The sequence below is a fragment of the Streptomyces sp. ITFR-21 genome (assembly GCF_031844685.1).
GTDB lineage: Bacteria > Actinomycetota > Actinomycetes > Streptomycetales > Streptomycetaceae > Actinacidiphila.
On record NZ_CP134605.1, the window covers coordinates 3,054,625 to 3,169,967 of the forward strand.

Annotated in this window: 93 protein-coding genes and 4 pseudogenes (1 of these 97 running past the window's edge); 28 read left to right on the forward strand and 69 right to left on the reverse strand. The window is 73.0% G+C overall.

Annotated features, from left to right (window positions below):
• Positions 1-255 precede the first annotated feature (255 nt).
• Positions 256-1,632: an IS1380 family transposase gene (locus tag RLT57_RS13260; RefSeq protein WP_311297409.1), complete on the reverse strand. Its 1,377-nt coding sequence runs from the start codon at positions 1,630-1,632 to the stop codon at positions 256-258.
• A gap of 182 nt (positions 1,633-1,814) precedes the next feature.
• Entirely contained in the window at positions 1,815-2,120 is a 306-nt protein-coding gene (locus tag RLT57_RS13265) for an SAVED domain-containing protein (RefSeq protein ID WP_311297590.1), read from the reverse strand.
• Between the two features lie 470 nt (positions 2,121-2,590).
• On the opposite strand from RLT57_RS13265, the gene RLT57_RS13270 reads away from it, so the two are divergent.
• Complete coding sequence (locus RLT57_RS13270; protein ID WP_311297591.1) at positions 2,591-4,612, forward strand: SpoIIE family protein phosphatase; 2,022 nt, start codon at positions 2,591-2,593, stop codon at positions 4,610-4,612.
• A 212-nt stretch (positions 4,613-4,824) separates the two neighbouring features.
• On the opposite strand, the gene RLT57_RS33345 is transcribed toward RLT57_RS13270, so the two are convergent.
• Positions 4,825-5,142 carry a hypothetical protein gene (locus tag RLT57_RS33345; protein WP_399128589.1) on the reverse strand — a complete coding sequence of 106 codons (318 nt, stop codon included), beginning with the start codon at positions 5,140-5,142 and terminating at the stop codon, positions 4,825-4,827.
• Between the two features lie 35 nt (positions 5,143-5,177).
• Here RLT57_RS33345 and RLT57_RS13280 point away from each other — a divergent pair, with 35 nt between their 5' ends.
• Both RLT57_RS13280 and RLT57_RS13285 read left to right on the forward strand, forming a co-directional pair.
• Positions 5,178-5,600, forward strand: coding sequence for a hypothetical protein (locus RLT57_RS13280; RefSeq protein WP_311297592.1), 423 nt, complete (start codon positions 5,178-5,180; stop codon positions 5,598-5,600).
• A gap of 976 nt (positions 5,601-6,576) precedes the next feature.
• Entirely contained in the window at positions 6,577-8,082 is a 1,506-nt protein-coding gene (locus RLT57_RS13285; protein WP_311297594.1) for a glycoside hydrolase family 6 protein, read from the forward strand.
• A 939-nt stretch (positions 8,083-9,021) separates the two neighbouring features.
• Here the strand turns inward: RLT57_RS13285 and RLT57_RS13290 are convergent.
• From RLT57_RS13290 to RLT57_RS13320, 8 genes and pseudogenes are all read right to left on the reverse strand, one after another.
• Positions 9,022-9,972 carry a hypothetical protein gene (locus RLT57_RS13290; protein WP_311297595.1) on the reverse strand — a complete coding sequence of 317 codons (951 nt, stop codon included), beginning with the start codon at positions 9,970-9,972 and terminating at the stop codon, positions 9,022-9,024.
• A 652-nt stretch (positions 9,973-10,624) separates the two neighbouring features.
• Positions 10,625-12,391, reverse strand: a complete 1,767-nt coding sequence (locus RLT57_RS13295) for a serine/threonine-protein kinase (RefSeq protein ID WP_311297596.1) — start codon at positions 12,389-12,391, stop codon at positions 10,625-10,627.
• Between the two features lie 375 nt (positions 12,392-12,766).
• A complete protein-coding gene (locus tag RLT57_RS13300; protein ID WP_311297597.1) occupies positions 12,767-13,042 on the reverse strand; it encodes a hypothetical protein in 276 nt (91 codons plus the stop codon).
• Between the two features lie 196 nt (positions 13,043-13,238).
• Complete coding sequence (locus RLT57_RS33350) at positions 13,239-13,511, reverse strand: discoidin domain-containing protein (protein ID WP_399128592.1); 273 nt, start codon at positions 13,509-13,511, stop codon at positions 13,239-13,241.
• Between the two features lie 196 nt (positions 13,512-13,707).
• Positions 13,708-13,860 (reverse strand): annotated as a pseudogene (locus RLT57_RS33355) (putative Ig domain-containing protein); the annotation flags it as partial.
• Positions 13,806-15,398, reverse strand: a complete 1,593-nt coding sequence (locus tag RLT57_RS13310) for an ABC transporter substrate-binding protein (protein WP_311297598.1) — start codon at positions 15,396-15,398, stop codon at positions 13,806-13,808. The gene RLT57_RS13310 and the pseudogene RLT57_RS33355, both read right to left, overlap by 55 nt.
• Positions 15,395-17,560 carry a hypothetical protein gene (locus tag RLT57_RS13315; protein ID WP_311297599.1) on the reverse strand — a complete coding sequence of 722 codons (2,166 nt, stop codon included), beginning with the start codon at positions 17,558-17,560 and terminating at the stop codon, positions 15,395-15,397. Before RLT57_RS13315 ends, RLT57_RS13310 begins: the two co-directional genes overlap by 4 nt.
• Positions 17,561-18,777: 1,217 nt before the next feature.
• A complete protein-coding gene (locus RLT57_RS13320) occupies positions 18,778-19,368 on the reverse strand; it encodes a snapalysin family zinc-dependent metalloprotease (RefSeq protein ID WP_311297600.1) in 591 nt (196 codons plus the stop codon).
• A gap of 873 nt (positions 19,369-20,241) precedes the next feature.
• Between RLT57_RS13320 and RLT57_RS13325 the strand changes: the two genes are divergently transcribed.
• Positions 20,242-21,447, forward strand: a complete 1,206-nt coding sequence (locus tag RLT57_RS13325; RefSeq protein ID WP_399128595.1) for a metallophosphoesterase — start codon at positions 20,242-20,244, stop codon at positions 21,445-21,447.
• A gap of 164 nt (positions 21,448-21,611) precedes the next feature.
• On the opposite strand, the gene RLT57_RS13330 is transcribed toward RLT57_RS13325, so the two are convergent.
• Positions 21,612-25,124, reverse strand: a complete 3,513-nt coding sequence (locus RLT57_RS13330; protein WP_311297601.1) for a glycoside hydrolase family 3 C-terminal domain-containing protein — start codon at positions 25,122-25,124, stop codon at positions 21,612-21,614.
• 1,615 nt (positions 25,125-26,739) lie between these two features.
• Complete coding sequence (locus RLT57_RS13335) at positions 26,740-26,988, reverse strand: hypothetical protein (RefSeq protein WP_311297602.1); 249 nt, start codon at positions 26,986-26,988, stop codon at positions 26,740-26,742.
• Between the two features lie 173 nt (positions 26,989-27,161).
• On the opposite strand from RLT57_RS13335, the gene RLT57_RS13340 reads away from it, so the two are divergent.
• Positions 27,162-27,494 carry a cupin domain-containing protein gene (locus RLT57_RS13340; protein WP_311297603.1) on the forward strand — a complete coding sequence of 111 codons (333 nt, stop codon included), beginning with the start codon at positions 27,162-27,164 and terminating at the stop codon, positions 27,492-27,494.
• 221 nt (positions 27,495-27,715) lie between these two features.
• On the opposite strand, the gene RLT57_RS13345 is transcribed toward RLT57_RS13340, so the two are convergent.
• From RLT57_RS13345 to RLT57_RS13400, 12 genes are all read right to left on the reverse strand, one after another.
• Positions 27,716-29,119 carry an MFS transporter gene (locus tag RLT57_RS13345; RefSeq protein ID WP_311297604.1) on the reverse strand — a complete coding sequence of 468 codons (1,404 nt, stop codon included), beginning with the start codon at positions 29,117-29,119 and terminating at the stop codon, positions 27,716-27,718.
• On the reverse strand, positions 29,110-30,531 hold the full coding sequence (locus RLT57_RS13350; RefSeq protein WP_311297605.1) for an aspartate aminotransferase family protein: 1,422 nt from the start codon (positions 30,529-30,531) through the stop codon (positions 29,110-29,112). The genes RLT57_RS13345 and RLT57_RS13350 overlap by 10 nt, the downstream gene beginning before the upstream one ends.
• A 159-nt stretch (positions 30,532-30,690) precedes the next feature.
• Complete coding sequence (folE, locus tag RLT57_RS13355) at positions 30,691-31,290, reverse strand: GTP cyclohydrolase I (protein WP_311297606.1); 600 nt, start codon at positions 31,288-31,290, stop codon at positions 30,691-30,693.
• On the reverse strand, positions 31,291-31,920 hold the full coding sequence (locus RLT57_RS13360; RefSeq protein WP_311297607.1) for a 7-carboxy-7-deazaguanine synthase QueE: 630 nt from the start codon (positions 31,918-31,920) through the stop codon (positions 31,291-31,293). It lies immediately after the preceding gene.
• Between the two features lie 235 nt (positions 31,921-32,155).
• The gene (gene queD / locus RLT57_RS13365; RefSeq protein ID WP_311297608.1) at positions 32,156-32,518 is read right to left on the reverse strand and encodes a 6-carboxytetrahydropterin synthase QueD; all 363 of its coding nucleotides are present in this window, start codon (positions 32,516-32,518) and stop codon (positions 32,156-32,158) included.
• 32 nt (positions 32,519-32,550) lie between these two features.
• Positions 32,551-33,306 carry a 7-cyano-7-deazaguanine synthase gene (locus tag RLT57_RS13370; protein WP_311297609.1) on the reverse strand — a complete coding sequence of 252 codons (756 nt, stop codon included), beginning with the start codon at positions 33,304-33,306 and terminating at the stop codon, positions 32,551-32,553.
• Entirely contained in the window at positions 33,303-34,631 is a 1,329-nt protein-coding gene (locus RLT57_RS13375) for an ATP-grasp domain-containing protein (protein WP_311297610.1), read from the reverse strand. Before RLT57_RS13375 ends, RLT57_RS13370 begins: the two co-directional genes overlap by 4 nt.
• Positions 34,628-35,383 (reverse strand): class I SAM-dependent methyltransferase, encoded by a 756-nt coding sequence (locus RLT57_RS13380; RefSeq protein WP_311297611.1) that lies wholly within the window; start codon positions 35,381-35,383, stop codon positions 34,628-34,630. Before RLT57_RS13380 ends, RLT57_RS13375 begins: the two co-directional genes overlap by 4 nt.
• A gap of 135 nt (positions 35,384-35,518) precedes the next feature.
• Positions 35,519-36,511 (reverse strand): 2-oxoglutarate and iron-dependent oxygenase domain-containing protein, encoded by a 993-nt coding sequence (locus RLT57_RS13385; RefSeq protein WP_311297612.1) that lies wholly within the window; start codon positions 36,509-36,511, stop codon positions 35,519-35,521.
• Positions 36,512-37,499: 988 nt separating this feature from the next.
• A complete protein-coding gene (locus RLT57_RS13390) occupies positions 37,500-38,909 on the reverse strand; it encodes an oxygenase MpaB family protein (RefSeq protein ID WP_311300702.1) in 1,410 nt (469 codons plus the stop codon).
• Between the two features lie 98 nt (positions 38,910-39,007).
• The gene (uppS, locus tag RLT57_RS13395; RefSeq protein WP_399129837.1) at positions 39,008-39,697 is read right to left on the reverse strand and encodes a polyprenyl diphosphate synthase; all 690 of its coding nucleotides are present in this window, start codon (positions 39,695-39,697) and stop codon (positions 39,008-39,010) included.
• A 608-nt stretch (positions 39,698-40,305) separates the two neighbouring features.
• On the reverse strand, positions 40,306-40,716 hold the full coding sequence (locus RLT57_RS13400) for a Fur family transcriptional regulator (protein WP_311297614.1): 411 nt from the start codon (positions 40,714-40,716) through the stop codon (positions 40,306-40,308).
• 530 nt (positions 40,717-41,246) lie between these two features.
• On the opposite strand from RLT57_RS13400, the gene katG reads away from it, so the two are divergent.
• Positions 41,247-43,478, forward strand: a complete 2,232-nt coding sequence (gene katG, locus RLT57_RS13405; protein WP_311297615.1) for a catalase/peroxidase HPI — start codon at positions 41,247-41,249, stop codon at positions 43,476-43,478.
• A gap of 112 nt (positions 43,479-43,590) precedes the next feature.
• Here katG and RLT57_RS13410 read toward each other — a convergent pair whose 3' ends face one another.
• Entirely contained in the window at positions 43,591-43,989 is a 399-nt protein-coding gene (locus tag RLT57_RS13410) for a hypothetical protein (RefSeq protein WP_311297616.1), read from the reverse strand.
• Positions 43,989-44,390, reverse strand: a complete 402-nt coding sequence (locus tag RLT57_RS13415; protein WP_311300703.1) for a M48 family metallopeptidase — start codon at positions 44,388-44,390, stop codon at positions 43,989-43,991. Before RLT57_RS13415 ends, RLT57_RS13410 begins: the two co-directional genes overlap by 1 nt.
• A gap of 271 nt (positions 44,391-44,661) precedes the next feature.
• On the opposite strand from RLT57_RS13415, the gene RLT57_RS13420 reads away from it, so the two are divergent.
• Complete coding sequence (locus RLT57_RS13420) at positions 44,662-45,489, forward strand: hypothetical protein (protein WP_311297617.1); 828 nt, start codon at positions 44,662-44,664, stop codon at positions 45,487-45,489.
• A 117-nt stretch (positions 45,490-45,606) separates the two neighbouring features.
• Here the strand turns inward: RLT57_RS13420 and htpG are convergent, their stop codons facing one another.
• Both htpG and RLT57_RS13430 read right to left on the reverse strand, forming a co-directional pair.
• Complete coding sequence (gene htpG, locus RLT57_RS13425) at positions 45,607-47,520, reverse strand: molecular chaperone HtpG (RefSeq protein ID WP_311297618.1); 1,914 nt, start codon at positions 47,518-47,520, stop codon at positions 45,607-45,609.
• A 240-nt stretch (positions 47,521-47,760) separates the two neighbouring features.
• Complete coding sequence (locus RLT57_RS13430; RefSeq protein WP_311297619.1) at positions 47,761-48,252, reverse strand: signal peptidase II; 492 nt, start codon at positions 48,250-48,252, stop codon at positions 47,761-47,763.
• Between the two features lie 710 nt (positions 48,253-48,962).
• Here RLT57_RS13430 and RLT57_RS13435 point away from each other — a divergent pair.
• Both RLT57_RS13435 and RLT57_RS13440 read left to right on the forward strand, forming a co-directional pair.
• Complete coding sequence (locus tag RLT57_RS13435) at positions 48,963-49,292, forward strand: hypothetical protein (RefSeq protein WP_311297620.1); 330 nt, start codon at positions 48,963-48,965, stop codon at positions 49,290-49,292.
• Between the two features lie 9 nt (positions 49,293-49,301).
• Positions 49,302-49,481, forward strand: a complete 180-nt coding sequence (locus RLT57_RS13440; RefSeq protein ID WP_311297621.1) for a hypothetical protein — start codon at positions 49,302-49,304, stop codon at positions 49,479-49,481.
• 210 nt (positions 49,482-49,691) lie between these two features.
• On the opposite strand, the gene RLT57_RS13445 is transcribed toward RLT57_RS13440, so the two are convergent.
• From RLT57_RS13445 to RLT57_RS13465, 5 genes are all read right to left on the reverse strand, one after another.
• Complete coding sequence (locus RLT57_RS13445; protein WP_311297622.1) at positions 49,692-51,287, reverse strand: purple acid phosphatase family protein; 1,596 nt, start codon at positions 51,285-51,287, stop codon at positions 49,692-49,694.
• Between the two features lie 541 nt (positions 51,288-51,828).
• A complete protein-coding gene (locus RLT57_RS13450) occupies positions 51,829-52,218 on the reverse strand; it encodes a TraR/DksA family transcriptional regulator (protein ID WP_311297623.1) in 390 nt (129 codons plus the stop codon).
• Positions 52,219-52,832: 614 nt separating this feature from the next.
• The gene (locus RLT57_RS13455) at positions 52,833-53,651 is read right to left on the reverse strand and encodes an ANTAR domain-containing protein (RefSeq protein ID WP_399128603.1); all 819 of its coding nucleotides are present in this window, start codon (positions 53,649-53,651) and stop codon (positions 52,833-52,835) included.
• A complete protein-coding gene (locus RLT57_RS13460; protein WP_311297625.1) occupies positions 53,648-54,397 on the reverse strand; it encodes a GAF and ANTAR domain-containing protein in 750 nt (249 codons plus the stop codon). Before RLT57_RS13460 ends, RLT57_RS13455 begins: the two co-directional genes overlap by 4 nt.
• Positions 54,394-54,780: an STAS domain-containing protein gene (locus tag RLT57_RS13465; RefSeq protein WP_311297626.1), complete on the reverse strand. Its 387-nt coding sequence runs from the start codon at positions 54,778-54,780 to the stop codon at positions 54,394-54,396. The genes RLT57_RS13460 and RLT57_RS13465 overlap by 4 nt, the downstream gene beginning before the upstream one ends.
• Before the next feature lie 679 nt (positions 54,781-55,459).
• On the opposite strand from RLT57_RS13465, the gene RLT57_RS13470 reads away from it, so the two are divergent.
• The gene (locus tag RLT57_RS13470) at positions 55,460-55,894 is read left to right on the forward strand and encodes a universal stress protein (RefSeq protein ID WP_311297627.1); all 435 of its coding nucleotides are present in this window, start codon (positions 55,460-55,462) and stop codon (positions 55,892-55,894) included.
• 81 nt (positions 55,895-55,975) lie between these two features.
• On the opposite strand, the gene RLT57_RS13475 is transcribed toward RLT57_RS13470, so the two are convergent.
• The gene (locus RLT57_RS13475; RefSeq protein WP_311297628.1) at positions 55,976-56,803 is read right to left on the reverse strand and encodes an SURF1 family cytochrome oxidase biogenesis protein; all 828 of its coding nucleotides are present in this window, start codon (positions 56,801-56,803) and stop codon (positions 55,976-55,978) included.
• Positions 56,804-57,076: 273 nt separating this feature from the next.
• Here RLT57_RS13475 and RLT57_RS13480 point away from each other — a divergent pair, with 273 nt between their 5' ends.
• The 3 genes from RLT57_RS13480 to fxsT are packed head-to-tail and all read left to right on the forward strand — an operon-like array spanning position 57,077 to position 64,271.
• Positions 57,077-58,618 carry an effector-associated domain 2-containing protein gene (locus RLT57_RS13480; protein ID WP_311297629.1) on the forward strand — a complete coding sequence of 514 codons (1,542 nt, stop codon included), beginning with the start codon at positions 57,077-57,079 and terminating at the stop codon, positions 58,616-58,618.
• Entirely contained in the window at positions 58,615-59,712 is a 1,098-nt protein-coding gene (locus RLT57_RS13485; RefSeq protein ID WP_311297630.1) for an AAA family ATPase, read from the forward strand. Before RLT57_RS13480 ends, RLT57_RS13485 begins: the two co-directional genes overlap by 4 nt.
• Complete coding sequence (gene fxsT, locus RLT57_RS13490; RefSeq protein ID WP_311297631.1) at positions 59,712-64,271, forward strand: FxSxx-COOH system tetratricopeptide repeat protein; 4,560 nt, start codon at positions 59,712-59,714, stop codon at positions 64,269-64,271. Before RLT57_RS13485 ends, fxsT begins: the two co-directional genes overlap by 1 nt.
• Before the next feature lie 114 nt (positions 64,272-64,385).
• On the opposite strand, the gene RLT57_RS13495 is transcribed toward fxsT, so the two are convergent.
• Positions 64,386-65,672 carry a cation:proton antiporter gene (locus RLT57_RS13495; protein ID WP_311297632.1) on the reverse strand — a complete coding sequence of 429 codons (1,287 nt, stop codon included), beginning with the start codon at positions 65,670-65,672 and terminating at the stop codon, positions 64,386-64,388.
• 130 nt (positions 65,673-65,802) lie between these two features.
• On the opposite strand from RLT57_RS13495, the gene RLT57_RS13500 reads away from it, so the two are divergent.
• The 5 genes from RLT57_RS13500 to RLT57_RS13520 all read left to right on the forward strand — a co-directional run bounded on the left by RLT57_RS13500 (position 65,803) and on the right by RLT57_RS13520 (position 71,232).
• Entirely contained in the window at positions 65,803-66,999 is a 1,197-nt protein-coding gene (locus RLT57_RS13500; RefSeq protein ID WP_311297633.1) for a hypothetical protein, read from the forward strand.
• Positions 66,996-68,105: an effector-associated domain 2-containing protein gene (locus RLT57_RS13505; RefSeq protein ID WP_311297634.1), complete on the forward strand. Its 1,110-nt coding sequence runs from the start codon at positions 66,996-66,998 to the stop codon at positions 68,103-68,105. Before RLT57_RS13500 ends, RLT57_RS13505 begins: the two co-directional genes overlap by 4 nt.
• Positions 68,106-68,189: 84 nt before the next feature.
• Positions 68,190-68,375, forward strand: coding sequence for a hypothetical protein (locus tag RLT57_RS13510; RefSeq protein ID WP_311297635.1), 186 nt, complete (start codon positions 68,190-68,192; stop codon positions 68,373-68,375).
• Positions 68,376-68,396: 21 nt separating this feature from the next.
• Positions 68,397-70,229 (forward strand): HEXXH motif domain-containing protein, encoded by a 1,833-nt coding sequence (locus RLT57_RS13515; RefSeq protein ID WP_311297636.1) that lies wholly within the window; start codon positions 68,397-68,399, stop codon positions 70,227-70,229.
• 145 nt (positions 70,230-70,374) lie between these two features.
• The gene (locus tag RLT57_RS13520; protein ID WP_311297638.1) at positions 70,375-71,232 is read left to right on the forward strand and encodes an aldo/keto reductase; all 858 of its coding nucleotides are present in this window, start codon (positions 70,375-70,377) and stop codon (positions 71,230-71,232) included.
• Between the two features lie 87 nt (positions 71,233-71,319).
• On the opposite strand, the gene RLT57_RS13525 is transcribed toward RLT57_RS13520, so the two are convergent.
• Both RLT57_RS13525 and RLT57_RS13530 read right to left on the reverse strand, forming a co-directional pair.
• Entirely contained in the window at positions 71,320-72,507 is a 1,188-nt protein-coding gene (locus RLT57_RS13525) for a polysaccharide lyase family 7 protein (RefSeq protein WP_311297639.1), read from the reverse strand.
• Between the two features lie 256 nt (positions 72,508-72,763).
• Positions 72,764-73,282, reverse strand: a complete 519-nt coding sequence (locus tag RLT57_RS13530) for a helix-turn-helix domain-containing protein (protein WP_311297640.1) — start codon at positions 73,280-73,282, stop codon at positions 72,764-72,766.
• A 165-nt stretch (positions 73,283-73,447) separates the two neighbouring features.
• Between RLT57_RS13530 and RLT57_RS13535 the strand changes: the two genes are divergently transcribed.
• Positions 73,448-73,732, forward strand: coding sequence for a helix-turn-helix domain-containing protein (locus tag RLT57_RS13535; RefSeq protein ID WP_311297641.1), 285 nt, complete (start codon positions 73,448-73,450; stop codon positions 73,730-73,732).
• Between the two features lie 166 nt (positions 73,733-73,898).
• Here RLT57_RS13535 and RLT57_RS13540 read toward each other — a convergent pair whose 3' ends face one another.
• Positions 73,899-74,192: a hypothetical protein gene (locus RLT57_RS13540; RefSeq protein WP_311297642.1), complete on the reverse strand. Its 294-nt coding sequence runs from the start codon at positions 74,190-74,192 to the stop codon at positions 73,899-73,901.
• A 370-nt stretch (positions 74,193-74,562) separates the two neighbouring features.
• Here RLT57_RS13540 and RLT57_RS13545 point away from each other — a divergent pair, with 370 nt between their 5' ends.
• Positions 74,563-75,747, forward strand: coding sequence for a S1 family peptidase (locus RLT57_RS13545; RefSeq protein WP_311297643.1), 1,185 nt, complete (start codon positions 74,563-74,565; stop codon positions 75,745-75,747).
• 101 nt (positions 75,748-75,848) lie between these two features.
• Here RLT57_RS13545 and RLT57_RS13550 read toward each other — a convergent pair whose 3' ends face one another.
• The 8 genes and pseudogenes from RLT57_RS13550 to RLT57_RS13585 form a co-directional block, all read right to left on the reverse strand.
• Positions 75,849-76,034 carry a CsbD family protein gene (locus RLT57_RS13550; protein WP_311297644.1) on the reverse strand — a complete coding sequence of 62 codons (186 nt, stop codon included), beginning with the start codon at positions 76,032-76,034 and terminating at the stop codon, positions 75,849-75,851.
• Between the two features lie 122 nt (positions 76,035-76,156).
• Positions 76,157-76,327: a hydrophobic protein gene (locus tag RLT57_RS13555; protein WP_311297645.1), complete on the reverse strand. Its 171-nt coding sequence runs from the start codon at positions 76,325-76,327 to the stop codon at positions 76,157-76,159.
• Positions 76,328-76,387: 60 nt separating this feature from the next.
• Positions 76,388-77,266 (reverse strand): oxidoreductase, encoded by an 879-nt coding sequence (locus RLT57_RS13560; RefSeq protein ID WP_311297646.1) that lies wholly within the window; start codon positions 77,264-77,266, stop codon positions 76,388-76,390.
• 639 nt (positions 77,267-77,905) lie between these two features.
• Positions 77,906-78,589, reverse strand: coding sequence for an NADPH-dependent F420 reductase (locus RLT57_RS13565; protein WP_311297647.1), 684 nt, complete (start codon positions 78,587-78,589; stop codon positions 77,906-77,908).
• Between the two features lie 193 nt (positions 78,590-78,782).
• The gene (locus tag RLT57_RS13570) at positions 78,783-79,805 is read right to left on the reverse strand and encodes an LLM class flavin-dependent oxidoreductase (protein ID WP_311297648.1); all 1,023 of its coding nucleotides are present in this window, start codon (positions 79,803-79,805) and stop codon (positions 78,783-78,785) included.
• Positions 79,805-80,908 (reverse strand): ATP-grasp domain-containing protein, encoded by a 1,104-nt coding sequence (locus tag RLT57_RS13575; RefSeq protein WP_311297649.1) that lies wholly within the window; start codon positions 80,906-80,908, stop codon positions 79,805-79,807. Before RLT57_RS13575 ends, RLT57_RS13570 begins: the two co-directional genes overlap by 1 nt.
• A 248-nt stretch (positions 80,909-81,156) precedes the next feature.
• A pseudogene (locus tag RLT57_RS13580) lies at positions 81,157-81,981 on the reverse strand (diguanylate cyclase domain-containing protein); the annotation flags it as partial.
• A 274-nt stretch (positions 81,982-82,255) separates the two neighbouring features.
• Positions 82,256-82,681, reverse strand: a pseudogene (locus tag RLT57_RS13585) (caspase, EACC1-associated type); the annotation flags it as partial.
• 215 nt (positions 82,682-82,896) lie between these two features.
• On the opposite strand from RLT57_RS13585, the gene RLT57_RS13590 reads away from it, so the two are divergent.
• Positions 82,897-83,019 (forward strand): hypothetical protein, encoded by a 123-nt coding sequence (locus RLT57_RS13590; RefSeq protein WP_311297650.1) that lies wholly within the window; start codon positions 82,897-82,899, stop codon positions 83,017-83,019.
• Between the two features lie 9 nt (positions 83,020-83,028).
• Here the strand turns inward: RLT57_RS13590 and RLT57_RS33360 are convergent.
• The 6 genes and pseudogenes from RLT57_RS33360 to RLT57_RS13620 form a co-directional block, all read right to left on the reverse strand.
• Positions 83,029-83,349: pseudogene (locus RLT57_RS33360) on the reverse strand (effector-associated constant component EACC1); the annotation flags it as partial.
• A 77-nt stretch (positions 83,350-83,426) separates the two neighbouring features.
• Positions 83,427-85,280, reverse strand: coding sequence for a SpoIIE family protein phosphatase (locus tag RLT57_RS33365; RefSeq protein WP_399128612.1), 1,854 nt, complete (start codon positions 85,278-85,280; stop codon positions 83,427-83,429).
• Positions 85,281-86,002: 722 nt separating this feature from the next.
• Positions 86,003-86,572: a DUF5994 family protein gene (locus tag RLT57_RS13605; RefSeq protein WP_311297651.1), complete on the reverse strand. Its 570-nt coding sequence runs from the start codon at positions 86,570-86,572 to the stop codon at positions 86,003-86,005.
• Positions 86,573-86,746: 174 nt separating this feature from the next.
• Complete coding sequence (locus tag RLT57_RS13610) at positions 86,747-88,219, reverse strand: DEAD/DEAH box helicase (RefSeq protein ID WP_311297652.1); 1,473 nt, start codon at positions 88,217-88,219, stop codon at positions 86,747-86,749.
• Between the two features lie 210 nt (positions 88,220-88,429).
• Positions 88,430-88,633, reverse strand: coding sequence for a cold-shock protein (locus RLT57_RS13615; protein ID WP_311297653.1), 204 nt, complete (start codon positions 88,631-88,633; stop codon positions 88,430-88,432).
• A 456-nt stretch (positions 88,634-89,089) separates the two neighbouring features.
• On the reverse strand, positions 89,090-89,437 hold the full coding sequence (locus tag RLT57_RS13620; RefSeq protein WP_311297654.1) for a MerR family transcriptional regulator: 348 nt from the start codon (positions 89,435-89,437) through the stop codon (positions 89,090-89,092).
• A 358-nt stretch (positions 89,438-89,795) separates the two neighbouring features.
• On the opposite strand from RLT57_RS13620, the gene RLT57_RS13625 reads away from it, so the two are divergent.
• Positions 89,796-90,695 (forward strand): D-alanyl-D-alanine carboxypeptidase family protein, encoded by a 900-nt coding sequence (locus tag RLT57_RS13625; protein WP_311297655.1) that lies wholly within the window; start codon positions 89,796-89,798, stop codon positions 90,693-90,695.
• A 229-nt stretch (positions 90,696-90,924) separates the two neighbouring features.
• Here the strand turns inward: RLT57_RS13625 and RLT57_RS13630 are convergent, their stop codons facing one another.
• Complete coding sequence (locus RLT57_RS13630) at positions 90,925-91,917, reverse strand: alpha/beta fold hydrolase (protein ID WP_311297656.1); 993 nt, start codon at positions 91,915-91,917, stop codon at positions 90,925-90,927.
• A 419-nt stretch (positions 91,918-92,336) separates the two neighbouring features.
• Here RLT57_RS13630 and RLT57_RS13635 point away from each other — a divergent pair, with 419 nt between their 5' ends.
• A complete protein-coding gene (locus tag RLT57_RS13635) occupies positions 92,337-93,557 on the forward strand; it encodes an acetyl-CoA C-acyltransferase (RefSeq protein ID WP_311297657.1) in 1,221 nt (406 codons plus the stop codon).
• A gap of 248 nt (positions 93,558-93,805) precedes the next feature.
• Entirely contained in the window at positions 93,806-94,480 is a 675-nt protein-coding gene (locus RLT57_RS13640; RefSeq protein WP_311297658.1) for a hypothetical protein, read from the forward strand.
• Positions 94,481-94,602: 122 nt separating this feature from the next.
• On the opposite strand, the gene RLT57_RS13645 is transcribed toward RLT57_RS13640, so the two are convergent.
• Positions 94,603-95,259, reverse strand: a complete 657-nt coding sequence (locus tag RLT57_RS13645; protein WP_311297659.1) for a DUF4331 family protein — start codon at positions 95,257-95,259, stop codon at positions 94,603-94,605.
• A 257-nt stretch (positions 95,260-95,516) separates the two neighbouring features.
• On the opposite strand from RLT57_RS13645, the gene RLT57_RS13650 reads away from it, so the two are divergent.
• Positions 95,517-97,364, forward strand: coding sequence for a discoidin domain-containing protein (locus RLT57_RS13650; protein ID WP_311297660.1), 1,848 nt, complete (start codon positions 95,517-95,519; stop codon positions 97,362-97,364).
• A gap of 246 nt (positions 97,365-97,610) precedes the next feature.
• Here the strand turns inward: RLT57_RS13650 and RLT57_RS13655 are convergent, their stop codons facing one another.
• From RLT57_RS13655 to RLT57_RS13710, 12 genes are all read right to left on the reverse strand, one after another.
• Positions 97,611-98,576 carry a D-2-hydroxyacid dehydrogenase family protein gene (locus RLT57_RS13655; protein WP_311297661.1) on the reverse strand — a complete coding sequence of 322 codons (966 nt, stop codon included), beginning with the start codon at positions 98,574-98,576 and terminating at the stop codon, positions 97,611-97,613.
• Complete coding sequence (locus RLT57_RS13660; protein WP_311297662.1) at positions 98,573-99,451, reverse strand: alpha/beta fold hydrolase; 879 nt, start codon at positions 99,449-99,451, stop codon at positions 98,573-98,575. The genes RLT57_RS13655 and RLT57_RS13660 overlap by 4 nt, the downstream gene beginning before the upstream one ends.
• Positions 99,448-99,840, reverse strand: coding sequence for a cupin domain-containing protein (locus RLT57_RS13665; protein ID WP_311297663.1), 393 nt, complete (start codon positions 99,838-99,840; stop codon positions 99,448-99,450). Before RLT57_RS13665 ends, RLT57_RS13660 begins: the two co-directional genes overlap by 4 nt.
• 37 nt (positions 99,841-99,877) lie before the next feature.
• The gene (locus tag RLT57_RS13670) at positions 99,878-100,528 is read right to left on the reverse strand and encodes a carboxymuconolactone decarboxylase family protein (RefSeq protein ID WP_311297664.1); all 651 of its coding nucleotides are present in this window, start codon (positions 100,526-100,528) and stop codon (positions 99,878-99,880) included.
• 5 nt (positions 100,529-100,533) lie between these two features.
• Positions 100,534-101,403, reverse strand: coding sequence for an SDR family NAD(P)-dependent oxidoreductase (locus tag RLT57_RS13675; RefSeq protein WP_311297665.1), 870 nt, complete (start codon positions 101,401-101,403; stop codon positions 100,534-100,536).
• A 120-nt stretch (positions 101,404-101,523) separates the two neighbouring features.
• Positions 101,524-103,254 (reverse strand): thiamine pyrophosphate-binding protein, encoded by a 1,731-nt coding sequence (locus tag RLT57_RS13680; RefSeq protein WP_311297666.1) that lies wholly within the window; start codon positions 103,252-103,254, stop codon positions 101,524-101,526.
• Between the two features lie 51 nt (positions 103,255-103,305).
• A complete protein-coding gene (locus tag RLT57_RS13685) occupies positions 103,306-104,343 on the reverse strand; it encodes an NAD(P)-dependent oxidoreductase (protein WP_311297667.1) in 1,038 nt (345 codons plus the stop codon).
• A gap of 1 nt (position 104,344) precedes the next feature.
• A complete protein-coding gene (locus RLT57_RS13690) occupies positions 104,345-105,583 on the reverse strand; it encodes an ABC transporter substrate-binding protein (RefSeq protein WP_311297668.1) in 1,239 nt (412 codons plus the stop codon).
• A 108-nt stretch (positions 105,584-105,691) separates the two neighbouring features.
• Positions 105,692-106,603, reverse strand: coding sequence for an ABC transporter permease (locus RLT57_RS13695; protein ID WP_311297669.1), 912 nt, complete (start codon positions 106,601-106,603; stop codon positions 105,692-105,694).
• On the reverse strand, positions 106,600-107,454 hold the full coding sequence (locus RLT57_RS13700; protein ID WP_311297670.1) for an ABC transporter ATP-binding protein: 855 nt from the start codon (positions 107,452-107,454) through the stop codon (positions 106,600-106,602). Before RLT57_RS13700 ends, RLT57_RS13695 begins: the two co-directional genes overlap by 4 nt.
• The gene (locus RLT57_RS13705; RefSeq protein ID WP_311297671.1) at positions 107,451-107,990 is read right to left on the reverse strand and encodes a 3-isopropylmalate dehydratase; all 540 of its coding nucleotides are present in this window, start codon (positions 107,988-107,990) and stop codon (positions 107,451-107,453) included. The genes RLT57_RS13700 and RLT57_RS13705 overlap by 4 nt, the downstream gene beginning before the upstream one ends.
• The gene (locus tag RLT57_RS13710; protein WP_311297672.1) at positions 107,987-109,264 is read right to left on the reverse strand and encodes an aconitase/3-isopropylmalate dehydratase large subunit family protein; all 1,278 of its coding nucleotides are present in this window, start codon (positions 109,262-109,264) and stop codon (positions 107,987-107,989) included. The genes RLT57_RS13705 and RLT57_RS13710 overlap by 4 nt, the downstream gene beginning before the upstream one ends.
• 341 nt (positions 109,265-109,605) lie before the next feature.
• Here RLT57_RS13710 and RLT57_RS13715 point away from each other — a divergent pair, with 341 nt between their 5' ends.
• Complete coding sequence (locus RLT57_RS13715) at positions 109,606-110,379, forward strand: SDR family oxidoreductase (protein ID WP_311297673.1); 774 nt, start codon at positions 109,606-109,608, stop codon at positions 110,377-110,379.
• A 133-nt stretch (positions 110,380-110,512) separates the two neighbouring features.
• Entirely contained in the window at positions 110,513-111,181 is a 669-nt protein-coding gene (locus RLT57_RS13720; protein ID WP_311297674.1) for a GntR family transcriptional regulator, read from the forward strand.
• A gap of 24 nt (positions 111,182-111,205) precedes the next feature.
• On the opposite strand, the gene RLT57_RS13725 is transcribed toward RLT57_RS13720, so the two are convergent.
• Positions 111,206-112,051: a fumarylacetoacetate hydrolase family protein gene (locus tag RLT57_RS13725; protein WP_311297675.1), complete on the reverse strand. Its 846-nt coding sequence runs from the start codon at positions 112,049-112,051 to the stop codon at positions 111,206-111,208.
• Between the two features lie 306 nt (positions 112,052-112,357).
• On the opposite strand from RLT57_RS13725, the gene RLT57_RS13730 reads away from it, so the two are divergent.
• Positions 112,358-113,833, forward strand: a complete 1,476-nt coding sequence (locus RLT57_RS13730) for an aldehyde dehydrogenase family protein (RefSeq protein ID WP_311297676.1) — start codon at positions 112,358-112,360, stop codon at positions 113,831-113,833.
• A 218-nt stretch (positions 113,834-114,051) separates the two neighbouring features.
• On the opposite strand, the gene RLT57_RS13735 is transcribed toward RLT57_RS13730, so the two are convergent.
• Positions 114,052-115,343 carry the 3' portion of an FAD-binding and (Fe-S)-binding domain-containing protein gene (locus tag RLT57_RS13735; RefSeq protein ID WP_311297677.1) on the reverse strand. Its footprint extends 1,684 nt past the window's final position, so only the last 1,292 of its 2,976 coding nucleotides appear in the window; the start codon falls outside the window, past its right edge — the gene reads right to left on this strand; it ends in the stop codon at positions 114,052-114,054.

Sequence of the window (115,343 nt, forward strand, 5' to 3'; positions counted from 1 at the left end):
CAGTCTCCTCTTCCGGATCGGATCGCAGACTCACGTGAGTCGGTGGCCCGGAGGCGGCACCCGCCTTGCCAGCGCCTTCGCAAATCCTGGCTAACCTTGATCTTTCGTGACGTTCCATCGGTTCTCTCGGTGGGCCGTTTCGGCTGTTCGGGCTGGTGGCAGCCAGGCTGATGGCCCGGCTGTCGCGTCGGGTGGGCGCCGGGTTCCACGGCTCCGGTCGGGGTGATCCTGGTCGCGGGGACGGGAACGTGCTGCTCAGCCGGGGTTCGGGAGGGCTTCGAGCCGTGCCAGGGCGTCGGTTATCACGTCGGTCCAGGGCCAGTGGCGGGCGAACCGCAGATAGCGTCGGCGGGCGGTCGTGACGAGCTGGGCGGCGGCGGAGAAGAGGCGGAACCGGAGACGGCGGGGTTCCCACCTGCGGGTTTCGCCGGTCAGAGCGAGCATCGGCATCCACGCGAGGAGGTCGAGGGCGAGCTGGACGATCTCCAGCCATATCTGGTTCTGGGCGGTGCCGTGCAGGGGCAGGTTGCGCAGGCCGGTGGCCCGCGCGGCCCGGATGCGGTCCTCGGCCCGTGCCCGCTGGCGGTGTCGCAGCTCCAGTGCCGCGATCGGCATAGCGGTGGTGTTGGTGGCGAAGCAGGTCAGCCGCAGTCCGTCGGCGTCGGTGATTCTCAACTGGGCACCGGGATGGGGCCGTTCCTTACGGATGATCAGCCGCGTTCCCTTCGGCCAGCTCTTGAGGCAGTCGCCGGACAGTTCTGCGACCCAGGCGCCGTCGCGGATCTCGCCGCCGGGCTCGATCGCTGCCGTCCAGGCCGTGGCGGGAACCTTGAGGACGGCCTGGTGGATCTGCTCGGTGATGGTCATGCCGACCGAGTACGACAGCCACCGGCCGCGCTGGGCGAGCCAGGCGACGAACTCGTGGGTACCGCCTGCGGAGTCGGTACGGATCAGCGTCCGGCGTCCACGGCGGTAATTGTTCGGCAGCTGCGCCAAGGCGAGCTGGGCGGTGGTGATGTGGTCGGCGGCGGTGTTGCTGCCCGCGTTGCCCGGCCTGAGCAGGCCGGCCACCGGCTCCCCGGACCCGCCGGCGCCGTGGTCGACGAAGGCCATCAGGGGGTGGTGTCCGAAGGTCTTCTTCCAGGTCGCCGTGGCGTCCTGCTTCTCGGAGTGGGCCAGCACGAGTACCCCGTCCAGGTCCACGATCACCTGCCCCGCGGCATCCGGCGCTGCAGTGCCGGCCAGCTTCCACACGCGCTCGCGCACGCCGGCCCGAGCGGCCCTGATCGCGGACAGGGCCTTCGGCCCGGCTGCGGCGAGGGTGTCGATGAGCCGGGAGACCGTGGGGTCTGACGCCACCGGCCCGAACACGCCGGGCTCGGCCCGCAGCATCCCGACATCCGCGAGGCAGTCCCCGCCCAACGCGACCGCGAGGGCCACGTCCAGGAAAATTTTGCCCGGGTCGTGCACCGCCCGCGGCCGTCGCCACGAGGCAAGCGCCGCCGATATCGCGGTGTCCAGCCCGGTCTTGCGGATCGTCTCGACCAGCAGCACGGCCCCGGCCTGGGACACCATCCCACGGCCACCGCCCTCGATACGGACACGTGGATAGGACCCGATACGCTTCTTCACCTGAGAAGTGCCTCCGGCAGTGGCAGGAACAAGGACCTCGACAATCCTCATTCTTGCTGGTCAGAGGCACTTTTCGCTTACCTGCCCACCCGTCGGACAGCCCACTTCATGAAAGCGCGAGGCTAACCCGAAGAGGACCACCGGTATGCGCAACCCGGAGCTCTTGGGGCCGCTGCCCTCGGTCATGCCTCGATGGTGAACGCCCGCTCGTAGAACGATTCTGTTGCGACGTCCTCGTACACCGTGGTGGGGCGGACCCGGTTCCATCGGTGGCCCAGCATAACGGTCAGTGCCATCGGTCCGGCCAGGAAGAGGTGGACCCTGGGTGCGGTGCGGCTGGCGCGCCGGACTGCGTCGCGGATGCCGACGGCCAGCGCGTTGGCGGTGGCCTGGTCCGGGACGGCGCTGTCCTTCACCCCGGCCGGCGGGCGCAGGACCAGGAGGTCGGCTACGGGGATCCAGGCGCACCGCGGCGTCCGCGAGATCACCGGCCGACTGAAAACCGCGGCTGTGTGCGTACGCGACCGCGTCGTGCACGATCACCTGTGGCTGTTCGACGTCAATCCGCGGGTGCCTGGTTGAGACCGAGCGGTACATCATTACGTACCTGGCCAGGAATCCGGACCCCATCGCCTCGGGGCCGGTGACGTTCCGGACGCCCAGGCAGTACACATCCACCAAAAACCCGACGACAGTGAACGGGCGAGCGCCCCCGCAGCACGCTGTGGAACGCTCACGGTGAGCGGCGGCGGAACAACTTTTTCGGGATGCCGACTGGGCCGGGCTCTCCGTCGGCGCCCAGGCGTGCGGGCGGGGCCATGCGGATGCCGTCCGCGCCCTCCTCCGCGGTGCCGCGCGCCGCTGTCGTCACCGTGCCGCGTGTGGCGGAAGTGCCGGAAGCGCGCGGGCGCGGGATGATGAAATGGTGGATGGAGGCGACAGGACCCCGACAGTACGAGTGTTCGACATCGGAAGTCTGACCGGCTCGCTGGTCGGCGCGGGGCTGGTCACGGGCGACAGTCTGCGCTTGACGGAGAGCAATTCCTTCCTGCGCGATGTGCTCGGTGGATGGGGCATCGGACAGCGGGCTGATGACGTTCTGACCGGGGACCGGTTGCGTCCGCTGCTGGACGCTTTGGTCGAGGTCGCCCGGGGCGGTGCTCCGAGCCGGGTTGTCGTGGCCGTCGACGAGCCCGCCGGGCAGGGGGCAGCCAGGCGGTACGCCGTGGTGAACTGTTCGGCGACCAGGTCGCGCCACGGGCCTGCCGTACTGCTGCTGGCCAGCGAGTTCCGCGGACCGATCGGGGTGACCGACCCGGACGGCGTCTCCGCGACCCGGGACAGGACACTGCGGCGCTACGAGGCCCTGCTGTCCGCCATCCCGCAGGTGGTGTGGTCCATGTCCCTCGACGGCGAGGTGGACATCCTCGTAGGCAACAAGGGCGATCTGGGCGACTTCCAGCGGCGGGAGTCCACCGCCGAGGCGTGGATGGAAGCGGTGCATCCCAAGGACCGTGTCTGGTTCGCGCCGCAGTGGCAGGCCAGCGCCGATGGCCGCGCCATCCTCAACGCGGTGATCCGGGTCCGCCAGGGACCGCAGCCCAACCAGTACTGGCACGTCAACATCGTCGCCGTTCCGGTCATGCACGACGGCCGGGTCACGGAGTGGATCGGAACCGCTACGGACGCCGAGACACGGTGGCGCTCAGGCATGCGTGAACACCTGCTGTCCCGCATGGTGGCGCTTCCCGCCGCCGGGGACCTGCGGACGGCCCTCGCCACGGCAGCATCCTCAGTGGTGCCGGAGCTGGTGGACGTCTTCGTCGTCTTCCAGATCCAGCAGGCCGACCGGATCGGCTTCGATCCGCGGAACAGCGCACCGCTGTCGGTCACACGGGCGGGTATGGCACTGGCGGAGGGCCTGCCGCCGTCCCCGATCCCCGACGAAAATTTCCGCCTGGGTCCGCTGGCGCTCCGGACGATCGAGGACCAGCAGGCGCAGCGCCTGGTCTTCGCTCCCGGCCGCCCGCCGGAGGGCGAACTGTCCGATGGGGCGTACGCCTGGTTCTGCCAGACACAGGCCACCGGGCTGACCATGATGCCCGTAGTGATCGACGGCCGCACCGTCGCCCTTGCGGGAGCCGCCAATTGCAGGGGCAACCCGCCCCCGAGCGACGCGGACACAGCGCTGCTCGGGGAGGTCCTCAACGAACTGCGCGAGCCACTGCGCCGCACGTCCGAACTCGAGACCGCGCGCCGCACCGCTCTGACGCTCCAGCGGTCGTTCCTCACCGACCTCCCTTCCGTCGAGGGGGTGGAGATGGCGGCTGTCTACCAGCCCGCGAACACCGCGGCGGAGGTCGGCGGGGACTGGTACGACGTCACGCAGTTGCCGGCCGGGTCGATCGCCCTGACCATCGGCGACGTCGCCGGCCACGACCTTCGCGCCGCCACCATGATGGGCCGGGTGAACAGCATGCTCCGGGGCATCGCCTACGACGGCGCCATCGGCCCCGCCCAGGCGATGGACCGCCTCGACCGCGCGCTCGACAGCCTCCACACCCACACGCTGATCACAGCGGTCCACGGCGTCGCCACCCGCGAACATGACCACGACCACGACGGGTGGTGCCTCACCTTTTGCAACGCGGGCCACCCCCCGCTCCTGATCGTCCCCGCCCACGCGCCAGCCCGTTACCTCCGCGCCGGGGACGGACCGGACCCGCCCCTGGGCGTCTCCTTCACCGAGCCGCGACGCGAGGAGCACTGCCGGCTCTCGTCCGGCGATGTACTGATCCTTTATACGGACGGCCTGGTCGAAGAACCCACCGCCGACATCACCGACCGCCTCGCCACCCTCCTCGCGCTCGCCGACGCCGCACGCGACGCCGCCACCCCCGACGAGATCCTTACCCGCCTCCTCCAGCACGTCCATACCCCCACAGATGACGTCGCCGTCCTCGCCCTCCGCATCCGGTGAACCCGAGTCCGCACCACGACGACCCACCCCGCCGTGAGGGGTGGCGAGGCAGGCCCTCGCCAGCCCTGGCCCCGGCCCCGGAGTACGGCCGCAGCGACGGTGTCGGCTGACCCGTCTGGGCGCAGTGGCCCGGTCTCGCCGCCGCATGTCGCTGACCGGTCGGTTGGCAACCGTCCGAACGGTCGGCTACACGCTGTCCCGCACTGCGAGCATCATGCCCGCATCACCCCGGTGAGCACCGGAAAGCTTCCGGCTGGCCGATACAGCAGGTTCTGAACACCGCACGTATGGTTCCCTGTACGGCGAGTAAGAAAGGAACGGTGACCATCCCTGAGGATCTCCTCGACGAGATCCGGACTGAAGCGGCTGAGCGCGGCCTGTCGGCGTACGTCGCCGAGGCACTGCGGGCCAAGCGTGACCGGGACCGGGTCCTTGAGCTTGTCGGCTGGCTGGAGGAAGAGCACGGTACGGTCACCGAGGATGAACGCGCGGCGGCCCTCGATGAGCTGAACAGCCTCGACGCCGAGCACGCGCACCGCCGACCCGGCAGCGCCGAGGAGGCCGCGTGCAGAAGCCCGGTAGCGACCACCGGCCTCCACTCCGGGTCTTCGTCCTCGGCTGCGCAGCCCTGTCTCTCGCCGTACGCGGCGACCGGAAGATGATCGCCTGGCTCGACCTCGCCGCCCGGGGCGAAGCCGAGGTGGTGACTTCCCCGATGACGCTGGTCGAGGCATACGACGGCCGAATCACCGGGCAGCGATGGGACTGGCTGCACTCCCGCCTCAAAGTCGCCGACATCGGAGAAGACGAAGCCCGACAGGCTCGCCGGCTACTGGCCGATGCCAAGTTGCACGGTCACAAGTACGCGATCGATGCGGTACTCGCCGCCGGCGGGCGTCGGCAGCAGGGCCAGGTCACCGTTTTCACCTCCGATGCCGACGACCTGGAGAAGCTGGCCCCGGACACGGTCGTCGTCAAGAAGGTATGACGCTGTCGCCCGGTCTCAGTTCTGGTCTCCTTCACCGGCGTTCAGCAACGTCCAACCGACCGTCTGTCAATCGTTGCGCCGCAGGTCAGTACGCGCCGGCCCGGTTGTGATCAACGACATGATCCGTTGGAAAGCGTGTTGGGGGCACCTTCTCAGGAGCCCGAATCTCGTATCCTCCGCACCGGCCCACCGGGGCAGACGTCAGCCTCGGCGCATCCGGGCCGACTTGCCGGGTTCCCAGCCCGTGATCGCGTCGACGACCGCGTCGGGGACGCCGAGGACCAGCAGGACAGTAGCCGCCGTGTGCCCTGAGGGCGCGCGCAACAGAGTGCGTAGTTGTTCGGGGCACCGCCCGGAGCGGCTCCTGAAGGCTCGCCCTTGGCCTGTCGCTGCCCAGGGTTGATTCACCGCACCAGCAGCAGCCCGCAGCTGTACGCTGGTTACACCAGTCGATGTACTCGGCGACCGCGACCTCGACGTCGTTGATGCCGGTCCAGGGTCCCTTGTCGCGGATCAGCTCGGCTTTGAACAGGCTGTTGAACGCCTCGGCGAGGGCGTCGTCGTGCGAGTCGCCCTTGGAGCTGACCGAGGCAGCCGGAGCGCTGGGACCGGTGGGCTCACGACGCGGCGCGCCGGGGGCAGCGAGCACGGTAGCTGGTGTGTCGGCGGCCCACTCGCCATCGCGGCAAGGGACTGCGCACCCGCCAGCACCGCGCAAGCGGCGAAGCCGACCGCGTCCGGGCCCCCGCACACCACCCGGCCCGGACGCTCCTCCACCGCGTCGAGCAGCGCCTTCGCTCGAACCGGCCCACGCAGGCATTCCCGCGGCGGCGGAAACACATCGTGCGCGAGGGATTACGCACTCTCGCCATACTGGCTAGGCTCAGCCGTGGGAGCGCTCCCACTCATCCTCGCCGTATTCGGCCCTGAGCACCTTAAGGGGCCCTCTCCCCCCACGAGAAGCACGGAGGACAATGTGACATCCCCCATCCGCACACCGCGCCCTCCCGGCGCGGCAGGGGCCCGTACCCGCGGGTCACGGCTGCACAAGGCCATCGCACTCGGCCTGGCCTCGGGCCTCGCCGCCGCCGGTATCGCGCTGAGCACCGCGATCACCGCAGGGGCCGCGGCGCAAGGCAGTCTTCCCGCCGACACCCAGCTCTACAAGGATCCCACCTCCCAGGTGGTCCGCTGGGTTGCCGCCAATCCCGGCGACTCCCGCCAGCCGGTCATCGCCCGGCGGATCGCATCCCAGTCGCAGGCGGTCTGGTTCTCCAACTACAGCCCCGCCACCGTCACCAGCGACGTCAGGGCGGTCACCGCGCCCGCGGCCGCCGCCGGACAGCTGCCGGTGCTGGCCGTGTACGAGATCCCCAATCGCGACTGCGGTGGCGCCTCCGCCGGCGGTGCGCCGGACCTCGCGTCCTACGACGCCTGGGTGCGCGACTTCGCCGCCGGGCTGGGCGACGGCCGGTCGATCATCATCCTGGAGCCCGACTCCGTCTCCCTGACCACCTGCTTGTCCGCGCAGCAGCAGGCAGACCGGTTCGCCTCGCTCGCCCGTGCGGGTGCCGCCATCCACGCCGCCGCGCCCAACGCCAAGGTGTACCTGGACGGTGGCCACTCGACCTGGAACAGCGCCGCTGAGCAAGCCAACCGGCTGCGCGGCGCCGGCATCCTGACCAGCGCGGACGGCCTGTTCACCAACGTCTCCAACTTCAACACCACCGCGAACGAGGTCGCCTACGCCAAGAACGTGCTGGCCTCGCTGGGCAACCCGGCCAATCTGCACGCCGTGGTGGACACCAGTCGCAACGGCAACGGTCCGGCCGGGGGAGGGGCATGGTGCGACCCGTCCGGCCGGGCGATCGGCACCTACCCCACGACCAACACCGGGGACCCGGCCATCGACGCCTTCTTGTGGGTGAAGCCTCCCGGTGAGGCGGACGGCTGCGCCGGCGCCGCGGGCACCTTCCTGCCGGACGTGGCCTACGCGCTGGCGTCCGCCGGAGCGTCCGACCCCACGACCCCGCCGCCCACCACCACGCCCCCCACCACCACTCCCCCCACCACCACTCCCCCCACGACTACTCCCCCCACGACTACTCCCCCCACAACCCCGCCGCCCACCACCACTCCCCCCACCACGCCGCCGCCGGCCGGCGCGGCCTGCTCCGTCCACTACGCCATCGCCAGTGCCTGGACGGGCGGCTTCACCACGAACGTCACCGTGCGCAACACCGGCAGCACCGCACTCAGCGGCTGGTCGCTCACGTGGACCTTCCCCGCCGACCAGAAGGTCACCAGCGCGTGGAACGCCGCGATCACCCAGTCCGGCGCGGCCGTGACCGCCACGGATCTGGGCTACAACTCGACCATTTCCGCGGGAGACTCCACCGGTTTCGGATTCCAGGGGACGGGCTCCAGTACCTCCTCGCCCGCCGCGTTCACCCTCAACGGCGCTGCCTGCACCGTGACCTGACCTGCCACCCGTTCGGCGGTGGGCGGCCGGGTTCCGCCCGGGTCGGCCCACCGCCGTGGTGGGCCCGGCAGCGTCGGACGACGGCACCGCACCTGACACCGCCGTCATCGTCCACGACTGCCACGGCGAGACCGACCGGCAGGGGGTCATCGCCAAGGCGGCGTCCGGCCGGTGCCCGCACGTCGCCGCGGCCGGGACCGCCAACGGCAGCCGGTCGGCCTCTGGAACCGCGGCGGCGGAGGCGATCAGCGGTGGGAGCGGCCGTAGGCGGCGGATCGCCTGCCCGGCCCCAAGGGATCAGGGACGGGCGGAGATCCTCCCGGCCCGGAGGCCCCGGGTCGCCTGCTTGCGGCGTAGTGAACCGCTGGTCCACTCGGCCATCGCACCCGCGGTTCACTACGCCGCAAGCAGGACGGCGGTGTCCTTGCCGGTTCCCCGCGGGCGGCCGGCAGCGTCGCCTTCGTCGTGCCCGCCGTATGAGGCGACTGGCCGCGGTTCTGGTCTCACCCGTCCGCGTCCGTCCGCGTCCGGGCGCGTCCACCGCGCGGCCGCGTGTGCTCCTGTGCCAGGTCAGGACCCTGCTGCAGGGCTGGGACGGGAACGTGTCCCGCCTACGCGCGTGCGGGCTACCAGGGCGGTCACCGAGGATGAACGCGCGGCGGCACTCGATGAGCTGAACCGTCCCGGTACCGAACACGCGCACCGTCGGCCGGGCAGCGCCGGAGAGGCCGCGGGAAGAAGCGCGGCAGCGCGCGCGGGCCCCCGGTCCGGGTCTTCGTCCTCGACGGCGAGGCCCCGTCCCTCGCCGTACGGGGCGACCGGAGGATGATCGCCTGGCTCGGCCTCGCCGCCCGTGGCGAGGCCGAGGTGATGGCGTCTCCGCTGACCCTGGTCCGGACGGGGAGGCGGATCGGCGCCCTGTGCGGTGTTCCGCCTGGCTCAGCGGGCGACGGGCGCGGTCTGGAGCGACCAGGAGCCGCCGTCGGGGACCTGGACGAGTATCCAGCCCGCCGCGGGAACGACGAGGTCCTGGGATCCGTCGCCGAGTCCGTGGATCCAGTCCTTGCCGCTGTCCCGGCGTGGAGCGCGGTAGGTCACACGCCAGGTGCCGGTGGTCCTGGCCTGGACGACGATCCGGGCGCGTCCGCCGGTGTGGGCGAGGACCTCGTGCGCGGTGGTGCCGTGCGCCTCACCGGTGAAGGACAGGGCGCGGTCGATCGGCAGGAAGCGTACCGACCAGCGGCACGGGCCTTCGCTGTTCTTCACCTCGACCCTCAGGTGGGTGACCGAGGTGTCGACGAGATGGCGTCCCTGGTAGGCGTGTTGGAAGTTCACCAGGGTCTGGCCGGTGGTCAGCCGTCCCTCGGTGCGCGTGAGCGGTCGGACGAAGAAATTCCCGTGTCCTTCGAAGGCGATGTCGGCGATGACCGGGCTGCCGGGCTCAGGACGGTCGACGAGAACGTCGAACTCGCCCGGTGCGGTGCCCGAGTGCAGGTAACGGTCCTCGCTCACCAGCACCGGCGGCGCGGGCGCCAGCGCGCTCTCCAGGGCTTCGATGGGGACCGGACGGCCGTCGATCCGTGCGGAGAGCCGGATGAGAGCGGCCCGGCCGCGGTCCAGAGCGCGGGCGATCTCCGGTTCGTCGCCGACGGGTGCGGCCTTCGCCTGCTCGTAGCAGTCAAGTGCCGTCCGGTAGTCGGCGATCATGGCGGCGGTGGCGGCGGGCCTCGCGGGATCGAAGGCCAGATTCTCCAGTTCCTCGCCGAAGACCGTGACGGCCTCCGCCACACGCACCGCGCCACGGGCCGGCTCGCCCGGAGTACGCGGTCCCCGGGCGCCGAGCGCCCGCAGCACACCGAAGGTCACCAGGCACCCCGCGACGAATGCCACGACAAGACCGATCATCTGCTGCCCCCCGGCACCGCAAGAAGCGTCGAAAGACGCCGAACGCAAGGCAGGCTACCGGTCGAAACCCTCGCAGGATCCGATATCCAGACGATGCCCTTCCGGATGTCAGCCGCTCCCCACCTCGTTCTCCCGGGTGACGGGTCCGCAAGCCCGATCCACCCAACGGCCCGCCGCCTGGGCGGCGTACCTCCCGTTCAGGTCGCGCGGGGGGGTGACGCCGGGCCGGCCGCGTGTCGAAAGGGTCCGCAGCTCGAACTCGGCGGCACGGTCGCTCCCCAATTCGCCGCGGAGCTCTATGGAATGTCGCGTATGTCGCGATGGACGGCTCGGCGGAGACCGTTGACCGGGTACGTCGTGCACGCAGTCGGGAACTTTCGCGACCTCTGCCTGCGTAGGGAAGCGTGGCGGGCCGCGCCGAGCGACGTCAAGGGATCCGGGGAGGATGCGTGCGGACCGGTTCGGGACCGGGGTGCGGCGGGCCCCGGACGCCCGTCGGTGGTCCGGTGGGCTCGCTGGGCCGCACGGCAGGCCCGTTGACCGGTTCACCGGTCCGGTTCACGCGGAGCGAGCCGCGGGAGTCGGCGCCGGCTTCGGTCTCGGCCCTGCGAGGCCGGGGTTCTCGGTCCGGGCGGTGTCAGCGCCGGGTGAAGGTCGTCGGGGCGCCGAGTCCTTGTGAGCCGGGGCCCAGCCGGAGAGTGCCGTCGGCCATGGTCACCTGGTAGGAGTTGCCGGGTGCGCACGTCAGCGTGCTGGTCGGGTCGGTGGGGTGCGGTGACTTCGCGGCGAACTCCGCCGTGCCGGCGTCCAGTTGCTCCAGCACCAGCGATTCCGTGCAGCCGACGTTCTGACCGGTGTCCTGGTCGTGGACGTCGCTCACCTGCTGTCCGACCAGTTGGCCGATCCGGCCGGCGTGCAGGGTCAAGGTGACCTGGTAACCGTCGGTGTGCACAGCGAGGGAGTAGTTGCCGTCCGGGTTGCCCGGACCGGTACCGACCCAGGTGCCGCCCCAGGACGCCGGCAGCGCCGACGGATCGGTGCTCGGGGTTCCGGCCGGGGTGGTCGGCGTACCGCTGCCGCCGCCCGAACCGGCGTGGTCCGATCCGGATCCCAGCGCGCCGTGCACCAGTAGTCCGGCCAGCGCCACAACGGCGACGGCGCCCGCCACGGCGACCCGCACCCTCCACCGGCCGGACGGCGGCTGCGGCTGCGGCTGCGGGACCGGCGAGGTCGCTTCCCGGGCGGCGCTGTCGTCGTCGGCCGGCCTCGGTGTGGGCGTCGGGGCGGTGCGGTCGCCGCGGGCCGGACGGCCGTCCGCGGTCCGCGTCTGGGAAGAGTGGTACGCGGCGTTCGAGTCGCCGCCGGAGACGGCGCCGGCTCCGGCTCTGGCTCCGGCTCCGGCTCCGGCTCCGGCTCCGGCTCCGAGCGGATCGGACGGCGAAACGCCGGCATCGAGGGCGGTGACGGGGTGGGTCGGCGACTGCGCGGCGGGTGAGGCGCCCAGCACCACCCGCATCTCCGCTTGCCGGGCGGTCAGTTCAGCCGCGAGGCCCGGTGGCTGCCGCAGCGCCCAGCGCCCGGCCGGCCGGTCGGGTTCCGGCAGCAACTCCGCGGCCGCCCGCGCCGTCGGACGGTCCGCCGGTCGTTTGGCCAGGCAGGCCCGTATCAGCGGCAGCAGCGCCTGGGGAACCCCCTGCAGGTCGGGCTCCTCGTGGACCACGCGGTAGAGCAGCGCGGGCACCGAGGGGTTCTCGCCGAGCCGGTCGAAGGGGCCGCGCCCGGTGGCCGCGTACACCAGCACCGCGCCCAGCGCGAAGACGTCGCCCGGCTCCGCCGACACGCCCGCGGTGGCCTGCTCGGGCGCCATGTACCCGGGCGAGCCGATGACTCCGCCCGTTCGGGTGTGCCGGGAGTCCTCCGCCGCACGGGCGATGCCGAAGTCGATCAGCAGCGGACGCGTGCCCGCCAGAAGGACGTTGGACGGCTTGACGTCCCGGTGGGCCAGACCTGCCTGGTGCACGGCGTGCAGCGCCTCGCACAACTCGGCGGCCAGCGCGGTCAGGCTCGCCTCCGGCAGCGGCCCGTCCCCGGCCACCCAGTCGGCCAGCGACGGCGCGGCCACGTACTCGGTGGCGAGCCACTGCGCGCTGGAGCCCGCCGGGGAGAAGTCGATCACCGCGACGGTCCACGGCGACCGCACCCGATCGGCGTGCCGGATCTCGCGGGCGAAGCGCTCCGCGAAGGCGGGATCGAGGCTGAACTCCGTCCGCACGGTCTTCAGCGCGAGCGCCCGCCCGGCCGGTGTCCGTGCCAGGTACACCTGGCCCATGCCGCCGGCGCCCAGCCGCGCGAACAGCGGATAGCCCCCGACCGACAGTGGATCGGCCGCCCCCAGACTCTGCATGTCCGCAGCCTACGGCCCTCCCCCGGTGCCCGCCCGACGGTTGGCACGGTCGCCGGCGCCGGACGCACGCGGGCACAGGTCTTCCGGACCCGGTCGGCGTTCCCGGGGGCGGTCCGGTGGTGAGGAAGGACTCGGGGAGATGGTTGATCAGGGTGGGGCGGGTGGCGAAGGCGAAGTGGTCGGTGCCGGGGAGTTCGACGAGGCGGGCGTTGGGGATGGCCGTGCGGAGTTCCAGGCCGACGCCGGTGGGGACCTCCTGGCCGATCCAGCTGCCGCCGGCGGAACTCGCCCGGGTGCTGACCGCCTACGCCTCCCGGGTGCTGACCCCGCGCGGCTCCACCGGGTGCTGGTCATCAGGAGGGTGGGGGCCCGGATCTACGGGAGGAGGAGCGGTCGTCGCCCAGGGAGATGTCGTCGGAGAAGCCGAGCAGGGTGCGGACGCCTGCGGCTCGTCTCTCCGAAGCGGAGTGCGCGTTCGGCGGCGTGGTGGCGGTCGACGTCGGCGAAGACCAGGGCCGGGTCGAGGACGGCGTCCGTGATGCCGTCGATGCCGGGGTCGGCGGCGGCGTCGGTGAAGTGCGCGATCCCCGCGTCGTCGAAGCCGTACGGCCAGTCGGCGGACCAACGGAACGTGGGGGATCCGTTGAGCACGGCGAGTCTGCCGACCAGGGCGGGGTGCTGGGCCGCGAAGCGGAGGCCGACGTGGCCCGCGGAGGCGAAGCGGACGATCGTGGGCCGGTGCAGGCCGGTGCAGGCCGGGCGGCGGCGGGAGGCGACGGGGCGAGACCCGGCCGGGGGGCGGGGGCGGGCGGACGCGTCCGTCCCCGCGCGTCGGCGCCGGTCCCGGCTACCGGCCGAAGAGCTGGAACTCCCAGAGGGAGTAGCCGTACTGGGTGGAGCGGGTGGTGCCGTACATCCGGATGTAGCGGCCGGAACCGGTGAGGTTCAGGGTCTGGGTGCCGCCGGTTCCGGTGGTGGTGGAGTAAATCGAGGTCCACGCCGAGCCGTCGTTGGAGGTCTGGATCTGGAACGCCTTTCCGTAGGCGGTCTCCCAGTTGAGGACGGCCTTGCAGATCGTGTGCGCCGCGCCGAGCTCCACCTGCAGCCACTGGGGGGTCAAAGAAGGCGGACGACCAGCGGGTGCCGTTGTCGCCGTCGACCGCGCTGGACGCGGGGGACGCGATGTTCTCCGCCGAGGAGGCCGTCGCGGTCCTGTTCAGGGCGAGGTTGGCGGTGCCGCAGGTGCCGCCGCCCGCGGTGACGGTCCAGGTGAAGGTCGTGGTTCCGGTGGTCCCGGCGGTGTCCCTGGCGGTGGCGGTGGCGGTCGAGGTGCCGGCCGTGGTCGGGGTGCCGGAGATCAGGCCGGTGGCAACGTTGACCGACAGCCCGGCGGGCAGGCCGCCGAGCCGTGCGGTCAGCCGCCGCGCGGAGCCGTGCAGTCGGCCGGGGGCGGGCTGCCGGTCGGCCAGGCGATTCCGACCAGCCGGGTTCCCCGTACGGCGGGGTCGAGGCGGATCACGGCGACGGCCTTGTCATAGGCGTTGCCGTAGTTGTCCAGGCAGATCCAGCCGCTGGCCCCCTTCACCGGTGTGGTCCCGTGCAGGTTGTACCGGGCACGGCCCACCTCGTCGAGAGTGGGCATGCTGACACCCGCGTCAGCGGCCGTGCGGATCTCCTCGATGCCGGTCCACACCGAGTCGTACTCCAGGATCGTGCGCTCGTCGTCGAGGTAGATCTCGCCGATTCTGCTGCGGGTGCCGACGGGCTCGGCGGCTTCCTGCACCGCCTGGTCGAACTTGGCGTAGTCGGCCGCCGAGCCGCCGGTCTTCGGCAGGTCCGGCCGGTTCGACCACTCGCCCGGATACCCGAGGGCCGCGTACTGGACGGTGATCCCCGACTTCTTCAGCTTCGCCCAGCCGAGTTCCGGGTCCCCCACCAGCACGGAGGCGTTGGAGCCGCTGATGACGGTGTACGGGTTCGCACAGGCGCGGTCGCCGAGCGCGTTGATGAACTGCCGCAGCTGGACCGGGCGCCCGGCGAAATAGATGACCTTGGCCTTGGACGCGCAGATGTTGGCGAGTTTTCCGGTGAAGACGTTCGAAATGTTTCCGGGGTCGTTGATGTCGTCAGGTGACTGGAACTGCTCGATGTGGGCGTCGGGGATCTGGCGTTCGAAAGCCTCCCGCAGCGTACGGATGTAGTTGTCCCCCGGCCGGGTGTCCTCCACGATCAGGGATTCCTCCGGGCGGGGGGGCTTGAAGAGAATGAGCGCGTTCGCCTGGTCACTGTTGGTCGGAGCGACTCTGACCAGGTTGCTGAACCGGCCCGGCCGCTGACTGGTGTTGGCGAAGTCGTCCGCGGTGAGGGGGCCGCCGACCAGGGGGATACCGTGGGTGTTGGCCAGGGCGGCCATGGCGTCGGCGGTGTCCGTGACGCTCAGGTCGAACCCGGTCACGACCCGGAGACGGTCCCGGCCGGAGCGGGCCATGGCGGCCAGCCTCGTGACGACCGGCCGCCACTGGCTGTAGGCCCGGCCGGGATTGGCCAGTACCAGGCGGATCAGCGGGGACTGCGAGTTGTCCTGGTGGTTGGCCCGCCACTGGGCGAGGTAGGCGCCCTGGACCTCCTCGCGGATCTGACGCTGCTCAGCCGCGCTGCTGGAGATCATGGGGATCATGAGCGCCACCGTCGCGTACACGGTTTTCGGCGACTTCGTCTTCGTCACCCACCGGTTCTCCGCGTGGATGCGGTCGGTCACCTCGCGCAGGTAGGACGGTGCGTAGTCGTACGCGCCGTCGGTGACACCGACGCACTCGTGGTCGGGGCCGTACGTCGCGACTCCCGAAGCGCCCTTGCCGCACCCGGGGTGGTCCGGCGGTATCACGACCGGGTAGACCAGCCAGGCGCTGACGCCGAGAACGGCGCTCAGGGCGATGGCCAGCACCGTCGCGAAGATCCGGCCCGGAGGCCACCGGAACCACTCGCGCAGCTGGTACAGGACTCTCATGCGAAGGCACCCCCGGGTAACGCCAGATCGGGCGCCTGCACCCACCCCTCCAGCTGTTGCGGCCACTGGTTGTACGCGGCGAAGTAGACGTCCTGCGCGGTGTCCACGGAATGCGTGGCCAGCACGCCGATGCCCAGCGTGATCCGGTCGACCGTGGGCTTGTCGGGCACGGCCTCCGGGGCCGAGAGCGCCCACAGGTCGCGTACCAGCACGTCGATCGCCTGGTGGACGGGCAGTCCGTCACTCCCGCAGGCCGGACACCGCGCCGGGCTGCCGGCGGGCACCCGGCGGGGCGGCCGGGGGGCGGCGCAGACGAGGTTCAGTGCCGCCAGCCAAACGCGTGCGGCGCCGGCGTCCGAGCCCTGCCGGAAGAGCTGGTGCAAGGACCGGACGACGACGTCGCAGTCGCCCATCGCCAGCGCGTGGTGCAGATAGCGGACATCGCTCGTGACGGCGCCGGACTCCAGCGGATGGCGGGTGTCGAGCCGGTGCAGCAACTGCCGGTGGACCGCGTCCCAGGCCGACGGGGTGCCCCGCAACTCGTGCAGCAGCAGCGTACGCAGTGTCCGGTCGCCGACGAACGGCCCGTCCGTGCCCGGCCAGGACGGCCCGCGCCAGTGGCCGAGCCTCAGGTACAGAGCGGTCGCGTTGGCGGCCAGCGGGCCGTTCCACTCCGGCGGGAAATTACGGCTCAGGTGGGCGGCGGCCGATGCGTCCAGGGCCGGGGAATAGTACGTCAGACGGCGGCGCGCGGCCTCCTCCGGTACCAGGAACCGCAGCAGCCGGGCGCTCGCCTTCGTACCGGTCCCCGGGCGGCCGTCGGCCGAGAGGTCCAGCAGCTGCGACGGATCGAGCGCTTCACCGCCCTCCAGGCGGGGCAGTGCCGCGTGGACCAGGGCGTGCGCGACGCCCGCGCGCCCGCCGCTCACCCGCTCCACCACCCTTACCAGGCGGGCGGGCGGCCTGCTGGCTCCGAACATGGCCCTGATCGCCGGTTCCCGCAACGGCCACAGGCCCAGGGACAACAGCCACGACTCGGGATCGGCGCCGCCGTCGGGGTCCGGCGACCGCCAGCCCGTGTGCCGCTCGACGGCGTCCGCCGAGGGGTGGGCGGCCTCGTCGCCCGCGGCGGTCAGCACGACGACGAGCTGGCTGGGGCTGTCGCCGGTGTACTCGTGGCGGGCCTGGAGCAGCAGCTCCAGGAAGTCGCCGCCCAGTCCGGCGGGTTCGGCGTTGTCGAGGAGGACCAGCGGGCGCTGTATGCCGTCGTATCTGCGCATCGGTCCGTAGTGGGCGGAGACGTCGTCGAGGAGAGCGGCCACGAGGTGTCTGTGGGCGAGCAGCCTGCCGTTGCCCTCCGTGTCGCGGAAGTCCACGGCGAGGGCGGCGAGTTGGTCCAGCCCGTCGCCTGTCGGCGCCACTTCCCGGTCGGCCCACCATCTGCGGGCCACCTTGTTGACACGTCTGCCGAACAGGCGCTGCGTGAGGGTGGGTACGAGCGTCTTGGCGGCGGCGGCCAGCGACTCCTCTCCGGTCAGGGTGCCCACCCCGTCGATCACGGCTTCCAGTCCCGCCTGGATGAGGCCGGCGGTGTTGCCGCGGTCGGCTGTCAGCTGGCCGTCCAGCCGTTGCAGCGCCGCGGTCCTCTCCTGCGGGGATCCGGCCTGCCATCCGCTGACGGCCACCAGGCCGTGGATGAGGCGGGGGAACTCCAGAGGAACGCCGAAGTACTTCGGTCTGCGCCGCAGATCGTGCTCCAGGGTGTACAGCAGATCGGTCACGGGCGACGTGTTCGCCGCCTGGTCATTCGCGTCCGCGGCATCGGATCCGTCGGATTCCCCTCCGGCACCGGACGCCGAGGACGGCGGACCGCCCAATCCGTCGGCGTCCGGCCCGCGCCGCTGCACGGTCCACGGCCGGGGCCGGCGCAGATCCGGACTGGCCAAATCCAGAAAAGACAGCGGAACGCGCTGCCGATAGGCGTCGGCGAGGTCGGCCAGAACGGCGCTCTTGCCGGTGCCCCGGCTTCCGACCAGGAGGACGACGGGGCCGGCGTCCTGGTACTCCACCGACTGACGGCGGCCGTCGGCGCGGTACTGGATTCCCACCAGGCGGGGCACCAGCCTCCGCAACAGGGCGTCCCTGCCTTGTAATTCCGGCATCGCTCGCCACCCCCCGGTCACGTTCGCTCCGCCGTCGGCATCCAGCGACGGGTTCATGAATGATAGGGCGTCAGGACTGCGCACGGGCGATGGTTCGTACAGTTGCTCCGGCTTTTCCGCTCAGCCGAAAAAGATGCGTTTCCAAGGCTGTTCGGATCACATGCGGACCAAAGAATTCCGCGCCCCGATGACTTCCCGACGATGTGCTGACCGCAAGCTGCCCGCGTATGCCCTTTGTGCCCACGGCCGCCGCGCCCCGACCACCCGCGTCCGCTCCCGGACGGCCCGCGCCGCGCCGCGCCGCGGGGATTGGACTCGCGGGACCGGCCGCGCCGAGGCGCACCGTCAAAGTCGCGGGCGGGGTACGGCACGGAGGTGGCTGCGCCCGGACCGATGCCGGCAGGACGGCGCGGGCCGAGGCAGGGGAGTGGAGCGGGATGCCGTCGTCCGGGGCCGCGGTGGGCCGGCAGGGTTCACCTCTGCTCGTGTCCGTCAGGTGGTGGCGCGGGCATGCCGTGCGGTGGGCCTGGACGCTGACGGGGCGCGCTTGATCCGGCTCGGGGAGAACGCGTTGTCCCGGCTGGAACGGCAGCCGGTAATCGTACGGATCGCGCGCGCGGCGGAGTACCTGGAAACGGTGCGGCGGGAGGTCCGTGTCCGCGGTGGCTTGCCGGCGAGGCGTTTCCTGCCGCGCGGGTCGTGGACGATGTCGAGCAGGCTCTTGTGGTGTCCGGCTGTCCGGTGACGTTCTGGCACGTCATCGAGGAGGGGACCGGGAGGCGTCGTACGGCGAGTTGGGCTCGGTGCTGCGCGACCTGCACGCGTTGCGGGCGCCGACGGGCCTGGAGCGCCCGCGCGTTGACGCCCTGCACCGTTCGGCGGCGCGGTTCGGGCGGGCGCTCGGCATCCCGGACGAGGACGAACGCCGTCGGCCCGCTTCCGGAACGGCCGGCCGGGGCGTCGGGCGCGGCGCCGCCCGCGCCCTTGCGGGGTGGGTGCGGAGGGCGGGACCGGCGCGGCCGGCCGGTGGGGAGGCCGGCCGCGTCTCGTGGTGGCGGCGATACGGGGCGGAGCGGTTCGTCCCCGTCAAGGGGCGGCGGGCGGGGCCGGTGTTCGTGGCAAGCGGCGCTGATCCCCGCCGAGTCCCGCGCTCCCGGCCGATCGGCTCGCCCGGACGACCGGTCCACCGTATCCGTCCTGGCCGGTGCGGCGGCCGGTCAGTGTGCGGCGCTGCGGACCGGTCCGGACCAGACGTCGATCACGACCTGGTGCCGGCTCGGGCGCGCCGCCGCCGTACGGCCCGCGTAGTCGCGGTCGACCTGTGCCGCCTCGGCGGCGCTCGGCTTGGCGTTGCTGCATGCCGTACCGGGGCCGTGGCCGGACATCAGCTCCGAGCAGGGGCCGGTGTAGTGGTCGGGCAGCCCGAGGATGTGGCCGGTCTCGTGGGCCGCGATCCGGGTCACGTCGTACCCCTCGTCGACCGCTTCCTGGCCCAGCCGCACCTGCCCCCTGCCGCCTGGGAAGATCGGCCCCAGCGTCGTCTGGGGCCAGCCGGGGGTCGCCACGTAGACAAAGTCGGCCGAGCCGGCCGAGGTGGCCGGCTGGAGGTGCACGTTGTGCACGGCCGCGTTCCAGTTCTGCACGCCTCGGGTGATCGCGCTCGCCCACTGCCCCGCGCGGCTGGCGTCGTAGGTCAGGGTGACCACCGCCGCGGTCGCCTTCGGCGCCGGCTGCGCGGAGGCGGCACCGGACGCGGTGCCCAGCATGGCCGGGATCAGTGCCGCCACGGCGAATATGCGCTTGATCATGGGACTCTCACACCTCCCTGGCATCAGTTGCCCCGTGCGCCATAAGAGCACCATGCCCGGAGCGGGTTCACAAGTACGCGGCAGGCGGCGGGCGTTGTGGGCGCTCTTCGCGGCGGGGGCCGCGTCCACCGGTGGCCGGGGGCGGGGTGTTGCCGGCGCCCGCCGAGCGCGCCGGGGCCCGGACGACGCGCTTGCGCGGGCGCCGCCATCGTCCCGGCCATCGTCCCGGCCACCGTCCCGGCCGACCGTCCGAAGGTGGCGCCGGGGTACCGCCCGCGTCTCGGGCGGGGGCCGACGGCCTCCCGGCGCACGTGCGCCGACAGCTCGGTCGTGAGCGGTGAGGGGGAGGACGGCGATGGGGAGGGCGGGGTGAGGGTCGCCGCGGCCCGGCCGCGTGCCGGGACAGCGGTGGTGCGAGGGATTCCGCGGGACGCCGGGTGCCGGATGATGGGTAAGGACGGTCGGACAGCGGATGTGAAGGGCGGCGCGGTGGCGGACAGCGAATCCATCCGGTCGGAGGCGGACCTCCGGTCGGCCGGTGGCAGGCCGGAGAGCGTCGTGGCCGTCGAGCGGCCCGAGGCCGGGGCGGAGATCACGGTCGGATCGGCACCCGTGCCGGACGGCGAAACCGGGGCCGAACCGGCACCTGCGGCGGATCCCGCAGCCGGGGACGAGTCCGCGCCCGCGCCTGTGCCCGCGCCCAACCCCGCGCCCAGGAGCGGATCAGCGCCGGCGCCCGACCCGACGACCGAGGCCGGTCCGACGACCGAAGCCAACCCGACGGCCAAGAACGGATCGGCCCCCGCGCCGGACCCCGGGACCGAAGCCGGGAGCGCGCGTCCCCGGCAATCCAGGCGGCGGCTGGGCGGGACCGTGGTCCTCCTCGTCCTCGCGATGCTGTTCGTCCTGCCGTGGTGGACGCTGTTCGCCTCCGGCGTGGACTGGCCGCTGCCGGTCTTCGTGGCCGGTACGGCCGTCTTCGCCGCCTGGCTGGTCTCCTTCCCCTTCCTGATGGCCGCGGGCCACGGGCACCGGCGGGCCGACCGGGCGGCGCGTGCCGCGGACAGCACCCTCGGGGCGGTCTGGGTGCTGTTCACCTGGTCGGTGCTCGGCGGCCTGGCGCACCTGGTGCTGATCGGGCTCGGCGTCGGCGGCGCCGACCGGGCCAGGGTCGTCGCCGTGGCCGTCGCCGCGGTCTCCGCCGTCCTGCTGGCCTGGGGGCACTACGAGGCCATGCGCGTACCCCGGGTGAAGCGGCTGGACGTGCACGTACCCCGGCTCGGCGGCGGTCTGGACGGGACCCGGGTCGTCGTACTGGCCGACACCCACTTCGGGCCGATCGACCGGGCCGACTGGTCGGCACGGGTCGCCGAGGCGGTCAACGCGCTCGACGCGGACGTCGTGGTGCACGCCGGGGACATCGCCGACGGCACCCCCGCCCAGCGCCGGGGGCAGTCCGCGCCGCTCGGGACGATCCGGTCCCGGCTGGCGAAGGTCTACGTCACGGGGAACCACGAGTACTTCGGGGAGGCCCAGGGCTGGCTGGACCGTATGGCGGAACTGGGCTGGGAACCGCTGCACAACCGCCATGTCGTGGTGGAGCGCGGCGGGGACCTCCTCGTGCTCGCCGGGGTCGACGACGTGACCGCGGAGTCCTCCGGTCTGGCCGGGCACCGCGCGAACCTGCTCGGCGCGCTGGCGGGGGCGGACCCGGACCGGCCGGTCCTGCTCGTCGCCCACCAGCCCAAGTACGTACCGCAGGCGGCCGCCGCCGGCGTCGACCTCCAGGTCTCCGGGCACACCCACGGCGGCCAGATCTGGCCGTTCAACTTCCTTGTGCGGATCGACCAGCCGGTGGTGCACGGCCTCAGCCGGCACGGCGAGCGGACCCAGCTGTACACCAGCCGGGGCACCGGCTTCTGGGGCCCGCCCTTCCGGGTCTTCGCACCGAGCGAGATCACCCTGCTCACCCTGCGGCCGGGCGCCGGACCGGCCACCGCGGACCGTACGGGGGACGCGGCCGACTCGACCGCGGTCGGCACGGACTCCCCGGCGGGCACGGACGCCAACGCCGGCTGACCGGGCCGCGGCCCCTCCCGGAACGCCGAGGTCGGGGCCGGGACAGGCCGCCGCGCGGAGCGGGCGGTGGGACCCGGTCCGCGCGGCGGCGTTGGTGGTCCTAGGGGTGGGGGCGGTCACGGCGCCCCGGCGGGCGGGGCACCGTACTCACCGGGTGACCGTGTTCACTGCGTGACGGACCATACGAATGTGGCCGAGCCCGACACCCCCCGGCTGTCCGTGGCCGTGACCGTCACCGTGGAGGTGCCGGGCGTGCCGCCGGAACCGGAGACCGTGCCGTTCGAGGCGATCGTGATGCCGGGCGGCAGGCCGGTCGCGGTGAAGGTGAGGGTCTGCGACGCGTTGGAGTCCACGGCCTGCAGGGCGAACGAGACCGCCTTGCCCTTCGGGCTGCTGTAGCCGAAGGGGTTGACGACGCCGACCGTCTCCGCGCCGGGTACGCCCGAGTTCGCGGTGACGTTCGCGCTGACCGCCGTGTTGGTCAGCGAGACGCCGGCGGCCGAGGCGCCCGCGGCGACCTGCCCGGTCAGCGTCTGGGCCAGGCTGGTCGAGCCGGTCAACGGCAGGTGGTTGGACGCGTCCCCGACCTTGATCGAGTACGCGCCCGCCGGGGCCTCCCACTGGTTGTCAGCCGCCGACCAGGACGCCAGGTCGTGGACGGTCAGCGGGAAGGTGACCGTCGCGCTCTGCCCGGGGCTGAGCGTGACGCGCTGGAAGCCGCTCAACTGCTCCGGCGGGTCCTGGGCGGCGGCCGGGTCGCCGACGTACATCTGGGCCACGTCCGCGCCGGCCACCGACCCGGTGTTGGTGACCGTCGCGGTCACCGTGGCCTTGCCGTCCGCGGTGAAGGCGCCGACGTCGAGGTTGGAGAAGGAGAACGTCGTGTAGGAGAGGCCGAAGCCGAACGGGAAGGCGGGGGTGATGTTCTGGGACTGGTACCAGCGGTAGCCGATGTCGACGCCCTCGCTGTAGACCGGCCCGGTCGGGGTGCCCGGCCACTGCGCGGTGGTCTGGGCGGGGACCTGGCTCAGGCTGCCCGGGAAGGTGACCGGCAGCTTGCCGGACGGGTCGGCGGTGCCGAAGATCAGCGCGGCCGTGGCGGCGCCGGTCTCCCCTCCCCCGTACCAGTTCTCGAAAACGCCCGCGACGTTGTCCAGCCACGGCATGACCACCGGCGAACCGCTGTTGACCACCACGACGGTGTGCGGGTTCGCCGCGGCCACGGCGTTGATCATCGTCTCGTCCGCGCTGGAGAGATCCAGGGTGGCCAGGTCGCTCTCCTCGCCCTCCGGGGCGCTGACGTAGACGATCGCGTCGGTGGCGGCCTGGGCCGCGGCGACCGCCTGCGGGATGTCGGCGGTGCCGTTGTCGTCGCCCGCGGTGTAGGTGACCCTGACGTTCGGCCCGACCGCGTTCTGGACGCCGGTCAGCGGCCAGACCGTGTTCGCACTGTCGACTCCGCCGCTGCCGCCGCCGGCGAGTTCGACGGCGGCGCCGCCGTCGGTGCCGATCACCGCGATGGACCCGGTCATGTCCGGGTTGAGCGGCAGCAGCCCGTTGTTCTTCAGCAGCACCGTGCCCTCCTCGCCGAGCTTCAGCGCGGTCTGCTGGTGCGCCGCGCTGGTGACGGTGGCCGAGAGCGAGCCGGTCGGCGCGTTGTCGAACAGGCCGAAGGCGAACATCTGGGTGAGGATGCGGGCCACGATCGCGTTCAGGGTCCCCTGGTCCAGCGTGCCGGCCGCGAGGGCCGCGGCCACGTCGCTCGCGTCGGAGAACGGCATCGCGATGTCCATGCCGCCCTCGGCGTCCGCGACGGCGTTGCCCGCGGCGCCCCAGTCGGAGACGACGAAGCCGCCGTAGTCCGCCTGCTGGTCGAGCCCGTTCTGCAGCATGTCGGCGCTCGCGCAGGAGGGGGCGCCGTTGACCACGGCGTAGGAGCACATCACCGAACCCGGTGCCGACTGCTCGATGGCGGTCCGGAAGGGCGCCAGGTAGAGCTCTTCGAGCGCCTTCTGGCTGACCGTCTCGTTGTCGCCGCCGTTCGGATACCGCTCCTGGTCGTACGCGGCGGCGTGCTTGACCTCGGCCATCACGCCCTGGCTCTGCAGACCGCCGACCTCGGCGGAGGTGATCTGCCCGGCCAGGTACGGGTCCTCGCCGTAGGTCTCGTAGGTCCGGCCCCAGCGCGGGTCGCGCACCAGGTTGGCCGTCGGGCCGAGCGAGACGTTCGCGCCCTTGCCGGCGAACTCGGCCCCCTTGGCCGCGCCCTCCTGGCCGACCAGTGCCGGGTCCCAGGTCGCGGCGGCGTTCTCGCCGTCGGGGAAGGCCGTCACGCCGCCGTTCCCGTCGCCGACCCCGGACGGGCCGTCCTCCAGGTTCAGCGACGGGACGCACAGGTCCGGGATGCCGGCGACCTGGCCGATGTACGCCGAACTGCCGTCGCCGGAGGCCAGGGTGACCTCCTCCGCCCGGTCCATGGTGTCGAGCACCTGCTGGACCCGCTGGGCGACCGGCGCGGTGGAGCCGACCCACGGGCAGACGCCGTTGCCGCCGTTCCCGTTGCCGCCGCCGACCGGGGCCACGGTGGTCAGCCCGTAGACGTCGAACTCGAAGATCGAGTAGCCGAACGAGGTGCCGCGCGCCGTGCCGGCCATGCGGACGTAGCGGGCGGTCACGGAGGCGGTGAAGGTCTGGTTCCCGCCGGTGCCGGCCGTCGTGGAGTAGACGGTGGTCCAGGTCGCGTTGTCGTCGGACACCTGGACCTGGAACGCCTTGCCGTACGCGGCCTCCCAGCGGATGCCCACGCCGCAGATCTGCTGCCGGGCGCCGAGGTCGACCTCCAGCCACTGCGGGTCGCCCGCCGCGCTGGACCAGCGGGTGCCGGGGTCGCCGTCGGTGGCGCCGGACGCCGGGTAGGCCACGGCGTCCTGGGTCGAGGAGGCCGTGGTCGGCTGGTCCAGTGCGAGGTCCTGCGTACCGCAGTACTCGGTCGGACCGGTGCCGCCGGTGCCGCCCGTGCCGCCACCGCCGTCCGATCCCTGGGCGAAGGCCAGGTAGTGGAAGTTCCAGCCGTTGGTGTCCTGGTCGACGGTGAGCGTCTGCCGGCCGGCCGGCAGGGTGACGGCGGCGGTGACCGTGGTCCAGGTCTCGTAGCCGCCGGTGTTCGGGACGGCGACCGCGCCGGTCAGATCGCTGCCCGCGGCGTTGGCGATGTGCAGCGCGTCGGTGAGCCCGTACGGCGAGGCCACGCGGAAGCTGACCGTGTAGTTCCCGGCGGTGGCGGCGTCGACGGTGTAGGTGAACCACTGCCCCGGAGTGGTCCAGCCCATGTCGTACGCGCCGCCGGCCGCGCCGGTGTCCTGGGTGTCCGCGGTGGTCTCGAGGTCGATGCCGTCGGAACGGTAGCTGTCGGCGCTGCCGTTGGCGGAGACCACGCCGTAGGCGACGCCTTGGCCACCGGTGTCGTAGTTCGCGGCCTGGACCGTGCCGGGAACCGGGGCCGGGGTGCCGCCGAAGGGGGCACCGCCGGCGGCGTAGGCCCGGGTGTGCACACCGGCCAGCGACAGGGCGGACAGGGCCGCGGCCACAAGCAGCGCGCGGACCGTGGGGCGGCGGCGGGAGCGTCGCGGCGTGCCGCGCGGGGGCGCCGGCGGTCGCGGGAGAGGGAGCAGCTTCATTGCATTCCCTTCGGTTGTCTCAGGTGTCGGGACTTCTTCTCGGGCGCCGGACCGCCCGGCCGGTCGGCGAGTGGGCCGACCGGCCGGGCCGGCGCGGATTCCGCGGGCGGACGGCCGCGAACGGCTCGCGCCCGCGCGGCCGGCCCGGCCGTGTGCGGCTGGGCACGGCTCGGCTGGGCTGGGCTGGGCTGCGGGCTGACGCGGACCGGATCGGCTGCCCGCGGGGCGGTGCCGGGCGGTGGGGCGGTGGTACGGGGTCGGCGGGTCGGAACATGGCAGGGGCATGACAGGGGCATGACAGGACATGGTGGACCGGGGTGCCACGCAGCGGGAGTTGAGCTCGCCGTATGACTCCCGCCAACCATGGAGAGTGTCCCCCGGGCGGGCCGAACGGGATGGGAGAGCGCTCTCCAAGGTTGCGTCAAGATTGCGCATGGGCCGCGGAAGCCTGTTGCCGCCGGGGGTGAGGGCCGCGGTGGATAGCGGGATCGGCGGCGCGGTCCCGCACGCGGCGGCGCGGCGGTCTCGGTGGCGCGCCGGTCTCGGTCCTGGCGTCGTCGTCCACCGCCGTCCGCCAGGGTTCAGGCCGGTCGACCGGCTCTGCTCCACCGCGGGCCGTACGCGCTACGGAGGCGGGCGGTCGCTACCGGGGGCCGCCGGAAGGCGTGGTGGGGAGGGCGCCGCCGGTGCCGTTGCGGTGGGCGCCCTCGCAGCGGACCCGTCCGCGGCGTTCCCGCTCGGCGCACAGGCCGGGCGGACGGGCTCGGCACCGGTCCCCTGGTCCGGCACGGCTTCCCTGAACCCGCGCTCGCGCCCGGGTGGGGCGCGGCCGTGCCGAGCCCGGCGTCCACCGCGTTCCGGGTCGACGCCGCCGCCGCGTCCGGTTCAGCGTCCGGTTCGGCCGGCTCCCCGGCTTCCACCGCCTCGGCGTCGTCGACGGAATCCACCGGGTCCTGCGCCGCTGGTGCCTCCGCCGGTTCGACGGCCTCCTCCGGGGCGGACGGCCCGTCGGGTTCGGCTGGATCCTCCGGTTGGGCGATGTCCGCCGGCTCGGCGGGCTCTTCCGGAGCAGGCGGGTCCTCGGGAGGCGGGGTTACGTCCGGAGCCGGGGTTTCGTCCGGAGCCGGGGATTCGTCCGGAGCCGGGGATTCGTCCGGAGCCGGGGTTTCGTCCAGGGCGGGCAGGTTCACCGGGCCAGCGGGTATCTCCGGCCCGGCGGGAATCTCGGGTATGGCCTCGTCCGATGCCGGGCGGCCGTCCGGCGCGGCGGTCTCCCGCTGCCCCGCCGCAAGGTCCGCGACGTCGGCGGGATCCGCGTGATCGGGCAGGTCCGCTAAATCAGGCAGGTCCGCGGGATCCGGCAGGTCCGCAGGGTCCGCGACGCCGTCGGCGTACCGCTCCGCCGGTTCCTCCCGTGTCTCCTCCGGGAGCGGCTGTTCGGCGTCGAGGAGGTCGTCCGCGTCGGAGGGTCCGGGCGCCGGCTGCTCGGTGTTCTCCGAACCGGGGAGTTCCCGCGCCTCCGCGGTGTCGCGGGGCTCGGCGGCCTCGGAATCCGGTGGGGCCGGCGGGTCCGGGGGGTCCGGGGGCGGCGGAGGGGGCGCGTCGGTGAGCTCGCTCATCGGCCGGGACCCGGCGGGGACGGCACGGACAGCGCCGACAGGGCCCAGGTGGTGCCCATGCCCAGGAAGCGGGTGGCGGCGAGGAAGGCGGCGCGCGGGTCGGGGGACGGGCTGAGCCGGGCGACCGCGGAGGCGTACGCGGGCGGCCGGCCGCCGGTGACCACGGAGCGGTCGGGGAGCCACAGGTCGGGGTGGTCCCGGAGCGCCGGCGGGCGGGCCGGAAATCGGGGACGCGGGTTCCGCACCGGCCGGATATCCACGGTGATACGGCCCGCAACGGGGGAACACGGTAAAATCGCGCCGGTCGGCATTGGCGTGTTCGACCCGGACAACAATGCGCCGGACAACCGAACAAGACCGGGCACATGCGACAACGATGAGCAAGATCAGGCACATCAGACGACCCGAAGAGGAAACGATGACCGACTTGCCCAAAGGCTGGGACATCGCCCACGACGGCGAACTCGCCGACACCGCGTGGATACCGTGGGGATCCGACGGTAAAGCCCGAGCAAAAATAGCGGCTCGGGCCGACGGATACCACATCGCCGTGGTCGAAGCCGAACCCGGCTACCGCACCGACCCGCACACCCACCAGCACACCGAGTTCTTCTACCTGATCGAAGGCACCGTCAGCAACCAGGGCCACACCATCAGCGCCGGGGGGCTCTTCGCGGCCGCGGTCGGGTCCGAGCACAACGATTTCATCGCCGAGACCAAAGTGAAGTACCTCTCGATTTTCAAACTCTGAAAATCCCCGCCCGCCGGTTCCCGAACCTTACCCTCATCCGCCTTCGCGACCGCGAGCGCCGAACTCCCCGAAATCCGGGTCCGGCTCCCTCTCACCTCTCCTCCCCCGCCGGCATGGCGACGACGGCGGAGGAGGCACCCCCGGCACCGCGGGACGGACGCCCCCGACTTCCAGGCGTCACGTCCCCGTCATTCCCCCGTCGGAACTGCGGACCGAATCCGCTATGGCGGCGGCTCGGCCGGCAGCGGAATGGGGGCGGGCGGCTCCGGAGACGCGCCGGGCGGGCGGGCGACTGCGGGGACGAGCGCGAACGCACCGCAGGAGACGACCAGCAGGGTGCCCCACAGGGCGAGCGTTCCGGCGTTCGTCAGGCGGGTCAGCACGCCCGGGGCCAGCACGGCGGCCAGGCTCCAGCAGAGCTGGCTGACCGCGAAGTACCGGCCTCGCAGATCCGCGGGCGCGAGCGTGGCGACCAGATCGGTGAGGACGGGGGAGGAGACGATCTCCCCCGCGGTGTAGCCGAACAGGGCCGCCACCAGGAAGAACGCGAGCCACGGGGGGCGGTCCGCCGCGTGCGCCGCCCAGAGCAGGGCGAAGGAGGCCGCGAACAGCACGGCCGCCAGGTGCAGCAGGCGGGTACCGCGGTGCGGGCGCAGCGCCTCGGTGACCGGTGTCTGGAAGGCCACCACCAGCGCGGTGTTGCCCGCGATGAACGCCCCTGCCACCCATGCCGGTTGGTCCAGCGTCCTGGTGACGTAGAGCGCCAGGATCAGCGGGGGTCCCAGCAGGCACAGCACGAAGAGCACAGTCGCGGCGTTGAGCGCCGCGAAGCGGCGGTCGGCCAGGACCTGCCGGTAGCCGGGGCGTCGCGGCGGACGGACCGGCTCGGGAAGGGCGGCGGGCGGCGGCTCCCGCGGAGGCCGGCCGGCGGATACGGCCGCGGGCGGCGGCTGCGGGCGCCAGCGGGCGAGGACGGCGGCGGCCAGCAGGAAGCTGCCCGCGTTCGCCACCACCACCGCCCGGCCGCCGATCGGAGCCGCGCCCACCGCGCCCACGGCACCCACCGCGCTGACCGCGCCCGCCGGGTGCGGCCCGCCCGCCGCACCCGCCGCGATCAGCGACGCCAGCAGCGCCCCCACCCCGGTGCCCACGTTCCGCACCACCCGCAGCAGGCTGAACCAGCGCACCCGGTCCTCCGGTGCGGAGACCGTGGTGACCAGCACCCCGTTCGCCGTCCAGAACAGGTTCTGGCCCGCGGTGACGAGGAACCCGAAGGCGACGATCTGCCCCGCGGACGCCGCCCCCATGTAGCCGACGAAGCCCGCCGCCTGGGCGAGGTTCGCCAGCACCACCGACCGGCGGGCGCCGGCCCGGTCGACCAGCGGGCCGAACAGCGCGGAGCACGGCAGCGCGAGGGCCGCGGCCGCGGACAGCGCGAGCCCGACCGTGGGCGCCGGCAGCCCGGTGGTGCCGAGGAAGTACAGCAGCGCGTACGGCAGGAAGAGCCCGCTGCCCAGACTGTCCACCAGGGCCGCCGCCAGAAGCGGGCCGGCGCCGCGGGCCCGCGGCAGCCCCAGCCGCTCCCGCCGGGTGGGCCGGGTGGTCGCCGGCCCGCTCAGGACCACGCGGGCTTCTTCTCCGCCGCCCCGGTGAGCACGGCCGTCACCGCGCCGCGGAGGATCTCCAGACCCTCGTCGAGTTCTTCCTGGCGGATCGTCAGCGGGGGCAGCAGCTTGACGACGTCGTCGACGGCCCCGGAGGTCTCCACCAGCAGCCCGCGCTCGAAGGCGGCGGCGCAGATCAGCTGCGCCGTGGTGGGGCGGCTCGCGCCGCCGCCGGTCGTACCCGTGCCGGCGCCGCCGCCGGTCGTACCGCTGCCCGCCTCGGCGCCGGCCGTCCCGCCGCCATCCGCCGCACCACCACCCGCCGCACCACCACCCGCCGCACCACGAAAGTGCAGGCCGACGGCCAGACCGCGCCCGCGCACCTCGGCGGCCGCCGCGGGGAACTCCCGCGCGAGGTCGGTGAGCGCCGCGCGCAGCCACGCGCCCTTGGCCCGTACCGCATCCTCCAGTCCGCCGTCCGTCCAGTACGTCCGCAGGGCCTCGGCGCCGGTGACGAACGACGGGCTGACGCCGCGGAAGGTGCCGTTGTGCTCGCCCGGCCGCCACACGTCCAGCTCCGGCCGGAGCAGGGTGAGCGCCATCGGCAGGCCGTATCCGCCGATCGACTTCGAGAGGCAGACGATGTCGGGGGTGATGCCCGCGTCCTCGAAGCTGAAGAAGGCCCCGGTGCGTCCGCAGCCCATCTGCACGTCGTCCACCACCAGCAGGACGCCCGTCCGGCGGCACACGTCGGCCAGCGCGCGCAGCCACGTACTGCTCGCGGTGTGCAGGCCGCCTTCGCCCTGCACGGTCTCGACGATGACGGCGGCCGGCAGGTCGTGGCCGCTGCCCGGATCGGTCAGCAGTCTCTCCAGCAGCGCGGGCGCGTCGACGCCGCCCGGGTAGCCGTCGTACGGCAGCGAGGTGGCGTGGGCGAGCGGCAGGCCGGCGGCGGCCCGCTTGGCGGAACTGCCGCTCACCGCCAGCGTGCCGAGCGTCATGCCGTGGAAGGAGTTGGTGAAGCTGACGACCGGGTGCCGGCCGGTCACCTTGCGGGCCAGTTTGAGCGCCGCCTCCACGGCGTTGGCGCCGCCGGGACCGGAGAGGACGACCTTGTAGTCGAGTCCGCGGGGCTTCAGGAGGATCTCCGACAGCGCGTGGAGGAAGTCGGCCTTGGCCACCGTGGACATGTCGAGTGCGTGGATGACGCCGTCCCGGCTCAGGTAGTCGAGCAGCGCGGCCTTGAGCACCGGGTTGTTGTGGCCGTAGTTGAGCGCTCCGGCGCCGGCGAAGAAGTCCAGGTACGGCGTGCCGTCCCGGGCGTACAGCCGGCTGCCCTCGGCGCGGTCGAAGACCACCGGCCAGCACCGGCAGTAGCTGCGCACCTCTGATTCCAGCGATTGCGGCGAGTGTTCTACGTCGAGCGTGCTCATCGAGATGTCCGTTTCCTGCCGGTGGCGAAGGCGATGGCGATCGTGGCGGTGGCGGTGGGCGGGCCGTCCCGGGCGGACGGGGTGCACGGGGTGCACGGGGTGCACGGGGTGCACGGGTGGGTGGACGGACGGCGGGGTACGGGGCCGGCCCGGCCCCGGTCAGTGGTGGAGGAAGGCGAAAAGTTCGTCGCGGGCGGGGCCGGCCCGGCCGAAGTCGCCGTGGATGGAGGTGGAGGTCATCCGCGCGCTGGTCTTGATGCCGCGCATCGTCATGCACAGGTGTTCACCGTGGCCGACCACGGCGACGTCCTCACTGCCGGTGATCCGGATGATGTCGGCGGCGATGTCGGCGACCAGCCGCTCCTGCAGCTGCAACCGGTGGGCGTGCTGGTGCGCGATGCGGGCGAACTTCGAGAGCCCGAGGAGCCGTTCGGTGGAACGGTAGGCGACGCTGATCGAGCAGTTGAACGGCAGCAGGTGGTGCTCGCAGAGGGACCAGACCTCGATGCCCGAGACGAGCACCAGCTGACCGGTGGCGGTGGTCTCGAACAGGGTCGACGTGGTGCCGGGGTCGTAGCTGGTGAACTCCCGCCACCAGCGGGCGAACCGCTCCGGCGTATCGCGCAGCCCGTCGCGTCCCGGGTCCTCGCCGATCTCCTCCAGCAGTCTGACGGCGAGGTCGATCAACGGATCGGGGTCTCCCACCGGTTCGATGTCCAGCGTGGTGGCGACGGACTGGGTCTTCACCTCGGTGCTCACTCAGACGCCTCTTTCCTGTCCCCAGATCAAGATGTGCAGTCGGGTGGTCAGATTCCAGCCGCGCTCGATCACCGCCGCCACCAGGTTCCGCCCGTGGTCGCTGACGTGTTCCGCGCTCTGGCCTTCCGGCATGATCCACACCGGGCCGATGGCGAAGCGCCGCACAAGGTCGCCCACTTCGTCCAGGTCGGCGGGGTCGCGGCAGACGAACTTGAAGCAGCTGCCGGGGGTGCCGGCCAGGCTGCGCAGCGCGTCGGGCCTGATCCGCCGATCGGCGGCCACGCCCGAATGGGCCAGCTTCGGCGAGACGTTGAACCGGGCGCCCGCCGCCACCAGCGCCGGGTGCGGGACGTGCGTGCCGTTGGTCTCGATCTCGACCTCCATGCCCCGTCCGGTCAGCAGCTCGACCAGCGGCACCAGCCGTACCTGCTGGCCGAGCGGTTCGCCGCCGGAGACCACCACCAGGTCCACGCCCAGCGCGGACACCTGGTCGGCGACCGAGGTGACCGAACGCGAGTGCAGCTCCTCGCGGGGGTCGTACGCGATCCCCGCGTCGCTCGTGCCCTGCCAGTCCCATGTGTAGGGGGTGTCGCACCAACGGCAGGTCAGGTTGCAGCCGCCCAGGCGCACGAACGCGCACCGTCGGCCGAGTGAGCGGCCCTCTCCCTGGACGGCCCTAGGTGGGGCCGAAGACTTCGTTGACGACGAGCTGCGGTTCCACTGGCACCACCTCCTCGATACGGTCTGCGGTCACCGCGCGAGCGGCGCGATGCGATGCGATGCGGCGCGATGCGATGCGATGCGGTCAGGTCCGGGTTTGCCCGCCGTCGGCGGCGGGCAGCGGACCCGCAGGCCAGGGACGGGGTCAGGGACGGAACTCGGCCCAGGTCTTGGGTGTCTCGGAGATCCGGACGGCGGACAGTTCGGGGAACTGCTCCGACCACAGCTCGTACATCCACCGGGCCAGGTTCTCGGCGGTCGGGTTGGCCTTGACGATGTCGTTGAGGTGCTGGTGATCGACGGTGGCGTCGATCCACCTCTTGAACGGGGCCAGCTCGCCGTAGTCCCGGACGAATCCGGTCGCCGTCAACTGATCCGCTTCGGCGGCCAGTTCCACTTCGACCAGGTAGTTGTGCCCGTGCAGGCGCCCGCACTGGTGCCCTTGGGCGAGGCCCTCCAGCCGGTGGCTGGCGGAGAAGGCGAACTGCTTGGTGATCCGCAACGCCATGTGCGCTGTCCTCTCTGTCTCGTGGCTCCGGCTCAGAGCGCCGTTTCGCGGCTCGGTGGCGCGGCGTCCGCTTCGGGGCGCTCCTGCGGCCGACGTCCTTCTCCCCGGCTGGCCGCCGGCTCCCGCCGGTACTCGGTGGGGTCCTTCACCGCGGCGGCGGCGAACGCCGTACGCCGCTCCACGCAGGCCGCGCACCCGCCGCAGTGCAGCTCCCCGCCGCGAAAGCACGTCCAGGTCTCCTGCCACGGGACCCCCAACTCGACTCCGCGCAGGATCACTTCGGGTTTGTGCAGGGTGATGAGCGGCGCGAGCAGCTCCAGTCCCGGCACGGCCTGGCCGAAGGTGGCGATCCGTTCCATGGCGAGGAAGGCGGCCAGGAACGCCGGTGAGGTGTCGGAGGGGCCCACGTCGTCGGCCATCGCCCCGAAGGCCACCGCCCGCGCCCGCTCGACCACGGCGACCGAGTAGGCGACCGCCAGCAGAAGCGCGTTGCGGTTCGGCACGATGTTGGGGTTGGGCCCGCTCGGGGCCTGCTGCGCGTCCGGGACGGGTACCGCGGGATCGGTGAGGGACGAGCCGCGCAGCAGGCGGCCCACCGCGGTCAGATCGACCTCCTCGTAGGGGGCGCCGAGCCGTTCCGCGGTGGCGCGGGCGAAGCCGAGCTCCTTGCGGTGGCGCTGCCCGTAGTCGACGGCGAGAAGGTGCAAGCGGTGGCCTTGGGCGGCCAGTTGATGGGCCATCGTCACGGAGTCGATCCCGCCGGAGACGACCACGACGATCCTGGTCACCGCGGGCTCCCCACCGGGGTGTCCCGGCCGGTACGGGAGGTGGTTCCGGGGACGGCGACGGTGCTGGAGCCGGGGGCGGCCTCGGCGCCGTCCCCGGGTTCGGGGGCCGGTGTCACGGCGAGTTCGTACAGCTGGGCCAACTCGCGCAGCCGGACCGGGATCTCCCGCTCGTCGTCGGCCGCGAAGAGCACCACGCCGGTGTGCGAGGTGGAGTACAGGTCGGCGTCGACGATGTCGCCGACGCGGCGCGTCATGGTGGCCCGGAGCACGCCCGGCAGCGCTTCCAGCGTCTCCGCCGGGGTGATCGCCGTGATCCGCCCCGGCCGCGCCGGAAGCATGGTGTTGGCCACGATGTGCCCGGCGTGCCGCGGGCGCAGGGTCGGCGGCAGCCCCAGCGAGGTCTCCAGGAACGCCTGCCACAGATCGACCCCGTACTGCAGGGCGAGCCCCTCGACCACCCCGCCGCCCGGCGGCCGGCAGGCGATCTCGCCGACCAGCAGCCCGGAGGCGGTACGGAACATCTCCACGTGCGCGACCCCGGAGCGCAGGCCGACCGCGGCCAGCACGTCGTCCAGCAGGGCGAGGGCAGCCGCCCGGTCGGGATGGGCGTCGGGCAGCGGGTAGGAGCCGAGGAGTCCGCCGAGGCTGCGCAGGACCGGTCCGTGGTAGCGGGAGACCGCCGCGAACAGCGCCTCGCCCTCGTACACCACGGCGTCGCAGTGGTACTCGGCCTCCATCTCCACCAGCGACTCGACCAGCAGCGATGTCCGCAGGCCGCGCAGCCCGGCCGAGCGCGGGCCGGCGGCGAACCCCGCGAACGCGCCCGGTGAGCGCAGCTCGACCACGTTGAAGGTCCCGCCGCCGAAGGTGGGTTTGACCACCACCGGCCAGCCCAGCACGGCCGCGGCGGCCGGCACGTCGGCCAGCCGGTGGACCGGGCGGAACGCGGTGACCGGCACTCCGGCGGCCGCCAGCGCCCGCTTCATCACGTACTTGTTGGAGCAGGCGTTGGCGGTCTCGTATCCGATGCCCTGCACCCCGTAGTGCGAGCGCAGCAGCCCCGAGGCGGCGATGCCGGCCTCCGCCGGGGTCAGCACGGCGTCGACGCGGCCGTCGGCGAAGACGGGCAGGGCCGCGTCGCGCACGGCCGTCAGGTCGTCGACACCGCCGACGGTGGTCACCCGCGCGTCCGGCCCGTAGAAGTCGGCGAACTCCGGTTCGGTGATGACCGACACCCGGCCGATCAGCCCGCTCGCCAGCAGGCGGGCCGGCAGCGGCTTGTAGGAGCTGACCACCAGGACGTCGTACGGGCCGCGGCCGGTCACGGCAGCGCCTTCCGGGCGACGAGCACGAACCAGTGCCGGGCCAGGTGGATGCCGCGCTCCGACCTCGCGCGGCCGACGTAGGCGTCGAACGGTTCCTTGTCGGCGACCGGGTCGAAGTCCTCGAAGATCGGCACCTTGCGCAGGAATCCGCGCAGGTCGTCGGCCGAGTGGAAGTACTCGTCGAAGCGGAACGCCCGGTGTTCGACGGAGAAGCCGGCCTCCTCCAGCCGCGCCTGGTCCTCCTGGGCGGCGGGGACCCCGCACCAGCGGCCGTAGTTCTGCCCGCGCCCGAACGCCTCCTTCAGGGCCCGTACGTCCTGTTCGCCGATGCCGAGGTGCACCACCGCGCCCTGGTCGGTGAGCACCCGGTGGAACTCGGCCGGGCACAGCGGTCCGCGCCGGGAGGAGACCACGTCCACCGAGCCGCGGGCGAGGCGGGTGGCCGAGGCGTCGCCCACCTCGAAGGCCACATGGGCGAGCGCGGCCTCGCGCTGGTGGCGGTGGGCGGCCTCCAGCATCTCGGGCGACAGGTCGATGCCGAGGACCTGCCGGAACCGGTCGGCCACCGCCAGCAGGTTGCGCCCGTCGGCGCACCCGACGTCCAGGAGGCGCCCACCGGCGCCGAAGGCGGTCAGCGCCGTGTCGAAGTACTCCTCGGGGTCGCCGTCGGGGTAGTGCGTGGTCCGGGGCGGCCAGTCGGGGTAGCCGCCGAACTGGCCGGCCACCTTCGAATAGAACGCGGGGCTCGTCACGGTGTCGGTCGCCTTTCTCGGGTCGGGTTGTCGGCAGACGGGGGCAGGCAGGATGGCGGGTGAAGCAGCGGGGGGGCGGACGCGGGCCTCCCGGGCCGGCGGTACTCCGCGGCGGGCGGATCCCGGGCGGGCCGCTCAGGCCGGGGTCAGGGGGACGCCGAGCTTGCCCAGGATCGACTCGCCTGCCACCGCGGGCGCCATCCCGCGGCCGCCGCCGACCGGTGCGGGGAGCGGCTCGATCAGGGCCTGCGGGTCGGCCTCGAAGAAGAAGACCAGCGAGACCTGCTCCTCGTCCTCCTCGCCGGCGTCCACCCGGGGGGCCGGCACGCGGTGGCGCAGGGCGCGCCACCGGCCGTCCGTCCACAGCTCCATCAGATCGCCGAGGATGACGATCAGGGTGTCGGAGTCCCGGGCGTAGACCGGGGGGAACCAGCCCTCCGCCTCGTTCCACACCTCCAGGCCGCCTTTGCCCGGCTGGCGGTTGAGCAGGGTGAAGGTGCCCAGATCGGTGTGCGGGGCGTTGCGCATCCGGCCGGTCCCGGTCTGGCCCAGCCGGGCCAATGACGGGTACCAGCTGACGTTCTGTGTCCACGTCGCCTTTCGGGAGAGGGAGTTGAAGAAGTCCCGGGGAAGCTCCAGCACGTCGGCCAGCAGGCTGTTGACCTGCTCGGCCACCCGCACCATGTGCGCGGTGTAGGCGTCGGCCGCCGCCCGGAGCCGCGGCAGTTCTGCGGGCCACCGGTTGGCCGGGTAGAACAGGCCGTCGGCGCGGGCGTCACCGGTGCGGTGCGTGGGGCCCGCGTAGAAGGACTCGTGCAGGTCCGGGGCGCTGTCGTCGTCGTTCGCGGCGGCGTCGGGAATGCCGACGTTCCGGTGCACCTCGCGCCAGCCGTTGTCGTACTGGCCCTGGATCTCGTAGCGGAGTTTGGTCTCGCGGGGCAGGCGGAAGAACGACAGCCCCGCGTCACGCAAGTCCTCGCCGCTCGATCGCGGCACGTCGTGACCGGTCAGCAGGAACATGCCGGTCTCCCGCAGGGCCAGGTCCACGGCCCACGCGATCTCGTCGAGCCGGTCGAGGTCGGCGTGCCGCCATTCCTGCAGGTCGACCGTGGGGATATCGGTACTCATCGCTGGACACTCCTTGAAGCGGCCCCGGGCCGCAGCCGGGCCGGGGTTTTCGGTACGCGGTCGGCACGCGTAAAAGGGGACGCGGAAACGCGGGCAGGGACAGCGGATCGTGCGGATGCCGGCGCCGGCGAACGCCGTATCCGTACGTTCGCCCCGGGAACACTGATCGGCCGGGGCGGGCTTTCCAGCCCGGAAACGAGGCGACCGTACGGGTTGGCGGCATGCCGCCGCCGCCCGGGAATCATCAGGCCCGCACCCAGCCGGATACAGCGTTCACCGACCGGGCGGAAAGGCGTTTCGGTACACTGGAAGTCGACGGGGCGTCAGGCGGGATCTACTGGCGGGACGCCGCCGGAGCGTCCCTCATGGCGTCTGCCGGCCCACGGCCGGCGGGCGGGCGGTCGGGTATGTCCACCCACGTCTCATGGCCCGCCGAAAAAGATTCTGCTCCGGAAGCCCGATCGCCCTCTTTGCCAGTTTCATCCCCGACCGGACTCCCTGTCAACGGCGCCTTTCGGGTGAACCTGAAAGGCGCACCGCCGACAACACGATCCCCCTGATAGCGCCGCTTTCCCACCGGCGCGCAAATCGCTCATCCGATGATCCGACCGTAATTCCGTAATCCTCGGCAACCTTTTCTCCGTCCGACCGGCGGAGAATCCCGGTGGCTCCGGGCCGACGGGCCGCCCGCCCGTCGCGGAACCGGATTTCCTCCACGGCGCGCGTTCCGCCGGGGACCCGCGCCCAGGGCGTCACCGCCGCATTCCAGGGGCTGACCCTCCGGCGTCACGACCGGGACGTCGAGCGCGTCGCCGCGTTCACCGGGCAGCCCCTCCGGTGGTACGGCCCGGACGCCGGCGAGCAGGCCGGCAGATCGACCGGGCCGGTACGAGGGGGTCCAACTACGAGGGGTCCGGCGTCCGACGGCGATCCGCCGCCCCCCGGTGGGGAGGGCGGCGGCGACCACGGCGGCGGCCCCGTCGGGGGTCTACGCGTCGGCGAGGAGGGGGTCGAAGGGGGTGGAGGGGCGGCGGCCGGACATGAAGGAGAGGAAGTCCTGGACGAAGGCGCCGCGCGGGTAGCGGGGGTCGGGGCCGGTCGGGGTGCGGGCGAAGGCGGTGCGGAAGAGGGCGCGATACTCCTCGGCGTCGATAAAGCCGTCGCCGTCGGCGTCGGTGGCGTCGAAGAGGACCTCGGCGACCCGGATCAGGGCGGGGCCGGCGAGGGAGGGGACGGCGGCGGCGTACTCGTCCTTGCTGACGCGGCCGTCGCCGTCGGTGTCGAGGGCGCTCTGGAGTTCGCGCCACCACTGCGCGTAGGCGTCGTAGAGCCTGGTCTCCTGCGGTTCGTCGAGGTCCAGGCGGGACGACAACTCCCGTGCCATGGCGGCGAGATCGGGCCAGTCCAGGTAGCCGTCACCGGTCTGGTCGAGGACCGCGGTGAAGAACTCGTCGGCGCTGCGCCGTGGGGCGTTCCGGTCGGCGGGTGGCCGCGGTGCCGGGAAGGGCGTGACGAGCCGGAACAAGGCGCCGGCGCGCTTCACGCGGGCGCTCAGCGCGCCGAGCGTCGCGGCCCGCGGGTCGTCGCTGTCGGCGGACAGGTAGAGCAGGTTGGTGAGGTCCTCGGTCCTGAGCCAGTCGTCGGGCAGGAAGCGGGCCAGGCCGGCGGCCAGGTAGGCGCTCTGCATCAGCGTCCGGGCGCCGGGGACTTCGGGCAGCCCGGCCCGGCGGCGGAAGGGTTCGGGCAGGGACGCCACGGTGATCGTGCCGATGACCGGGCCGGCGAGCGCGCGGCCGGCCGCCCACACCGTCGGCAGGCCGCCGAGCAGGGGCGGCGCCGGGAGGTGGTCGAAGAGCTTGTAGAGAACGATGCGCAGCGCCTCGGTGTTCTCCAGCTCCTCCTCGACCATGCGGTCGTAGTACCGCCAGAACTCCGGCAGGGTGGGCGGCAGTTGGCCGGTCTGATCCCCCAAGGCGGCCAGGAAGGCCCGGAACTCGGCGTAGAGCCGCTCCATGGTGGCCTGGTCGAGCGGCTGCCCGCTCAGCCGGCACATGGTGACGGCGCTCTCGAACAGCGTCGCCACCACCCACGCGCGGACCTGCGGGTCCATCGCGTCGTACGGCCGGTTGCGCGCGTCGGTGCCGCTTATCCGGGTGTGCAGGCGGTTGAGCCGCGCCGCTTCCCGCTGCCGTACCTGCTCGTCGGCGCCGAACATGCGCTGCAGGCTCACCAGGGTGTTGCGCAGCCGGCGCCACGGGTGGGCGACGAACGTCGAGTTGTCGATCAGGGCCGCACCGATCTGCGGGTGCGCGGCCTCCAGTACGGTGGCCCTGACCATGGCCAGTGCCCAGCGCGGATCGTCGAAGAACCGGTGGAACTGCGAGTCGGGGCCGAACAGGGCGCCGGGCCCGGCTGCGGGGTCGGGCGGTACGGGGTCGCCGTGCCGGCCGGCGGGTTCCGAACGGGTACGGCCGGGGCGGCTGTCGCCGGTGTCCGTCACGGGTGGGGTTCTCCGTTCGCGTACGGTGTCACGCCGCCGAAGCGGCGCTCGCGGTGCCGGTAGGCGCGCAGGCACTCCAGGAAGTGCGGCGCGCGGAAGTCGGGCCAGAGCACCGGCGGGAAGACCCATTCGGCGTAGGCCACGTGCCAGAGCATGAAGTTGGAGATGCGCTGTTCGCCGGAGGTCCGGATGACGAGGTCCACGTCGGGGGTGTCGGGGAAGGGCAGGTGGGCGGCGAAGTTCCGCTCGTCGACGGCGTCGGCCGGCACGCCGCTGCGGATGAGGGACCGCGCCGCCTCGACGATGTCGCGGCGTCCGCCGTGGTCGAACGCCACGGTCAGCGTCATGCCCCGGTTCGCGCCGGTCAGCGTCATCAGGTCGGCGAAGTCCCGGGCCAGCGGCGCGGGGATGCGCGGATCGGCGGCTCCGAGGAACCGGCAGCGGATGCCGCGGGCGTGCAGCAGCGGGGCGTGCTTGCGGACGGCCCGGCGCACCAGCCGCATGAGGAAGTCGATCTCGCCGCTCGGGCGGCGCCAGTTCTCGGTGGAGAACGCGAACAGGCTCAGCCACCGTACGCCCGCGCTCCGCGCGCTCTCGATGACGTCGATCACCGGCGTCTCGGCGGCCAGGTGGCCCGACGTGCGCGGCAGGGACCGCTGCTGGGCCCACCGGCCGTTCCCGTCCATCACGCACGCGACGTGGTGCGGTACGTTACGGGGCCGGTCCGCGCCGGGCGGCCCGTGGGGGGACGGGCGGGCCGCGGCGGCGCCGTCCCGGTCTGCCGCCGTACGGGATTCCCCGGCTGTCACGGCACAAACCCCCTCCGTCTCACGCGGCGCGGCGCCCCGTGACCTCCGGGCCGCGCACCGGGCGTTTTGCGGAGCTCTGCCGCGTCCGCCGGCGAGCGCGATCCGCCCGGCCGACGGCCCGGCCGGTGTCGGGACCGACCCGGAGGACGGCTCCCGCCACGAGCACCGCTCGGACCAACTCCTAGCAGGGTGCCGGGACTTGGCGCCGGCCGCCGGGCAATCGCCGCAGGTTCACCCGGAGCACGTCAGTCCGATTCCGCGGTCCGCGACGGCCGCGCGACCGGAGGGCGGGGCGGGGGCAGCCTCGTCGCGCGGGGCGGCCTGGGGCCTGCCGTGCGGATCGCCGCGGGCGGCGGCGCGGGTCCGGCGCGTTGACGGCCGCACGGCGGAGGAGGGAGGCGGCGTGGTGCGTCGACGATCGGGCGGGAACGCGGCAGACGTGCGGGCCGGGGCCCGCGACGCCGCGCAGATCCGCACGGCAGGCCCTAACCGCAGGACGGGCACAGCCCCCGGTAGGTGACCTCGGCCCCGGAGACCGTGAAGCCGAAGCGCTCCTGCGGCGGGAGGTCCGCCAGCGGGTCGCCGGTCGGGTGGACGTCACGGATGGTGCCGCAGTTGGAGCACACCAGGTGGTGGTGCGGGTGGTGGGCGTTGGGGTCGTAGCGCTTGGCGCGGCCGTCGGTGGAGACCTCCATGACCTCGCCGAGCGAGACGAGCTCGCCCAGGGTGTTGTAGACGGTCGCCCTGGAGATCTCCGGCAGCCGCTCGGCCGCGCGGGCGTGCACCTCGTCGGCCGTGAGATGCACGTGGTCGCCGTCGAGGACCTGCGCGACGACACGCCGCTGGGAGGTCATCCGCCAGCCACGTCCTCGCAGCCGCTCCAGCAGGTCACTCATGTCGGTTCACCTATTCAGGTTCGTGGGATGTCCGAAGTTTACCAGTGAACATGTCCGCAATCCGGCGAGATGTGCGTTTGGTCCCCTTCTTGACTTGGACTCAGTCCATTGTAGGATCGGTTCCGGCAATAGCCAAGGAACAGGAAGACTCCAGTACGGCAGGAGACAGACGTGACCGGACCACCGCCGAGGGACCGAGCGGTGCCGGCCCGCGGGTGACGGCCGCCCGCGCCGTAAGACCGGATGAGCCGGCTTCCCGGCTCCCCCGCACGTCGGTACGGGGTACTCCTCGCGGCCACCGCCGCAGGACCCGTACGCCGCGTCGGACCGGTCGGCAACCCGGCCCGGTCCGAGCGGCGCGCCGGGAGCGACACCCGTCCCGTCAGGTGCCGCCCGCGCGGTGCCGCCGCCCGCCCCGACCGTCCCGACCCGGCCGCGCGGTCACGGCCGCGCTCGGGCCGCGCCGTCACCGCCCGCCACCGCCCGCAGTTCCCCAGCACCCGCTGATCCGCCCGCCCGGAAGGATTCCCATGACTGAGAACCATGACGCAATCGTCGTAGACGCGAAAACGGAGAGCGCAGGCGGCTGCCCGGTCCCGCACGGGCGCGCCCCGCACCCGACCCAGGGCGGCGGAAACCGCGCGTGGTGGCCGGAGCGGCTCAACGTGAAGGTCCTTGCCAAGAACCCCGCCGTGGCCAACCCGCTCGGCGAGGACTTCGACTACGCCGCGGCGTTCTCCGCCCTCGACCTCGGCGCCGTGAAGCAGGACATCGAGCAGGTCCTGACCACCTCGCAGGACTGGTGGCCGGCCGACTACGGCCACTACGGCCCCTTCATCATCCGGATGGCGTGGCACAGCGCGGGCACCTACCGGATCAGCGACGGCCGCGGCGGCGCGGGATCGGGCCAGCAGCGCTTCGCCCCGCTCAACAGCTGGCCCGACAACGCCAACCTCGACAAGGCCCGGCGCCTGCTGTGGCCGGTCAAGAAGAAGTACGGCCAGAGCCTGTCGTGGGCCGACCTCCTGGTGCTGGCCGGCAATGTCGCCCTGGAGTCGATGGGCTTCACCACCTTCGGCTTCGGCGGCGGCCGTGAGGACGTCTGGGAGCCCGAGGAGGACGTCTACTGGGGTCCGGAGACCACCTGGCTCGGCGACGAGCGCTACACCGGCGACCGGCAGCTGGAGAGCCCGCTCGGCGCGGTCCAGATGGGCCTGATCTACGTCAACCCCGAGGGCCCCAACGGCAACCCGGACCCGCTGGCCTCGGCCCGCGACATCCGGGAGACGTTCCGCCGGATGGCGATGAACGACGAGGAGACGGTGGCCCTGATCGCGGGCGGCCACACCTTCGGCAAGACCCACGGCGCCGGCCCGGCGGACAACGTCGGCCCCGACCCCGAGGCCGCCCCGCTGGAGGAGCAGGGCCTGGGCTGGCGGAACTCCTTCGGCACCGGCAAGGGCGGCGACACCATCACCAGCGGTCTGGAGGGTGCGTGGACCAACACCCCGGTGACCTGGGACAACAGTTTCTTCGAGATCCTGTTCGGCTACGAGTGGGAGCTGACCGCGAGCCCGGCCGGCGCCCAGCAGTGGAAGCCGAAGGAGGGCGCCGGGGCGGGCACCGTACCCGACGCGCACGACCCGTCGAAGAGCCACGCCCCGACGATGCTGACGACCGACCTTGCGCTGCGCACGGACCCGGCGTACGAGCAGATCTCGCGCCGCTTCCTCGAACACCCGGAGGAGTTCGCGGACGCCTTCGCGCGGGCGTGGTTCAAGCTGACCCACCGCGACATGGGCCCGGTCGTGCGCTACCTCGGCCCTGAGGTCCCGGCCGAGACGCTGGTGTGGCAGGACCCGCTGCCGCCGGTCACCCACGAGCTCGTCGGCCCGGAGGACGTCGCCGAGCTCAAGAGCCTGGTGCTGGCCTCGGGCCTGTCGGTGTCCCAGCTGGTGTCCACCGCGTGGGCGTCGGCCTCGTCCTTCCGCGGCAGCGACAAGCGCGGCGGCGCCAACGGCGCCCGCATCCGGCTGGAGCCGCAGAGCGGGTGGGAGGTCAACGGCCCCGAGCAGCTGCCGGCCGTGCTGCGCGCCCTGGAAGGTGTCCAGGAGGCGTTCAACGCCGCCCAGACCGGCGGCAAGCGGATCTCGCTCGCCGACCTGATCGTGCTCGCCGGCGCCGCGGCCGTCGAACAGGCCGCCAAGGACGCCGGTTTCGACGTCGAGGTGCCCTTCACGCCGGGCCGCACGGACGCGTCGCAGGAGGAGACCGACGTGGAGTCGTTCGCCGCCCTCGAGCCGACCGCCGACGGGTTCCGCAACTACCTCGGCAAGGACAACCGACTGCCGGCGGAGTACCTGCTGATCGACCGCGCGAACCTGCTGACGCTGAGCGCCCCCGAGCTGACGGTCCTGGTGGGCGGCCTCCGCGTGCTGGGCGCGAACCACCAGCAGTCGCCGCTCGGCGTCCTCACCGCGACCCCCGGGGCGCTGACCAACGACTTCTTCGTCAACCTGCTCGACCTGGGGACGACGTGGAAGGCGACGGCCGCGGACGCGAACGTCTTCGAGGGCCGCGACGCCGCCACCGGCGAGGTCACCTGGACCGGCAGCCGCGTCGACCTCGTCTTCGGCTCGAACTCCGAGCTGCGCGCGCTCGCGGAGGTCTACGCGAGCGACGACGCGAAGGAGAAGTTCGTCCGTGACTTCATCGCCGCGTGGGACAAGGTCATGAACCTCGACCGGTTCGACCTCGTCTGACCCCGTTCCGGGCCGGCCCGTGCGGGCCGGCCCGGACCACCGGGCCCGGCAGGCCCGGCACGTCCGGCAGGCCCGGCAGGCCCGGCGCCTCGCGCCGAGCGCCCCCGGACGCCTACTCCCCGGGCCGGCCGGTCCGCCGGGACAGCGAGAGCCCCGGGCCGCGCAGCTGCTGGTCGCGCACTTCCTTGTCCTGCCGCCGCTGCTCCCGGGCCGACCTCGACGCCTCCCGCTGCTGCCGGGTGCTCTGCCGGAGGGTGAAGCCGGCGTCGTCGTCACGCCGCGGGTAGTCGCCGGCGAGGATCGCGCCGTACTCGCCGCCGCGCACCCACCGGTCCAGCCGCGTGGCGCGGGCGACGAGGATCGGGGGCTCGCCCGAGGGCGTCAGCGAGGGCGTCAGGAACTTGTAGATGCGGTTGCGGGCGCCGGTGGCGTCCAGTTCGTACTCGGCGGCCTGCTCCAGGAACTCGGCGGGGTCCATCTCGTCGACGCGGGAGCCCGCGGCGAGCTTCATCAGGGCCCGTACCGAGGTGTCCGCGTTACCAGCTGGCCGGCCCGGTCGCTGGACAGCTCGGACTTGCGCAACCAGTCCTGCAGTGCCGCCTCGACGGCGCCGAGGGCCAGTCCGGCGACCGGGAAGGCGGACAGGCCGACACTGGCCAGCAGCCGCGCCATGGTCTGGTCGACCGCGTGGCCGGAGAGCGCGTGGCCGGAGAGCGCGTGGCCGAGTTCGTGCCCGATCACGAAGCGCAGCTCGTCCTCGTCGAAGACGTCGAGCAGTTCGGTGGTGAGGACGAGGAAGGGCCGGTCCATACCGACGGTCATCGCGTTGACCGTCCCCATGCTCTGCACGTACAGCTCGGGTTCGGCCGGCAGGTCCAGGATTTGGGGCCGCCCGAAGACCTGCCTTTTCAGCCACCCCTGATGATAGTGTGACTATCCAGTTTTTCTACGGGAGGAACACGTGGTGAGCGGACGTTTCTTACGGCGGTCCCCGGACCTCGGCCCCGCGATATTCGGGCGGTGGGGGCGGCGCGTGGTCGCCCTCGCCGCCTGCGCTCTCGTATGCGCGACCGCGGTCCCCGCACAGTCGGATTCCCACCGGGCGACCCTGGCGAAGAAAAGCGCCTGTATTTCCACGCCGGCCGCGTACAAAAAGGCGTGGGAACAACGCAAGGCGCCCTGTGTGGCACCCACGCTTTTCGGGACCGTGCACTCCCCGGGAAGTACCGCGCCCTATCCGGACGGATTCTGGTACGCGTGGGCGGGGTCCAGCACCAACCTGGAACAGTATCTGGCGTTGAACAGGAAATACGGCGGCAGCCCCGCGAAGGTCGGCATCGGCATCCTGTCCTACGTGGGATTCCCCGGACTCGACACCTGGTCCTACCCGCAGGACCTCGCCGTCTACACCCTGCCGGCCGGCGTCCAGGCCCAGGTGCCGACCTTCGAGACCTGGTTCCGGCTGCTCGACGAGCAGTTCGGCGACACGGGGGCGTACCCGCTCGCGGCCCAGACCGGGCTCGCCGTCGCCTACGCGCAACTCGGCCCGCACAAGGACGTGGTGAACGCGTTCGACGCCGTGACCGGCTGCGACCGGTCGGCGCTGCTCAGCGGCCAGGCGCTGTCGGCGGCCATCGGCTGCAACCGCGACTTCCTCGGGGCGGTGGCGGCCGCCGGCCCGTCCCCGTACGACACCGGCACGTCGACGTCGTGCTTCACGAACTTCGCGGCGCACTACACGGGCCCCAAGGACGCCGCCGCGCTGCGCGGCGTGCTGTACCAGTGCCAGGACGCGGGCTTCCTCAACACCGGTGTGGGGATCGGCTACAACACGTACGCCAATCCGTTCGTCTGCAAGCCCGCCGACCGGCAGACGGTGACCCAGAAGTACACCGGCCGGGAGTTCATCCTGCCGAACACGGCGTTCGACAGCCTGCCGAGCCACACCGACATCGCGCTGAGCCTCGGCGACCCGGCCGAGCGCGGCTTCCTGCAGGCCGGCTACTGCTGAGCCGGCGGTAGGGGTGCGCGTACCGGGCCCGGCGCCGATGGGCCCCACCGGTCGTGGTGGGGCCCGTCGGACGCGGCGGCCCCGGCGCGGCGCGGGCCGGACCCGGCGCGGACGAACTCAGAGGGTGCGCTCCAGGCGGTCGGCCATCAGCCTGACGAAGCGCGACGGATCGCTCAGCTCGCCGCCTTCGGCCAACAGGGCCATGTCGTAGACGAGTTCGGCCGCCTCCTCCAGGGCCGTGCCGGGCGAGCCGTCGCCGTGGGTCCGGTTGAGGCCGGCGACCAGCGGGTGCTTGGGGTTGAGTTCGAGGATCCGCTTGACGTGCGGGACCTCCTGACCCATCGCGCGGTAGAGGTTCTCCAGCGCCGGGGTCACGTCGTCGGAGTCGGAGACGACGCAGGCGGGGGAGACGGTCAGCCGCGAGGAGAGCCGCACCTCCTTGACGTGCTCGCTCAGCCGCTCCGCCATCCAGGCCAACAGGCCGGCGTACTCCTGCTGTTGCTGCTCGCGCTCCTGGCCGGCCGCCGCCTTCTCCGCCTCGGTGCCGAGGTCGACCTGGCCCTTGGCGACCGACCGCAGCGCGCGCCCGTCGAACTCGGGGACGGCCTCGACCCACACCTCGTCGACGGGGTCGGTCAGCAGCAGCACCTCGATGCCCTTGGCCCGGAACGCCTCCATGTGCGGCGAGTTCTCCACCGCCTGCCGGGACTCGCCGGTGAGGTAGAAGATGTGCTCCTGACCGTCCTTCATCCGCTCCACGTACCGCGCCAGCGTGGTCGGTTCCGCCGGGTCGTGGGTCGTGGCGAAGGAGGACACGCCGAGGATCGCGTCGCGGTTCTCGGCGTCGCTCAGCAGCCCCTCCTTCAGCACCCGGCCGAACTCCCGCCAGAACGTGGCGTACCGGTCGGGGGCGGCGGACATCATGTCCTTGACCGTTGACAGCACCTTCTTGGTCAGCCGGCGGTGCATCAGCTGGATCTGGCGGTCCTGCTGGAGGATCTCCCGCGACACGTTGAGCGACAGGTCCTGGGCGTCCACCACGCCCTTGACGAAGCGCAGGTACGGCGGCAGCAGCTCCTCGCAGTCGTCCATGATGAAGACGCGCTTCACATAGAGCTGGACACCGCGCTTGTAGCCCTGCATGAAAAGGTCCTGCGGGGCGTGCGCCGGGACGAACAGCAGCGCCTGGTACTCGAACGTGCCCTCCGCCTGGAGCCGGACGGTCTCCAGCGGGTCGCTCCAGTCGTGGCTGATGTGCTTGTACAGCTCGTGGTACTCGTCGTCGGTGACCTCGTCGCGCGGGCGCGCCCACAGCGCCTTCATGGAGTTGAGCGTCTCGGGCTCCGCCGGCGCCTCCTGCTCCCCGGCGCCGGACGCGGGTCGGGGCGCCATCCGGATGGGCCAGGTGATGAAGTCGGAGTACCGCTTGACGATCTCCCTGATCTTCCACGGCGAGGAGTAGTCGTAGAGCCGGTCCTCGGCGTCCTCCGGCTTGAGCCGCAGCACGATCGTGGTGCCCTGCGGCGCGTCCCCGACGGTCTCCACCGTGTACGTGCCCTCGCCGGTGGAGGTCCAGCGGGTGCCCTCGCGCTCACCGGCCCGCCGGGTCAGCAGCGTGACCTCGTCGGCCACCATGAAGCTGGAGTAGAACCCGACACCGAACCGGCCGATCAGCCCCTCGGCCGCCGCGCCGTCCTCGGCCTCCTTGAGGTCCCGCAGGAACTTCGCCGTCCCCGAGTTCGCGATCGTCCCGATGAGCTGGACCACCTCCTCGCGCGACATGCCGATGCCGTTGTCCCGCACGGTCAGCGTGCGGGCCTGCTGGTCGGTCTCAAGGGCGATGTGGAGGTCGGAGACGTCCGCGCCCAGCGAGTCGTCGCGGAGGGCTTCGAGCCGCAGCTTGTCGAGCGCGTCGGAGGCGTTGGAGACGAGTTCACGCAGGAACACGTCCTTGTTGGAGTAGATCGAGTGGATCATCATCTGCAGAAGCTGGCGCGCTTCCACCTGAAACTCGAACGTCTCGGTCGGCATAGTCCGTTGGTCCTTCTCAGGTCACCGGGTGACGGGCGTGACGGGCACTGACCCCAGCACTGTAGATCAGCCGGTGCGCGCGTACGGCCGCCTTCGCGGTGCCGGCTCCCGGGGCCGCGGGACGCCCCCGGAAAAATCCTTCCTCGTCCGTCACCCCCATGCCATACGCTGCCGGACAGCCGCCCCACCCCGGTGGCGACCGCGTCCGCGCGGTCGCGTCCGCAGGGTGCGCGCGGCGCGCTAGGGGTGGCTGTACGTCGGGGCCTCGGCGCGCATGGGGACGCCGCGGAAGGTCTGGAGCAGGATCAGCAGGGCGCCGGCGGTCACGCACTGGTCGGCGAGGTTGAAGATGCCGGAGTGGCCGATCTGGATGAAGTCCAGGACCGCGCCGCGGCCGAAACCGGGAGTGCGGAAGAGGCGGTCGGTGAGGTTGCCGCCGGCGCCGGCGAAGATCAGGCCGAGGCCTACCGCCCAGCCCGGGGAGCGGACGGACGGCGCGACACGGGCGATGAAGACCAGGACGGCGACCGCCAGCAGCGAGAAGACCAGGGTCGCGTGCGGGGCGAAGGAGCCGGCCGCGCCGGAGTTGCGGAAGGCGGTGAAGGTGACGGCGCCGCCGAGCGTGTGCGAGGGGTCCCGGCCCTCGACGGTGACCGCGGCGATCGCCTTCGTGCCCTGGTCCACCGCGAGCCCGGCCGCCGCCGTCGCCCACAGCAGGTACGTCCGCCGCACCGCCCACCTCCGGATCCTCGCCCCGCCCCGCACCGAGCGTACGCGCCGCCGCCCGGTGGGGAAGGGGGCGTCCCCGTGGACACCCCCGGGCCCCCGGGCGCCCGGCCCCGCTCCTCCCCACCCCGCGCCGGGCCGCCGGCCCCTCACCAGCACCCCGCCGGGATCCGCCGGGATCCGGCCCCAACCCGCCCCACCGGGATCCGCCCGGCCCCCGGCGCATACGCCTCGGCGGCCCTTCCCGGCGAAATGGCCGGGATTTCACGGCCGGCCGCGCCAGGACCGGAAAACCACCGGAAACGGCCCGGTACCCCCCACCCGGAAACCGCCTTATCGCGGTAACAGCGGATGCCCCGGTCGCCCGGCGGGCCCGCAGCGGCATCGGTGCCGCAAGCAACCTGCGATATCCGGGGCGGGCGGTAGGGAAGGAAAATCAGCCGGGCCGGGCCCGTGCGCCGGAAAACCTTCCGTCCCGGCGTTCCGGACCACCCTCCGCGCCCCCGGTCGTAGAAAAACTCAGCCGCCCCATTCCGCATTCCGGCGCGCACCGATTGCCCCGCTCGGTAGGCTCTCCCGCACTCATGGCGTTCGACGCCGCGAGCAGGAAACACGAGTCGTGAAATGCACTCAGGGGGGTCGCATGGTCAGGAACTTCGCTGCGCCGCCATGCCGTCTTACAGGCCGGCGGCACCGCATTCGCCCTCTTACTCGGGATGCTGGCGAACGCCGCGCCGGTATCGGCACTGGGCACCGGCCACACCGGGCCGTCGCATGCGACGTCCCGGCCCGGCGCGCCGCTGCGCCGGGCCTCGATCGGCGGCGCGGGCCTGTTCGAGGACATCGGCGCCCGGGTGCTGCGGGGCGCCGCCCAGGACCTGCGGGCCGCGGACGAGCCGTTCCTGGGCGCGGCCGTCAACCGGCTGTCCGAGCAGTGGGAACGGCGGGGCGCGCTGCTCGACCGTACCGGAGCCGGCGTCGGCCTCTTCGGCGACTGGGCCGACCACGCCGGGCTGTTCGAGCACGAAGCGGACAAGGCGTGCTGAGGGGGTGCCGTGTTCTGGGACGTAGCCCTGGCCGTTGCGCTGGTGTGCGGCCTGGCCTACGCGGTCGTCTCCTTCGGCGGCGCCCGCTGGGGCGTCTCCCCGGACCGGCTCCGGCTGGTCCGGCGCTCCAGCTGGCTGCTGCTGGGCTGGGCGGCGGTCGCGCTGGCGAACGTGCTTGAGCGCCGCTGAGCGCACCCGCGCCGGCACCCGCGCCCGCGCCCGCGCCTGACCGTCCCCGCCGCCGGCCACGGCACGGGCCGACGGCCGGCACGAAGAACCGCTGGGCGGTCCCGGAGCCCCGGGGCCGCCCAGCGGCGTGTTCGCTGCCGTGCGGCGGATGCCGCAGGGGTCCGGCGGGCCCGGCGGGGTGCCGTGCGGCCGCCGGGCGGTACCGGGGTGTCAGTCGGCGCGGCGGGCCACCGTGAAGTGGTCGATGCGCCTGCCGGTCTCCGCGATGGCGGACACCGTCAGCTTCGACTCGTGGCCCGGCCGGGCCGGCTCGACGTCGATCGAGACGAACGAGTAGCCGGTGTAGCGGACCCGCGACCAGTGCACGGTGTCCACGACCTGGCCGCCGCCCTTGGCGGAGTGCCAGGTCGTCACCGTGTCGGCCTCGTGCTCGCTGCCCTCGAACGAGTCGGGGGCCGGGAAGGTGTACAGGCTGCGGCCGGCGCCGCCCGCGGTGATGTAGACCGTGCCGTCGGTGGCGGGCCGGGTGGTGCCGCCGATCTCCACCGCGTGCGACACCGCGCCCTTGCGGATCGCGTCGGTCCGCTCGTAGACGTGGTTGTGGCCGTTGATCACCAGGTCCACCTGGTGCTTCTCGAAGACCGGCACCCACTCCGCCTGCACACCGCCGTCCGAGGCGTGCGAGTTGGTGGTGGAGTACGCGCAGTGGTGGAAGAACACCACCAAAAAGTCGACGCCGCGCTGCTTGCGGTAGCCGGCCAGCGTACGGTCCAGCCACGCGGTCTGCCTGCCGCCGGTGATGCCGTAGTTGGCGGGGACCTCGTACGACACGTCGTTGGCGTCCAGCGCGATCACCGCGGTGTTGCCGTAGACGAAGGAGTACGCGCCCGGCTGGTTCTTCGGGTCGTGGCCGGTCGCGGGCAGCGACCAGCGGGCCTCCTGGCCGCCGTAGCCGTTCGGCGAGTACCAGGCCTCCATGTCGTGGTTGCCGGTCGTGACCATCCACGGCACCCGGGCCGCGACCGACTCGGTCTGCGCCAGGAAGGAGTCCCAGGTGCGCGCGTCGTAGTCGCCCGCGTCGCTCTGCTGGCCGGAGCCGTCCGGGTCGGCGTAGCAGATGTCGCCGGCGTGGAGGTGGAAGGCCGGGTTCCGGGCCAGGATCAGCGAGTCGTTGGCCAGCGCGTGGTAGCTGACGCCCTGGTCGCCGAACGCGGTGAAGGTGAACTTGCCGTTGTGCGCGGGCGCGGTGGTGAAGGAGCCGATGGTGGCGAACGCCGCGGCCTGCGCCGGGTCGAAGCCGTCGTGGCCCACGCCGTAGTAGTACGTGGTGCCGGGCCGCAGCCCGCCGATCCTCGCGTGCAGGTAGTACTGGTCGACCGGCGGCAGCGTGCTGTTCAGCAGCTGCGGGGTGTGCAGGTCGCGGACCTCGGCCTCGATCTTGTGGCTGAGCGACCAGGGCTGCAGGCCGATCCGGACGAACGGCCTGCGGACCGCGAGCGGGACCTGCCAGGAGATCGTGAACTGCGTCTTCGGGTCGGCACCGAACTGCAGGTGGCGGCCGAACGGGGCGACCAGCGCGCCGTCCACGTGGTGGTCGGTGGCCGGCCTGGTCAGCAGCGACGGACCGGGGGTCTGCGCCTGCGCGGCTCCGCTGAGCAGCCCGGAGGCGGCGACGGTGCCGGCGGTGGCGATCCCGCCGAGCACCATCCGGCGGCGCGTCACCTTGGACCGCAGGTACTCGTGCTGCTCCGCCATGCTCATCTTCTCGGCGAGCCTGGTGTCAATGCCCGTGTGTGGAGTGTCCATGGCGCGCAATGTCGCAGCGTCCGACGACCGTCGCCCGACCCCCGGATGAACAGCTGATGGCCGCCGACCCCCTTCTTGGCGCGCGCGGCGCGGCGCCCCGCGCCCCGGCGGCCCAGCCGGCACACGGCCCTGCGGCCGTCGCGGAACCGCCGCCCGCCCGACTCCAACCGCCCGGATTTCCCCCGTCCGGCCGCCGCCCGACCGGCGCGCGTGTCGCCGTACCGGGGACCGGGCCGGCGGGCGGACGGGGGCCCACGGCGCTCGGCGGGGCGGTAGCCTGCGGTACTCGGCAGGCGCGGGACCCCGCGGCGCCCGGTCGGCGCGAGCCGGGCCGGCGGGCCGGCGGCGGCCTGCGGGCGGCGGTGAGCCGGGGAGCCGGCGGCCGGGGCCGCTCCGTCGGCGGGTGAGGGTGACGGGCGGCGGATCGGGGACGGGGGCGCTGGGGTGGGCGCGGCGGGCGGGTACGGCCCGGGTTCGTAGCGGGGCAGCGGGTCAGCGGGTCAGCGCGCCCACGCGTCCAGGGGGTCAGTGCATCCGGAGGTCAGCGGCGTCGGACTGCCGCGCAGTGGACGCAGGTGGTGGTTGCCGGGAGGGCGTCCAGGCGGGCGGGCGGTATCGGCTCGCCGCAGCTCCGGCACCGGCCGTAGTCGCCCTGCTCCAGCCGCTGCGCCGCGCGGTCCAGGGCCGCGAGACGCTCTCGGGCCTGCCCGAGCAGAGCGGCGAGGTGGGCCCGCTCGAACGCGGTGCTCGATCCGTCCGGGTCGTGCTCGTCGTCGACCGCGACCAGGGCGTTCGCCGCGACGATCCCGTCGTACTCGCGGCTCAGCGCCGCGATCCGCGCGGTCGTGTCGACGCGTTCCGCCGCCAGACGCCCTCGCACGGCATCGCCTTCCGGACGGGGAGAACCGGCACTACCGGACGAATCGGTCATGTCGCCGACAACACCGTCCCGCCGGTCCCCATTCCCCGCGGTCCGCGGTCCGCGGTCCGCGGGGCCGGCGCCGGGATCGGGCCGCCGCCAGGGGCGGGGAGGAGTCCTGCGCCCCGGCCGGAGGCGACATCGCCACGCCGGCGGCGTTGCCGGGCCGCCGGGCCCCGGTCGACGGCGGGTGCCGGACCCCGGCGCACCCCGGACCCGAGGGGGGAACCCGTTGGCGCGCGTCCGACCGGGCGGCAAGCCTCCGTGACAGCCGCAGAACCGCCCGCCGGTACGCCCTACCCGGCCGCGGAGGTGAAACGCTTCATCCGGCGCGCACGCCGCGGGGGCAGCGCGTAACGCTGCGGGGCGACCCTGGCGGTGGCTGCCGGCCGGGCGCCCGGCGGGGTGATCGCGGCGGGCCGGCGGGCGGGGAGAGGCGGGCGGCGGGCCGCAGGAGGCGGGGCCGGGGTCGGTGGTTCGGATGTCCGCAGGCGGCGGGGGCGGAGTCGGTGTGTCGCGGCCGCACGGTGGAGGAGGGACGCGGCATGGTGTGTCGTCGGGCGACGGGAACGCGGCGGACGTACGGGCCGGGGCCCGCGGCGCCGCGCTGCTCCCCACGACAGGCCCTAGAGGCGCCGGCCCCGCGAGGGGGCGCTGCCGGGGCGGCCGAGCCGGCCGTCCGTGGTCGACGGGGGCGGCGGGGGCGGCGGGGGCGGCGGGATCAGCAGGGTGTCCAGGCGGCCGTCGATGACGGCGTGCGCGAGGTCCGAGATCCGCAGGTTGTGGAAGCGGGCGTAGGTGCGCAGCGCGGTGAACGCCTGGTCGACGTCGCTGTTCCAGCGCTCGGCGAGGACGCCCTTGGCCTGTTCGATCACGACACGGGTGTTCAGCGCGTTCTGCAGCTGGGTGGTCTCGATGTGGGACCGGTCCAGGGTGCGCTGCTGGAGGATGGCGATGGTCGCGATGTCGGCCATCGCCTGGGCCAGCGCGATGTCCTCCGGGGGAAGCTGGCCGCGGTCGGTGTGGAAGAGGTTCAGCGCGCCGACGACCCGGTCCCTGACCCGCAGCGGAATGGCGTGGGTGACCTGGAACCCCGCCGCGCCGGCCCGGAGCGCGAACGCCTCCCAGGGCTTGGTGACGGCCGGGTCGGTCAGGTCGATGTTCACCCTGGCCACACCGGAGCGGTAGCAGTCGACGCACGGGCCCTGCGCCTGTTGCAGGGCGAAGAGTTCGAGCAGCCGGGTGTGCTCGTCCGACGCGGCGACGGCCTGCAGCTCGCCGTTCTGGTCGGCGAGCAGGATGCCGGCGGCCGGAACGTCCAGCAGTTCCACGCACCGTGAGGACAGCCGCTGCAGGAAGTCGATGACGTCGAAGTCGTCGATCAGGGAGTCGGCCAACTCCACGAAGATCTCCATCAGACGCAAAGGGCGAGCCATGACGATCATCCCTCTCGATTCTCGGACGAGGACGGTGTGTCCGTGTCCGTCGGCAGACGCAATCGTCTGGCCACGACGTCGCCGGCCACCTCGTGCAGCGGGCGGGCGTGGGAGTAGGCGTAGGCGCGCAGCCTCAACAGCGCTTCGGCCAGGGACACTTCGAGCTGGACGCTGACCATGCCGGTGGCCTGGTGCACCTCGGCGCGGTGCAGTTCGGCCGGCACACCCGTACCGGGGCCGCCGCGCAGCCCGGTGCCGGTCGCGCCGTTCGGTTCGGCGCCGGCCCCGCCCAGGTACCAGGCGGTGAGGGCCGAGGCCAGGGCCAGCGCGTCCGCGGTCTGTGTCTCCCGCAGCGGGCCGGGAGTCGCGCTGACAGCGGTCAGCACCCCGAGGTGGATCGCGCCCAGCCGCAGCGGGAAGCAGAACAAGCCGCCTACGGACAGCTCCAGTTCGGCCATCGACGCCCGCAACGCCGGCCAGCGCCCCGGCGGTGCGGTCCGCACGTCCGGAACGGTGATCGGGGCGCCGGTGCGGACCGTGTCGGCCGCCGGCCCCTCGCCCAGGGTGAACTGGAGTTCCTCCACCAGGACGCTGTCCTTGCCGAAGGACCAGATCAGTTCGGCCCCGGGGCCCGCGACGGTCAGCGACAGCGACACCCCGTCCACCTCCAAGGCGTCCGCGCAGGCGGCGGCCAGGTTTTGGTCCTGTCCCAGGTGCAGCCGGGCCAGCACGGCCGCCATCCGGTCAGTGATCAACGCCCGCTCCGCGCCAGCGGGGAGGCGGACGCGGGGGTCGGTTCCGGTCGGTTCCGGCAGGCGTCGCCGATCGTGGCGTACCGCGGGAACTCCCCGCCCAGGTCGGTCACGTCCAGCAGCCGCCCGATGCTGGGCCGGGTGTACACCAGCCGGACCCAGCCCCCAGCGGCCAGGCACCGCGCCCGGACCTCGCACAGCGCCCGCAGCGGTATGCAGTCCATGAACGTCACCGCCCGCAGGTCCACGACCAGCCGCGGCGAGGACGGCCCGGCGCCCACCCGGCGCAGCAGCGGCCCGAACCACCGGGCGCTGTCCAGGTCGAGTTCGCCGGTGAGGCGTACCACCTCGTGCCGCGGGACCTTCTGGTCGTCAACGGTCGTCATCCGTGCCCACCCCCTTCGGGGGTCCACCGCGCGTCCGGAGCCGGACGTGCCGGGGTCAAGGGCACTCGCTTGCGTCCATAGTGCTCCCGTTCACCGCGGGATGGGGGAATCGGCGGCAGCTGATTCCACTCGTCACCCGTCCGACACGCGCCGGTTACTTCGGGCCACCGCCTGCCGTGCGCCCATCGCGCGCGTCCGCCCCGACGGCGGACGCGTCCGCCCGTGCTGATGCCCCGTCGGATCCCGAACGACGGTCTGACCGCGCGGGGTTGCGGCGCCGCGGGGCGGAGGCGGGGCAGCGGCGGGGTGGTTCGGAAACGGATGGCGACCGGCCGGCCACGGCGGTCCCGTTCGGGGAGCGGGGGGGGGGAGGAAGCCGGCGGCGCCGGTGCGGACGCGGTGGGCGGCCCAGACGGCCGCGACCGCGTCGAGGACGCCGTCGGTGGGGACGGGGTCCACCGCGACGAGGTCGTCTGGGAGGCGGATGCCGCGGGCGGCCGGGAGGACGCGGCGGGCACGGCGCGTGCGGCCCGGCGCGGCGCGGACGGTGCACGCCGGCCGCACCGGCCGAGTGGCGATCATCACGCCGGAACCGGGAATGCGGCTTGGCGCCGGGCCGCTGAGGGAGTACGGAGGGCCGCGCATTCGTGAGACCCCTTCGGACAAGGAAGTTGGCGCCATGTACAAGAACATCCTTACCGCCGTGGACGGTTCGGCCCACGGCACCGCCGTACTGGACGCGGTGGCGTCCCTCGCGAAGCTGACGGAGGGGAAGGTGCACGTCATCCACATCCTGCCCTCCGAGGTCATCTCCGGCGGGATCACCTCCACGGTCGTCCCGGTCGAGGAGATCGCGCAGAGCCGGCAGGTCGTGGACGACGCGGTGGCCCGGCTGCGCGACGAGGGGATCACCGCCGACGGCGAGGTGGACGAGGGGCTGCGCGGCGAACTGGCGGCCATCCTCGTGGATCGGGCGGAGGCGCTCGGCAGCGACCTCATCGTCGTCGGCCCCGGCCACTACAGCGGCATCTCCGCGCTGCTGCACCCGAGCGTGAGCCGCGGCGTGGCGAAGTCCTCGCCGGTGTCGGTGCTGCTCGTACGCAGCGAGGCGTGACAGCGGGCGGCGACCGACCCCGGACGCCGGGCCCGGCACCGGGCCCGGCAGGACCGCCACCGGTCGCCGCCGTCCGCGACCTCAGGGTGACGCGGCCGGGGCCGGCTGCGGCGCCGGGGCCGCGGGCCTGCTCCGCCGTTCTTTGAGCTCCTGCCGCAGCAGCACCCACCAGCCGACCGGGACCATCAGCGCGAACAGCCACCACTGGACCGCGTACGGCAGGTGCACGCCCTGGCCGACGACGGCTTCGCTGGTGGACTGGCTGCTGTTGGGCGGCGCGACCAACTCGGCGGAGTCGGCCGGGGTGAGCGGCGGGCTGGCCCGGACCAGCTCCAGATAGCCGCCCAGGACCGGTTCCGGCAGCGCCGCGGCCTGCTCCTTGCTGTTGATCAGCATGTACTGGCGCGGCGGCAGCCCGCGTACCTCGCGGATGCCGCTGACCGCGGAGGTCTCGTCGGGCTGCAACCGCCCGGTGACCGTCACCTTACCCGGCGGCGTCCTCGGCAGGGCCGGGAACGCGGCGCCGTCGGAGTCGTCGGGCGCCACCCAGCCCCGGTTGACCAGCACGGCGTCGCCGTGGTCGGTGATCAGCGGGGTGATCAGGAAGAAGCCGATGGCGCCGTCGGTGTTGGTGCGGCGCCTGACCACGAACTGGTGCGCGGCGTCGAAGCGCCCGGTCGCCGTGACGGGCCGGTACCGGAGAGCGCCGGGCACGTCCGTACCGGGGCGGGTGAGCGTGTCGACCGGGACCGGGGCGGAGTGGACCGCCAGCGAGATCACGTGGTTGCTCTTCTTCGTCTGCTGGTAGCGGTGGAACTGCCACAGGCCCAGCCGGTACATGGCCAATACCATCGCCAGTGCCAGCAGGGTCAGCAGGATCCAGCGGCGGGTGAGCAGAACACGGGGCACTCCGTGACGGTACCTCCGCACCTGTTCCCCCCGTGCCCTGGGGTCCCCCGGGGGCGGTACGAAAGCGGGCGGTACGAGAGCAGGCGGTACGAAAGCGGTGGCCGCCGCGGCTCGGGCCGGACGAAGTGGGCCGGTTCGCGTGCGCTATGAGCCATATCCCGCGCGGGGTGGTGACGGACCGGACACGCGCCATACTCTGGTGGTAACACTGAGCTGCCCGCGCTCTCTATTCGGTAGTCAGCACCGGGGGCGCTGGGGCTGGACGGGGGGGGCTTGTTCAGCGAGGTCGACGACTACGGGCCGAGCGTCATGCAGAGGCTGGTCGAACTGATGAGTGCGGTTCACGAACTCGACGGACCCGAGGAGCGCACCACTTTCATCGGCGTATTGAGGGCGGGGTTACCCGCGCTGGGCGATATCCCGCGGCACAGCCGGGCGAGAGTCGAGACGGTGGCCATCGTCAAGGCGTGCATGGAGGCCCGTGGGGGGCTGCGCGCACTGGCCACCGCTCTGGAGACCTTCGCTCCCGGGTCCGTTGCGGCGCACGAGATCAGGGAGCTCGAGCAGCGGGCGGTGCTGGAGGTCCTGACTGAGGCCGAGCGGCGCGAGGCCCGGGTCCTGCTGTCCCGGGCCGGCCCTCTCGACGCGGCCGCCCTGCTGTACGCGGCGAGCGAGGGCCTGCTGCGGGTCCGTGACACGCGGGCACTGACCCTGGGCGACGCCTTCGGCCACCTCGCCCGGGTCAACGCCCGCGCCGACGGGCTGCTGCCCGTGATGGCGCTGTTCGAGCATACGTGCGCCGCCCTCAGCGGAACCGACACCGACCCGCGGGTGGCCGAAAACCTGCGGCGCTGGAACGACGACCTGGCGGACCGGCTCGCGGTGAAACCCCCGCTCAAGGCCCTGCGCGCCGAGATCGCCCAGACCGCCGTGACACCGCCGGCGCCCGCCTGCCTCGTCATCCAGCTGAGCCCGCACGGCACGGGCGGGAACCGGTACCACCTGTCGTCCTGGCAGCAGGTGTATCCCGGCCCGTGGCGGCCGGAGCGCGGCGAGGAGGATCTGGTCGTCTCCCGCGACGGCATCGACGCCGCCGTCGCACGGCTGGTCGCGCGGGCGGAGGAGCGCTGGGGCGAGCAGGGCGGCAGTCCGATGCTGGAGTTCATCCTCCCGCTGGCGCTGATGAACCACCCGATCGAGTGGGCTCCGGCCGACCCCGGGTCCGCGTCGGCGCCCCTGTGCCTGACCTATCCCGTGGCCCTGCGCAGCCTGGAGCGCATGCGGGCCCGCAAGTACCACCGGCAGTGGCGCAACCGCTGGCTGCGGCTGACCGGTGAGCACGGCATCACCTGCCACTGGGACACCTCGGGCCGGCGCGACCACGACCCCGACCGCTGGCGGAACCAGCTGGCCGGCGACGAGGGCCTGGTCTCGGTCGCGCTCAGCTCGCCCCCGCTGGCGGAGGCCGACGGCGGCATGGCCGCGCTGCGGACGGCGCTGTTCGCCGGGGTGCCGCTGGTCGTCTGGGACCGCCGGTCCCCCGCTCCGGACGAATCCCGCCGGCAGCTGAGGAGGCTGATGAGGGGCACCCCGGAAGACCTGCGCAAAGGGGTGCGGAAAATCCGCTGCGAGGCCGCCACCACCACCGCGGCCAAGCGCGGTTCGCACCCGGGGAAATACCTCGCGGTGCTGCTCGACGACCCCGATCGCATGGTCGACGGGGACGTGTTCGAGGCGGAATACGCGGCGGGAGCGGGATACCGGGCGGAATACGAGAGCGCGCGGGACACGCGGTACGGGAGGGAGGACGGATGAGCGACGACCATCGTCCGGCGCGCAAGGAGGCCGGCGCCGTGACGCGCAACTGGTGGATCTACCGCGGCACCGGACAGCCGCTCACCGACATCCGCCTGGCCGACATCCTGCCGCCGCCGCCCGGCTGGCGGGATTTCGACGGCGGACCGGTGCTGCCGCCGGTGCCCGCGGAAAGCGACGAGAACGACCGTCGGCTGGGTGTGGCGGGCCGGGCGACGCCCCGGCAGAAGGCGCAGGACATCGACCTGATCAACACCGCTCTGCTGCTGCGCCGGCCGCTCCTGGTGACGGGACGCCCCGGCATCGGGAAGTCGACGCTGGCCTACCTGGTCTCCCGCGAGCTGGGCCTGGGCCGGGTGCTCCGCTGGGGGATCACCTCGCGCACGAGCCTGCGCTCCGGGCTGTACGAGTACGACGCCATCGGGCGGGCCCAGGCGTCGGTCGGACGGGGACCGGCTGCCGGGCCGGTCCCGGACCCGCTCGCCGGGTCCGCCAAGGACGACGAGGGCCGGCCGCGGATCGGCGACTTCGTCCGGCTGGGCCCGCTGGGCACCGCGCTGCTGCCGTACGAACTGCCGCGCGTCCTGCTCATCGACGAGCTGGACAAGGGCGACATCGACCTGCCCAACGACCTCCTGCACGTCCTGGAGAACGGCTCCTTCGACATTCCCGAACTGGTGCGCGCCCGCCAGCACGAAGGGCACGCGCAGGTGTTCACCGACGATCCGGTCGGCACGGTCGAGGTGGTCGACGGCCGTGTCACCTGCCGGGCCTTCCCGTTCATCGTGATCACCAGCAACGGAGAGCGGCAGTTCCCGCCCGCCTTCCTGCGCCGCTGTATCAGGCTGGACGTCTCCCCGCCCACCCAGGAGCAGCTCGCCGCCATGATCGCGGCCCACTTCCGCGACCCGGACGGCCAGTACGACGCGATGATCGCGGCCTTCATGAGACGCAGCGCGGAGAACGGCGGGCTGGCCACCGACCAGCTGTTGAACGCCGTCTTCCTGCGGACGAAGGCCAACGTCCAGGAGGACGACGACTCGTGGACCGGGGTGCTGAACACTCTCTGGCGTGATCTCTCGGGTGCTCCCTGATGGCTGACGACCCGACCCCGTATCCGGAGCCCTTCGAGATGGCGGAGGTGCTGTGGCTGCACGCCTATCTCACGGTGGCGGAACGGCTGCCGGCGTCCGGTCGGCGGCGGTCCCCGCAGTCCGCGCCCGGGGACTCCGAAGCCCCGGGGACGGCCGGAGCGGGTCCCGGGTCCCGGTCCGACGCGGAGAGGTCCGACGCGGAGTCCGACGGGGAGAGGTCCGACGCGGAGTCCGACGGGGAGAGGTCCGACGGGGGGTCCGACGGGGAGAGGTCCGACGCCGAGCGGGCGCAGGAGGCGGACCGCTCCGCCGGGACGGACCCGTCGTCCGGTGCGCCGCCGCCGGCGCCCGGTGACCTGCTCCTGGTCCCGGCCGCCCCGGACCTGGCCGCGGGGCAGGTGCCGGTGCCGGGGGCCGAACCGGCCGCCCTCGGCGCCGGCGGGCAGGCCGCACCGGCCGCCCTGGTACGGGACCTGCGGGACGCGCCGGGGATCGCGCGCTCCCTGCGGTCGCTGAGGATGGCGCTGCCCTCGGCGTTCGAGGTGGAGCTCGACGAGGAGGCCACCGCCGAACACGCCGCCGAGGACGGGCTGTGGCTGCCGTACGTCCGGCCGACGGACGAACGCCGCTTCGAACTGGTCCTCGTGGTGGACGACAACGCGACCATGGTGGTCTGGCAGCAGACCGTCGGAGAGGTCGTCGCCGCGGCGGCGCAGTCGGGGGCCTTCCGCGATGTGCGGGTGCGGACCATGGGCGTACGGGGGACGGCCGGGGCCGAGAACCCGGTGCTGCGCGGCCCGGACGCGCCCAACGGTCCGACCGGCGCGCCCGCGGAACTGGTGGACGGGACCGGCCGCCGGATCGTCCTCGTGCTGACCGACGGGCTGGGACCCCTGTGGCGGACCGGGGCCGGCCGCAGAGCGCTGGACCAGTGGTCGGCCGCCGGCCCGGTGGCGGTCGCGCACCTGCTGTCCCAGCGGGACTGGCACCGCACCGCCCTCGCCCCCCGGCAGGCCAGGCTCCGCAGCCCGTACCCGGGGGCCCCCAACACCCGGCTCGCCGTCGACTTCGCGGCGGAGGACTACGACCCCTTCGATCCGCCGCCCGGGAGCTGGACGGCGGCCGTCCCGGTGGTCGAGCTGAACGCGGACTGGCTCGGCCGGTGGGCCCAACTGGTGTCCGGCGAGGAGCAGGGCCCGGTGGACCTCCCGGCGCTGCTGCTGGGAGTGCCCGACCAAGCGGCGGACGACGACCTCGGGGCGCCCGCGGTGTCGGTGCCGCCGCCGGCACGTGAACTCGTCCGGCGCTTCCGCAGCCGCGCCTCGCACACCGCCTTCCGGCTCGCCACCCACCTGGCCGCCGTCGTCTCCGAACCCCAGGTGATCCGGTACGTCCAGCGCACGCTGGTCCCCGAGTCGCGACCCGCGCACCTGGCGGAGCTGTTCCTCAGCGGCCTGCTGCGGCAGACGCCGCCCGACACCCGGCACACCACGGGGGGCATCCCGCTGGACTTCGTCGACGGCGCGCGCGAGGAACTGCTGGCGGCCGCGATGCGCTCGGAGACCGCACGCGTGGTCAGGTCGGTGGCGGAATCCTACGGCGACCGGTTCGAGGGGATGCGACGGCTGAGCGGCGCCCTGCTCGCTCCGGGGGAATCGCCCGTTCCCACCGTGACGCCGGAGAGCATGCCGTTCATGCGGGTCGAACTGGCGGTTCTTCGCGCTCTTTCCGGGCCCTATCTGCAGCGCGCCGAACGCGTCAGCGCCGCTTTGGAAAGCGCTGTGCGGGGGACAGCGCCCTCCGACATGGCCCCCGGGCTCACCAAAAGCCCAGGACAGATGGTCCATGATGTCAATGATCAACACCCGATTTCCGATTTGGACGGCTTGGTAATGACCGACACCTCTGCCAGCACCCAGCACAGCCCAGACACCACCGCCGGCACGACGGTCGGGCAGATTCCGGCGCCCACCGTTGACGGGCAGCCGGAGGCCGGATCACCGCCGTCCAGAAAGAAGACCGGGGACACCGGCACGGGCGGGGCACGGCTTTCCCGGCCGCCGGTCGCCGGCGTACCCGCGGTGTGGGGCAGCGTCCCGCCCAAGAACCCCAACTTCGTCGGGCGGGAGGACCTGCTCGCCCGGGTGCGGGACCAACTGGTGACCGGCTCCACCTCGGCGGTGCTGCCGCACGCGCTGCACGGTATGGGCGGCGTCGGGAAATCGCAGATCGCCATTGAATACGTCTACCAGTACGCTTCCGACTACGACGTCATCTGGTGGATTCCCTCCGAACAGCCGTCGATGATTCTGAGCGCACTCGCCGAACTCGCCCAAAGGCTGGGCCTGGACGTCGGCAACGAAGCGATTACGGCGGTCCCGGCGGTCCGTGAGGCGCTGCGCAGCGGGGTTCCCTACCGCAATTGGCTGCTTGTGTTCGACAACGCCGAGAACGTCGAGACCGTCCGGCAGTACTTCCCCAATGGCGGCACCGGAAAGATTCTCGTCACGTCCCGGAACCAGGAATGGGACCGGGTGGCCAGGACGCTGTCCGTGGACATCTTCACCCGCGAGGAGAGCAAGAGCCTGATCCGCCGCCGGGCCCGCGCGCTCAGCGACTCCGACGCCGACCTGGTCGCCTCGGCCCTCGGCGACCTGCCGCTCGCCGTCGAACAGGCCGCTGCCTGGTTGGCGGTGACCGGGATGCCGGTACAGGACTACGTGGGTCTGCTCAGCGCGAGGGAGAGCGAGCTGCTGCTCGACCTCGTCCCCTCCCCCGACTACCCGATGTCGGTGGCCGCCGCCTGGGACGTCTCCCTGCGGCGGCTGGAGGAAAGCAATCCGGCCGCGCTGCAGTTCCTCCAGGTGTGCGCGTTCTTCGCCCCGGAGCCCATCGCCCGCAGCCTGTTCAACAACGTGCGCAACACCAGCATCGCGCCGGAACTGGACAAGGCGCTCGGCAACCCGGTGGCGCTCGGCCGGGCCATCCGCGAGGTGGGCGTGTACTCCCTGGCCCGCATCGAGCACCGGCACAACACCATCCAACTGCACCGGCTGGTCCAGGCCGTGCTGGTCCAGCGCATGTCGCAGCAGCAACAGGCGGACATGCGGCACGGCGCGCACCTGCTGCTCGCCGACGCCAACCCGAACAGTCCGCGGACACCGGCCCTGTGGCCGCGCTACCAGGCACTGCTTCCGCACGTCCTCAGCTCCAGGGCGGTGGAGTGCGATTCGCCCTGGGTCCGCAATCTCGTCCGTGGCATGGTGAATTTCCTCGACTCCTGGGGAGACACCACGGGGGCGGCGGCGCTGGCGCGGGAGGCCCGGGAGATCTGGACCGCGAAGTTCGGCGCCGAGGACCCGCAGACGCTGCAGATGTCGACCTGGCTCGGTTACATTCTGCGGAGACTGGGCCAGTACGAGGAAGCCATGGTCGTGATGGAGCACACGGCCGATGTCTACGTCCGGACCGCGGGCGAGGACGAGGAGGAGACCCTCGACGCCCGCATCCAGTTCTCCAACGTCCCGCGGTTGAAAGCCGACTTCAAACGCGGGCTGGAGATCAACAAGGATGTGTACGACCGGGCCCTGCGCGCCTTCGGCGAGGACGACCCCATCACGCTGCGCGCGGCGCACAGTCTCGGAGTCGGCCTGCGGCTGGCCGGCCACTTCAGCGAGGCCCTGGAACTCGACCAGAAGACAGTGCGGCTGCGCGCACTCGTACTCGGCGAGAACAGCTCTGAGACGCTGCTGACGATGGGCGGGCTCTCGATCGACATGCGGGAGGCCGGCGACTACCTGGGAGCCGTCGAGTACGAGGAGAAGGCCTACGAAATCTCCTGCCGGGTCTTCTCACCGGAACACCCCACCAGCGCGGGCCACGCCCGCATCCTGTCGGTCTGCCGCCGGCGCGCGGGTGACCACGCGGGGGCTCTCCAACTGGGCGAGATCGCGTACGCGCAGTTCGAAAGCCGCAATGGGGCCGCGCATCCGGACTCCGTTGCCTGCGCCGCCAACCTGATCGTCGACCTCCGGCAGGACGGCCAGCTCGAGCGGTCCCGGGACATCGGGGAGAAGACCATCGAGCGGTACGTCCTGGGCCTGGGAGCCGACTACCCGTACACGCTGTCGGCCCGCACGAACCTGGCCATCACGCTCCGGCAGCTCGGAGACCTCGACGGCGCCGAGGAACAGCTCGCGCAGGCACTGCCCGGCTTCCGCGCGAAGCTGGGCGACGAACACGTTTTCACCCTCACCGCGATCCTCGGCATGGCCAGCCTGGACAGTGCGAAGGGCCGCCACGCGGAGGCCCTGAAGGCGGACGAGCGGACGATGAAGGTCCTGACCCGGCTTTTCGGCGAGGAGCACCCGACCACCCTGGCCTGCGCCAACAACATGGCCCTCGACCTGCGCGCGCTGGGCCGGGCGGACGAGGCCAACGCCCTGCAGACCGAGACCCTGGCCCGCTACCGCCGCAAGCTCGGGGAGGGACACCCGGCAACTATCTCGGCGGCCAGCAGCCAGCGGGCCGAGGTCGACATCGCCCCGGTGCCGTTCTGAGCTCCCGTCGGGTCCGCCGGCCCCGCGGGCGCCCGGTCGGCCCCGTCGCCGATGATGGCGGCGCGGCGCGGCCGGGCGCCGGCGGGCCCGGCCCGTCCGGCGCCCGCCGACGTTCTACTGCCGCGGTGCCGGCTCCGGGTCGCCCATCGCGGCGGAGGCGTCGGACACGGTCCTGGCCCCGCGGATCCGGCGCAGCAGCCCGAGCGACGGACCGGTGGCCGCCGTGGTGAACAGCGCCATGACGACCAGCAGGGTGTAGAGCCGCGAACCGATGACGCCGGCGCGCAACCCGACGTCGAGCACGATGAGTTCGGTCAGCCCCCGGGTGTTGAGCAGCAGCCCGGTCACCACGGCATCGGGCCAGGAGGAGCGGACGGCGCGGGCCGACAGCGTACCGGCGCCCACCTTGCTCACCGTGGCCACCGCGCAGAGCAGCAGCAGGACCAGACCGTCGGAAGGGTGCAGCCCGCGCAGGTCGACCGCCAGCCCGGAGACCGCGAAGAACACCGGAAGCAGCAGGCCGCCGGTCTCCTGGAGCGGTCCCAGCAGCCTGCTGTCGGGCACGCCGTCCGGCTGGCGGGGCATGATGACTCCGGCCAGCAGCGCACCGAAGATGACGTGGAGTCCCAGGGCGTTGGTGGCCCACGCGGAGCCCAGTGCCACCGCGACCGCCACCGGGACGTCGTCGGCCACCAGGGTGCCCGGCCGGCGTTTCCACCACACCAGCAGCGGCCGTACCACGAAGACCATGACCAGCACGTACAGGGCCAGCAGCGCGATCCTGACCGCCCAGGAGGCCACCGAGCCGTGCTCGCCGCCGACCAGTACGAAGGCGAGCACCGGCCAGCTCAGCACGTCGACGAGGCCGGCGGCGGCCATCGCCACCGCGCCGGCGACCGTGCCGGACAGCCCCTGGTCCCTGATGACGGCGGCCAGCACCGGAACCGCGGTGATCGACAGGGCGACGGCCAGGAAGAGGACGAATGTGGCGTCGACCGGATTCCCGCCGTTGACGGCGGCGAACCCGCGGCGGAAGAACAGCGCGGTGGCGATTCCCGTCAGCATGGGAATCGCGAATCCGCCCAGCGCGACGGCCCACACCGCGCGCCGCCCGCGCAGCAGGCCCAGATCCAGTTCATAGCCGACGGCGAAGAGGAAGAGAACCAGGGCCAGTTGGGCAACGGCGGTCAGAACCGGCCGAATCTGCAGCGGAAACAGGTTCTCATACATATGCCCGGGGGCCAGGCCCAGTAAGCTGGGCCCCAACGCGATACCCGCGAATAACTGGCCGATAACCGCCGGTTGCCGCAGCCTGCGGGCAGCCGCGCCCAAGGCGTGGGCGGTGGCGATGACGATCGCGAGCGCGGCGATGACATGGGTGACGGTGGCGTCCGGACTCATCCGCAGGGCCTTTCGAAGAGTTCCGCACCGCGCGGCACATTCCTTACGGAGTGTAGCTCCCGGATATCCGGTGACCTGTCGCGAAGACGGTCCCTCCCGTATTCTGGGAGAGGGGGCGACAGTGACGACGGTGATATTCGTACACGGCACCGGAGTACGCGAGCCGGGTGCGAGCGAAACACTGGGGCGGGTGCGGGACGGCTTACGCCCGCTGCGCCCCGAGGTCGGTGTGGTGGCCTGCTCCTGGGGCGGCAGCGCGGGATCGGCGCTGCACGCGAACGGCCTGTCCGTCCCGGGCTACGGGCAGGCGCGCGGCTTCCCGGCCGCGGCGGACGACGATCCGGACGCGGCCGTCGAGTTGTGGGGGCTGCTCTACCTGGACCCGCTGCTCGAGCTCCGGCTGCCCGCGGTGGAGTCCGCGGCCCGGACCGAACTGCCCCCGGGAGCGGCGCCCCCGGGCGAGGCGCTCACCGCGGCGGCGCTGTCGCTCGGCGGCGACGGGCGGTTGCGCGACCTGCTGGAGGCGGCCGGACTGGCCGGGGACTTCGCCGCCGCCGTGGCCGCCGTGGTCACCGCTCCCGAGTGGCGCGACTTCCTGCGTACGGCGGGCGCGGGCGAGGACATCGCGGTGCCGGCGCGGGCGCTGCTGGCGGAGTCGGTCCGCCGACGCGTCGCGCGGGAGGCGGCCGCGCCGTCCCTGGACGGCGCGGCCCGCGACGCGGCCCTGGCCAGGATCGTGGAACTGCTCACCGGTACGGACCGCGCGCTCGCGCCGGGCACCCACCGCGGCCCGGCGCGGCTGGTCGGGCGCCTGGCCGGCCGGCTCGCGCTCGGCCTGGCCTCGGCCCAGGCGGTGAAGCGGCGTTCGGCGCTCACCGACGCCGCCCATCCGGCCGCCGGCGACGTACTGCTCTATCTGGCCCGCGGCGGCGCGATCCGCCAGGCCGTCGCCCAAGCGGTCCGGACGGCGGAGCCGCCGGTGGTGCTGCTGGCGCACAGCCTCGGCGGCATCGCCTCGCTCGACCTGCTCGTCCTGACCCCGCTCCCGCAGGTCGCGCTGCTGGTCACCGTCGGCTCGCAGGCGCCGTTCCTGTACGAGTTGGGCGCGCTGCCCAGCCTGGAGCACGACCAGCCGCTGCCCCCGCACGTACCGCGCTGGCTGAACGTCTACGACCGGCGGGACCTGCTCGGCTACGTCGGCGGCGGCGTGTTCCCCGGCCGGGTCGAGGACGTCCGGGTGGACAGCCGACAGCCCTTCCCGCTCGCGCACAGCGCCTACTGGGGCAACCCGGAGCTGTACCGTCTCCTCGCCGCGGAGCTGCCATGACCGCCCCCGCCCGGCCGGACCGGACCTACGCCGTCGTCGTGGGCGTGGAGCAGTACGCCGCAGGACACACCTGGGACCTGTCGGGGCCCGCCGCCGACGCGCGCCGCTTCACCTCCTGGCTGCGCGGGCACGGCGTGCCGGCGGCCAACATCTTCCTGCTGCTCAGCGCGTTGCCGGACGCGCGCGGACCGCAGGTGGACGTCGCTTCCGGGGCCGCGGGACGGGAGTCGGTGCAGGAGGTGCTGACGCGCCGGCTGCCGGCGCTGGAAGGCGATCTGCTGTGGGTGTTCTGGGGCGGCCACGGGGTCACCGATCCCGACCGCGGCCGGCGGCTCTTCTACGCCGACGCGGTGCAGGGCGACCAGCGCAACCTGGACCTGGACGCCTCGCTCAACGCCTTCACCACCGACCGGCTGCCCGGCTTCCCACGCCAGATCTGGCTGATCGACTCCTGCCAGACCTTCGCCGACGACCTCGGGATCATCCCCTCACTGCCCAGTGAACGGCCCCCCGGCGGAAGGCCGCTGCCGGGCCGCAAACAGTTCGCCCTGCTGGCCTCGGGCCCCGGGCAGCGGGCCCTCAACGATCCCGGGGAGCAGACCGGGGCGTTCTCCCGGGCGGTGCTGGCAGCGCTGGGCCGCGAGAGCTGGCCGCCGGACATGGACGCGGTCGCCGAAGTGGTGCTGGGGCAGTTCGAGGAGGGAGGGCAGCGGCCCACGTCTCTTCTGTACCGCTCCTGGGGCGGCTCCGAGACCCGCCGGGAGTTCGCCCCGCCCCGCCGCCGGCCCGGACACCCGCCCGGACGTCTGCCGCAGCCGGCCCTCAGGGAACTCGTCGACCTGCTGGAGGACCTGCCCCACATGACGGACCAGGACCAGCGTGGGCTGATCGTCGAACTGCTGCCCCGCAACCTGGCCGGCTCCATCCGACGGCACGCGGCCCCGCGGCCGGACATCCTCGGCATCGTCCTCGGGTGCGACAGCCGCCCCGGCGGGCTCGTCTCCCTCCTGGAGGCGGTCGGCGCCGTCGACCCGGGTACGAGAGACCAGGGCGGTCCTCTGACGGAGTGGGAATCGCGCTGGCTCCGGTCCGACGACGACTTGTGACCGGCTGGTCACCGTCTATCGAAGGCCGTGGGCATGAGTCATCATAAATTGTCAGGTGCACGGGGGAGCCGCAGGGGAGGCCGCGTGAGCGGGTTTACAAAGAGCATGCGATCGGAACTGCTGGACCTGAGCGACGTGCCGCTGTCCGCACTGCGGTCACAGCGTTCGGACGTCCTCGCGCGGACACTGAACCTGTTGCGGCGCCAGGTGGAGAAGCCGTGGGTGAACGTAGGCGACGACGGCCAACCACCGTTTGTGCGGACGGACTGACACTCCCTCGGAAGGAGTTCTGTGCAGCCCCATGTCCGCGCCGGAGCCGCCCCGACCGCACACCACCGTGTTCCCGTCGTGCACTTCGACGAGTTGGCCGCAGGGCGCGGCGGCGCCGAGACGGTCCGGTTCCTGCGCACCACCGAATACAGCAGACGGCTCCTCCTGCTGAGGGCCCTGCTCGACGCCATCGCCGCGGTGCCCGGAGCGTTGGGCCCGACGCCGTCGGCGGACGATGCGTGGGACGCGCTCACGGCCGCCCAGGAGCACGCCCCCGAGCACTTCAAGGAACTGCTGCTCCACCCGTCGGTCGGCATCTGGCTGGGACACGGCCTGCGGCGGCTGTCCCGGGCGGCCCCGGACATCGCCCCCCTGTGGGCCGATCTCGGCCATGTGCACGCGGTGTGCGCCGTCGCGGCGCTGCGCGCGGGACTACCGCTGCACACCACCGTGCCGTTACGTGACGGGACCGCCATGTTCCCCATGCTCGGCCTCGCCCGTCTGCCCGGACGTCCCCGCTGGTCCACGGCAAAGGTGACCGTGGCGGCCGGCCGGCTGACGGTCGATCCGGACGGTGAACGCGTCCGGCCGCCCGACCCCCTCCAGAAAGACGCCCGCGGCTGGATGGGGCTGCGCCGGCTGCGGACCGAGGTGGCCGGCCGCCCTCTGGAGGTGTGGCTGGACGACATCGATCCCTACCGCAACCTGAGCGAACCAGTGACTCCCAGGCGCCTCAGCCACCACGACCTCGCCCGCTGGCAGGAGGCGCTCGGACTCGCGCTGCGGCTGCTGGCAGTCAACGACCCGATCATGGCCGCCGCGGTCGGCGAGGGGCTGAGCACCGTCGCGCCCCTGCCGCCGGCGAGGGGGAGGAGAGCTTTGAGCGCCTCCGCCGACGACGGCTTCGGCGGTCTGCTGGCATCGCTGCCGCCCGACCCTCTGGCCTTGGCCGTCACCGTGGTGCACGAGTTCCAGCACACCAAGCTCGGCGCCCTGCTGCACCTGCTGACACTGGAGGAGGACGACGGTGCCGAGCGGCATCACGCGCCCTGGCGGGACGACCCCCGCCCGCTGAGCGGCCTGCTCCAGGGGGCGTACGCCTTCCTGGGCGTCACCGAGTTCTGGGCGCGGTACCTGGACACCGCCCCCGGGCACGAACGGCCGCTGGCGGAGTTCGAGTTCGCCCTGCGCGGGCGGCAGACCGAGGAGGTGCTGCGGAGCCTGGCCGGCGATCCGGGGCTGACCGGCCACGGTCGGCGTTTCGTGGCGGGAATGGCCGGCCGGCTGGCCGCCCTGCGGCCGGACGACCGCGTGCGGCCGGCCGTCGCCGCGCGGGCGGAGTTTGCCGCCCTCGACCACCGGACCGGTTGGCGCGTCCGGCATTGGGCGCCCGCCGTGGCCGATGTCCGCGCCCTCGCCGCGGCCTTCGCCGCCAGCGCGCCGGCCGACCGCCGGCCGGCCGCGCCGGACGTCGTCCCCGACCTCGCCGCCGCCCGGTCCTGGAGGCACCCGCGGACCGCCCTGATCCGCCGGGAACTCGCCGCCGTGGGCGCCGGCTCCGGCCCCCTCGCCGGGCCTTCGGCCGCCGCACGCGCCGCCGCCGGCCCCGAGGCCGCCGCCGACCGCGCCCTGCTGGCCGGCGACCCGGGCGCCGCGGACGCCTACGCCCGCCTGGTCGCCACCGACCCCGAGGCCCCCGACCCGTGGACCGGCCTGGTGCTGTCCCTGGCCACCGGCGCCGAGTCCTTGCTGCTCCGGCGCCCCGAACTCCCCCGGGCCGTCCACCGGGAACTGCGTGCCGCGGGCGTCCGCGCCGACCCGCGTCGCGTCGCGCTCTGGCTCACCCGGCGCTGACCGGGCGGTAGGTGTCCACTTCCGGGCGCGTCCGGTTTCCCCTGGTGGACGCCGCGAGCGGCCAGGGGCGATGCTGGGGAGGTACGGACGCCGGGGCCGGTGCGCGGGCCCGGTGGCCACGGATTTCGAGAGAGGCACGAGCTCCATGCAGACCCGCCGTATCGGTACCGTCCAGGTCAGTGCCATCGGGTTGGGCGGTATGCCCATGTCGATCGAGGGGCGCCCGGACGAGGCCCGCTCCATCGCCACGGTCCACGCGGCCCTCGACGCCGGGGTGACCTTCATCGACACCGCGGACGCGTACCACCTGCACGCCGACGAGGTGGGCCACAACGAGAGCCTCGTCGCCAAGGCGCTGTCCTCGCACGCCCTCGGCGCCGATGTGCTGGTCGCCACCAAGGGCGGCCACCTGCGCCCCGGCGACGGCTCGTGGACGCAGAACGGCCGGCCCGACTACCTCAAGCAGGCGTGCGAGGCGTCGCTGAAGCGGCTCGGCGTCGAGGCGATCGGCCTCTACCAGTTCCACCGCCCGGACCCGCGGGTCCCGTACGCGGACTCGGTCGGCGCCCTCGCCGAGCTGCTCGACGAGGGCAAGATCGTGCAGGCGGGCATCTCCAACGCCGACCCGGCGCAGATCCGGCAGGCCGACGAGGTGCTCGGCGGCCGGCTGGTGTCGGTGCAGAACCAGTTCTCGCCCGCGTTCCGTTCCAGCGACCCGGAGCTGGCGCTCTGCGACGAGCTCGGCATCGCGTTCCTGCCGTGGAGCCCCTTCGGCGGGATCACCCGGGCCGGTGGCCTCGGTTCCGCCTTCGCGCCCTTCGCCCAGGTCGCCGAGGCCCACGGCGTCAGCCCGCACCGCGTCTGCCTCGCCTGGATGCTCGCGCTCTCCCCGGTCGTCGTGCCGATCCCCGGCGCCTCCCGTCCGGAGACCATCGCGGACTCGGCGGGCGCGGCGGAACTCACCTTGAGCGCGGCCGAGATCGAGCTCCTCAGCGCCGCCTGAGCGGCGCCGCGCCGCGGCGCGGGACCTGGCCCGGCGGCTCGACCGCCGGGCCGGTCCCGTGTCGGCGACCGCTCGTACTGCCGGAAACTAGCTGTGCGAGACGCTCAGCGCGTAGAAGGCCACGCGGGCGCCGTTGGTGGTGCTGTCGGAGGAGGACTGGTTGTAGGAACCGGCCTTGAAGTACTGCTTGTAGGGGTTGAAGGACGACGGGATGGCGTAGTGCGTGGTGCTGCCGTTGACCGTCAGGTCGATCGTGTCGCCGCCCGAGACGCCGATCGTGTAGCTCCACTTGGTGCCGACCGACACGTGGCCGACGGTGTGCGTCGTCTGGCCGCCGTCGGGGGAGTTCTCGGTGCCCGCGACGATGTCGCCGTTGGAGTGGTAGTACAGCTCGATCAGCGGCTTGGTGGACGAGCCGCCCGAGCCGAGGTGGATCTGCCCGACGCAGACGTTCGAGGTCACCGAGACCACACGCAGTGTCGCGGTGAGCCGGTGGGTGCCGGCGAGCGACCAGTCGGCGGCGCTGCCGTTGGTGTTCATCTCGCGCAGTTCGGAGCGCGCGTAGTTGGAGTTGGGCGTGGTGACGCCCTTCTCCGGCGCCCAGAACGTCATCGCGCCGTCGGACCCGTCGGTGGAGAAGTACGAGTCCTGGTAGCCGCCCGCGCCCTGGAGCCGCGAGGAGGAGATCGTGGTGGGCGAGCCGGGGGAGCCGACCGGCTCCTGGAGCTCCCACACCGACAGGTTGAAGTTGCCGCCGGGAGCGACCGACGTGTTGAGCCCGCCACCGGGCGGGGTGGTGCCGGTGGGCAGCGTCCACAGCTGGTTGCTCGTCCCGGTGCAGGTCCAGATCTGCAACTGGTTCCCGTTGGCCGAGGACTTGTCGGTGGCGTCCAGGCACTTGCCCGAACCGACGTTGACCAGCTCGCCGTTGCTCGGCGTCCACTGCTGCGCGGCGGTGCCGTTGCAGTCGTAGAGCTGGACCTTGGCGCCGCTGGCGGTCGAACCGGATGCCACGTCGAGGCACTTGCCGAGCGCCCGGACGGTGTTGTCGGAGTTCCCGACGGTCCAGCTCTGCGCCGAGGTGCCGTTGCAGTCGTACAGCTGCACATGCGTGCCGTTGGCCGACGACGCGCTGGCGACGTCGACACACTTTCCGCCGAGTCCGGTGATCGGCCCCGAGGCGGCGGCCTGGGCGCTGGTGCCACCGAGTACGCCGATGGTGACGGCGACAGCCGCGGCGGTGGCCATCGCGAGGAACGTGGAGCGGCGTTTCATGTGGGGGTCGTCCTTTGCGCTGGAGGATATCCGTGGGGAGCGCCTGAGTTGAATAACACGCTCCCGATACGGCGTCAACGCCCTCTCCCGCCCCACCCGTACGTTCGTGCAGGTCACGGCGGCTTCGCCGGGTCCCGCAAAGGTCTGGTCCAACTCCGCCGCATTCGCCCCGCGGTCAGGTGCCGGCAGGGTGCCGGGCGGGCCCCCGGGCGGGTGCCGGGGCCTGTCGTGCGGGCCCACGGCCCGTCGGGTGGGTCTAGCGGGTCGGCGGCGAGGGTTCGGCGGCCGGTACGTCGGCCGGCGCGTCGGACAGGGTGTCCCAGTCGGGGGTGTCGGCGAAGAAAACGTCGATCCTGCTGCGGAGGGTGCTGTACTCGGTCGGGCTGAGCCCGACGCGGGCCTGCTGGAGCAGCGCCTCCAGCATGAGCCAGCGCTCGTCCACGCGGGCCTGGCTGTCGGGTGGCAGCGGCGGGAGAGCCGTCTCCCGCTCCTTTTCCGTGATGTCGCGGAGCTTCGCCGCGGCGTCGTCACGGCCGGCGTCCGCCAGCTGGTCCGGGGTCACACCCACGATGTGCGCCATGCGCGCCACCGTGGCGGCCGGGCCGCGGACGGGTGCCTTGTAGCCGCTGATCGACTGGTAGCCGCTGACGATCTGTCGCCATCGGGCGTCGCTCAGCCCGATCCGTCGTGCGGCCTCCCGCTGGGAGATCCCCGTCGTCTTGAGGGCGTCCTCGATGAGTTTTCCCTCGGGTTGCGCTTCCGGGCGCTCAGTCATGGGACGAGCTTCGCACAACTACGCGCTCGGAGTCCAGTTCTCAACTCCCGATCACCCGACTTGATGCGGCTATGGCCTGCGGAGATACGCCCATCATCACGCGAAGTTTCGCGTAGTTCGTGCGTACTACTTGCGTCATGCGCTACTACGCGCTACTTTCTCCACATGACACCCCGCAGCCGCACCAGGCCGAGTCGGCTCCGCCAGGAGCCGGAGGCGGTCACGTGGGCTCGGGAGAAGGCCGGACTGACGAAGCGGGCGCTGGCCGACCAGATCGGCATCTCCGAGCAGCTCATGGGCGAGATAGAGTCCGGCTGGCGGAGCGCCACCCCGGCCAACCTCGTCAAGATCGCCGAGGCGCTGAACTGCCCGATCGTCGTCCTGGAGCGCAAGCGGAGCATCGGCGCGGTCGGTACGCCCGCCGAGGACGCCAAGTCCGCCGACGAATGACCGCGCGGAGCGACCGCCCCGCCCGACGCGGCAGGCGGCGGACGCCGCGGCCGTGAGGCGGGGTCCCGGCGGCAGAGCGTCCGCCACCGCCGGCGAGTGCGCCCGAACCGCCGCGGGCCAGGAGTGGGCCGGCCCCCGCCCGGCCGGATGCCGGATGCCACGCCGGTCACCAGCGCGCCGCCGGAGCCGGACCGCGATCCGGTTCAGCGGACGGGAGGGCGGTACGGCTCCGGACCGCGATCCGGTCGGCGATCCGGTCGGCAACCAGGAGGGCGGTCGGGACGGCGATCAGGACGAGCCGCCCCGCCGCGTTCCGGCGACCGCCCTCGTCGAGCACCGCCCGCGGCGGCACGATGGGGCCCTGCGGGCCGACGACGGAGGAGGGCGCCTTGAGGAAGACGTCGAAGTTCGTCATCCACGACTCGACCTGACCCAGGGTCCGCTGCTGGACGGGGTGCATCTCCTCCGCAGGCGCCGGTAGTTGCTGGCGGAGGCGATGATCTTCGTCGGACCGGGTACCGGCGCGGCCAGCAGCACGGAGTCCAGGGGCAGTCGGGGACCGGTCTCGGCCGCCGCCAAACACCCCGTCTCCCCCCGAACCGGGCGCCGGCAGGGGCAGGGGGCACGACAGAGCCGACGCGAAAGCCGGATCACGCAGGCGATGTTGACATGTGCACGACATAAGCGGACGCTCAGGAGGTAGCCGTTCCGGAACCGTTCAGCGGGCCGGCGCGGCGCCGGTCGGAGGCACTTCCGTCACGATAGCCCCGACCGTCGCCGTGGTCACTGGTCCACGTCCGCCCGATCGCGGGCAGCGAAGGAGCATGTCGATGCGTCGCAGCACCACTCTGACCTGGGGGCTGTCCGTTCTACTCGCCCTGGGCGCAAGCGCGTTGGGGCTATCGCCGGTCTCGGCGGCCGACGCCGGGAGCGCCTCCGGCACGGTCGCCGCCGGCCGCGCGCTGTCGCCCGGCCTGGTCCCCGCCCTGCAGCGCGACCTCGGGCTGAGCGCAGCGCAGGCGACCGCCCGGCTGCGCGCGGAGGCGACGGCCACCGCGCTGGCGCCGAAGGCGCGGCGGGCGGCCGGCGCGGCCTACGGCGGTTCGTGGTTCGACGCCGGCAAGGACACGCTGGTCGTCGCGGTCACCGACCAGGCCGCCGCGGACGCGGTACGCGCCGCCGGCGCGGCACCGGTCCGGGTCGCGCACAGCGAGCAGACCCTGAACTCCGCCAAGGCGCTGCTCGACACCCGGGCCACCTCGGCCGCCGGCGCCCCCGCGGCCGTACGCAGCTGGCACGTGGACCCCCGCACCAACCGGGTGGTCGCCGAGGTCGCGGCGGGCGCCGCGTCCGAGCCGGCCGTGGCCGCCTTCCTCGCCCCCGCCCGTGAGCGCGGCGTGCTGACCGTCGAGACCTCGGACTCCCCGGCGCCGCGCACCCTCTCGGCCGGCACGGTCGGCGGCGACCCGTACTACATCAACGGCAACACCCGCTGCTCCATAGGCTTCTCGGTGGTCGGCGGCTTCGTCAGCGCCGGGCACTGCGGTACGCCGGGCAGCTCGGTCGCCGGCTGGGACGGCTCGGCGATGGGCTCCTTCGTGGCCTCGTCCTTCCCGTACAACGACTACTCCTACATCGCGATCGGCAACGGCTGGTGGACCGTCCCGGTCGTGCTCGGCTGGGGCACGGTCAGCGACGTCCTGGTCCGCGGCTCCGGCGTCGCCCCCGTCGGCTCCTCGATCTGCCGCTCCGGCTCGACCACCCACTGGCACTGCGGCACCGTCCTGACCCAGAACGAGACCGTCAACTACGCCCAGGGCGCGGTCTACCAGCTCACCGGCACCAACGTCTGCGCCGAGCCCGGCGACTCCGGCGGCTCGTTCATCACCGGCGACCAGGCCCAGGGCGTCACCTCGGGCGGCTGGGGCAACTGCAGCAGCGGCGGCCAGACCTGGTTCCAGCCGGTCAAAGAGATCCTGTCCACCTACGGCCTGACCCTGGTGACCTCCTCCTGACCCGGTCGCCCCGCGGTGGCGCCCGGCGGCAGCGCGCGGCGCGGAGAGCACCGGAGCCCCGACCTCGCCGAGGTCGGGGCTCCGGTGCGGCGGGCCGCCGGTCAGTGCTTGAAGACGTCCTTCATCGCGTCCTTGGCCTTCTCCTTGGCCTGGCGCATATCGCCCTCGGCCTGGTCGGCGCGGCCCTCGGCCTCCAGCTCCTCGTTGCCGACCGCGTGCCCGGCCGTTTCCTTGATCTTGCCCTTGGCCTGCTCGGTCCTGGCTTGGCTCTTGTCGCTGGCGCTCATCTGCCGACTCCTCGCCGTACGTGGGAAGGTGTCCCGTATTCACTGCACGCATTGGTCGTACGTGTTAGATGCACATATCGCCCGCGCGAACGCGGTGCACGGCCCGCAAGCCGCCGTCCGCCTTACCAGCGGTACCAACGGCCGCGGCTGCCACCGGAATTCGTCGACCGGGCGACGAAACCGACCAGCCACACCACCAGTACGACAACAGCGACCCACCACAGAATCTTGAGGGCGAATCCCGCGCCGAACAGAATCAGCGCGAGCAGAAGAACGAGAAGCAACGGTCCCATGATTTCCTACCTCCGAAAGGGCGTTTGCCCCGCCGGGAGACCGTCATGCCTCGGACTTCCCTATCGGTCGCCGGCGCCGCCCACCGCGTCGAGTTCGGCCACCGCGTCCGCCGGCAGCCGCAGACCGGCCGCCGCGACGTTCTCCCGGAGGTGGGCCACCGACGAGGTGCCGGGAATGAGGACCATCGCCGGTGAGCGCTGGAGCAGCCACGCCAGGGCGACCTGCTGCGGGGATGCGCCGACCCGGGCGGCGACGTCGGTGAGCGTGCGGGACTGGAGCGGGGTGAAGCCGCCGAGCGGGAAGTAAGAGGCGTAGGCGATGTTCTCGGCCGCGCACCGGTCGAGCAGGGCGTCGTCCTGGCGGGCGGCGATGTTGTAGAGGTTCTGCACGGTCACCACCGGGGCGATGGCCTGCGCCTCGGTCAGCTGCGCCGCGGTGACCGTGCTCAGGCCGAGGTGCCGGATCAGGCCCTGCTCCCGCAGCTCGGCGAGCGCGGCGAACTGCTCGCCGAGCGGCTCCTCGACCGGGCCGTCGACGGCGCCGAGCCGGAGGTTGACGACGTCGAGCACGTCCACGCCGAGGTGCCGCACATTCTCGTGGACCTGCGCCTTCAGGTCCTCGGGCGTCCGCGACAGGTTCCAGGAGGCGTCCGCGCCCCGGCGGGAACCCACCTTGGTGACGATGCGCAGGTCGTCGGGATAGGGGTGCAGCGCCTCCCGGATGATCTCGTTGACCACCACGGGACCGTAGAAGTCGGCGGTGTCGATGTGGGTGACGCCCAGCTCGACCGCCTCGCGCAGGACGGCGACCGCCTCCGCCCGGTCCTTGGGCGGCCCGAAGACCCCGGGGCCGGCCAGCTGCATGGCGCCGTACCCCATCCGGGTGATGGTGAAGCCGTCGGCGGGGGTGAAAGTGCCGCCGGGAGCGTTCTTCGTCATGGTCGTGCCCTTCGTTCTCGGATGAAGCCGCGGAGCCGGCTCCCGGCCGTCTGCCCCGGGAAGGGCGGCGCTCGGCCGTTCGGATCGCCCGGACCGCCCGGTCGCCTTCGCCGGCTCCCCCACGACCTTCCCTCCTGCCGGGCGCCATGAGGCAGGACTCGGCCGGTCCTGGGACCAGCAGGGCCAGCCTCGCGCCGGGACCGCCATCCTCGCCCGCCGCCGCGGGGCGCGCTCGCGGAGACAGGCCGGGCGGACGCCGGCGCCGCGGCGGGGTGCCCCGGGGCCGCCCCTCCCCGGCAGGCGCCCGGCCCGGCCCCGGCCGGCTCCCGGCTGCCCGGGTCACCCCTCCCCCGAGCGGCCCCGGCCTCCCGGAATCCCCCCGGTCCCGAGCGGCCGGATCACCTCGGCCTCGCGCCGCCCCGGCCACCCGCGAACGACCCGGACACACACCGCCCCGGGCAGCGGGAACGCCCTGGCCACGCGGCCCCGGTCGGCTGCCCGGCCACCCGCTCCGCGCCGGCTTCCGGGCACGGCAGAACGCCGGCCGTCCCGGGCGGTCGCCCGGAAGGCCGGCGTGGAGCGGGTGGGGTCGGTTCAGAGTCGGATCGAGCCCGGATCGGATACGGAAAGGGGCTCGGCTCAGCGCCGCGCCACCGCCAGCCCCGCACTGATGGTGGCGGCCGGGGTGGGCGCGGCCGGGCGGGACTGGAAGTGGGCCGCCGGCACGTCCCCGTACGGCATCCCGAACAGCGGCGTGCCCGGGTCGAAGCGCCAGCCCTCGGCGAGCGGGCCCGCGTCCAGGGTGTCGTAGCCCAGGACGGAGATCAGTTCGGCGGCCTGCTTCTTCGCGTCGGGGTCGTCCCCGGCGATGGGCAGCACACTGCGGTCGGGCGCGCCCACGGGCCTCGGCAGGGCCGCCAGGTGCCCGGAGTAGATGTTGTTGAACGCCTTGACCACGTGCGACGCGTCCAACTGCGCCTGGAGCAGTTCGCTGCTGGTGGTCTCGCCGGACACCAGCTCGGGGTGGACCCCGTCCCGCGCCGGGTAGTAGTTGCCGGTGTCGATGACGACCTTCCCGGCCAGCGGTTCCTTCGGGATGTGGTGGTAGGCGTGGAAGGGGATGGTCACGACGACCAGGTCCCCGGCCTCCGCCGCCTCCCGCGCCGTGGCCGCCCGCGCTCGCGGGCCGAGGTCGGCGACCAGGCCGGAGAGTGTCTCCGGTCCCCGCGAGTTGCTGACCACCACGTCGAGGCCGCCGTCCACCGCGAACCGCGCGAGGAGGCCGCCGATCCTGCCGCTGCCGATAAGTGCCAGTGTTGCCATACCCGCGCCAACGACCCGGTCGGCGGTTCTGTTCCGCTCGCCGGCCGCCTCGAACGGCCGTACGCCAACAGCCCGTTGGCCGGGCCGCGGGCCGCCGGGCCGCCGGGCCGTCCACCAGGGTGCCCGAGCCTCCCTCCCGGTGTCCGGGGCTCTTCCGCGTCGCCCGCGTCGCCCGTCCCGCCCGCGCGGCCGGCTACTTCCAGCCCGGGGTGATCACGTCCCGCCCGAACCGGGCCATCTCGGTGTGCTGCGGGGAGAACTGGAGCAGCATCAGGTCCACGCCCGCCTCCTCGTACGCGCGCAGCCGGGCGGTGATCTGCTCGGGGGTGCCGACCAGCCCGGCCCGCAGGCCCCGGTTGGAGACGCTGTACTCCTCCAGCGAGACCTGGGACTCCAGCTGCGAGCCCTCCACGAAGTCCCGGTAGGAGGCGTACGCCTCGGGCGAGGAGCGTACGTCGAGGATCCGGCGCAGCTCCTCCCGCGCCTCCTGCTCGGTGTCGCGGCAGACCACGTAGCCGGAGACGCCGAAGGTGAGCGGCGGCAGGCCGCGCGCCGCCCGCCGGCCGCGCATGTCGGCGATCTTCGCGGCGATGGTCTCCGGCGGATCGCCGTGCATCACGTAGGCGTCACCGCTGCCGGAGATGAGGTCCTTGGCGGTGGGGGACTCGCCGCCCATGTAGACCGTCGGCCGCTGGGCCGGCTTGGGCGCCAGGACCGCGCCCTCCAGGTCGTACAGGGCGCCGTGGTGGGTGACCGTCTCCTCGGTGAGCAGCCGGCGCAGCACGTCGAGCCACTCGGCGGTGCGGGCGTACCGGGCGTCGTGCACGTCGAAGGGCGCGCCGTACTGGGCGGCCTCGTCCTTCCACCAGGAGGAGACCACGTTCAGGCTCAGCCGGCCGGGGGCGATGGTGTCCAGGGTGGACAGCGCCTTGGCGGTGAGCGCCGGCAGGTGGTAGTTGGGGCGCACCGCGAGCATGAGTTCGAGGCGGGTGGTGACGGCGGCGACGGCCGGCGCCAGCGTCCAGGCGTCGAGACTGGGCGAGCCGGGGCCCTTGATGTCGTTGAGGTTGAGCTCGGCGATCAGGGTGAGGTCGAAGCCGTGGTCCTCGCCGGCGACCACCAGATCGCGGATATAGGGCCAGTCGACGGACATCCCCTCGTCGGGGACGTTGCGCAGCCAGCCGCCGAAGATCGGCATCCAGAACCCGAAGCGCATCAGCGGGCCGTTCCTTCCGTGGCGGCGGTGCGGGCGGTGGCCGTGGCCGCCGCGGTCGCCGTCCGGGCGCCGGCGGCGGCGACCGCCGCCGTCCCGGTGATCCCGGCGGTACGGGCGGCCCCGGCGGCCCCGGCGGTCTCCCCGCTCCCGGTGGCCGCCGCGCCGTCCGCGGCCCCGGCGGCCCCGGCGGCCTCCGCCTCCGCGAGCAGCCGCTTGAGCAGGCGGGCGATCTGCCGGGGCCCGGAGCGCGGCGCCACGCTCTCCACCTCCGGGTTGTAGTTGGTGTTGGTGTTGACGTCGTAGGTGACCAGGCGGCCGTCGGTGGTCTCGATGAACTCGAACCCGGCGACCTCGACGCCGTGCCGGGCGGCGAAGTCCAGGTACCGGCCGAGGACCGGGTGGTCGAAGCCCTCCCGCAGCGCGAACAGGCTCGGCGCGTCCGGGCCGCCGTCGATCGCGCAGGCGTCGGCCGGGCACAGCTCGAAGCCGCCGCGGGCGGTGTCGGCGGTGAGCGCGTAGACCACCTCGCCGCCGACGACCTCCACCCGGGTGATCCGCGGCTCGGCGGCGGGCAGGTATTCCTGGAGCAGGGTGATGCCGTCCACCGGCGGCTGGTGCCCGGGGTCGGCGAGGTGGTCGGCGAAGGCGTCGACGCTCTCGAAGAGCGCGACCCCGAGGCCCTTGCCGCCCTGGTTGTGCTTGACGATGAAGGGCGCGGGCAGCGTGGCGGCGGCGTCCAGCAGGCCGGCGGTCCCGGCCACGGCCAGCGTGCGCGGCACCTCGATGCCGGCCGCGCGCAGGGCGGTGAGCTGGTCGACCTTGCTCATCTCCAGCTCCAGCACCCGCCGTCCGTTGACCACCCGGCGGCCGTGCGCCTCCAGCCAGTTCAGGACGGACCGGGTGTGGTCCTTGGCCAGTACGTGGCCGCGGGTGTGGGCGGAGGCGCTCATCCGGGACCAGAAGACGCCCTGCGGCGGCTCGGCGTCCAGGTCGAGCGCCCCTTCGCCGAGCAGCCACTGCTCGTGCGGCACCCCCTCGGCGTCGAAGGCCGCCGCGAAAGGCGGGTACCAGTCCGGGTTCTCGTGGAGCACATGGACCTTCACCTGAGCTGCCGCCTCTCGCGCGTCCCGCGCCTCTCGCCGATCACGCCCTGCCACGAGGCTAACGCACCGGTCTGACCAGCTGACATGCGCATCATCACCCTGCACACCGGCGAGCCCGCCCGCGTCCCGCCCCCCGGGCCGGCCCACCACCGGCGACCGCCCCGCGGCACCGCCCCGCCGGCGGGCCCGCCCGCGCCGTACTCGGCCGTGCACCGCGGTCGGACGCACGTGCCGCCGGGGCCGCAGAAGCCCGCCCGTTCCCGGTCCCGGAACGCCCGACGCAGCTTCCTGCCGTCCCGCAGGTTCTGGTCGGCGGTGCGCAGAATCCCCTCGACGGTCAGCCCGCACGCGGCCCAGGCCGTGCCGAAGTCGACCCCGACACCGACGGTCTCCGCCTCGACTGTCAGCGGCCGGCCGATGGCATGGCGCAGCCGCTGCCCCAGCTCCTCCAGTTCGCCGCGGGTCAGGCCGTCTGCCAGGACCAGGAACTCGTCACCTGCACGGGCCACCGTGTCGCCGTCGCGGACGGCAGCGGTCAGCCGCCCGGCGATCTCCACCAGCGCCGCGTCGCCCCCGTGCCGTCCGAAGTGTTCGTTGACGGCCTTGAAGCCCACCAGGTCGCAGAAGAGCAAGGCCAGTCCGCGTTCACCGCTCCCGCCGTTCGGCGCGGCGGTGTGCGTGTGGGCGTCCCCTGATCCGCACCCGTCGGCCTGGTAGCCGTGGCCGGTCTCCCCGAACGCACCGCCGGCCGCGGCCCCCTCCGGCCCGCTCCCACCCGGAGCCGGTCCGTCGGGCGGCACGCTCGGCTCGTGCGGGCGGGAGCACAGCCGGGACGACAGCCGGGACCGCAGCTCCGCGCTGTTGGGCAGACCCGTCAGCGAGTCGTGGCTGGCCCGGTGGGCGAGCTGCAGCTCACGGCTCTTGCGCTCCTCGATGTCCTCCACATGCGTGAGCAGGAAACGCGGCCCGTCGGCGGTGTCGGCCACCACCGAGTTCCGCAGCGACGCCCACACATACGTGCCGTCCCGCCGGGCCAGCCGCAGCTCGGCCCGCCCGGCCGAGCAGCAGCGCCTCGCCCGCCGCACTGCCCGCGAACGCCGCCACGACGAGATCGCCGTCGGGGCGGACCAGTTTGACGGCCGCCAGTTCACAGCTGCGGCCCAGTACCACGCCGTCGGCGATGTTCTGCACAGTGTCCGCGAGGCTCCTCGCCGTGTGCAGTTCGTTGACGAGCCCACCGAGCGGAATCTCGCGCTCCACCGAGTCCGGACGGTAGGCGGCGTTGGGGGCAGGCACCGAGCCCAGCTGATTGCGGCACAGACCCTGCGGCTGAAATCGTCCTTTGGAGGCCAGCGCGGAACGGATCCGGGCGAACACCGCGTCCAGGCTGAGCCATTCCGGCGCGCCCGCCACGCCTTCGCGCAGCACGTCCAGCAGTTCGGCGGTGAAGGCGGTGAACTGCTCGCCGGGCGGTGCCAGCGCGACCGCGGTCTCCGCGGCGGCGGCGAGCACGAAGGTGCCGTCGACCTCGGCGAGATCCACCACGTGCGAGGACCGCGGGCCGAAGGCGCGGGCGCTGTCACAGCAGTCCGGGATCACCACCTTCCGCGTCGCCCGGCTGCGTTCCACCGCCCGCCTGATCCATTCGTAGGGGATCGCGGTGTCGTACGCGTTGGCCCGGTCGCTTTCCGGCACGGCCAGGTGCAGATGGCCGCCGGAGTCCAGCAGGCCGTGTCCGGCGTAGTAGACCAACAGCGCGTCGGTTGCCCTCATCGGCGGCGGCACGGACCGCTTTCGACGCCTCGCCGGGCGACATGGGGTCCAGTACCTGCACACAGTGCTCGGCGGACAGCCTCCACACGTCGTCGCGCATGAGTCCGGCGACGGCGGCCGGATTCTCCGCGACCGCGGGCAGGTCTTCGAGATCGCTGAACCGGCTGGATCCGATGAGGACCGCGCGCGAGGACCCGGGTACGGGAATTCCGGTCATGCCCGCTTCCCTCATCCCCTTCGCCCCGCGGTCCGCTTTCCGCCCCGGGTTCGCCACCATCTCGCGGCCCGTCCTCGCCCGGCGATTCCGCCGTACCCGGCGGGCCGCCTTCGCCCAGTAGTTCCCGCAGAACGCGGAGGGTTTCCGCCGCCGGCTGCCGGCCGGTCGATATCGTCGCCCCGTCGGGCCTTTCGATCGTCACGACCGGCCGTTCCCGTCGGGCGTCGTGCCAGGACGCCAGCGAGACCGCCAGCGAACCGGCGCTGAATCCGCTGCCGAGAACAACCGAGGTGATGTCGAAGGCATTTCCCTGCGAACCGGCCGGCAGCGGCCGGGAGGTGCCCAGCCCGATCTCGGTATGCCGACGCACTGACCGGTCGGCGAGCAGCCAGTCGTACAGGGAACGTAAGTGTTCCTCCTGGTTCTCGCCCGGAACCGCGACCACCAGCATGTTCAGCCTCACTTCGCCGACTCGTGCCCCGAGGGGGAAACAGAATAGGCTCTCGCCCGCCCTCCGGTGCCCCGAATCTAGATCCCGGCCGCCGGCACCGCGGGGAGCCGCTGCTCGGCCCAGATGATCTTGCCGGCGGGGGTGTGGCGGGTGCCCCAGTGCTCGGCGATCTGGGCGACGAGGAACAGGCCCCGGCCGCCCTCGTCGGTGGAGGCGGCGTAGCGCAGGTGCGGGGAGGTGCTGCCGGTGTCGGCGACCTCGCAGATCAGGGTGCGGTCGCGCAGCAGGCGGACGCCGATCGGGCCGGTGGCGTAGCGGATGGCGTTGGTGACGAGTTCGCTGAGGACCAGCTCGGTGGTGAACGCCAGTTCGGCCAGGCCCCACGCCTCCAGCCGCCGGCTGGCCTCGTCCCGTACGGTCGCCACCGCGGCCGGGTCGGAGGGCACCTCCCAGTGGGCGATGTGGTCGGCGGGCAGCGCGTGGGTGCGGGCGATGAGCAGCGCGATGTCGTCCTGGGGGTTGGCCGGCAGCAACGCGTCGAGCACCCGTACGCAGGCCTGCTCCGGGGTACGGTCGGGGCCGGTCAGGGCGGCGCGCAGCAGGTCGAGGCCGACGTCGATGTCCCGGTTGCGGTCCTCGACGAGCCCGTCGGTGTAGAGCACGAGGCGGCTGCCCTCGGGCAGCCGGTGCTCCACCGCCTCGAAGGGCAGCCCGCCCAGGCCCAGCGGCGGTCCGGCCGGCACGTCGAGGAACTCCGCGGTGCCGTCGGGGCGCACCAGGCCCGGCGGCAGGTGGCCGGCGCGGGCCAGTTCGCACGTGCCGGAGACCGGGTCGTAGACCGCGTACAGGCAGGTCGCGCCGGCGACGGGGACGCCGCCCGCGGTCGCCTCGTCCCGGTCGATCCGCAGCACCAGGTCGTCCAGGTGGGCGAGGAGTTCGTCGGGCGGCAGGTCCAGCATGGAGAAGTTGTGCACCGCCGTCCGCAGCCGGCCCATGGTGGCGGCGGCGTGCACGCCGTGCCCGACGATGTCCCCGACCACCAGCGCGACCCGGGCGCCCGACAGCGGGATGACGTCGAACCAGTCGCCGCCGACGCCGGCTTGGGCGGGCAGGTAGCGGTAGGCGACGTCCAGCGCGTCCTGTTCCGGCAGCCCGTGCGGCAGCAGGCTCCGCTGGAGGGTGACGGCCATGGCGTGGTTGCCGGTGACGGCCGAGTCGATCTGCTCCTGGGTGGTGTACTTCGTGTCGAACAGGCCGCTGTTGCGGCCGACCCGGAGCACCGCCACCCGGTCGGCGACCGCCCGCACCTCGTCCATCTCATGGCTGACCAGCAGCACGCCGACCCGCTGGTCGCGCAGCCGCTGCACCAACTCCAGCACCAGGGCGGCCTGTTCGGGGCCGAGGGCGGCGGTCGGCTCGTCCATGACGACGAGTTCGGGATCCCCGATCAGCGCCCGCGCGATGGCCACGCCCTGCCGCTGCGAGCCGGAGAGCGAGGCGACCGGCACCCGCAGGCTGGGGATGCGGACACCCAGCGTGTCCAGCAGATTTCGGGACCGCTTCTCCATGCGGACCGAATCCAGCATGCCGAAGCGGCGCATCGGCCGGCCGAGGAAGAGATTGTCGACGGTGTCGAGGTTGTCGCACAGCGACAGATTCTGGTGGACGGTCGCTATCCCCAGATCACGCGCGTCGATCGGCCGGCGGATCTCCACCCGCCGGCCCTTCCACTCGATGATCCCGCTCTCCGGCGGAAAAGCCCCGGAAATAGCCTTGACCAGGGTGGATTTGCCCGCGCCGTTGCTTCCGACCAGGCCGACCACCTCGCCGGCGTCGACCGTCAGGTCGACCTCACGCAAAGCCTGCACGGCACCGAACCTCTTGGAGACATCGCGCACGGTCAGCAGCGGACTGCCTCGCACGATCGCCACCCCCTCCTCCGGTCGGCCCGGTGTCGGCTACTGAGTTTGCCCGGCGGAGGCGGGCACCGCAGCGGGGTCGGCCGATAAAGCCGATAAAAACGCCACGATTTCGGCCGTGTGAGCGGGGCGTTCACCCAGCGTCCGGATCCGTGTACTGACAGTCCTTTCGCCAGCCGGTCACGATTTCCCCGCCGACGGGTGTCCGGAAGGGGCGGCGCCGCGGCGAAAGCACGGTGACGAGGTCGGGGCCCGGCGGTAGTACGCCACACCATCTTCCCTGGGGCGGTCCCGAGGTGGAATCCCGCATGCGTCGCCGGCTGGCGGCGCTCACGTCGGGCGGCACGCTCGCCGCGGCACTGCTCACCGCGACGGCGCCGGGCGCCCACGCGATGTCCGTCGGCGCCACGGGCGGCCGGATCGCCCTGTACGGCGGCTCCGGCGTCGAGACGATCGGCCCGGACGGCTCCGCGGCCTGCGCGACGTCCCCGGCGTCCCCGACGGCGGCCTCACCCCCGACGGGGAGCCCGACGGCAGCCGGGTGGTGGCCGGCACCCGTCCGTCCGCAAGGCCGCCGCGCCCGCGTCCACCCCGCCCGCGCCGGGCAGGTCCCCGCTGTCGGCCCGCGTCCCGGGCCGCCCCACCGGCGCCGCGCCGCTCAGCAGCACCCGCCAGGCCGGGTCCGCCCGGTAGCGCGCGCCGCCCGGCCGGTCCGCCGGGGGCGCGGGGCGGGCTCATCCGGAGTCCGGTGCCGCCCCGTCCGCCGCCCGGTCCGGCCGGGCGCCCGCGTCGTGGGCGGGGCGGTCCGCGGTCCGCGCGGCGGGCGCGTCCGCACGGTCCGCCGCCTCCGCCACCAGCTCGCTCGCGGTGGACCGCCGCAGCGGATCGGCCGCGGCGGCCATCAGCCAGGCGGCGGCGTCCGGCGGGGTCCGCGGCGGGACCACCAGCAGGTCCCAGCGGCCCACCTGGAAGGAGAGCAGCATCAGCTGGTGCCGGTCCTGCTCCTCCAAAAACCAGCCGACGTGCAGCACATGGCCGTTCAGCCGGATCTTGTGCGGGATCTCCGGCCAGTACGTCGGGTTGACGGCGACCCGGGTGATCCGGCCCCACCGCTCGTCCAGCTCCGGTACCAGCGAACGCAGTTCGCCGGTCAGATCGCGGGAGTACGGCCACCACGCGCCGTCCAGCCGGGCCGGCACATGCCCGGCGGGCGCGAAGGACAGGCGGGGCGCCCGCACACCGTCCACCGGACGCCGGTCGTCGGGCCGCGGGTCCCGCGGCTGGAGAAGAACGGTCGCCGTCATGAGCGGACCTCACCCCGGGCGGATACGAACCGGCCCCGGTGTCGTCGATCGCCGGGAACGGCCCGGCGTGAGAGCCGGCGCGCGAAATACCCTCGGCCGCCCCACTCTACTCCGCGGCGGCCACCGCCGGGCGGTTCCGGAACCCCGCGGTCCCGGAACCGCCCGGCGGGCCGGCTACGCGCGGGGCGCGGCGTAGGCGCGGCGCGGCTGGGCGGGGCGGTTGCGGCGCCTGCGGGCCTGGCCGGCGGCACGCTCGGAGCGCTCTGCCACCGGGGCGGTGACGGTGACCGGGATACCGGAGGGCGCCTGCGCGCCGGTGATCCGGCTCAGCCCGGCCTCGCCGGACCGTACCGCGGTGACCTGGGGGGTAATGCCGGCGTCGGCCATCAGGCGCACCATGTCGCGCTGCTGGTGCGGCAGCACCAGGGTGACGACGCTGCCGGACTCGCCCGCGCGGGCCGTGCGTCCGCCGCGGTGCAGGTAGTCCTTGTGGTCGCTCGGCGGGTCGATGTTGACCACCAGGTCCAGGTCGTCGACGTGGATGCCGCGGGCCGCCACGTTCGTGGCCACCAGCACCGTGACGTGCCCGGTCTTGAACTGCGCCAGGGTCCGGGTACGCTGCGGCTGGGACTTGCCGCCGTGCAGCGCGGCGGCCCGTACCCCGCTGTTCAGCAGGTCCTTGGTCAGCCGGTCCACCGCGTGCTTGGTGTCCAGGAACATCAGCACCCGGCCGTCGCGGGCGGCGATCTCGGTGGTCGTGGCGTGCTTGTCGGCGCCGTGCACATGCAGGACGTGGTGCTGCATCGTGGTGACCGAGCCGGCCGCCGGGTCGACCGAGTGCACCACCGGGTCGTGCAGGTAGCGGCGTACCAGCAGGTCGACGTTGCGGTCCAGGGTGGCCGAGAACAGCATCCGCTGGCCGTGCGGGCGCACCTGGTCGAGCAGCTCGGTGACCTGCGGCATGAAGCCCATGTCGGCCATCTGGTCGGCCTCGTCCAGGACGGTGATGTCGACCTGGTCCAGCCGGCAGTCGCCGCGCTCGATGAGGTCCTTGAGCCGGCCGGGGGTGGCGACGACGATCTCGACGCCGCCGCGCAGCGCGCCGGCCTGCCGTCCGATCGACATACCGCCGACCACGGTGGTCAGCCGCAGCCGCAGCGTACGGGCGTACGGGGTGAGCGCGTCGGTGACCTGCTGGGCGAGCTCCCGGGTCGGGACCAGGACCATGCCGAGCGGCTGGCGCGGTTCGGCCCGGCGACCGGCGGTGCGGGCCAGCAGCGCCAGGCCGAAGGCGAGGGTCTTGCCGGAGCCGGTCCGGCCGCGGCCGAGCACGTCGCGGCCCGCCAGCGAGTTCGGCAGGGTGGCGCCCTGGATCGGGAACGGCTCGTTCACGCCCAGGCTGGTGAGCATCCTGAGCAGCTCGACCGGCATGTCCAGGTCGGCGAAGGCGGTCACCGGGGGCAGCGCCGGGGTGATGGTCACCGGAAGGGCGAACTCACCCTGCCGGGCGGCGGGGCGCCGGGCGTGGCCGCCACCGGTGCGGGTGCCGCCGCCGGAGCGGCCGCCGGCGGCGGAGCGCGCGGGAGCGCCGGTCCGGTCGTTCCGGCCACGGGAGAAACGGTCGTTGCTGCGAGCTGTGCGGTTCATGCTGAACCCTCCTCGATGCGGCACGTATCGAGGAATTCCCGGCGCCCGGGTGAACAGCGCAAGGAATCGCAGGAACGAGCCGGGGAAAAAGCCTGGACAGGGCGGGTCCCGCGACGACGGGAAATCCCCGGGGCCTCGCGCCCTGCGTACAACACGTAACTGGGTCCGCACCCGAGGGTACGGACCCAGTTACGCTGGAGCGCCTTGGCGTCAGGCAGGAACGATGTTCTCCGCCTGCGGGCCCTTCTGGCCCTGCGTGACGTCGAAGGACACCTTCTGGCCCTCCTGCAGCTCACGGAAGCCGGAGGCCGAGATGTTCGAGTAGTGGGCGAAGACGTCGGCGCCGCCGCCGTCCTGCTCGATGAAGCCGAAGCCCTTTTCCGCGTTGAACCACTTCACGGTGCCAGTAGCCATGTCATATCTCCTTCGGGGCAGTACCGAGGGCGCACACTGTGTGAGCCCCGCGTCGCCGCGATGATTACCCCGTCCGGAAAGCACCGGAAATACAGAAGTGCGCCCGCCGGCAGACAATCCGGGGGGAGCACTTGAAGTCTTTGGGAACCACAACTGCAACTGGTCACAACCGTAGCACGAAGCAACCGGCCGGGCGCGGCAAGTGATTTCACTCCGCCCGTCGGACCATAAACCCTCACCGCACATCACGATAATTTCTGCGGCGGCGGCGACAGGTATTCGACGGGGCCGGGCGGACCGGCGCCGGGCTGGTTCGGGGCCGGTCCGGGGCCGGTCCGAGGGCGGGGTGAGGGCGGGGTGAGGGCGGGGTGAGGGCGGTCCGGGGCCGGGGTGGCACCGGGCCGGGGGCGGAGCGGGCACCTGGCGGATGGAGCGGCGGGCCTGGGGCGGCGGCGGTCAGGAGCTGGCGTGCTCGTCCGCGTCGCCGCGCTGGCGCCGCATCTCGTCGTTGAGCCGCCGGGCCTCCTCCAGCTGGTCCTCCAGGATGACGATGCGGCACGCCGCGTCGATCGGGGTGCCGGCGTCGACCAGTTCGCGGGCGCGGGCGGCGATGCGCAGCTGGTAGCGGGAGTAGCGGCGGTGGCCGCCGTCGGACCGCAGCGGGGTGATCAGCCGCGCCTCACCGATGGCCCGCAGGAAGCCCGGGGTGGCGCCGATCATCTCGGCGGCCCGGCCCATCGTGTAGGCGGGAAAGTCGTCGTCGTCCAGCCGGTCGGTGGGATGCGACGGGGTTTCTGGGGACACCTGGACCTCTTGTCGGACGCGTGGAAGGGCCCCGGCACCGTCCGGCACCGGGGCCCCGAGGGGTTTCGACACCATCGGCCGACCCTGATGGCGCCTACTCCTCCACCCTTCGTATTCAGCTTGTTCACATACACCAGGAACCATACCCACCCCACCACACGATGTCTATCGCGGCCACGGTAGATTTCCGGCACCCCGGCCGGGGTGCCGTGCGCGCCCCGGCCCGGAAAATTTCAGCCGATCCGGCGAAACGCCGGAGAAAAACGTCCGTCGCGCGCACCCATTCGGGCCGCGCGGCGTCTCACCAGTGAGCGGCGCTCGCCCGTGCCGCCCGTCGAGGCTTTTGGGAGCAGACAACGTGAGAACCGACATCAGAAGCGGCCGGAGCGCCCGCCGGGCGTCCGCCGTCGTGATCACCGCCGGAGCGGTGCTGACGGCCGGCGCGGTCGCCGCTCCGGCGCAGGCCGCCGCGCCCAAGGCACCGGCCGTCATCGCCAAGGGCGGCTATGTGATGAACAACGGCTCCGGGCTGTCGCTCTTCACGAAGGCCGCCGACACCCGGCGGTCCACCGGCTCCACCACCAAGATCATGACCGCCCGGGTGGTGCTGGCGAACAAGAAGCTGAACCTGGACGCCAAGGTCACCGTCCAGAAGGCGTACAGCGACTACATCGTCGCCAAGAACGCGTCCTCGGCGCACCTGATCGTCGGCGACAAGCCGACCGTCCGCCAGCTGCTGTACGGCCTGATGCTCCCCTCGGGCTGCGACGCGGCGTACGCGCTGGCCGACAAGTTCGGCACCGGCGGCACCCGGGCCGCCCGGGTGAAGTCCTTCATCGCCACCATGAACTCCACCGCCAGGAGCCTCGGCCTGAAGAACACCCACTTCGACTCGTTCGACGGGATAGGGAACGGCTCGAACTACTCGACCCCCCGCGACCTGACCAGGCTCGCGAGCAACGCGATGAAGTTCTCCGCCTTCCGCGCGGTGGTCCGGACCAAGTCCACCAAGCAGAAGGTGACCACCAGGACCGGCGGCTACCGCTTCATGTCCTGGACCAACACCAACCTGCTGCTCGGCAGCTACTCGGGCACCATCGGCATCAAGACCGGCTCGGGCCCGCAGGCCGGCTACTGCCTGGTCTTCGCCGCGACCCGCGGCGGCAAGACCGTCATCGGCGCCGTGCTGGCCGCCACCTCGGAGTCCACCCGTACGGCGGACGCGAGGAAACTCATGGACTACGCCTTCAAGAAGTAGCCCCGGCCGTTCCGCCGCACCGGACCCGGCAGCCCGCCCGTCCGCCGCCGCAGCCGCCGGCCCCACCCGGGCCGGCGGCGCCGGGTCGGGAGCGGCGGGAAGCGGCGGGAGGTCCAGGGCCGGCCGGCTCCCTCCCGGGCCCGCCCGGGAGGTCGGCGGGCGCGCGGGCCGCTCCCTTCCCGCCCCTCCCGCGGCTCCCCGCCCGGCTCCGGGCGCCCGCGGCGGCGCGTCACCGGACCGGGTCGGCCGCGGGCCGGCGGATCCGCTCGACGCCGCGGCAGTACGGCAGACCGGTCAGCGGTTCCGCGGCGAAGAAGCGGGTGACCAGGTCGGCGAGTTCGACGGTGCGCTCCAGGAACAGCATGTGGTCGGCGTCGGCGACCTCCGCGAACCAGCTCTCCCGGCAGGCCGCGGCCATCTCGCGGCACAGGTCCGGGGTGGTGAAGGTGTCGTACTCGCCGGTGGCCACCAGCACCGGGGCGGCCGGCGGGCAGGAGGTGTCGATCATTTCGTGGCTGAGCAGCCGCCGGGTGTTGGCGTAGGTCTGCTCGGCCTCCGCCTCGGGCAGCCGGGCCAGCCGGCGCAGCAGGAAGCGCCGCACCTTGGCCCCGCCGGCGATCGAGCCGAGGCGGTCGCGGTTCATCAGGATGTCGACGGCGGCCTCCGCGTACTCCGCCATCCGCCGCTCGGCCAGCAGGTCCATGGTCCGGCGCATGGCGGCGCGGGCGTGCTCCGGGATCGACGTCATGGTGCCGATCAGTGCCATCCGGACCACGCACCCGGGGTGGCGCTGCGCGATCCGGTAGGCGATGGCGGTGCCGTACGAGCCGCCGAGCACGTTGACCTCCGTGATGCCGTGCTCGGCCAGCATGTGGTGGACGGCGTCGGCGAGCAGGGTCACGCCGTGGTGGTCCGGCAGCAGGTCACCGGCGCCCCAGCCAGGCGGGTCGACGGTGAGGACGTCCATGTGGGCGAGGAACTCCCGCTCGAACCGGCCCCAGGTCTCCTTGCGCTGGAACGCGCCGCCGATCAGCAGCAGCGGCGCCAGCCGCGGGGCGGCGGTGCGCACCAGCCGCGACTCGCAGTGGTAGCCCTGCCAGGAGTGGACGCGCACCAGCGGCGTACACGGGGCGGACGGCGGGCCGGCGGGCGCCCCGGGAGCCCGGCCGAGCGGTGGTACGGACGGCAGGACGGCGGGCGGGACGGAGGCGGGCGGCGTCATGCTCCTCTTTCCTGTGCGGCTTGCGGTACGGCTTTCCGGTACGGCTTCCGGTACCGCCTTGCCGCGCGATCCGGCCGCGCGGCCCGGCCGCCCCGCGCGGGCCTCGCCGCGCGGCGGCACGGTGGCCGGCGCCGACCGACCGCGCTGCCGCGGACGGGGGGCGCCGATACCCAGGGCGATGCCCGTTGGTCAACGTCCCGGCCGGGCCGTTGGATGCGCGCGTTGGGCAGCTTCACTCATTCGCGACATGTCCGAACAATAGTGACCCGGTGGTCGCTTGATCGTTTGACCCTGCGCCGCACGCCGCACGCCGCACGCCGCACGCCGCACGCCGCACGCCGCACGCCGCACGCCGCACGCCGCACGCCCACGCCCACGCCCACGCCCACGCCCACGCCCACGCCCGGAAAGGATCCGCCGTGCCCGACGCCGTGATCGTCGCCGCCGTCCGTACCCCGATCGGCCGCGCCCACCAGGGTTGCCTCACCGCCGTCCGGGCCGACGACCTCCTCGCCCGTACCGTCGCCGAGGCCGTCGCGCGCGTCCGCGGGCTCGACCCCGCCGCGGTGGACGACCTGGTCGTCGGCTGCGCGCTGCCCGGCGGCGAGCAGGGCTTCGGCATCGCCCGGATCACCGCGGTCCTGCTCGGCTGGGACCGGGTCCCCGGGGTAACCGTGGACCGCGGCTGCGCCTCGTCCCTGCACGCGGTGCGGACCGCCGCCCAGGCGGTGCGCGGCGGCGACGCCGAGGTCGTGGTGGCGGCCGGCGTCGAGTCCGCCTCCCGGCTGCCGCACGGCGACCGCGACCCGTGGCCGGGCGCCGCGAACGGGGTGTTCGACACGGCCCGGCGCCGTACCGCCGTACGCTCCGGGCCCGGCGCCGCCCGCTGGACCGACCCGCGCGCCGGTCTCGCGCCACCCGACCCGTACCTCCCGGCCGGCCTCGCCGCCGAGAACACCGCGGACGTCCACGGCATCTCCCGCGCCGACATGGACGCGTACGCCGCCCGCTCCCACCGGCTGGCCCGGCAGGCCCTCGCACAGGGCTTCCACCTGGGCGACATCATCCCCGTCAAGGGACCGGACGGCGCCACCGCCGGTTACGACGACGGGCCGGGCGCCGGGGTGAGCGCGGCCGGCCTGGCCCTGCTGCCGCCGCTGTTCCGCCCGGACGGCCGGGTCACCGCGGGCAACAGCGCGCCGCCGGCCGACGGCGCGGCGGCGGTGGTGGTCATGTCCGAGCCGTACGCCTGGGCCCACGGCCACGTCCCACTCGCCCGTATCCTGGCCACCGGCGTCGCGGCGGCCACCCCGGAGACCGCGGGCCCGGCGCCCGCCGCGGCGACCCGTACCGCGCTGGAGCGGGCCGGACTGTCCCTGGCCGGCATCGACACGATTGCCGTCAACGAGCCCTTCGCCGCCCAGGTCCTCGCCTACTGCGCCGAGTTGGACCTGGCCGTGGACCGGGTGAACCCGCACGGCGGCTCGATCGCCCTCGGCGAACCGCACGGCGCCACCGGGGCCCGGCTGACCACCGGCGCGCTGACCGCCCTTCGGCACGAGGACCTGTCCACCGCGCTGGTCGGCGTGATCGCGGCGGGCGGCCAGGGCATGGCGATGGTCCTCGAACGGACGTCGTAGCGTAGCCGGCCGGGACGACCGTACGGGCCGGACACGAGCCGAACCGACAGGCCGGGCAGGCGGCCGGAGCCGCGAGCGGGCCGGCGGCGCGTCACCGGATCGGCGGAAATAGGCGGAGCCGACGGAACATCTCCGGATCGGCGCATGTCCGGCCTGCCGGAAAGAGGCAGAGACTGGAAGCGTGTCCACCGGCCGGACCCGGGCTTCCGGGCGGCCGGCCCCCGTACCACCCCACGAAAGGCGCTCTGATGGCTGCTGAACCCGGTCCGGTCATCCTGACCAAGTCCTCGCCCACGGTCTCCCTCGACAAGCACGGCGTGACGTCCGGTCTGATCAGGGTCAACCTGAACTGGACCTCGCCGCGGGCGGCGGCCCTGGAGCAGGCCCGGCAGGCCCGCGGGCTGCTGGGCAAAGTGCGGGCGTCGCTGCAGACGGCCGCGGTCAGGGACGCCGACCTGGACCTCGGCTGCATGATCGGCTTCGCCGACGGCGACACGGCGGTGGTGCAGGCCCTGGGCAACGCCTTCGGCGCCCTGGACCGGCCGCCGTACGTCCACCTGGACGGGGACGACCGCACCGGTGGCGCGGCCGCCGGGGAGAACCTCACGATCAGCCTGAACCAGCAGGAGAAGTTCGCGAAGCTGCTGCTTTTCGTCTACATCTACGAGGGCTCGGGCGACTTCCGCGGCCTGGAGGCGAAGGTCACGCTCACCTCCGACAAGGGCGACCGCTTCGAGGTCCACCTCGACGACTCCCCGCCGCAGGCCAACGCGTGCGCCATCGCCCTGATCACCCGCGAGAAGGGCGAGTTGGTGATCGAACGCGAGGTCCGCTGGTTCACCCCGCAGCGGGGCGCCGGGATCCAGCAGGTGATCTCCAAGACGTACGAGTTCCCCATCGAGTGGACCCCGGGCCGGAAGTAGCGGCCTGGGGCGGCCTCGGTACGGGGGCCTGGGGCGGCGGCCTCGGTACGGGGGCCTGGGGCGGCGGCCTCGGTACGGGGGGGGCGACCGCCTCGGTACGGGGGGGGCGACCGCCTCGGGACTCAGGGCGTCGGCGGCACGTACGGGAAGACGTCCGACGGCTTGGCGACGACCGCGTCCTTGGTGAGCGCCAGCGTGACCGGGGTGTTGGCGGCGAAGGAGAACACGACGTCCGGCGCGTTGTCCGTCATGGTCCGCCCGTTCCACCCGGCGAAGCCGAAGGAGGCGGCCGTACCCAGCGTGTACGGCGGGAGGTTGGGCAGGAACGCCGCGACCACCATCCGCGCGTAGGCGTCGGGGTGCGCGGAGGTGCCGTACGCGCGCACCACGGACGCGACCGGCTCCGTGAGCGCGGCCCCGTACAACTCCACGTCCCGGGAGGGGTGGTTGGCGTTGAGCCGGTCGCCGAGGTCCTCGTCGTACTGCGCGAACAGCGGATGGATCACCGGCAGCCCGGCCCGGTTGATCGGCCGCCAGCCGCCGGCGTCGGTGGCCAGGGACGCCAGCGACCACACCCCGGTCCGCCGGTCGGCCCCGGCGACCGGCAGCAGCTCCGCGTCGGGCAGTTCCAGGACGGTGGAGTGCACGGTCTGCCCGGCGAAGAAGTTCGTCGCCTTCTCCGGTTGCCAGCCGCCCAGGTCGATCCGGCCGCCGTCCTGGAACGCGTGCCCGACCGCGTGCAGCACGTCGGGCTCGATCCAGAACGGATCGCCCGCCACCCCGGACCGGCACACCCCGCCGGCCGCCCCCCGGCACCCCCAATGCCGCACACAAACCCACACCCCCGCGCACCCCGAGTGCGCGTACCACACCCACAACACAGCCCGGATCCCGCGATGTTCCGTAAACGTTGCCGGTTCTCTTGACAGCGCTCGGAGCCTGGGAACACTCTCCTGAGAGCGCTCTCATCTCCAGCGCGCACCGCATCTCGGCCGGAGGCGGACGCGCTGCCCCCCACAGCGGAGAAGGAGTAGGCATGTCGATCAGAGGCAAGCGGCTGCACTGGTTGCGCCGCAAGCCGGACAAGCGGTTCACCGTCGGGCTGGTGGCGGTCGCCGCCGTCGCGGTCGCCTTGGCCGGTACGCCTGCCGCCACCGCGTCCACGGCGGCTCCCAAGGCGGCGAGCGCCAAGGCCGCCGCCGCGCCGAAGGCCCAACCCGCCGCCGTACAGCCGAACGCCGTGCCCGCGGCGCCGGCCGGCTTCACCACGACCTGGAGCGACGACTTCAACGGCGCCGCCAACACCGGCCTGAACACCGACACCTGGCGCTACGACGCCGGTGCGGGCTGGACGTTCGGCACCGGTGAGATCGAGACGATGACCGACAGCACCGCCAACGTCTACCAGGACGGCAACGGCCACCTGGTGCTGAAGGCGCTGCACACCGGCACCGACCCGGCCGCCAACTGGACCTCGGGCCGCGTCGAGACACAGGCCGACGGCTTCGGCGCGCAGCCCGGTGGCGTGGTACGGATGCAGGCGTCCATCCAGCAGCCGAACGTCACCACGGCCAACGGCGCCGGTTACTGGCCGGCGTTCTGGATGCTCGGCTCCCCGCTGCGGGTCGGCGTGCCGTGGCCGGGCTCCGGCGAGGTGGACATCCTTGAGGACATCAACGGCCGCAGCTCGGTGTTCGGCACGCTGCACTGCGGTGTCGGCAGCGGCGGTCCCTGCAACGAGACCAGCGGTGTCGGCAGCGGCGAGCGCGCGTGCGCCGGCTGCCAGACCGGCTACCACACCTACGCGGTGGAGCTCGACCGTTCGACCTCTCCCGAGCAGATCCGCTGGTACCTCGACGGCGCCAACTACTTCACCCTGAGCTCGAACCAGGTGGACGCCGCCGCGTGGGCCAACGCGGTCGACCACAGCTTCTACATCATCTTCGACCTGGCGATCGGCGGCGGCTTCCCGGCCGCGTTCGGCGGCGGCCCCAACGCCGCGACCGTTTCCGGTGGTTCGCTGAACGTCGACTACGTGGCCGTCTACAACAAGGCCGCGCCCGGCACCACCGGCACCAACATCGCCAAGGGCAAGCCGACCACCGCGTCCTCCTCGGAGAGCGCCACCTTCCCGGCGTCCAACGCGACCGACGGCGACGTCACCACCCGCTGGTCGAGCGGCTTCTCCGACCCGCAGTGGCTCCAGGTCGACCTGGGCCAGAACTACACCATCAACCACGCCACGGTGATCTGGGAGGCGGCGGCCGCATCCGCCTACCAGCTACAGACGTCCACCAACGGCACGACGTGGACCACCGTCTACACCAACAACAACAGTCCAGCGGACATCCAGGACACGGCACTGAACGCCACCGCCCGCTACGTCCGCGTGTACGCCACCGCCAGAGCCTCCCAGTACGGTGACTCGCTCTACGAACTCGCCCTCTACGGAAGCCCGACGTCCGGCGGCGGCGACCCGGGCAACCCGGGCGGTCCCACCACCCTGCTCTCGCAGGGCAAGACGGCCACCGCGTCCTCCTCGGAGAACGCCAGCTTCACCGCGCCCAACGCGGTGGACGGCAACACCGGCACCCGCTGGTCGAGCGCCTTCTCCGACCCGCAGTGGCTCCAGGTCGACCTGGGCGCCACCCACGCCGTCAGCCAGGTGGTGCTGAACTGGGAGGCCGCGTACGGCACGGCCTACCAGATCCAGACCTCGGCCGACGGCACCACCTGGACGACGGTCTACTCCACCACCAACGCCACCGGCGGCGTGCAGACGCTGCCGGTGACCGGATCGGGCCGGTACGTACGTTTCTACGGCACCGCCCGCTCCACCCAGTACGGCTACTCGCTCTGGGAGTTCCAGGTCTACGGCACGTGACGCGCCGCTGACCCGCCGAGTGCCCTGGTACGCCGCCCGGCGTACCAGGGCACTTCCTTTCCGGCGGGCGCCGGGCCGCCGCGGGTCCGGGGGCTCCGCGTCGGGAGCCGGTCAGGCGGGGCCCGGCCGGGCCGGTGGGGCCGGCCGCACCGCACGGTACGCGGCCCGGGGCGCCAGGACGCGGCCAACGCGGGCGGATCCGCGCCGCTTTCGCTCCGGCAAGTCGGACGGGTGGCCCGCCGGGGGTCAGGCCAGCGGGCGCAGCGGGCGGCTGGGGTCGGCCAGGAACGCGGCGATGTCCGCCACCGCGTCACCGTAGAAGACGCGGTAGTTCTCGGCCGTGACGAAGCCCATGTGCGGAGAGAGCAAAGTCCGGGGAGCGGAGCGGAGCCAGTGGTCCTCGGGCAGCGGCTCGGTGTCGAAGACGTCGAGGGCGACGCCGGCCGGGCGGGGTGTGCCGGTGAGGGCGGCGCGCAGCGCGTCGGCGTCGATGATCCCGAAGCGGGAGGTGTTGACCAGGTACGCGTCCTCGCGCATCGCGCCGAGTTCGGCGGCGCCGACGAGGCCACGGGAGCGGTCGCCGAGCACCAGGTGGATCGTGGCGACCTTCGCGGTCGCGAACAGTTCGGCCTTGTCGACCAGCCGGGCACCGTGTTCCGCGGCGGCTTCCGCGGTCAGGCGGGGACTCCAGGCGACGACGTCCATGCCGAAGGCGGCGCCGATCGCGGCCACCCGGCCGCCGAGCCGGCCCAGGCCCACCACGCCGAGCGTCTCCCCGTACAGGTCCTGTGCGACGGCGGTCTGCCACTGGCCGGCCCGCAGCCGGGCCTCGTTGCCGGCCACGTCGCGGACCAGGCCGAGGATGAGCGCCCAGGTGAGTTCCGCGGTGCCCGACGGGCGGGACCGGGTTCCGCAGACGGTGACGCCGAGTTCCCGGGCGGAGGCCAGGTCGATGGAGGCGTTGACCATGCCCGTGGTGACGAGCAGTCGCAGCCGGGGCAGCTTCGCCAGCACCGACCGCGGGAACGGGGTGCGTTCGCGCATGGCCACGACCACCTCGAACGGGGCCAGCGCGGCGACCAGTTCACCCTCGTCGGCGATGTGCCGGCCGAAGTGGTCGACCGACGTGCCGGCCGGCAGCTCCCCGGCCCAGTCGGCCATGGCCGGCGCGACCCGCTGGTAGTCGTCGAGTACGGCGATGCGGACGGTCACGTGCGCTTCTCCTTCGCGGCGGTCTGGCGGATGAACTCCACCGACAGCTCGTTGAATCGGTCCGGATACTCGATCTGTGGGAAGTGCCCGCAGTCGTCGAAGACCTGCAGGCCGGCGTCCGGAATGGCGGCGTGGATGCCCACGGCCTCCGACACGTCGCCCATCGGGTTGTGCCGGCCCCAGAAGACCAGGGTGGGTGCGCTGATCCGGGCCATCCGCTCCGGTGTCAGCAGGTTACGCGCCCGGACATCGGGATCCTGCATGCACAGCAGGTGCGGCAGGTTCTTCTGGAACGCCGGCTGGTGGTAGATCGCGTACCGCACGTCGACCAGTTCCTCGTCCACGCTTGCCGGGTCGTGGAGCAGGTTCGCCAGCCGGTCGCGGGTGTAGCGGCGCTCCGGGCTGGTGACGGCGAGCGTGGTGGTCTCGCGGATGCGGCGCATCACGGCCGGGACCGCCCGGGTGCCGCCGGAGGCGACCAGCTGCAGGCTGCGCACCCGCTCGGGATACGCGGCGGCGAACCAGGCGGTGACCCAGCCGCCCAGCGACTCCCCGACCAGGTGCACCCGGTCCAGGCCGCGCGCGTCGAGGTAGTCCAGCAGGTGCCGTACGTAGTGCGGGACTTCGCAGTCGTGGTCGGCGGTGTCGGTGAAGCCGTGGCCGAGCATGTCGATGGCGTGGGCGGCGAGACCGGCGTCGGCGTAGGCGCGGACGTTGCCGGCCCACACCTCCAGGTGGCTGCTGGTGCCGTGCAGCAGCACGACAACCTCGCGGGCACCGCCGTCCCCAACCCGCAGCGAACGGGTGCGTACCCCGCCGGCGTCGACGAACTCCACGGCGAACGGGCCGTTGGACAGCCGGGTCCAGATGCTCATCCGACCGGCCTCGCGAAGGGCACGCCGAGCTCCGGGGCGGGGGCGTCGATCGCCAGATGGACGGTCGGGGAGTCGCCGTCGTTCCAGTTGCGGTGCGGCACGCCCTTGGGGAAGACCACCAGGCTGCCGGCGGGCGCCTGCCGGACGGCGCCGTCCACCTCGATCGTCATGGTGCCGGCCAGCACGAAGAAGACCTGCTGGACGGCATGGGTGTGCAGGCCCTCCGGTGAACCGCCGCCGGGCGGGGTGCGGATGTACTTGACGGCCACCTCGTCCGCTCCGCTGGTGCGGTCGAGCAGCTTCTGCGAGAGCCGCTCGTCGGGGCCGAGGGCGGCGAAGCGTGCGAAGTCCACCTGGCGCACATGGGCGAATCCGGGTTCGTCGGTCAATGGTCCGTTCCTTCTCTGAGAGGGGGTGGTCCGGCCGTCACGGTGCCGTGGGCGCGGCGGTCCAGGGCACGGACGCCCCGGCGGGGAGCGGGACTTCGAAGGCGTTGAGCACCATCGAGCTGAGGCAGTAGTAGCCGGTGAGCGTCACCAGTTCGACCAGCGGGCGCTCGCCGAGCAGCGCGAGGACCGCGTCGTACCGCTCCCGGTCGGCCGCTCCGGTGTGCACCAGCTGCCGGACGAAGGCGTACACGGTGCGGTCGCCGTCGTCGTCGAAGTCCGGCTCGGCGGTCCCGGCCGCGATGCCCTGGACCGCGGCCCCGGGCAGCCCGGCGTCCCGCCCGTAGACGTCGTGCCGCAGCCAGGCGAACGCCGCGTGCCAGCGGGCGGCCACCGTGAGGATCACCAGTTCCCGGTGGCTGCGGCTCAGTGCGGATTCGTACCGGAGCAGCGCACCGAGCCCGGCCACCGCCCGGCCGACCTCGGGGCTGCGCAGCAGCACGTCGAACGGCCCGGTGAGGAAGCCTTCCGGGCGTACGGCGGTGGCACCCCGCGGCCCCGCGGCCAGTTCCTCCCACATCTCCCGCTGCGCGCAGGTGAGTTCTGCCTCCCGCAGCGGTTCGAGCCGCCCCCGCACGCCGGTTCCGGTCACCGGGCCGCCGCCGTCCGGTGTCCGCGCTGACGTCGCCATCGCCGTCAGGCCACCGTCGCCGCGGCGGCCTCGGCGGCGCGCTTTTCCTCGGCGGCCTCCGCGGGGGAGGGCGCGCGGCCGATCTGCTGGCTCTGGCCGCCGTCGACCGGCAGCGAGACGCCGGTGATGAACGACGCCTCGTCCGAGGCGAGGAACACCGCGGCGTAGCCGATGTCCCACGCGGTGCCCATCTTGCGGCGCAGCGGCACCTCCTTGTCCCGCTGGGCGACGACCTCCTCGAAGCTGAGGCCGAACTTCTTCACCCGGTTCTCCACCGCCGTGGGGGTGTTGAGCAGTCCGGGCAGGATGACGTTGCACCGCACGCCGTACTCGGCGTTGCGGATCGCGACATGGTTGCTGAGCGCCACCACGGCGGCCTTGGAGGTCTTGTAGCCGACGTAGGGGTAGTTGTTGAACGCGGCTGCGGAGGAGATGTTGATGATCGAGCCCGACCCCTGCTTGCGCATGATCGGCAGCACGTGCTTGATGGTCAGCACCATGCCGCGCAGGTTGATCGCCATCACCCGGTCGAAGGCGTCGACGGTGATGTCGGTGATCGTCGCGTCACCGGCGGCGATGCTGACGCCGACGTTGTTGTGCAGGATGTCGATGGCGCCCCACAGTTCGTAGCAGGTGCGTACCGCGGCCACGACGGTGTCCTCGTCCGTGACGTCGGCCTCGAACGCCTCGGCGACGCCGCCTTCCTCGCGGATGGCGGCCACCGTCTCCTGCGCGCCGGCCTTGTTGATGTCGACGCAGAAGACCTTGGCGCCCTCCCGGGCGAACATCAGGGCGACGGCCTTGCCGTTGCCGACGGTCCGCCCCGCCAGCTGCCCCGCGCCGAAGATGATCGCGACCTTGCCTTCGAGCCTCATGTCCCGCTCCTTGATGGATGGTTGTTGTGTCGTTGCGCGATGGAAGCGGTGCCGCCGCGGGTCCCGGTGCCGCAGCCGCGGCGGACTCCGGCGGGCCGCACGGTCCGCTCGGCCCGGGGGTCACCCCATGAGCGGCGTCCGCAGATCCGTGAAGGTCTGCTCGGTGGAGACGTCGACCACCACCAGCGCGGGCCCGTCCGCCTTGAGCGCCTCCGCCATCGCCGGCGCCAGTTCGGCCGGTTCGGCGACGTGGAAGGAGGCGAGTCCGGCCGCCCGGCCGATGGCGGTGTAGTCGAATCCGTACAGGGTCGACTTGTACTCCTGCTCGCCCCGGGACCGCTGGCTGTGCTTGACCCAGCCGAGGATGCCGTTGTTGAGCACGACCACCACGACGGGCAGCCGCTCCTCGACCGTGGTGAGCAGCGCGCCCAGCGACATGCTGAACCCGCCGTCGCCGCAGACCGCGACGACCGTGCGGTCGGGGTCGGCGGTCTTGACGCCGATCGCGGCGGGAATGGCGTACCCCATGCCGCCGGCACCGGCCGGCTGGAGGTATCCGCCGCCCGCGCGGGACTCGAAGTAGCGGCACATCAGCAGCCGGTTCTCACCGGCGTCGGCGCAGATGACCACGTCGTCGGGGAGCGCCTCCCGCAGCCCCGCGACGGCCCGCTGCGGATGCAGCGGCGCCGTCTCGGCAGCGGCGTACGGGGCGTCGTCGCCGGCCGCGGTGCGGCGGGCGGCCAGGACCGACGACCGGGCCCGGACGGCGGCCTGCGGCACCGGCGCGGTGCCGAGCTCGGCGAGCAAAGCGTCCAGCGCCGCTCCGAGGTCGGCCACGATCACCTCGGAGGTCGGCATCGTCCACCCCGCGTTGAGTTCCTCGATGTCGACGTGGATGATGCGCTGCCTGGCCGGGTCGATCAGTCCGGGCGCCTCCAGCGCGGTGTCGCTCGGGCCGAGCTTGCTGCCGAGGACGAGCACGGTGTCAGCGGCGCCGAGTGTGTCGTTGGCCAGCGGGACGCCGTAGTTGCCGAACACCCCGGCGGCCTGCGGGTGCTCCTCGGGGAAGACGCCCTTGCCCGCCGAGGTCGTGACCACCGGGGCGCCGGTGGCGCGGGCCAGCCGCAGCAGCGGGCCCTCGACCCGGGCGGTCCGCACCCCGCCGCCGGCCAGCAGGACCGGTGCGGACGCGGTACGCAGCGCCTCGGCGGTGGCGGCCATGTCGGGGCGGGCGGGCCCCTGGTGGGTGAGGTAGCCGCGGCTGGAGTAGAGCCGGGGCACGGAGTCGGGGCCGACCTCGCCGACCAGCGCCGCCGAGTGGAACAGCACGGCGACCGGGCCCGGTTGTCCGGCCAGCGCGTGCTTGACCGCCAGTTGGACGCTCTGCACGGCCGCTACGGGATCGTGCGCCTCCAGCACCAGCTTGGTGATGCCCTTGAAGGCCAGCCGCGCGTCCCAGCTGCCGTACTCCCCGGTGGCGGACTGGTAGGGGGCGTGCTGGGAGAAGGGTGCTCCGTCGCTGAGGTCGCCGAGGAGCACGATCGGGGTGCCGCTGAAGAGCGCTTCGAGCGTGCCGACCACGCCCTGCCCCATCAGCCAGCTGCCCTGCGCCATCGCCACCGCCACCTTCCCGGTGTGCCGGGCGTACGCCTCGGCGGCCGAAGTGGCGTACGCCTCGTTGCGGACCAGCACCGAGCGGATGGTGTCGGTGTGCGCGGCCAGCGCACTGTGGATACGGCCGGTGTTGCCGCCCGACATGCCGAAGACGGTGTCCACTCCGGCGTCCTCCAGCGCGCGGACGATGGCCTCGGTGACGTGCACCGGTGACGGGACGAGGGGTGACGCTGGCATGGAAGAGCTCCTCACAGAGGGTTGAAGAGGGTCGGAAGTACGGCCGGGTGGTCAGGGAGTCCGGACGCCCGGCGGGGGCGCCGCCCCGAACAGCCCGTCGGCGAGCGCGGCCACCGCCGCGGCGGCGGTCTGCTCCATCACCAGGTCGCTGTAGCCGCCGTTGTGCGGGGAGAGCACGACGTTGCGCCGGGCCAGCAGCGGAGTCGGTGGCGGCGGTTCGCGCGGGAAGACGTCCAAAGCGGCGGCGGCGACCCGGCCGGAGGCCAGCGCGTCGTCAAGCGCCCGCTCGTCGACCACGTCCCCCCGCGCGGTGTTGACCAGTACCACGCCGGGCCTCATCAGCCCGAACTCCCGTGCCCCGAGCAGGTGCCGGGTCGCGTCGGTGAGCGGCACATGCAGGCTGACGAAGTCGGACGCGGCCAGGAGCTCGTCCAGCGGTACGGTCCGCACGCCCGGTTCGTCCACCGCGGCGGCGCTGCGGCGGTGCACCAGGACCCGCATGCCGAACCCGTGCGCCTTGGGCACCATCAGCGAGCCGATGTCGCCGTACCCGATCAGGCCGAGGGTGCGTCCGCCCAGGTGGGAGCCGGAGAACCGGGTCCACTCCCCCGCCCGCACCGACGCGTCCGCCTCCGGGATCCGCCGGGCGGCGGCCAACAGCAGCCCGAAGGCGTACTCGGCCACGGCGGCGGCGTTGCGGCCGGCCAGGGAGTCGACCCGCACGCCGAACTCCCCGGCCGCCGCGGTGTCGACGTTGTCGAGCCCGGTGCCGATGCGCAGCACGTACCGGAGCTTCGGCGCCGTCTCGAACAGCCGGCGGTCCACCGGCTGGAGCCCGACCACCAGACCGTCGATATCGCGCAACACCGCCTCCCAGCGGTCGCGGTCGCCGCCCAGCGCGTCGTAGCCGGGCAGGTCGAGCGCGATCTCGACGCCGAGTTCGCGCAACCGCCGCATCGCCGTCGCGCTGCCGCCGACGATCCGCGACAGCAGGGCGATCCGCACCGGCCGTTCGCCGGCCGCGCCGCGTCCGGCCGCCCGTCCGACGGCTTGTCCGACGGCTTCCCGGGAGCTAGTGGAATGGGTCATGTCACGGCGCGTTCGGCGGGACGGTGGGCAGCTTGACGGTGCCGCTGACACCGGGGATCTTGAAGTCGGCCGCCTGCTGCTTCACCGCCGCGATCTCGGCGTCGGTGAGCTGCGGCACGTCCGCGTTGGAGTAGATCTTGTCCACGTCCACCGACCCGGGGTCCCGGTCCAGCAGGATCTTCAGGTCCTCGGTGAACTCGTCGGGGTTAATCTGCCCGTAGGTGCCGCCGGGGTTGGGGTTCTTGATCAGCTTCTGGCGCAGCAGCAGCGGCAGCGTCAGCGCCTCGATCTGCTTCTCCAGCGACTCACCGGGCTTGCCCAGCGTCGGGTACATCGTGAGCATGATGTAGGCCGCCGCGGCCGGGTTGGTCTCGACGAAGATGTCGCCCTCGGTCGTACAGCGGGCGAACGCCCGGTACTTGGCCTTGTCCTTGGCCATGTCGGCGGAGTTGGCCACCGCCATGATCCCGGAGACGTTCAGGTACGGCGGCTTGCCGTCGTCGGTGGTCAGGAACCTCAGCTTGATGCCGGCCTGCAGGATCGTGCCGAAGCCCACGTCGTAGTAGAAGAGGCCGGCCACTTTGCCGGAGTCCAGCGCCTGCCCGGAGGCGGCGCCGGTGCCGGTGGCGATGATCTTCACCTTGCCCGGGTCCACGCCCTGGGCCTTCAGCAGTGCCTTGAGCGCCGTCGAGCTGCTGTCGGAGAGCACGTCCACGCCGACGGTCCTGCCCTCCAGCTGCTTCAGCGAGGTGATGTCGCTGTCCGGCTTGACCGCCATCCCGTACTTGAACGGGTAGTACAGCTGGTAGAAGGCCGACAGCGGCAGGCTGCCGTCGGAGCCGACGGTCTTGAGCATGTTGAGGTACTGGTCGCTGCCGGGTACGCCGACGTCGACCGCCCCGCGGTGCATCGCCGCCACCAGCTGGGAGGGGTTGGTGGTGACCTCGGTGGAGAACTTGTAGCCGTAGCGCTTGTAGCAGCCGGTGTACTGGCCGATCGCGTAGGTGGCGCTGAACACCGTCACCGCGGGCGACGGGATGCCGACCTTGAGCGACGTGAGCGCGGTGCCGTCGGCGGCCTTCCCACCGCCGCCGGAGCCGCCGGAGCCGCAGGCCGCGGCGGTCAGCGCGACCGCCGAGGCGACGGCCAGCGCCGCGGTCACGCGGCGGCTGCGGCGGTGGCGGCCGGACGGGCTGCCGCCCGCGGCTCCGCGCGGGGCTCTGCCCTCTTCTTTCGACACGGGGAAGCACCTCTCTGTGCTCGGTGGTACGGAAGACATACGGAACGCCGGGGAGCGGGCGACGAGGGCACCGGCCGGCAGGGCGCCGGGCCGGGCCGGGCCGCCGGCTCAGCCGCCCGCGTTGGTGGCGCGGAAGTCCTTGCCGGAGACCGACTCCCAGAACACGACCCGGTAGTGCGCGAAGCGCACGATCGCGTTGAGCAGGAAGCCGACGACGGCCAGGATGATCAGGGTGGCAAAGGTCGCCTGGGTGTCGGAGTTGTTCTGGTACTGCGAGATCAGTACGCCGACGCCCTTCTGCGAGCCGCTCATCTCGGCCAGCACCGCGCCCAGGAAGGCGTAGGTGACGCCGAGTTCGAGGCCGGTGAAGATGCCCGGCAGCGCGCTGAACAGCCGGACCCGGGTGAGCTGCTGCCAGCGGCTGCCGGACAGCGAGCGCACCAGGTCGATCCGGTCCTGGTCGGCGGTCACCACGCCCTGGAGGGTGTTGACCAGCACCGGGAAGAACACGAACAGCACGACCAGGCTGGTCTTGGCGGTCAGCCCGAAGCCGAACCAGGTGGCCAGCAGCGGCACCAGCGCGACCTTGGGCAGGCTCTGTACGGCGACCAGGTACGGGTACAGCAGCCGCTGCACGATGCGGAACTCGCCCGCCGCGATGCCCAGGACGATCCCGGCGCCTCCGCCGATGGCAAAGCCGAGGGCGGTGGCCTCCATGGTGGCGCCCAGTGCCTCCCACAGACCGCCGGGCGCGGACGGGTCGGCCCACACCAGCGAGGTGAAGGCGTGCCAGACGTCCTTGGGCGCCGGGATGATGTACTGCTCCGGGTGGTAGATTTCGATGACGAGCTGCCAGATCACCAGCCCCGCCACGAGGGCCGCGATCAGGTACAGCGCCGACACGCCGAGGCCGCGCGCCTTGCGCAGCCGGCGGCGGCGCAACGCCGAGCGGACCGGGGCCGGCGGCCCGGTGACCGACCCGGCGGCGGGCTGGGCCTTGTCGGCCGTGGTCGCGCTCATGACTCCTCCTGCACGGCGTCGCCTTCGAGGACGTGCCGGATGGTCGCGGTCAGCGCGGCGTCCTCGTCGATCCCCTTGTCGAGGCGACGCGGGCGCTCGGCCTCGGGGACGAACTCGGAGATGATGCGACCGGGCCGGCGCGACATCACCAGGATCCGGTCGGCGAGGAAGACCGCCTCCCCGATGCTGTGGGTCACGAACACCACCGTCTTGCCGGTCGCCAGCCAGATCCGCTGGAGTTCGTCCGACATGCGCTCGCGGGTAAGGGCGTCCAGCGCGGCGAACGGCTCGTCCATCAGCAGCAGGTCGGGGTCGTGGACCAGTGCGCGGGCGATGGAGGCGCGCTGCTGCATGCCGCCGGAGAGCTGCCGCGGGTAGTGCTTCTCGAAGCCGGCCAGGCCGGTCATCTCCAGGAGTTCCATGGCCCGCTGCCGGGCCTTGGTCTTGGACAGGCGCAGGATCCGGGCCGGCAGCATCACGTTCTCTACGATGTTCAGCCACGGCATCAGCGTCGCCGCCTGCGGCACCAGGCCGACCCGGCGTTCGGCCTTGCCGATCGGCCGGCCGCGGAAATCGATCTCGCCGGAGGTCGGTTCGGTCAGCCCGCACAGGATCCGCAGCAGGCTGCTCTTGCCGCAGCCCGAGGGCCCCAGCAGGGCGATGAACTCGCCCTGCTCGATGGACAGGTCGACGTCGCTGAGCGCCTCGACGTAGCTGGCGTCGCGGGACCAGTACCGCAGCGTCATGCCGCGGACGCCGAACTGCTCGTCCGGCGTGTGCTTGACGACGTACCGCGGGATCTCGCCCGAGCCGCTCCCGGGGACCCGGGCGGTGGCGTAGTCGGCGCTCATGCCTGGGTCTCCTGTCCCATGTAGCCTTCGGCCCTGAGCTGGACGTACGCGCCGCCGACGGCGATGGTCTCCAGCAGGGCGGCGGGCATCGCGGCGCCCTGTGCGGCGCGGCCCGTGGCGAGGTTCTCCAGCCGTCCGCTGCCGATGTCGACGCGTACGGTGTCGCCCTCGGTCACCAGGCCGAGGACGCCGGGCAGTTCGAGGGCGGGCATGGCGTAGCTGACGCAGTTGCGGAAGAAGATCTCCGAGATCGACTCGCCGACCAGGGCGACGATGCCGAGCCGGGACAGCAGGGTGACCGCGGGCCGGCTCGACCCGGTGCCGAAGTTCCGGCCGGTGACGAGGATGTCGCCGGGGCGGACCTGCTCGGCCCAGCCGGGCCGCACGGTCTGCAGGACGAGCAGGTCCTGTTCGCGCGGGGCGAGGTCGTATCCCCGGCGCGGCATGATCGCGTCGGTGTTGATGTAGTCCTGCGGCATGACCCAGGCGCGCCCGGTGATGCCACGCACGTCCGTACGGCTGCCCGCGCCGGTCATCGGGCCACCGCCGGACTGAGTGCCTCCAGGTACGGCATCGGGTCGGTGACGTAACCGGTCAGCGCGGAGGCCGCGACGGTCGCGGAGGAGCCCATGTAGATCCGGGCGTCCGCGCTGCCCATCCGGCCCCGGTAGTTGCGGGTGCTGGAGGTAATGCAGGTCTCCCCGGGGCCGAGCACGCCCATGTGGCCGCCCGAGCAGGCCCCGCAGGTGGAGGTGGTGACCAGCGCGCCGGCCTCGACGAGAGTCGCCACGTAGCCGGCCTTGACCGCCTCCAGGTACACCGACTGCGAGGCCGGGGTGACCAGGAAGCGCACATGGTCGGCGATCCGGCGGCCGCGCACGATGTCCGCGGCGATCTTGATGTCGGAGAGTTTGCCGTTGGCACAGGAGCCGACGAACGCCTGGTCGACGCGCACCCGCTGGTCCCCGACCTCGGCGGCGGACCTGACGTTCCCGTTCATCGCGTCGGGCAGCGCCACCGAGGGGCGGACCTGGCCGAGGTCGACGGTGTGGACGGCGGCGTACTCCGCGTCCGGGTCGCTGGACACCGGGGTGTACGGCCGGTCGGTGACGGTGGACACGTAGTCGAGGATGAGCTGGTCGGCGGGCATCATCACGAAGTTGGCGTTGAGCTCGGTGCACATCGTGGACAGGGTGGCCCGGTCGTCGAGCGACAGCGTGGCCAGCCCGTCGCCGGCGAACTCGACGTCGTGCCCTTCCTGGCTGCCGAAGTTCTGCGCGATGTACAGGAAGACGTCCTTGCCGTACGTGCCGTACGGCAGCCGGCCCTCCAGCCGGAACAGCACCGTGGGGGAGACCTTGTACCAGGTGCGGCCGGTACAGACGAGCTGCACGATGTCGGCCATCCCCAGCCCCCGGGCGGCGGAGTTGAGCACCCCGGCCGCGCTGGTGTGCGAGTCGTTGCAGGCGATCAGCTGACCGGGCAGCGCGAGCCGCTGTTCCAGGATGATCTGGTGCTCGATGCCACCGCGGCCGACGTCGGAGAAGTACTTGAACCCGAGCCGCTCGGTGTGCTCACGGGCCCGTTTGTGGGCGGTGGCGGCCTTCACGGTGGGCGCGGGAACCGCGTGGTCCAGCAGCACCGCGACCCGCTCCGGGTGGGCGACCTTGAGCAGGTCGTCGGGCAGCCGCTCGGCGGCCTTGTAGAAGACGCTGTCCGCCATCACGACGAGGTCGACCTCGGTCACGACCAACTGGCCGGGCGTGACCGTCCGCTCGCCGCTGTGCGCGGCCAGAACCTTGTGCGCCATGGTCATTCCCATAGATCAACCTCTCGAACGCGCCGGAAAGCATCACATCGGTCGGATCAGGACGGGATGCGGCGACCGGAAGGCCGGCCGCGTGGCCCGGCCCCCGCCGGAGCGGCCTGCGCACTCCCCCGCCGACCGGAGCCGGATGGCCGAAACCGTTCGGACCATCTCGGATTCCATATCTGATGTCTGGTACGCTAAGCGCGATCACACAAGGTCGTCAAGACTCAAAGTCATCTCAGGACAAGAGCCGGCAATCTCCCCGTAACCGGTGAGGCCGGCCGGTGGCGACCGCCAGGGAGCAACCGGCTGATGTCCGGGGGCAGAACGGGAGGGTCCGGATGGATTTGGGACTCAAGGGCCGGGTGGCCCTGGTGTGCGCCTCGACCGGCGGCCTCGGCCTGGCGAGCGCGCAGGCGCTGGCCGAGGAGGGCGCCGCCGTGGCGGTCACCGGCCGCCGGGCCGAGCGGGCCGCCGGCATCGCCGCCGGCCTGGGGCACGCGGTCGGCATCGGGGTGGACCTCACCGCGCCGGACGCCGCGGACACCCTGGTGGACACGGTCACCGCCGCCCTCGGCCCGGTGGACGTCCTGGTCCTCAACGGCCCCGGCCCCGCGCCCGGGACCGCCGCCGACCTGGAGCCCGAGGACATGGTGCGGGCCGTCACCCGGCTCGCCGCCGGCCATGTCGCCCTAGTCCGCCGCGTACTGCCCGGTATGCGGGAGCGCGGCTGGGGCCGGATCGTGGCCATCGGTTCCAGCGGGGTGGCCGCGCCGATCCCCGGCCTGGTCTCCTCCAACGCCGGCCGCGCCGCACTGGCCGGCTACCTCAAGACGCTGGCGGGCGAGGTGGCCGCGGACGGGGTCACCGTCAACCTGGCGCTGCCGGGCCGCATCGCCACCGACCGGGTGGCGTTCCTCGACCGCGAGCAGGCCGAGCGCACCGGCCGCGGCGCCGACGAGGTGCGGGCGGCGGCCGAGACGGCGATTCCCGCCGGCAGGTATGGCAGGCCCGACGAGTTCGGTACGCTCGTAGCCTTTCTCAGCAGCACCCGCGCCTCATACATCACCGGCTCGGCCGTCCGCTGCGACGGCGGGCTGATCAGCGGTCTCTGAGGTGGCACCCCCGGCCACCCCGCCGAGGACCCCGCCAGGTCCCGGCCGCGGCGTACCGGCACCGAGCACCGGCTTCGTGGCCGCAGGAGGCCGCGAAGCAGCCCGAACAACAGTGGAGGAGCGTCGAAACACCATGACCACTACGGCGGTCCAGCCGGTCGGCCTGCGGCCGCAGAGCCTGACAGAGATCGCGTTCGACCGGATCCGGGACGCGATCGTGAACCGGACCCTGCAGCCCGGTACCCGGATCAGCGAGTCGATGCTGAGCGAGATGCTGCAGACCAGCAAGACGCCGGTACGCGAGGCGCTGCTGCGGCTGTGCCACGTAGGGCTGGTCGAGCCCACCACCCGCGGTCTGCGGGTGATCATGCCCAACCGGGACCTGATCCGGGACGCCTACGAACTGCGCAGCGGCCTGGAGGGCAGCGCGGCCCGTACCGCGGCGGCCCGCGCCGACACCGCGCAGCGGCAGGCCATCGTGAGCGCGGCGAAGAACTCGCTGGACTCCGCGCGTTCCCAGGACGCGGCGGGATTCGGCCAATGGGACACCAGCTTCCACAGCGTGGTGGCGCAGTCGACCGGCAACCGGCTGCTGGCCAAGGCGGTCGACGAGTCGCTGGTACTCGCCTTCACGCTGCGCTCACGCGATGTGCTGACCCTGGACGACTCGGTGCACTGCGGACAGCAGCACGTGGACATCGCCAAGGCCATCAAGGCCGGTGACGCGGAGGCGGCGGCGCGGGGGATGCACGACCACATCGCGCAGGTGATGGCCACCGTGCTGGCGGCGGCGGACCGGTAGCCGTCCGCCGCCGGACGACCTCGGTCAGCCCGACACCGGATTGCTGAGCACCCCGATGCCGGCGATCCGGCACTCGGCGGTGTCGCCGTCCGCGATCACCGCGGCGCCGGGGGTGCCCGAGGAGATGATGTCGCCCGGGTAGAGCGGCATCACCCGGCTGTGGAAGCTGACCAGGAACTCCGGGCCGAAGATCATGTCGGCCACGGCGCCGGACCGCCACACCTCGCCGTTGCGCACGGTGGCCACCTCGATCGCGGCGAGCGAGCCGAACCGGGCCAGCACCTCGCCGATCGGGGTGATGCCGGGACCGAAGGAGAAGAAGCCCGGGAAGTTCTTGGACCGGGTGAGGAACCGCGGGTTGCGCTGCAAAATGTCCTCGGCGGTCTGGTCGAGCACCGGGCAGACGCCCCACAGCCGGGCGACCGCGTCCTGCTCGGCCACGTCGCGGGTGTACGAGCCGATGACCAGGCCGAGTTCGGCCTCCGCGGTGACCCGGTGGCTCTGCCGGGGCAGTGGGATCGGTTCACCCGGGCCGATCACGGTGTGGTCCGCCTTGATGAAGGACGCCGGCTCGTCGGGGTACCCGGCGCCCAGATCGTCGGCGTGCGCACGGTAGTTGAGCCCGATGCCCCAGATCTTGTGCGGTCGGCGGTACGGCGCGGTCAGCGCATGGCCGGCGGTCGGCGAGAAGCGGTCCGCTGGCGTCGCGGCCACCCGCTCGACGAACCGGTCCGGCGGCACCGACGCCAGTACGTCCAGGACCCCGCCTTCGATCGGCTCGGTGAGATCGGTCAGCCGGACCAGGCCGCGCGGCGGGTCGAGAGCGACCGCGACGTCCAGGCCGCTCTCGCGGATGGTGGCCAACTGCATTGGGTGAACCCCCTGTTGAGCCGAGTTGCACGGGACAGCACCGGGCCGCGGGACTGCGCCGAAGCGCGCACGGCCGGCACCGGTGAGCCGCCGGAGCGGCGCGCGGCGGCCGGGTCGCGGCCGGTGCGGGCGAGCCGTCCGGCGGCCCCACAACGATCACTATACGCCATACCAGATATCAACTATACGAGATACGATACTGCGTGGGCCGCCACTTCTCCCGCCGGCCCGTCCAGCGCCGACCCGCCGGGAGGCACCCGCGCCCGCCCGTGAGAGGGCGGTTCCCCGTTGAGAGAGAGATCGCCGATGACGGCAGACGTTCCGACTTCGATCCCCGGCAGCACCGCGCTGCTCCAGCACCGCATCGGTGACCGCCTCCTGGGGGAACCCGCGGCGGAACGGCGCAATCCGGCACGGCCGGACGACGTGGTGGCCGCGGCCCCCGACGGTGACGCCGACACCGTGGACCAGGCGGTGGAGGCCGCCGGCCGCGCCCAGCCCGGCTGGGCCGCGCTGCCCGCGCCGGCCCGGGGCGCGGTCCTGCTGCGGGCCGGCGACCTCATGTCCGCCCGGCGCGACCGGATCACCGCCGACCTGGTCCGTGAGGAGGGCAAGACCTGGGCCGAGGCGTACGGCGAAGTCGGCCGCGCCATCGAGATCCTGCGGTTCTACGGCGGCGAGGGCTGGCGCGGGCGCGGGGAGTTGGTGCCGGCCGGCACCGCGCGCACCATGGCGTACACCCGCCGCGAACCGCTGGGCGTCGTCGGCGTCATCACGCCCTGGAACTTCCCGATCGCCATCCCCGCCTGGAAGACCGCTCCCGCGCTGATCTCCGGCAACGCGGTGGTGCTCAAGCCCGCCGGGCTGACACCGCTGTCCGCCTGGCACCTGGCCCAGGCGCTCTCCGACGCGGGGTTGCCGCCGGGAGTCCTCAACCTCGTCTACGGGCCCGGCGGTTCGGTCGGCGGTGCGATCGCCCGCCACCGGGGCCTGGCCGCCGTGTCGTTCACCGGTTCCAACGACGTGGGCCGCCTGATCGAGCGGCAGGTCCAGGAGCGCGGCGCCCGGATCCTGCTGGAGATGGGCGGAAAGAACCCGCTGGTCGTGCTGGACGACGCCGATCCCGAAGTTGCCGCCTCGATCGCCGCACAGAGCGGCTTCGGCGTCACGGGCCAGGCGTGCACCGCCACCAGCCGGGTCATCTGCACCCCCGGCATCCACGACCGGCTGGTGGCAGCGCTGGCCGCGCAGGCGGCGCGCTACCGGCCCGGCGACGGCCTGGACCGGAGCGTGCTGATGGGGCCGGTGGTCAGCGCCTCGCAGATGCGCTCCGACCTGGAGTGGCTGCGCATCGCCGCGGAGGAGGGCGCGCAGGCCGTGGTGGCGGGCGGACAGTCCGGCGCCGCCGGGCAGTTCCTCGACCCCACGGTGCTGGTCGGCGTCAAGCCGTCGCACCGGGTGGCCCAGGAGGAGGTCTTCGGCCCGGTGGTGAGCGTGCTCGCCGCCGACAACCCCGACCAGGCGGTGGACATCGCCAACGACATCCCGTTCGGCCTTTCCGCGGGCATCGTCACCAACGACCTGCGGCAGGCACACCGTTTCATCGAGCGCATCCAGGCGGGCATCGTCAAGGTCAACCGGCCCACGAGCGGCGTCGACCCCAACGTGCCCTTCGGCGGGGTGAAGGAGTCCTCCACCAACACGTACCGCGAACAGGGCGCGGGGGCCACGGACTTCTACACCTGGACGAAGTCGGTGTATCTGGGATTCGACGAGGGATGAGCCCCGGCCGGGCGTAAGACCCGTCGGAGGGCCCGTGTTCCCGGGGTGCGAACCCGCGGGGCCGGCCCTCCGGCGGACCGCGCGACCTCCGCGGGGCCCTGGTCCCGCGGCACCCGAAGCACCCGCGGCCGGCCGGTGGTGAGCGCCCGGCCGGCCGCGGGGACGACGGTCCCCGGCACCGAGCCCGGCGCGGCCGGCGGCGGTTCGGGGTCCGGGGGCTACCGCGCGGGGTCCGCCGGAGCCGACGCCGGCAGGCGGGACGCCAGGAGTTGGGCCAGGTGGGTGCCCGGGAGGCCGGCCAGCTGGTCGAGTTGGGTGCGGCAGGAGAAGCCGTCGGCGAGCACCACCGCGTCCTGTCCCGCCGCCCGGACCGCGGGCAGCAGCGCGGTCTCGGCGACGGCCACCGACACCTCGTAGTGACCCTTCTCCACGCCGAAGTTGCCGGCCAGGCCGCAGCAGCCGCCGACCGCGTCCACCTCGGCGCCGCCGTCGCGCAGCAGCGCCGCGTCCGCGTCCCAGCCGAGCACCGCGTGCTGGTGGCAGTGCGGTTGGGCCACGCCGCGCACCCCGGTGAGGTCCGGCGGGGTCCAGCCCGGAGTGGCGGTGAGGAGTTCGGCCAGCGTGCGGGTGGCCGTGGCGGCGCGGACCGCCCGCGGGTCGTCCGGCAGCAGCTCGGTCAGCTCGCCGCGCAGCACCGCCGTGCAGGACGGCTCCAGCCCGACGATCGGCCAGCCGGCCGCCAGCGCCGGCTCCAGCGCGTCCAGGGTCTGCCGCAACCGGGCCTTGGCGCCGTCGAGCTGGCCGGTGGAGATCCAGGTCAGGCCGCAGCAGACCTCACGGCCGGTGAGCCGTACGTCGTAGCCCGCGTGCTCCAGCACCCGTACCGCGGCCCGCCCGACCTCCGGTGCGAAGTGGTCGGTGAAGGTGTCCGCCCACAGCAGCACCGGTGGCCGGGCGGCGCCCCCCGGAGCGGGCCGGTCGCCGAACCACTGCCGGAACGTCCGGGTGGCGAAGCGCGGCAGCGGGCGCCGCGCGTCGATGCCGCCGCCGCGCTTGGCCAGCGCCGCCACCGCGCCGATGCCGAGCACCGCGTTGACCAGCCGGGGCGCACGGGCCGAGAGCCGGGCCCAGCGCGGCAGCCAGCCGAGGGCGTAGTGCGCGGCGGGCCGCAGCCGGCCGCGGTAACGCTGGTGCAGGGCCTCCGCCTTGTAGGTGGCCATGTCCACCCCGGCCGGGCAGTCGCTGGCGCAGCCCTTGCAGGACAGGCACAGGTCCAGCGACTCGGCGATCTCCGGCGACCGCCAACCGCTGTCCACCAAAGTGCCGTTGGCCAACTCCTGGAGGACCCGGGCCCGGCCGCGGGTGGAGTCCTTCTCGTCCCGCGTCGCCAGGTACGACGGGCACATCACGCCGCCCGAACCCGTACCGTCCGCACGGCACTTGCCGACACCGACGCAGCGGTGCACCGCGGTGGAGAAGTCACCGCGGTCGTGCGGGTAGGCGAAGGCGA

Excerpts from the sequence above, each read along its gene's own strand:
- RLT57_RS13295 (WP_311297596.1), bottom strand. The coding sequence starts at position 12,391 with ATGCAGAGTCTGGGGGCGGCCGATCCACTGTCGGTCGGGGGCTATCCG.
- RLT57_RS13310 (WP_311297598.1), bottom strand. The coding sequence starts at position 15,398 with ATGAGAGTCCTGTACCAGCTGCGCGAGTGGTTCCGGTGGCCTCCGGGC.
- RLT57_RS13315 (WP_311297599.1), bottom strand. The coding sequence starts at position 17,560 with ATGCCGGAATTACAAGGCAGGGACGCCCTGTTGCGGAGGCTGGTGCCC.
- RLT57_RS13320 (WP_311297600.1), bottom strand. The coding sequence starts at position 19,368 with ATGATCAAGCGCATATTCGCCGTGGCGGCACTGATCCCGGCCATGCTG.
- RLT57_RS13330 (WP_311297601.1), bottom strand. The coding sequence starts at position 25,124 with ATGAAGCTGCTCCCTCTCCCGCGACCGCCGGCGCCCCCGCGCGGCACG.
- RLT57_RS13340 (WP_311297603.1), top strand. The coding sequence starts at position 27,162 with ATGACCGACTTGCCCAAAGGCTGGGACATCGCCCACGACGGCGAACTC.
- RLT57_RS13350 (WP_311297605.1), bottom strand. The coding sequence starts at position 30,531 with ATGAGCACGCTCGACGTAGAACACTCGCCGCAATCGCTGGAATCAGAG.
- queD (WP_311297608.1), bottom strand. The coding sequence starts at position 32,518 with ATGGCGTTGCGGATCACCAAGCAGTTCGCCTTCTCCGCCAGCCACCGG.
- RLT57_RS13385 (WP_311297612.1), bottom strand. The coding sequence starts at position 36,511 with ATGAGTACCGATATCCCCACGGTCGACCTGCAGGAATGGCGGCACGCC.
- uppS (WP_399129837.1), bottom strand. The coding sequence starts at position 39,697 with ATGGACGGGAACGGCCGGTGGGCCCAGCAGCGGTCCCTGCCGCGCACG.
- RLT57_RS13400 (WP_311297614.1), bottom strand. The coding sequence starts at position 40,716 with ATGAGTGACCTGCTGGAGCGGCTGCGAGGACGTGGCTGGCGGATGACC.
- katG (WP_311297615.1), top strand. The coding sequence starts at position 41,247 with ATGACTGAGAACCATGACGCAATCGTCGTAGACGCGAAAACGGAGAGC.
- RLT57_RS13410 (WP_311297616.1), bottom strand. The coding sequence starts at position 43,989 with ATGAAGCTCGCCGCGGGCTCCCGCGTCGACGAGATGGACCCCGCCGAG.
- htpG (WP_311297618.1), bottom strand. The coding sequence starts at position 47,520 with ATGCCGACCGAGACGTTCGAGTTTCAGGTGGAAGCGCGCCAGCTTCTG.
- RLT57_RS13435 (WP_311297620.1), top strand. The coding sequence starts at position 48,963 with ATGCTGGCGAACGCCGCGCCGGTATCGGCACTGGGCACCGGCCACACC.
- RLT57_RS13445 (WP_311297622.1), bottom strand. The coding sequence starts at position 51,287 with ATGGACACTCCACACACGGGCATTGACACCAGGCTCGCCGAGAAGATG.
- RLT57_RS13450 (WP_311297623.1), bottom strand. The coding sequence starts at position 52,218 with ATGACCGATTCGTCCGGTAGTGCCGGTTCTCCCCGTCCGGAAGGCGAT.
- RLT57_RS13455 (WP_399128603.1), bottom strand. The coding sequence starts at position 53,651 with ATGATCGTCATGGCTCGCCCTTTGCGTCTGATGGAGATCTTCGTGGAG.
- RLT57_RS13465 (WP_311297626.1), bottom strand. The coding sequence starts at position 54,780 with ATGACGACCGTTGACGACCAGAAGGTCCCGCGGCACGAGGTGGTACGC.
- RLT57_RS13470 (WP_311297627.1), top strand. The coding sequence starts at position 55,460 with ATGTACAAGAACATCCTTACCGCCGTGGACGGTTCGGCCCACGGCACC.
- RLT57_RS13485 (WP_311297630.1), top strand. The coding sequence starts at position 58,615 with ATGAGCGACGACCATCGTCCGGCGCGCAAGGAGGCCGGCGCCGTGACG.
- fxsT (WP_311297631.1), top strand. The coding sequence starts at position 59,712 with ATGGCTGACGACCCGACCCCGTATCCGGAGCCCTTCGAGATGGCGGAG.
- RLT57_RS13495 (WP_311297632.1), bottom strand. The coding sequence starts at position 65,672 with ATGAGTCCGGACGCCACCGTCACCCATGTCATCGCCGCGCTCGCGATC.
- RLT57_RS13505 (WP_311297634.1), top strand. The coding sequence starts at position 66,996 with ATGACCGCCCCCGCCCGGCCGGACCGGACCTACGCCGTCGTCGTGGGC.
- RLT57_RS13520 (WP_311297638.1), top strand. The coding sequence starts at position 70,375 with ATGCAGACCCGCCGTATCGGTACCGTCCAGGTCAGTGCCATCGGGTTG.
- RLT57_RS13525 (WP_311297639.1), bottom strand. The coding sequence starts at position 72,507 with ATGAAACGCCGCTCCACGTTCCTCGCGATGGCCACCGCCGCGGCTGTC.
- RLT57_RS13530 (WP_311297640.1), bottom strand. The coding sequence starts at position 73,282 with ATGACTGAGCGCCCGGAAGCGCAACCCGAGGGAAAACTCATCGAGGAC.
- RLT57_RS13535 (WP_311297641.1), top strand. The coding sequence starts at position 73,448 with ATGACACCCCGCAGCCGCACCAGGCCGAGTCGGCTCCGCCAGGAGCCG.
- RLT57_RS13540 (WP_311297642.1), bottom strand. The coding sequence starts at position 74,192 with ATGCACCCCGTCCAGCAGCGGACCCTGGGTCAGGTCGAGTCGTGGATG.
- RLT57_RS13545 (WP_311297643.1), top strand. The coding sequence starts at position 74,563 with ATGCGTCGCAGCACCACTCTGACCTGGGGGCTGTCCGTTCTACTCGCC.
- RLT57_RS13550 (WP_311297644.1), bottom strand. The coding sequence starts at position 76,034 with ATGAGCGCCAGCGACAAGAGCCAAGCCAGGACCGAGCAGGCCAAGGGC.
- RLT57_RS13555 (WP_311297645.1), bottom strand. The coding sequence starts at position 76,327 with ATGGGACCGTTGCTTCTCGTTCTTCTGCTCGCGCTGATTCTGTTCGGC.
- RLT57_RS13560 (WP_311297646.1), bottom strand. The coding sequence starts at position 77,266 with ATGACGAAGAACGCTCCCGGCGGCACTTTCACCCCCGCCGACGGCTTC.
- RLT57_RS13565 (WP_311297647.1), bottom strand. The coding sequence starts at position 78,589 with ATGGCAACACTGGCACTTATCGGCAGCGGCAGGATCGGCGGCCTCCTC.
- RLT57_RS13570 (WP_311297648.1), bottom strand. The coding sequence starts at position 79,805 with ATGCGCTTCGGGTTCTGGATGCCGATCTTCGGCGGCTGGCTGCGCAAC.
- RLT57_RS13590 (WP_311297650.1), top strand. The coding sequence starts at position 82,897 with ATGCCCGCTTCCCTCATCCCCTTCGCCCCGCGGTCCGCTTTCCGCCCC.
- RLT57_RS13605 (WP_311297651.1), bottom strand. The coding sequence starts at position 86,572 with ATGACGGCGACCGTTCTTCTCCAGCCGCGGGACCCGCGGCCCGACGAC.
- RLT57_RS13610 (WP_311297652.1), bottom strand. The coding sequence starts at position 88,219 with ATGAACCGCACAGCTCGCAGCAACGACCGTTTCTCCCGTGGCCGGAAC.
- RLT57_RS13615 (WP_311297653.1), bottom strand. The coding sequence starts at position 88,633 with ATGGCTACTGGCACCGTGAAGTGGTTCAACGCGGAAAAGGGCTTCGGC.
- RLT57_RS13630 (WP_311297656.1), bottom strand. The coding sequence starts at position 91,917 with ATGACGCCGCCCGCCTCCGTCCCGCCCGCCGTCCTGCCGTCCGTACCA.
- RLT57_RS13640 (WP_311297658.1), top strand. The coding sequence starts at position 93,806 with ATGGCTGCTGAACCCGGTCCGGTCATCCTGACCAAGTCCTCGCCCACG.
- RLT57_RS13650 (WP_311297660.1), top strand. The coding sequence starts at position 95,517 with ATGTCGATCAGAGGCAAGCGGCTGCACTGGTTGCGCCGCAAGCCGGAC.
- RLT57_RS13660 (WP_311297662.1), bottom strand. The coding sequence starts at position 99,451 with ATGAGCATCTGGACCCGGCTGTCCAACGGCCCGTTCGCCGTGGAGTTC.
- RLT57_RS13670 (WP_311297664.1), bottom strand. The coding sequence starts at position 100,528 with ATGGCGACGTCAGCGCGGACACCGGACGGCGGCGGCCCGGTGACCGGA.
- RLT57_RS13675 (WP_311297665.1), bottom strand. The coding sequence starts at position 101,403 with ATGAGGCTCGAAGGCAAGGTCGCGATCATCTTCGGCGCGGGGCAGCTG.
- RLT57_RS13680 (WP_311297666.1), bottom strand. The coding sequence starts at position 103,254 with ATGCCAGCGTCACCCCTCGTCCCGTCACCGGTGCACGTCACCGAGGCC.
- RLT57_RS13685 (WP_311297667.1), bottom strand. The coding sequence starts at position 104,343 with ATGACCCATTCCACTAGCTCCCGGGAAGCCGTCGGACAAGCCGTCGGA.
- RLT57_RS13695 (WP_311297669.1), bottom strand. The coding sequence starts at position 106,603 with ATGAGCGCGACCACGGCCGACAAGGCCCAGCCCGCCGCCGGGTCGGTC.
- RLT57_RS13700 (WP_311297670.1), bottom strand. The coding sequence starts at position 107,454 with ATGAGCGCCGACTACGCCACCGCCCGGGTCCCCGGGAGCGGCTCGGGC.
- RLT57_RS13705 (WP_311297671.1), bottom strand. The coding sequence starts at position 107,990 with ATGACCGGCGCGGGCAGCCGTACGGACGTGCGTGGCATCACCGGGCGC.
- RLT57_RS13710 (WP_311297672.1), bottom strand. The coding sequence starts at position 109,264 with ATGGCGCACAAGGTTCTGGCCGCGCACAGCGGCGAGCGGACGGTCACG.
- RLT57_RS13715 (WP_311297673.1), top strand. The coding sequence starts at position 109,606 with ATGGATTTGGGACTCAAGGGCCGGGTGGCCCTGGTGTGCGCCTCGACC.
- RLT57_RS13720 (WP_311297674.1), top strand. The coding sequence starts at position 110,513 with ATGACCACTACGGCGGTCCAGCCGGTCGGCCTGCGGCCGCAGAGCCTG.
- RLT57_RS13725 (WP_311297675.1), bottom strand. The coding sequence starts at position 112,051 with ATGCAGTTGGCCACCATCCGCGAGAGCGGCCTGGACGTCGCGGTCGCT.
- RLT57_RS13730 (WP_311297676.1), top strand. The coding sequence starts at position 112,358 with ATGACGGCAGACGTTCCGACTTCGATCCCCGGCAGCACCGCGCTGCTC.